This is a genomic window from Kitasatospora sp. NPDC004615 (assembly GCF_042873545.1).
GTDB lineage: Bacteria > Actinomycetota > Actinomycetes > Streptomycetales > Streptomycetaceae > Kitasatospora.
Window position 1 is genome coordinate 57672 of the sequence record NZ_JBIALQ010000011.1, and the last position, 113099, is coordinate 170770.

The window sequence follows — 113099 nt, forward strand, 5'->3', positions numbered from 1 at the left end:
GGGCCCAGTTCAACCGCGACCTGCGCTCCGAACTCGCCCACCCCGCCCTGGTGCTGGACGTCCGCGGGAACGCCGGCGGCAACGTCTCCGAACTGGTCCTGGAGAAACTCCGCCGCCGCGTCCTCGCCTGGGACTTCACCCGCGGCCGCCAGCCCGTCCGCTGGCCCCGGGACGCGCCGCGCGGCCCCGTGGTGGCGCTCGCCGACCACGCCACCAGCTCCGACGGCGACGTCATCATCGCCGCCATCAAGGAACTCGCGCTCGGCCCGGTCGTCGGCAGCCGCACCTGGGGCGGCGTGGTCGGCATGACCGGTCGGCACGCCCTCGGCGACGGCACCCAGATCTCCGTCCCGAAGAACGCCTCCTGGTTCTCCGGCGGCATCGGCTTCTCCGTCGAGAACCAGGGCGTCGCCCCCGACATCGAGGTCATCCGCACCCCCCGCGACTGGGCCCGCGGCGAACGCACCGACCTCGCCGCCGCCGTCACCCTCGCCCTCGACCTCCTCACCACCACCCCCGCCGCCGCACCTCCGCCCGCCAGCGTCCCCCGCCCCGACCTCCGCCGGCCGCCGCTGCCGCCGCGGCCGTAGGAACGCCGAGCGGCCGGCCCCGGCTGGGGGCCGGCCGCTCGGCACCGGCGTTCACGGGTGGGTGTCAGCCCCAGGGGTCGCCCTCGGCGGTCATGTTCTCGGCGGCCTCGCGGTCCTCGCGTTCCTGCTGGACGCGGCGTTCGGCGTCGTCGCGGGCGCGTTCCACGTTGTCGCCGAAGGCGTCGGCGGCCTCGTCGTGGGCGAGGGCGGCCCGTTCGGCGGACTCCTCGGGCGGGGCGGTGGGCTGGGCGGGGTGGTGGCGGAACCTGTCGAAGATGCCCATGTCTCCTCCTCGGGTGGGCGCCCCCCTGCTTCGGTGCCTCACTTGTCACGGTACGCCGCCGGGGAGCGGTCGCACGTACCCGTGCGGGCTCCGCCCACCCTCGCACCGGCCCCCGGACGCCGCACCCCGACGGCCCGCGACTCACCCGCCCGGCGCAGGCCCCCGACGCGCCGGGGCCGGGCCCGAACTGCCTTGTGCCGCAAGGGAGAAGGTCGATAGTCCCGGGCGGCTCGTGCCCAATGGCCGTAGCCGCCGCGGGGTCCGCCGCCCGAGCCTGAGGGGGTCAACCGGTCCCGGCAGTGCCGCCGGGGCGCCCCGCAGCCGCACCCCGAGAGGTGAGCGCGCCATGTCCGGTCAGCAGTCCCCCACCGAGAACGTCCCGATCCCCGCCGAGAACGTTCAGGTCCCCGCCGAGCACATTCAGGTCCCCGCCGTCGACGCCGACGATCCCGGGGCCGCAGTCGACACACTGGTCCGCAATGGGCACAAGGCACTCCAGGAGTACGCGGGTCTCACCCAGGAGCGGGTGGACCGGATCGTCAAAAAGGCCTCGCTGGCCGCGCTCGCCGCGCACACCCGGCTGGCGGCGCTGGCTGTCGAGGAGACCGGGCGCGGGGTGTTCGAGGACAAGGCGGTGAAGAACGTCTTCGCCTGCGAGCACGTCACGCACTCGATGGCCGGCATGCGGACGGTCGGGGTGATCGCCCGGGACGACATCGACGGGATCGTGGAGATCGCCGAGCCGGTGGGCGTGGTCGCCGCCCTCACCCCGGTGACCAACCCGACCTCGACCGCGATCTTCAAGGCGCTGATCGCGTTGAAGACCCGCAACCCGATCGTGTTCGCCTTCCATCCGTCGGCGCAGCGCTGCTCGGCGGAGGCGGCCCGGATCGTCCGGGACGCGGCGATCGCGGCGGGCGCCCCGGCGCACTGCGTGCAGTGGATCGACCGTCCGTCGATGGCGGCGACGGACGCGCTGATGCGGCACGAGGGGGTGGCGACGATCCTCGCCACCGGCGGCAACTCGATGGTGCGGGCGGCGTATTCGTGCGGGAAGCCGGCGCTGGGCGTGGGTGCGGGCAACGTACCGGCGTACGTGGAGAGGAGCGCGGACCTGGCGTGCGCGGTGAACGACATCGTGCTGTCGAAGTCCTTCGACAACGGCATGATCTGCGCCTCCGAGCAGGCGGTGATCCTGGACGACGAGATCTACGAGCCGGCGCTGGCGGAGTTCCGGACGTTGAAGGCGTACCTGGCGGGGCCGGAGGAGAAGGTGCTGCTGGAGCAGCACCTGTTCGGGGTCGGCGCGGGGGCCGACCGTGCCGGCGCGAAGCTGAATTCGGCGGTGGTGGGGCAGTCGGCGGCGGAGGTGGCGCGGGCGGCGGGGTTCGAGGTGCCGGAGGACACCTCGGTGATCCTGGCGGAGGTCGCGGGGGTGGGCGAGGGCGAGCCGCTGACCCGGGAGAAGCTCTGCCCGGTGCTGGCGGTGCTGCGCGCCCGGTCGCGCGCGCACGGCGTCCAACTCGCGGCGGAGATGGTGGAGTTCAACGGTCTGGGGCATTCGGCGGCGGTGCACACCGGTGACGCCGCGTTCGCCGAGGAGTTCGGCGCCGGGGTGCGGGCCTGCCGGATCATCTGGAACGCGCCGAGTTCGCAGGGCGGCATCGGCGATGTGTACAACGCCTTCCTGCCGTCGCTGACGCTGGGTTGCGGCTCGTGGGGCCGTACCTCGGTGTCGGGGAACGTCTCGGCCCTGCACTTGATCAACGTCAAGCGGATCGGGCGGCGCAACACGAACATGCAGTGGTTCAAGGTCCCGCCGAAGATCTTCTTCGAACGTGGCTCCCTGTCGTACCTGACGGACATGCGCGGCGCCCATCGGGTGGTGGTGGTCACCGACCGGACGATGGTGGAGATCGGCCACCTGGAGCGGGTCCGGGAGGTGCTGCGCCGGCGGCCGGAGCCGGTGGAGGTGCGGGTGGTGGACTTCGTCGAGCCGAATCCGAGCATCGCGACGGTGGAGAAGGGCGCGGCCCTGATGCGCGGCTTCCGGCCGGACACCATCGTGGCGCTGGGCGGCGGTTCGCCGATGGACGCGGCGAAGGTGATGTGGCTGATGTACGAGCACCCGGAGGTGGAGTTCGCGGACCTGAAGGAGAAGTTCTTCGACATCCGCAAGCGTGCCTTCGCCTTCCCCGACCTGGGCGAGCTGGCAAAGCTGGTGTGCGTGCCGACCACCTCGGGCACCGGCAGCGAGGTCACGCCGTTCGCGGTGATCACCGACCCGGAGAGCGGGCAGAAGTTCCCGCTGGCGGACTACGCGCTGACCCCGACGGTGGCGATCGTGGACCCGGCACTGACCACGGATCTGCCGGCGACGGTGACGGCGGACTCCGGCTTCGACGCGCTGACGCACTGCATCGAGACGTACGTGTCGGTGTACGCCAACGACTTCACCGACGGCCTGGCGCTGCAGGGCATCCGGCTGGTCTTCGAGAACCTGGCGGCGGCGGTCGACAACGGCCCGAACGATCCGGTGGCGCGGGAGCGGATGCACAACGCGGGGACGATCGCGGGCATGGCGTTCGGCTCGGCGTTCCTGGGCGTGGTGCACGCGATGGCGCACACCCTGGGCGGGACCTTCCACGTGGCGCACGGGCGGACCAACGCGCTGCTGCTGCCGCACGTGATCCGCTGGAACGGCGGCGCCCCGGCGAAGGTCACGAGCTGGCCGAAGTACCGCAGTTACCGGGCGCCGGAGCGCTACCAACAGATCGCCCGGACGCTGGGCCTGCCCGCGGACACTCCCGAGCAGGGCGTGGAGTCGTTGGCGCTCGCGGTCGAGGAGCTGCGCGAACGGGTCGGCATCCCGCGCTCGTTCAAGGAGGCGGGGGTGGACGAGGCGGCGTTCCTGGCGGGGCTGGAGCAGCAGGCGATGAACGCGTACGAGGACCAGTGCGCGCCGGCGAATCCGCGGATGCCGATGCTGCGGGACATGCGGCGGCTGATGACCCAGGCGTACTACGGCGACGACCGGGCGATCTGAGAGCCGGCGGACCATTGGGGACCAATGTCCCTCTGATCAGGACTTTTCGAGCCCATGTGAGTTTGTGGACCGCTTCACAATGGTGCTCGTAGGCGAGAGGCGGGAGCGAGGCAATGAGCACGCAGCACGCGGAGCGCATCCACAGCGGTGCCTGGGACGGCTTCAAGGGCGGCCTGTGGCGGGACGCCGTCGACGTCCGCGACTTCATCCAGCGGAACTACACCCCGTACGAGGGCGACGCCGCTTTCCTGGCCGGCCCGACCGCGCGGACGGCGTCCGTCTGGAAGCGGATCACCGACCTGTTCCCGGCGGAGCGCGCCAAGGGCGTCCTGGACGTCTCGTGGGACACGCCGTCCACCATCACCGCGCACGCCCCCGGGTACATCGACCGGGACAACGAGCTGATCGTCGGCCTGCAGACCGACGCCCCGCTGAAGCGGGCGATCATGCCGAACGGCGGCTGGCGGCTGGTCGCGGGCGCGCTGGAGACGTACGGCTACCCGGTGGACCCGGAGCTGGAGAAGGTCTTCACCGTCCACCGCAAGACCCACAACGCGGGCGTGTTCGACGCCTACACGCCCGAGATCCGGGCCGCCCGCAAGGCCGGTGTGGTCACCGGCCTGCCGGACGCGTACGGCCGTGGCCGGATCATCGGCGACTACCGGCGGGTGGCGCTGTACGGCGTGGACCGGCTGATCGCCGCCAAGCGCGAGGAGAAGGCCGGCCTGGACGCCGCGCCGCGCGACCCGCGCACGCTGGAGAACACCATCCGGGAGCGCGAGGAACTGGCCGAGCAGATCCGCGCCCTCGAGGAGCTCAAGGCGATGGCCGCGAGCTACGGCCAGGACATCTCCGGGCCCGCCGGCACCGCCCAACAGGCAATCCAGTGGCTGTACTTCGCCTACCTGGCGGCCGTGAAGGAGCAGAACGGCGCGGCCATGTCGCTCGGCCGCACCTCGACCTTCCTGGACATCTACCTGGAACGCGACCTGGCCGAGGGCCGGCTGACGGAGCGCCGGGCGCAGGAGCTGATCGACGACTTCATCATCAAGCTGCGGATCGTCCGCTTCCTGCGCACCCCCGAGTACGACGAGCTGTTCTCCGGCGACCCGACCTGGGTCACCGAGTCGATCGGCGGCATCGGCTGCGACGGCCGCCCCCTGGTCACCCGCACCTCGTTCCGCTACCTCCAGACGCTGTACAACCTGGGCCCGGCGCCCGAGCCCAACATGACGGTGTTCTGGTCGCCGCAACTCCCGCAGGGCTTCAAGGAGTTCTGCGCCCAGGTGTCCATCGACACCTCCAGCGTGCAGTACGAGTCGGACGAGCTGATGCGCCCCCGCTTCGGCGACGACACCGCGATCGCCTGCTGCGTCTCCGCGATGGAGGTCGGCAAGCAGATGCAGTTCTTCGGCGCCCGGGTCAACCTCGCCAAGACGCTGCTCTACGCGATCAACGGCGGCCGGGACGAGATCACCGGCGAGCAGATCGGCCCCGACACCGGCCCGATCGAGTCCGAGGTCCTCGACTACAACGAGGTGTCGGCCCGTTTCGACCGGCAGCTGGAGTGGCTGGCCGAGACATACGTGCACGCGCTGAACGTCATCCACTACATGCACGACAAGTACGCGTACGAGCGCCTCGAGATGGCCCTGCACGACCGTGCCGTGCGGCGCACCATGGCCTGCGGCATAGCGGGCCTCGCGGTGGCGGCGGACTCGCTGTCGGCGATCAGGTACGCGACGGTGCGGCCCGTGCGCGACGCGTCCGGCCTCGCCGTCGACTACACCGTGGAGGGCGAGTACCCGGCGTACGGCAACAACGACGACCGGGTGGACCAGCTGGCGGTGCAACTCGTCGAGGAGTTCATGCGCAAGGTCCGCAAGCACCCCACCTACCGGGGCGCCGAGCACACCCAGTCGGTGCTGACCATCACCTCGAACGTGGTCTACGGCAAGAAGACCGGCGCCACCCCCGACGGCCGCCGGGCCGGCGAACCGTTCTCCCCCGGCGCCAACCCGATGAACGGCCGCGACACCCACGGCTACGTGGCGAGCGCCCTGTCGGTGGCGAAACTCCCCTACGACGCGGCCGAGGACGGCATCTCGCTCACCAACACCGTCACGCCCGACGCCCTCGGCCGCACCCGCGAGGAACGGGTGCGGAACCTCGCGGGTGTGCTCGACGGGTACACGACCGTCGGCGGGTTCCACATGAACGTCAACGTGCTGAACCGGACGACGCTGCTCGACGCCATGGAGCACCCCGAGAAGTACCCGCAGCTGACCATCCGGGTCAGCGGCTACGCGGTCAACTTCGTCCGGCTGACCAGGGAACAGCAGCTGGACGTCGTCAACCGCACCTTCCACGGCTCGCTCTGAGCCCACCCCGACAGCTCCCGGGAGGCACCGCCATGACCACCGCTCCGAAGACCACCGGCTCGGTGCACTCCTGGGACCTGTCGACCGGCGTGGACGGCCCCGGCACCCGGTTCGTGGCCTTCCTCGCCGGATGCCCGCTGAACTGCCTGTACTGCCAAAACCCCGACACCATGCGGATGCGCAGCGGCCGACGGACCACGACGGACGAGGTGGTCGCCGAGGCCGCCAAGTACACCGCCTTCATCCACGCCTCCGGCAGCGGCGGCGCCACCCTCTCCGGCGGCGAACCCCTGCTCCAGCCGGCCTTCACCGGCGAACTGCTGCGCCGCTTCAAGCACGAGCTCGGCCTGCACACCGCGCTCGACACCTCGGGCTTCCTCGGCGCCCGGGCGAGCGACGCCCTGCTCGCCGACACCGACCTGGTCCTGCTCGACATCAAGTCCTGGGACCGCGCCCTCTACCGCCGGCTGACCGGCCAGCCCCTCGAACCCACCCTCGGCTTCGCCCGCCGCCTCGCCGACCTCGGCAAGGACGTGTGGCTCCGCTTCGTCCTCGTCCCCGGCCTCACCGACCCGCCCGAGAACATCGCCGGGGTCGCCGCCTTCGCCGCCTCCCTCGGCAACGTCTCGCGCGTCGACGTCCTCCCCTTCCACAAGCTCGGCCACCCCAAGTGGACGGCCCTGGGCCGCGAGTTCACCCTCGCCGACACCCCCACGCCCACGCCCGAACAGGTGCAGGCCGCGCGCGACATCTTCGCCGCGCACGGCCTGCGTGCGGTGTGAGCCCGCGTCAGCCGGAGATCGACGGGGTGCCGGTCTCCAGGTGGCCGGTGAAGCGCTGCGACCAACTGGCGTCGCCGCTGACCGTCACCGTGAAGTCGTACCAACCGTTGGTGTAGGCCGCCGCGTTGAACCAGTCGCTGGTGGTGGCCCCGGCGGCGACCTGGTACGTCCAGGGGCCGTCGGTGCGGTAGTTGGTGGACGTGATGGTGAAGGTCACCGGGGCGGTCCCGGTGTTGGCGAGCTTGAACCAGACGGCGAGCTTGCCGGTGTCGGGCGCGGGGGCGTACGTCGCGGTGACGGCCGCGTTCTTGCCGGCGGCGGTGGTGTCGCCGGTGAAGCGGCGCAGGAAGCGGTTGGGGCCGATCACCGTCAGGTCGTACTTGCCCGAGCCGTAGCCGGTGCCGCAGTTGAAGAAGTCGCTGGTCGCCGCGCCGGGATCGACGGTGTACTGCCAGGGCCCGCCCGAGCGGTAGGCGTTGGCGTAGGCGGCGAAGTGGTTGGTGGCGGTGCCGGCGTTGGACATCGCGATCCAGACCTTCGTCACGCCGGCGGAGCCGAACTCCAGGTGGTCCAGGTTCGCCACCGGCTGGTACGGCAGCGCACGGGCCGGACGGGTACCGGCCTCCTGTGCGGGCAGCTGGTTGTTGACGGGCGCCGGGTTCGGCAGTGGACCGCAGGCGGCCAGGCCGATGGTCGCCGAGGTGTCGGGCAGCGCGGGCATCCCGTACACCGGGTTGGCGAAGTCGAACAGGCCGGTCAGGTCGCCGCACATCTTCCGCCGCCAGGCCGAGATGTTCACGCAGTTCGCGGGCCGGCCCTGGGCGGCCGTCCACTTCTCCAGGAAGCGCAGTACCGAGGTGTGGTCGAAGGTCTCCGAGGACACCCAGCCGCCCCGGCTCCACGGGGATACGGCGAGCATCGGGACGCGGAAGCCCAGGCCGATGTTGACCCCGTTGTAGAACTCCCCGGCCGTCCCGGAGGGCGCGGCCGGCGGCGGGACGTGGTCGAAGAAGCCGTCGTTCTCGTCGTAATTGATGAACAGGATCGACGAGTTGAAGACGTTCGGGTCGGCGTTCAGCGCGTCCATGACGTTGTGCACGAAGTGCGCGCCGTCGGTGGGCGTGGCGTAGGGGTGCTCCGAGGACGCCTGGTCCGGCACGATCCACGACACCTGCGGCAGGGTGCCCGCCAGCACGTCCGCCTTGATCGCCGCCACGATGTCGTCCGGCGTCCGGCCGGTCGCCTTCGGGACGGAGCCCATGCCCTTCACGGCGAGGGCGCTGCCCGCCGGGGCGGAGGAGAACTGGGTGAAGTAGGCCAAAGCGTTGTCGCCGTAGTTGTCCGACGCGTTCTGGTAGACCTTCCAGCTCACCCCCGCGTTCTCCAGCGCCTCCGCGTACGTCTGCCAGCGCAGCCCTGACTCGTCGCCGCCGTCGTACGCCGGGCCGCCCGCCGTACCGGACGGGTCGATCTGGCCGGACCAGTGGTAGGTGCGGTTCGGGCCCGTCGCGCTCAGCACCGAGCAGTGGTAGGCGTCGCAGACCGTCCAGTTGTCGGCCAGCGCGTAGTGGAACGGGATGTCCGCCCTGGTCAGGTACCCCAGCGCGCGGACGGTGCCCTTGGCGGACACCCAGGAGTCCAGCTTGCCGCCGTTCCAGGCGTTGTGCTGATCGCTCCACGCGTGACTCAGGTCGCCATTGCATTGCGCCAGCCGCGCCGGGTCCGCGCCACCCGCCGGCTTGGTGGCGCTGAACTGCCACGGGTACTGGCGGCCCAGCAGGTTCGGCTGGTTGAACACGCTGTAGCCGCCGGATATCTGGATCGCCGAGCGGTCCGCGAAGCCGCGCACGCCCTTGAGCATCCCGAAGTAGTGGTCGAAGCTGCGGTTCTCCTGCATCAGGATCACCACGTGCTTCGCGTCCGTGATCGTCCCCGTGGTCCCCGCCGGCGCCGCGACCGCGGGAGCCGCCCCGCCCACCACGCCCGACCCGGCGACCGCCGCGCCGGCTGCCGCACTCGCCGACAGCACCATGAACTTCCTACGACTCAGCTCTGCCATCTTGACCCGCCCGTCCCTTCGGCTGCTGATGATGTTGTTCAGACACCTCGTGTCCGAACGCCGAGCATCCTCACGCAGCCGGGGCGGCATGGCCATGACTTGAACCGAACGTTTGTCGAACCGTTCACCAGATGAACGGCGGGTACGCGCAGGGCCGTTGACGGCACACCGGCCCCGGAACCCTCCCATTCGCCGCGAAGCGGAACCTTTCTCAGTCCTTCACCGAAATCCCCAGCGCCTGCGCGAACTGCGGCGCCAGATCCAGCAGTTGCCCCGTCGAGATGATCGCCCCGCGCAGCCCCTGGTGCCCGTCCGGCAGGCCGAGGCTCGCGGCCCGGCGCAGGTCCACCGCCTTGAGGGTCGCGCCGCGCAGGTGGACGTCGTCGAGCGTGGAGCCCGGGAACGTCACGTTGGTGAGTTTCGCTTCGGCGAGGTCGACGTCGCGCAGCAGGCAGTCCTCGAAGACGACGTCGCGCAGCGTCGCGCCGCGCAGGTTGACCGCTTCGAGCTTGCACTGGCGGAAGACGGTGCGGCGGATCGCCGAGCTGTACGCGGAGACGCCGGCCAGCACGCTGGAGTCGATCTCGGCGTCCTGCCATTCGCTCTCGGCGAGGTCGACGCCGACCAGCCGCCCGCCGTGCAGCCACACCTCGTTGAAGCCGGCCCGGCGCAGCTTCGCGCCGTCCGCCCGGATACCGGTGAACGCGCACTCCAGGAAGCTCACCCCGCCGAGTTGGCCGCCCAGGTCGAGGTCGTCGAAGTGGACGGTGTCGTAGCGGGTGTCGGCGCGCAGCGGTCCGGTGTGGCGTTGCAGCAGGTGGGCGTAGGGGAGGTCTTCCAGGCTCACGGGGTGGTCAACTCCGTCTCTGAACGGTCTTCGCGGACAGGGCGATGCCGACGCCGACGGTGCCCGCCACCAGCAGGCCGGCCAGCGGCACACCGGCATCCCCGGCCAGCGTCGCAGCCAGCACCGACAGCGCGGCCAGCGGCAGGATCAACTGGGCGGCGCCGCGCCGGTGGTGGCGGGAGTGCAGGGCCCAGACGGTGAACAGGAACACCGCGGTGGGGACGGTGACGGCGGCGGCCGCGGCGCGCTCGGTCAGGTGGGTGGTGCCGACGGCGTGCTGGACGGCGACCTCCAGCCCGGCGCCGACGGCGGCCGCCGAGGCGAAGACCACGAAGTGGCCATAGCCCCAGGGCAGTGCCTGCCGGGCGGAGTGCAGGTAGGGGTGGGCGTCGTCGGCGAAGTAGATCCACCAGGCGCCGAAGCAGATCAGCAGTCCGCTGCCGGCGATCGGCAGCAGTTCGGCGACGGCCTTGTGTTCGTCCAGTGCGGTCTGGACGGCGACGGTGGCGGCCGCGACCGTCTCGCCGAGCACGATGATGGTGAACGCGCCGTACCGGTCGGCGATGTGGCGCCGGTGCCACGGGGTCCGGTTGTGCGTCTCGGCCCAGACGGGGACGGACAGTTCGGCGACCACGCCGACCACGAACAGCGGGACGCGGGCCTCGTGCGGGACGAACAGCAGCACCACCCAGAACGCCTGGACGAGCGCGATGCCGCGGGCATAGCGCAGCGCAGCGGTCCGGGCGGACCCGTTCTCGCCGCGGGCGGCGCGCAGCCACTGGGTGACCATCGCGAGGCGCATCAGCAGGTAGCCGGCCACCACCAGGGAGAGGTCCTGGTCCCCGAAGAGCCGCGGCACGCCGGCGGCGAGCACCAGCACGCCGGTGATCTGGAGCAGCGTGGTGAGCCGGTAGGGGACGTCGTCCACGTCGTACGCGGAGGCGAACCAGGTGAAGTTCATCCAGGCCCACCAGATGGCGAAGAAGGACATCGCGTACCCGGGCAGGGCGACCGAGAGGTGCCCGGCGGCCAGCGCGTGGGCGAGTTGGCGGCCGGCCTGGGCGATGGCCACCGTGAAGCACAGGTCGAAGAACAGTTCCAGGGGGGTGGAGACCCGGTGGGACTCGCCCTGGTCGCGAGCCAGCATCCGGCGGACCGGACGGTAGCGGTCGGGGGCGGTGGTCATCGTCCTGCTTTCACGACGGGGCCGCGCGGCAGGGAGCGCGCGCGGCCGGGGAGTTGCGCTCGGACGATCCTTGCATCCGGGGCGCGAACCCGCACGGACCGTACCCGGCACGCCGATTGGTCCGATTCGAACCGTTTTGCCCGTCCGTCAGGCAGAGTTGACGCCGCAGTGCGCGATCCGGGTGACAGCTGGGGCCCGTCCGGGGCGTTGGTGCGAAGCTTGTCCCGTCCGCCCCGTTTGGCCCGATAGATTCCTCTCCGAATGGAGGGACGGACGGACGCCTCGCGGGCAACGCGGAAGGTCAAGGAGGACGGCACGGACGATGGGGGGCGGTCTTGCCGCTTCGCCCCGCGTCCGCCCACCGGCCCTCCTCGCGATCACCGCGCTGTCCGGCGGCGCGTCGGCCCCCGGCCGGTCGGACCATCCCCGCTCGCCCGCCCCGGCCCGCCCGTGGCCTGATGGCGGTATGCGTACAGGCGTGCACCGAGCTGCTCAGCGGGGGTCGTCGTGAACTGGTCCGACGTGGCGATCCTGGTCGGCATGCTGCTGGCGACGGCGGGCTGCATGGTGCTGGTGCAGCGGTACGCGTCCGTCCCGGCCCGGGAGAACTGCAACGACGTGGCGGGGTTCATCTTCGCCGCGGTCGGCGCCTTCTACGCGGTACTGGTGGCCTTCGTGGTGATCGTGGTGTGGGAGAACACCTCGGCCGCCAGGGCGACCACCTTCGAGGAGGCGGACGAGCTCGCGGGGGTCTACTGGATGTCCCGGGCGATGCCGCTGCCGGAGGGCGCCAAGCTGGAGGGCCTGACGCTCAGCTACGCGCACACGGTGGTGGACGCCGAGTGGAAGCAGATGGCCGGACACCGGAGCGACCCGGCGGCGACCGCGCTGATGTACAGCATCCGCGACACCGCACTGGCCTTCGAACCGGCCGATGCCCGACAGGCGACGATCTACCAGAACCTGGTGACGCACGTGGACGGCCTGGCCAGCAAGCGCCGCGCCCGGCTGAACCAGATCGCGGACTGCGTGCCGCTGCTGCTGTGGGCGGCGCTGATCGCCGGCGCGATCGTCACCATCGCCTTCACCTTCCTGTTCGGCCTGTCCAACACCTGGGCGCACCTGGCGATGGTGGTGTCGCTGGCCGGGCTGATCGGCCTGTCGCTGATCGCGATCAAGGAGATGAACTATCCGTTCGACGGGGCGAACCGGGTGCGGTCGACCGCCTTCGAGGTGTTCCTGGCCAGGCTCCCGCCGCAGCGCTGACCACCGGCGGGCACGGTGCGTGGCCGGGCCGTCACGATTCGGCGGATCGGCGCCGGGCATGTAATGTTCTCCAGGTCAGCAGGCGCCGCTAGCTCAGTTGGTTAGAGCAGCTGACTCTTAATCAGCGGGTCCGGGGTTCGAGTCCCTGGCGGCGCACAGACAGCATGAAAGCCCCTCGCTCACGCGAGGGGCTTTCTGCGTTTCCCCGCACACCGGCCCGGGGAACCCGATTTCACCGCAGGTCGGGAGGCGTGTAATGTTCTCTCCGTCAGCAAGCGCCGCTAGCTCAGTTGGTTAGAGCAGCTGACTCTTAATCAGCGGGTCCGGGGTTCGAGTCCCTGGCGGCGCACAGACAGCAGAAGGCCCCTCGCGAAAGCGGGGGGCCTTCTGCATTTCTCCGAGCAGGTTCTCGATCGTGTGATCGGGCCGGCCATGTCCCCGTGCGGGGTCCGCTCGTTGAGGAGACCGGAGTGACGGCCGGGGTAACGGCCGGGGTGACGGAGAACACGCAACTAAGAGGGATTTAAAGATCGTCTTAGGAGAAATAGGACATAGGTCCCTAACATCTGACAAGTCGATCGATCAAGCTGGCGAGGTTCATCCGTCGCCCGAGCGAGCAGCCCGTCCGGGGCCTGCGGGAAGGTCTCCGTTGCCTCGAGAGCCCCGTGAACGCACGAAAAGAACCGGTTGGCGCCGACTCATACCCACCTGGCGGATGACGCTGGTCGGCCTGGCCGCCTCGCTGCTGCTGGGAGTCGGCCTGTTCGCCCTGGGGGTCGCCCTGGTCAAGGTGCCGGACGCGCACGCCGCGGCCACCGCCCAGTCGAACACCTGGCTGTACTCGGACGGCTCGCTGCTGGCCCGCACCGGGCAGACCAACCGGCAGAACGTCGGACTGGACAAGGTCTCCAAGGACGCGCAGCACGCCGCACTGGCCGCCGAGGACCGCAACTTCTACTCGGAGGGCGCGGTCAACTTCAAGGGCATGGCCCGCGCCGCCTTCAACACCGCTTCCGGCGGCGCCACCCAGGGCGGTTCGACGATCACCCAGCAGTACGTGAAGAACGCGTTCCTGAACCAGAAGCAGACCGTCAGCCGCAAGGTGAAGGAAGTCTTCATCTCGTTCAAGGTGGACGCCACCCAGAGCAAGGACGAGATCCTCTCCTCCTACCTGAACACCTCCTACTACGGACGCGGCGCGTACGGCATCCAGGCCGCCTCGCAGGCCTACTTCGGGGTGGACGCCAGCCAGCTGAACGCCGCCCAGGGCGCGTACCTGGCGACCCTGCTGAACGCGCCCAGCGCGTACGACGTCTCCTCGGCCACCGAGAACGGCAAGCAGAAGGCGACGGCCCGCTGGAACTACGTGCTCGACGGCATGGTGTCGAAGAACTGGCTGGGCGCCGACGAGCGCAAGCAGCTGACCTTCCCGGAGGTGCAGTCGCCGAAGTCCGCACCCGGCATGTCCGGCCAGGCCGGCTACCTGGTGGCCGCCGCCACCTCGTACCTCACCGACAACCACATCGTCAGTGACGCCCAGCTCGCCAAGGGCGGCTACACCATCACGCTCACCGTGGACTCCAAGAAGCAGCAGCAGTTGCAGGACGCGGTGCAGGCCCAGCTCATCGACAACCTGAAGCCGGACACCCGCAAGGTGGACGCGGCCGCGCAGGCCGGCGCGGTGTCGGTCGACCCGAAGACCGGTCAGGTGGTGGCGCTGTACGGCGGCGCCGACGCCACCAAGCACTGGATCGACAACGCCACCCGCACCGACTACCAGGCCGGCTCCACCTTCAAGGCGATCGCGCTGGCCGCCGCCCTGGACTCCGGGGCGCGCACCCAGTACGGCGACCGGATCACCGCCGACACCATCTACGACGGCACCAACCGGCGGCCCGTCCGCGGCGCCAAGGGCGTGCCCTACGCGCCGCCGAACGAGGGCGAGCGCTCGTTCGGGCAGATCAGCCTCCAGCAGGCCACCGACTGGTCGGTGAACTCGGTGTTCGCGCAGCTCGCCCAGGACACCGGCCTGGAGAAGGTCCGCTCCACCGCGGTGGCGCTCGGCCTGCCCGCCGACACCCCGCAGCTGGAAGCCATCCCGTCGATCCCGCTGGGCACGTCCTCCCCCAGCGCGCTGGAACTGGCCGGCGTGTACGCCACGCTCGACAACGACGGCCAGCAGATCACCCCGTGGCTGGTGAAGGGGCTGGAGTCCGGCGGCGAGAAGGTCGCGCTGCCCGAGCACAAGAGCACCCAGGCGATCTCCAAGAACGCCGCCCGCGGCACCACCGCGATCCTCCAGGGCGTCATCGACGACCAGGGCGGCACCGGCTACCGGGCCGCCGCGCTGAACCGCCCTGCGGCCGGCAAGACCGGCACCACCGACGACTCCAAGTCGGTCTGGTTCGCCGGCTACACGCCCGAACTGGTCACCGTGGTCGGCCTGTTCGGCCAGGACCCGACCACCGGCAAGCAGGTCACCCTGGACGGCGTCGGCGGCATGGGCAGCGCGGCCGGCGGCAGGTTCCCGGCCCAGATCTGGACGGCCTACATGAAGTCCGCGCTGGCCGGGCAGCCGGTCAGCTCCTTCTCCGGTCCGGTCCGGACGCCGTCCACCACCGTCCCGTCCGGGCCGACCGGGTCCGCCTCGCCGAGCCAGAACCCGTCCACCTCGGACGGCGTGACCTCCGCGCCGTCCCCGTCGGCCGGCGACAGCACCGGCAACGGCAACGGCAACGGCAGCCCCAGCTCGCGTCCCAGCGGCGGCGCCGGTGACGGCGGCGGTCAGCCGCGGCCCAGCCGCAGCCCGTCCGCCAAGCCCAGCGCCGGCCCCAGCGAGCCGCCGACGCCGAGCGCCTCGACGGGGTCCGGCGGCTCCGGCGGACTGCTCGGAACACAGGACCAACCTGCGGGATAGCGCCTTACGACAGAGGGGTCCGGGCTGGCACAATGCGGCGATGCACAGCAGCTCGGACCCCTCCGCCATGTCGCTCGACCCGCGCCCGGCGCCCGATCGTCCCCTGGTGGAAAGCCCCTCCCCCACCCACCGCACCGCCAAGCTGGGCCTGGTGCTGGCCCTGGTCTCCGCGGTCGCCTTCGGCGGATCCGGAACGGCCGCCAAGCCGCTGATCGAAGCCGGCCTCTCCCCCACCCACACCGTCTGGCTGCGGGTCGCCGGTGCGGCACTGGTGCTGCTGCCCATCGCCTGGAAGCACCGCGACGCGGTACTGCGCCGCCCCGGACTGCTGATCGGCTTCGGCCTGCTCGCCGTCGCCGGCGTCCAGGCCTGCTACTTCGCGGCGATCTCCCGCATCCCCGTCGCCGTGGCCATGCTGATCGAATACCTCGGCCCGCCGCTGCTGCTCGCCTACGTCCGACTCGTGCAGCGCCGCCCCGTCTCCCGCCGCGCGATGGCCGGCGCGGGCGCCGCGGTGGCCGGCCTCGCCTGCGTCGTCGAGGTCTGGCACGGCCTCTCCTTCGACCCGCTCGGCGTCCTGTTCGCCCTCGGCGCGGCCTGCTGCCAGGTCGGCTACTTCGTCCTCGCCGACGCCGGCCGCGAGGGCGACCGCCCCGTCGACCCGCTGGCCGTCTCCGCGTACGGCCTGCTGATCGGTGCGATCCTGCTCACCGCCTTCACCCGCCCCTGGGACGCCGACTGGTCCCTGCTGACCCACTCCGTCACCATGAACGGCCACCAGCTCCCGGCGCTGCTCCCCGCCCTCTGGATGATCCTGGTCGCCACCGTCGTCGCCTACCTCACCGGCGTCGCCTCGGTCCAGTACCTCTCCCCGCCCGTGGCCGGCGTCATCGCCAACCTCGAAGCCGTGGTCGCCACCGTCCTCGCCTGGATCCTCCTCGGCGAACACCTCGGCACCCCCCAACTCGCCGGCGGCGCCCTCGTCCTGGCCGGCGCCTTCGCCGCCCAGTCGGCCTCCTCGGCCAAACACTGACCGCTGCGCGGGCCTGGGGGGGCCGCCGGCTCCTGTGGACCCACCGAAGACACCGCGCCGACGAGCCGCCAGGCCGGGTCCGGCCCGGCGCCACGCATGCCAGTCCCCAGCTCGCAGGGCCCGTCGAGGCGTCCCGGGACGCCAGACCACCAGGTCACATCGAGCCCGGCTCCGTGCGCGCGAAGCGCCCCCGACTCCCCGCCGGAGGCGTCCCCCGCGTCAGGCCGGGAGCGTCTGCCGGTACGGGGCGAGCTCGGGGCCGGTGGTGGTGGGGACGAACTCGGTGACTCGGTACTGGGCGACGTCGCCCTGCGCGAACGGATCCGTGGCCGCCAGCGCCTCGACGGCGTCCCGGCTCTCCGCGACGGCGATGATGACCCCGCCGTCCCGGGGAACCTTGCGGCCGGAGGCGAGGAAGGTGCCGCTCGCGTAGTGCTGCTCCAGCCAGGCCACATGGGCGGGCAGCAGCGCGTCGATGCGCTCCAGCGGGGCGGTGTAGGTCAGCTCCAGAATGAACACCCGATCATCCTAGGCCGCGCGGGCCCCCGGGCCGGATCAGGCCCGACTCGTAGGCCGCGATGACCAGTTGCGCCCGGTCCCGGGCGGCGAGCTTCTGCAGCAGCCGGCCGATGTGGGTCTTCGCGGTGGACAGGCTGACGTGCAGGTGCGCGGCGATCTCCTCGTTGGAGAGGCCGAGCCCGACCAGTACGAGCACCTCCCGTTCGCGTTCGGTGGTCCCGGCGAGCGCCGCCGGGGCCGTCGCGGCGGGGGTGGCGGCCGGGCTGCTGCTGCGGCGCCAAGTCGCCGCGATGGCCGGGGTGCTGGCGGCGGTGGCAGCGATGCAGGTGCTGGTGCCGCTGGCGCTGCGTGCCCACCTGGCGGCGCCCGTGCGGCAGCAGACCGCGGTGGTGCTGGCACCGGACCGGCCGGCCGTTCACGCCCACCGCCCCCGAGGTGTGCGGCCCGGCCGGCTCGACCGAGCGGTGCATGGAGACGATCAACGCGATGCACCTGTCGCAGCGCACCGAGTACCAGCCGGCCGACCGCTACTGGACGTTCCAGTGGGCGGAGACCGGGGTGCTGGTGCTGCTGTCGGCGGTGGTCGCGGCGGGCTGCGCCGTCCGGCTGCGGCGCGGCGTGTCGGCCTGACCGGCGCTCAGCGGCCGGTCCAACCGAACCAGTTGAGGTGGTTGAGGGGCCAGACCACGGCGGAGGTCGGGCCGACCACGTTGTCGACGGGGACGGCGCCGCCGGACGGGCCGTCGCGGTGGTAGCGGGAGTCGGCGGAGTCGCTGCGGTGGTCGCCCTCGACCCAGATGTGGCCGGCGGGGACGGTGATGGGCCCGAAGTCCAGGCCGGAGCAGGAGTCGTCGCCGGGGTGCAGGTAGGGCTCGGCGACGGGCTGGCCGTCGACGCTGAGGGTGGTGCCGCGGCAGGCGACGGTCTGGCCGCCGGTGGCGATGACCCGCTTGACCAGGTAGTCGTCGCCGGGCGGCAGCAGGCCGATCGCGCTGAGGCCGGAGTGGATGGCGCCGGTGAAGGCGTTGCTGTCCTTCGGGGTGGGCGGCAGCCAGCCGCCCGGGTCCTTGAACACCACGGGCTCACCCGGTTCGGGCTTCCAACCGGTGAGCGGGGCAAGCTTGTTGACCGCGACCCGGTCGCCGATCTGCAGGGTGTTCTCCATGGAACCGGACGGGATGGAGAACATCTGGAACAGGCAGGACTTGATCACCACCGCGACCACCAGGCCGACGGCGATCATCACGGGCAGTTCCACGTACCAGGGCCGGCGCCTGCGCCAGCCCTGCTCCTGTGTGGTCTCCTCGGTCACCGCAACCGACACCGACACCGCCTCCTCGGGAAGGACAGCACGCTAACCCGCGCGCCGGACGCGGCGAAAATCCGGCCCTTACGCGGACCGGACAGACACACAGACACTACGGCCTGTCGCCGGCGATCGCCTCGTGATGCCTGATCACCTCGGCGATGATGAAGTTCAGGAACTTCTCGGCGAACACCGGGTCGAGGTGGGCGCTGACGGCCAGTTCGCGCAGCCGGGCGATCTGCCGGCGCTCGCGCTCCGGGTCGGCGGGCGGCAGCCGGTGCTCGGCCTTGAGGCGGCCGACCTGCTGGGTGGCCTTGAAGCGCTCGGCGAGCATGTGGACGACGGCGGCGTCGATGTTGTCGATCGACTCGCGCAGGCGGGTCAGCTCGGCCCGCACGGCCGGGTCGGTCTCCGCCGGGGAGGGGGTGGGCTGGTCCGTCATGGGGGCGGCTCCGATGCGGGTGCGGGTGGGCTCCGGGCACGGCGGGGCGCGGCGGACGGGCCGGCCCGGGCGCGGGCGAACGGCCAATCTAACAGGGCAAACACGTCGCTTTCGCCCCGATCACCGGCACGTTCCGCGATGTGGGACGGCCGCCGGACGGACTGCGCGCTGATCCGGCGGGAACGGCCGGGCAGGCCCTAGGCTGGGCGGGCCGCGGCCGCAAGTGCGGTCGCGGGTGGAGCAGTTCGACCGGCAGTTCCCCCTACAGGAGGTACCTGATCGTGGCAACGACCCGCACCGCGCACACCGAGTGGGAGGGCAACCTGCTCGACGGCAAGGGCCTGGTGACCTTCGACTCCTCGGGCATCGGCGAGTTCCCGGTGTCCTGGCCGTCCCGGGCCGAGGCCGCGAACGGGAAGACCAGCCCGGAGGAGCTGATCGCGGGCGCGCACTCGGCGTGCTTCTCGATGGCGCTCTCGCACGGCCTGGCGGGCGCGGGCACCCCGCCCACCAAGCTGGACACCAAGGCGGACGTGACCTTCCAGCCGGGCACCGGCATCACGGGCATCCACCTGACCGTGGTCGGCACCGTCCCGGGCCTGGACGAGGCGGGTTTCGTGAAGGCCGCCGAGGACGCGAAGGCGAACTGCCCGGTCAGCCAGGCGCTCACCGGCACCACCATCACGCTCAGCGCCTCGCTCGCCTGACCTGCCGCCCGACGTACCGCCCGACCTGCCCTCGAACGCCGCTTCGCTACGGCGGGTGAGCGCGGTCGTACGCCCCCGGCGTGCACCGGATCCGGTGCACGCCGGGGGTCTCGCACGTAATGTCGAGGCACATCTGCGGGCAATTCGCCCGAATCGACCCGCCGCCGGTCGCGCACAGTTACACCGGCGGCCTATGATCGGCGGACGTGGCCGAGGCCGCCGACAGCTCCCCGGTCACCGGCCGGGGTCCGCCGAGCGGAGCGGGGCCGCGGGCCGGTCTCCGCCCGCGTGGGTGTGGGCGGTGAGTCAGTGGCAGCAGCGGACGGGAGCGTGCCGTGCCGGGCCGGAACGTCGGGGCCGACGCACACCATCGGGGTGGGTGGCCCGAAGCGCCGCGCCCGCAGGGCGGTGCGCACTCCCCGGGGGTGGCCGACGGCCCGCCCCAGATCTGCACCGCCTGCGGCAGTTCGCTGAGCGCCGACGCGGTGCACCTGGCGGACGCGCTGCGCGCCAGCGAGTCCCGCTTCCGCGCCGCGTTCTCGGACGCCGGCATCGGCATGGCGCTGATCGACACCGACGACCTGGTGATCGAGGGCAACCCGGCGTTCGCGGCGATGCTCGGCCGGGAGACCTCCGAGCTGCCCGGCATGCACATCCACCGGATCATCGAACCCGAGGACCCGTCCCGGCAGCGCTACCGCGAGCTGGTGCGCGGCGAGCGCGACCGGATGCGCACCGAGAAGCGCCTCAAGCACCTCGGCGGGCAAGAGGTCTGGGGCCGCGTCACCGTCTCGCTGATCCGCGACGGCGCCGGCCGCCCGTACTACACGCTGGTCATGGTCGAGGACATCACCGAGCAGCGGCAGCTCGGCGACCGGCTGGCCTATCAGGCACTGCACGACCCGCTGACCAGGCTGCCCAACCGGGCGCTGTTCTACGAGCGGCTGGAAGCGGCGTTCAAGCCGGACGGTCAGGCCGGGCCGGCCGTCCGGAAGGACGAGCGCCGGATCGGGCTGTGCTACATCGACCTGGACGGGTTCGCCGCCATCAACGAGACCCTCGGCCACCACATCGGCGACCAGCTGCTGGTCGCCGTCGCCGCCCGGCTGGAGCACGGATTCGCCGACGGCGAGGGCCAGTTGGTGGCCCGCCTCGGCGGCGACGAGTTCGCCGTGCTGGTCACCGACAGCGGCGGCGACCAGCAGCTCACCCACCTGGCGGCGGGGCTGATGAACGCCCTGGAGCGGCCCTTCGAGGTGGCCGGCCACCGGCTGACGGTGACGGCCTCGATCGGCGTGGTGGAGCGCCCGGTGCGCGGTTCCACCCCGACCGACCTGATCCGCGACGCCGACTCCACCCTGTACTGGTCGAAGGCCGACGGCCGCGCCCGCTGGACGCTGTACGACCGCGACCGCGGCGCCGACCAGCTGACCAGGCACCTGCTGGCGACGGCGCTTCGCCCGGCCGTGGAGCGCGGCGAGTTCATCGTCGAGTACCAGCCGCTGGTGGGTCTGACGGACGGCGCGGTGCACGGCGCGGAGTCGCTGGTGCGCTGGCGCCACCCGCGCTACGGGCTGCTGTCGCCGGACCGTTTCATCCCGCTCGCCGAGGAGTCCGGGGCGATCGTGCCGCTCGGCAAGTGGGTGCTGGAGGAGTCCTGCCGGCAGGCCCGCCGCTGGCTGGCCGAGTTCCCGGACGCGGAGACCTTCGTCTCGGTCAACCTGGCCGCCCGCCAGATCTGGGACTCCGACGTGGTCGCCGACGTCGCCGAGGTGCTGGAGCGCACCGGGCTGCCCGCCCGGCTGCTGCAGCTGGAGATCACCGAGAGCGCGATCCTCGGCCCGAGCGGACGCCCGTTGCAGGCCTTGCAGGCGCTCGCCGAGATGGGCGTGCGGATCGCCATCGACGACTTCGGCACCGGCTACTCCAACCTCGCCTACCTGTCCCGGCTGCCGGTGCACGCGCTGAAGCTCGACGGCACGTTCATCGAGGCGTTCCGGGAGAGCCCGTCCGGCGACGGCGGGCGACGGCGCGCCGCCGACGAGCAGATCGTCGGCGCCGTCGTGCAGTTGGCGCACGCGCTGGGCCTGACCGTCACCGCCGAGGGCATCGAGCACGCCGCGCAGGCCGAACGCCTGCGGCAGACCGGCTGCGACACCGCCCAGGGCTGGTACTTCGCCCGCCCGGGCGCGCCCGACCGGATCGCCGAGATACTGCGGCAGTGCCCGCGCCGGTAGCCGTCAGGGCTTCGTGAGTCCGTACGCCTCGGCGATCATCCCGTAGGACGTCAGCCGGTTCTGGTGGCCGTGGATGTGCGAGGTCACCATCAGCTCGTCCGCCCCGGTGCGGCGGCGCAGCGCCTCCAGGCCCTCGGCGACCTCCGCCGGGGTGCCGAGCACCACGTTGGCCAGCCAGGAGTCGAGGAAGTCCTCCTCGGCCAGGGTGTACGGGTGCGCGGCGGCCTCCTCGGGGGTGGGGATCGGCCCGGGCCGGCCCTGGCGCAGCCGCAGCATGCCGAGGCCGGCCGAGCGGGCCAGCCACAGCGCCCGCTCGGTGCTCTCGGCGGCGACGGCGCTGACCCCGATCAGCGCGTACGGCTCGGCCAGCACCGCGGACGGGCGGAAGGTGTCCCGGTACAGGTCGAGCGCGGGCACCGTGTTGGCGGCGCTGAAGTGGTGCGCGAACGCGAATGGCAGGCCGAGCCGGGCAGAGAGCTGCGCGGAGAAGCCGGACGAGCCGAGCAGCCAGATGGGCGGGCGGGAGGCCGAGCGCGGCACCGCCTCCAGCCGGGCGTAGGGGTGGCCGTCGGGGAAGTCGCCGTCCAGGAAGTGGGTGAGTTCGGCGAGTTGGCGGGGGAAGTCCTCGGCGCCGTCGGCCAGGCCGCGGCGCAGGGCGCGGGCGGTGGCCTGGTCGGTGCCGGGGGCGCGGCCGAGGCCGAGGTCGATCCGGCCGGGGTGCAGGGCCTCCAGCAGGCCGAACTGTTCGGCGATGGAGAGCGGGGCGTGGTTGGGGAGCATCACGCCGCCGGAGCCGAGCCGCAGGGTGCTGGTGTGCGCGCCGAGGTGGGCGAGCAGCACGGCGGGCACCGAGGAGGCGACGCCGGGCATGCCGTGGTGTTCGGCGACCCAGAACCGGTGGTAGCCCCAGCGTTCGGCGCTGCGGGCGAGTTCGGTGGTGGCGGCGAGCGCCTCGGCGGCGGTGTGGCCGGTGCCGACGGTGGCGAGGTCCAGGATGGAGAGCGGGGCGGGGGCGGTGCCGGCCGCCCGGCCGCGGATCCGGTCGTCCTCGCCGGGGTGCTGTTCGGTCGGCTCCGGTGCGCTGCTCATGCGGTGCGTCCTCCTGGTGCCCCGGCCGGGCGCCCGGGCGTTCGTCGGAGCACAACCCGCCGACGGGCCGGGCTGTTCCCGCCGCCCGGCGCGAAATGTGTCGGCTGGCGAGTTCGCGCCAGCGCGGGAAGTCGCCAGGGGGAACGGTCGAGCCGGGGCCCGGGGATGCGGCAGGCTGGTGCCGTCGCGGACGACCTACCGGCTCCGCGCACCGTACGGATCGGCGGGCTCGACCAGCGCCGCCGGTCCTTCCCGAGCCCCCGCAGCGGCACCCCGCCGGGGGCTCTCAGCGTTCCCGGACACGTGTGCGACATCCCACACAGGGGTGCTTCAGGTGATGAAAGGTGTCCGCGCTAGCGTTGACCCTCGTTGCAGCTGCCTCTCCCCCGGGCGGGCTGGAGGGAGAGAACCTTGGACGCCAATGCCGCCATCGCACCGGCGTGGTACTGCGCCATCGCGCTGCTCGCGGTACTCGGCGACGCCTTCCTGCCGTTCCTGCCCAGCGGGACGCTGGTGATCCTGGCCGTGCTGAAGACCGGCCAGGTGGGCGGCTCGCCGCTGCCGCTGGCCGCCGGCGTGGCCGTGGCGTCCTTCCTCGGCGACCTGCTGCTGCTCAACCTGGCCCGGCGCGGCGCACCCGCGGTGAACCGTCGCCTGGAGCGCCGGCCCCGGCTGGCCGCCAACGTGGCCCGGGTGCAGCGGGCCCTGACCGGCCGCACCACCAGCCGGACGGCGGCGGCGATCGTCATCGTGGCGCGCTTCGTCCCGGCCGGACGGACGGTGCTGGACCTGGCGGTCGGTCACTCCCCGAACCGGCCCTGGACGTTCCTGCGCTGGTCGGCGGTTTCCGCGGTGGTGTGGGCGGCGTACATCGTCAGCCTCGGCTGGCTGAACCTGCACTGGTTCGACACCGAGTGGCTGAGCCTGGTGATCTCCAGCCTGGCGGCGACGGCGGTCAGCAGCCTGGTGGTCCAACTGGTCCGCCGACGCCGCCGGCTGGCCGTCCTGGTCGAGGGCGAACTCGTCTAGCAGGGGTTTTGTCCCAGGACGGCAACAGGCGGGCCCTGGCGGGAGCCGGGCGGACCCGGTCCGCGTGATGACTGGTTGAGGATGGGCGGCTTGGACCGTCCGTCCCGGGCATGCCATCCTTGGGTGGCGAAACCGTCAAATTGTCCGAGTTTGCCAGAAGTTGACCATCCGAAGCCGCGGCAGGCCTCCGGATCCCTTCTGGCCGGGCCCACTGCGGCAGGGGAGACCATGAGCACCATCTCGCGCAGGACAGTGCTGTCCGCCACGGCAGCCACCGCGGCCCTGGGAGCCGTCGCGGCCTGTTCCAGCGGAGGCGGTGCGACCGGCCGCCCGGGGTCGGACGCGGGCACCGGCTCGGGCGGCACCGGCAAGCCCGCGCCCGGCCAGTCCGGCACCAAGGGCACCCCGATAGGCGACGGCTCCAACGCCGACACCGGCCCGCAGCCCAACCAGCCCAAGTGGGAGAAGCTGAAGCCCGGCGAGGCCCCGCCGCAGTTCGTGGTGTTCTCCTGGGACGGCGCGGGCGCCACCGACGACGGCCAGTTCACCCGGTTCCTCAAGCTCGCCGAGGAACACAAGGCGACCATGACGTTCTTCCTCTCCGGCATCTACACGCTGCCGAAGGAGAAGGCCTCGCTGTACCACCCGCCGAAGCACTCGCAGGGCGCCTCCGACATCCCGTTCCTGTCCGAGAACGCCGTCCGCAACACGCTGAAGCTGATCAGCCAGGCCTGGCTGGCCGGCCACGAGATCGGCACCCACTTCAACGGGCACTTCTGCTCGACCCGCTCGGACGGCAACGGCGTCAACAAGTGGACGCCGGAGGACTGGGAGAGCGAGATCGAGCAGGCGGTCTCCTTCGTCACGCAGTGGAAGACCAACACCGGCTTCACCGACGTCGACCCGCTGCCCTTCGACTACAAGAAGGAACTGATCGGCGCCCGCACCCCGTGCCTGGAGGGCCAGAAGGCGCTGCTGCCGACCGCCGCCAAGCTCGGCTGGAAGTACGACGCCAGCTCGCCCGGCGGGCAGCAGATCTGGCCGCAGAAGGTGCAGGACGGCAAGATCTGGGACTTCCCGCTGCAGGGCATCCCGTTCCCCGGGCACAACTTCCAGGTGCTGTCGATGGACTACAACATCCTCGCCAACCAGTCCGCCGGCTCGACCAAGGGCGACCCGGCCAAGTACGGCGAGTGGCGCGACCAGGCCCGGGACTCCTACCTGGCGGGCTTCAACCGCGCCTACAGCACCAACCGCGCGCCGTTCTTCGTCGGCAACCACTTCGAGCAGTGGAACGGCGGCATCTACATGGACGCCGTCGAGGAGACCATGAAGCAGATCGCCGGCAAGCCGGACGTCCGCCTGGTCTCGTTCAAGCAGCTGGTCGAGTGGATGGAGGTCCAGGATCAGTCCACGCTGCGCAAGCTGCGCACCCTGGGCGTCGGCCAGGCCCCGGCCGGCGGCTGGCAGACCTTCCTCGGCACCGCCTGACGGTCCGCCGCCCCGCCCGCCCCGGCCGCCGCACCGCGCGGCCGGGGCGCGTGCTGCGGGTAGCGGTCCCGGACGGCGGTGGCGATCGTCTCGGACGCCCGGCCGTCGCCGTACGGGGAGGGCACCTCGGCGAGCCGCGCCGCGAGGCCCGGGTCGGCGAGCAACTCGCGCAGCGCGGCGTCGAGTTCGGGCCCGGGGCGGGCCAGCCGGGCGAACCCGGCCCGCACCGCCTCCGGACGTTCGGTGGAGTTGCGGACCACCACCAGAGGGCGCTTGAGCACCGTGCACTCCTCCTGGACGCCGCCGGAGTCGGAGACCAGCAGCCGGCAGTGCCGGGCCAGCGCCAGGAACGCGGCGTGGCCGAGCGGCTCGATCGGGCGCAGCCCCCCGCCGGCGGCGAGCAGCCCGGCGGACGCGGCGGCCGCCCGGGTACGGGGGTGCAGCGGCAGCAGCACCGGCAGCTCGAGGCCGCCGAGTTGGCCCAGCAGCCGGGCGAGCCGCTCCGGGTCGTCGGTGTTCTCGGGCCGGTGGACGGTGGCCAGCAGGTAGTTCTCGGGCGTGACGCCGTGCCGGGCCAGGACGGCGCGGGCGGCGAGGTCGTCGGGCAGGGTGGCGAGGGTGGCCTCGACCACGGTGTTGCCGGTGACCAGGATCCGCCGCGGGTCGATGCCTTCGCGCAGCAGGTGGTCGGCGGCGGTCCAGGTGGGCGCGCAGTGCAGGTCGGCGAGCGGGGCGATGACCCGCCGGTTGGCCTCCTCGGGCATGGCGGCGTCGAAGGACCGCAGGCCCGCTTCGACGTGCACCACGGGGACGCCCGCGCAGTGCGCGGCGAGCGCCCCGGCGGCGGCGGTGTTGGTGTCGCCCTGGACGATCGCGGCGGCGGGCGGGTGTTCGGCGAAGTGCCGGCTGAGTTCGCCGATCATCCGGCCGATCTGCTGCCCGCGCGGTTCGCCGCCGACGCCGTCCAGCCGGTGGTGCGGGGCGGGCAGGCCGTAGCCGGTGAAGAAGGCGGTGGTGAGGGCCGGGTCCCAGTGCTGCCCGGTCCACACCAGGCGGGTGCGGGGGCCCAACAGCCGGGCGAGGGCGGCGAGTTTGACGATTTCCGGCCGGGTTCCGAGGACCAGGGCGAGGTCGCGGGAGGTCATGGTGCTCCATGGGTGGGGCGGGACTCCGGGCTGGGGCTTCCGAATGGCGTCTCACATGGTCTTGAGGCCGCGTCGATGAGCGCCACGCGCCGCGCCCTTGCCGATCGGCCGCGCCGCAGGACCACCCGCCCGGCGCAACGGCCGGGCGCTCGGCGGCGGTGGCACCGACGGTCGATCGCGCCCGGCCGGGGCGTGGGGCGTCCGAGTGGACTTCCCGCCGACCTGCGCGTCACGGCGATCTGATGATCGGCCCGGCAGTCACCTTTGGCTCCGGCCCGGAAGCCACCGGGCCGAGACGAGAGGAGACGACCGTGTACGGACCTCACGTGGGCGGAATCCCGCCGGTCGCGGCCGGCGGCGGGGTGCTGGCCTCCACCGGCTCGCCCGGGCTCGGCCTGGCCGCCGCCGCGGCCACCGGCCTGCTGCTGGTCGGGGTGCTGCTGGTGCGGCGCGGCCGGCTGGCCGCCGGCCCCGGATCCGAGCACTCGGACGCCCAGCGCCCCGAAGCCCGGCGCCGCCGCCCCTGACCGCCGCCGGACCCGGGCGGCACGGCCGCCGGGTCCGGCCCGTCCGCCCCTCGCGTGGAGCCGCCCATGCCTGCCACCGCACTCTCCCGGCCGCCGGCCCGGCCGGCCGCCCGCCTCCGCCCCGGCCGCCTCGGCACGGTGTGCGGCCCGCTCTCCCTCGCCCTGGCCGGACTGCTGGTCGGCGGCGAACACATGTACCGCAACCTGGAGTTGACCGCCGTCGCCCAGCTGACGACCCACCTGTTGGGCCTGCGCACCCTGCTGCTGCCGAGCCCGAGCGCACCGGTGCTGTACGCGGGCGGGCCGGACCACCTGGAGCGCGGCATCGCGCTGACCACCGGGTGCAGCAGCGCCCTGCTGATCGCCCCGTTCGCGCTGGTCATCGGCCTGCTGCTGGCGTTCGGCCACCGCCGCCCCGGCCGGCTGCTGCTGGCCCTGGCACTGGCCGTCACGCTGATCGCCGGCACCAACCTGGGCCGGCTCACCCTGATCGTCGCCATGCAGCACCGCTACGGCAGCGCCGGCTTCGAGTGGACGCACGTCCTGTTCGGCTCGCTGCTGATGATGCTCGCCGCGCTGGCGGCCCTGCTGCTCTGCCTCGCCGTGGTCGCCCGCGGCTCCCACTCCGCCGAGGACGTCGCCCCGTGAGCCTGCTCGACCTCTCCGTCTGCCTGTCCTTCGTCCTCGGCGTCTGCTTCCTCGGCTACGTCGGGGTGATCGTCACCGGTTTCCTGCGCGCCCGGCCGGACGCCCCCGGCGACCCGTCCGGCTACCAGTGGCACTTCGTGATCCCGTGCCGCGACGAGGACGCGGTGATCGGCCTCACCCTCGACCACCTGCACCGGCGCTTCCCCACCGCCCGGCTCTGGGTGGTGGACGACCACTCGACGGACCGCACCGCGGAGGTGGTCCTCGCCCTCGCCACCGCAGGGCTGCCCGTCCACCTGGTGCGGCGCCGGCTGCCGGACGCCCGCACCGGCAAGGGCGACGCGCTGAACGCCGCGTACCACGCGCTGGAGAGCTGGCTGCCGCCCGGCACCGACCCGGACCGGGTGGTACTGACCGTGGTGGACGCCGACGGCCGCCCCTCGCCGAACCTGCTGCACGTACTGGCCGGGCCGGCCTCGTTCGGCGACCCGGCGATCGGCGCCGTCCAGGTGGAGGTGCGGATGTCCAACCGCGCGGTGGCCGCGCCGCTGCCCGGCCGGAGCCGGGCCGCCAACGCCCGCGCCCGGCTGCTGGCCCGCCTCCAGGACCTGGAGTTCCGCGGGCCGATCTCCGCCATGCAGATCACCCGGCGCCGCACCGGCACCGTCAACGTCGGCGGCAACGGGCAGGCCAACCGCCTCAGCGCGCTGCGCGCGGTCGCCGCCGAGACCGGAAACCCCTGGGGGAAGGCCCTGTTGGAGGACTTCGAACTGGGCCTGCGGATGATGCTGTCCGGCCGCCGCAACGGCTACACCACCACCGCCTGGGTCGAGCAGGAGGCGCTGTGGAGCGTCCGGCAGCTGCTCACCCAGCGGGTGCGCTGGGCGCAGGGCTCGATGCAGTGCGCCCGGTACCTGCCGCGGATCTGGAGCTCCCGGCAGTTCAGCGCGCTCGGCTTCCTGGAGGTCGGTTACTTCATGGCGCAGCCCTGGCTGCAGGTGGTCGGGCTGTTCGCGTACCTGCTGCCGATCGGGGTCTTCGGCTACCACGCCTGGGCCTACCCGGAGTTCACCGTGGACTTCCTCACCCACGGTGGCGCGCTGCTGATCGGCCTGTACCTGCTGATCGGTGTCACCGAGTTCGCCGTCTGGGGCCCGCTGTACCGGCGGCACTGCGAGCGGGACATCGGCCGGGGCTCGGCGCTGGCCTACGGGCTGGCGCTGGCGGTCTACGCGGTCGGGACGTACCTGGTCGCGGTGCGCGCGTTCTGGCGGCTGGTGCGCGGGGAGCGGAGCTGGCACAAGACCGCCCGGACGGGCGTGCATTGACGCTCAATCAAACCACTTGGACCGACTGCTCCATTCGATCGGATTTTCCGACTTTCGCATAACTCCCGTGCCTTATCAGGGAATTGATCGGCAGCCACTGGCACATCCACCACCAGAAAGGCGGTCCGCTCGTGACCACCACCCGCACCCGCGTCCTGGCCGGCGCAGCACTCGCAGCCGGCCTGTTCTGCTCCGCCGCACCCGCGTTCGCCGCGCTCACCTCCCCCGAAGCACTGGCGTACGTGGTCTCGGCCGACGCGCTGAACAACAACGTGGCCGTCCCGCCGCAACCGCAGTCCACCTTCCCGCCGGGCGGCACCAAGACCCTGGTGGGCCTCAGCGTCGGCCCGTTCGCGACCAACGCCACGCTCATCGCCACCACCGCGGGTGACCCGACGACCGGCACCTCGTCCGCCTCCGCCACCGTCGACCAGCTGAGCCTCACCCTCGGCCCGGCCCTGACCGGTGAGCTGACCGGCGTCAGCTCCACCTGCGACGCGGACCCCGGTAGCGCCACCGGCAACGGTGTCATCGCGAGCGGCACGGTCACCGTCCTGGGCGTCCCGACCACCTTGCAGGCGAACGCCCCGAAGAACACCAGCCTCACCGTCCCCGGCCTCGGCGACGTGATTCTCAACGAGCAGTCCACCGACGCCAACGGGGTGATCACCGTCAACGCCGTGCACCTCACCCTGCTGCCCGCCCTCGGTGGCGCCAACGTGATCGTCGGCCACGTCGAGTGCGGCGGCGCGCCGGCGGCCGCGACCGTCCCGATGATCAACACCCAGGTCGGGCTGATCGGTGGCTCGCTGGCCGCCGCGGCCGTCTTCGGCACCGTGTACCTGCGGCGCCGCGCCTGACCGGACCAGACATGCCGGTGCCCTCTCCCTCCGAGCACGGAGAGAGAGGGCACCGGCACGTCCGCGCTCAGACCAGCAGTTCGGCCAGCCGGTCGGCCCAGATGATCGAGTAGTGGCTGGTGTCGGCGACCAGCTCGGTCGGGACGGTGACCTTCGCCGCCGTCAGCCGGCCCTCGTCGTAGAGCGCCTGGGGCTCGTTCAGCAGGCCGCGCTCGGCGTACAGGAAGCGGGTCGGGACGGTCAGGCGGTGGATCGCGCCGGCGGCCTCCGCGTCGAGCAGGACCTGGGTGCCGTCGGTGGTGATCGCCTCGTGGACGCAGGAGGAGACCAGGGCGGGGGCCTCGCCGACCAGGTCGCGCTGGGTGTAGGCGTCCATCTCCTCGTTCCAGTCGGCGAACGCGGGGTGCGCCTGCCAGAACGCGCGGTAGGCCTCGCGGCTCTCGAAGGTCATCGACAGCCGGGCCAGCGCCGGGCCGAGCACCGCGGCCAGCGCGTCCTCCTCGCGGACGCCGTCGGGCAGCGGGAAGGACACCGCGCCGTCGACCAGGACCAGGTCGGCGAGCAGCTCGGGGTGGCGGGCGGCGGCGACGGCCGACACCCAGGCACCCATCGAGTGGCCGACCAGCCGGACGGGGCCGGCGTCCAGGTGGCGGATCAGCGCGGCGACGTCCTCCGCGTGCCGGCCGAGGCCCCAGGGGCCCGGCAGTTCGCGGCTGGCGGCCCGGCCGCGCAGGTCGGGGGCGTACAGCGAGACCCGGCCCGCGAGCAGGCGGGCCAGGCCGGCCCAGGCCAGCGCGTTGGCCGTGATGCCGTGCACGGCGACCACCACGGGCGCGCCGGGGTCGGCGGCCGGCCAGTGCAGGACGGCGAGGTCGCCGCCGTCGACGGGGACGGTGAGGTGCTGAGGGAGGGTCATGCGGCGCCTTCCGGTACGGCGGTGACGGACACCTTGGCGGCCTTGGCGGCGCGGCCCGCCCGCAGCCGGGCGGGCAGCTTGGCCAGACCGCCGGGCAGCAGGTAGACCACGGCGACGAAGAGCGTACCGAGCAGGAACAGCGGCTGGGAGAGCGGAACCCGCAGCACGGACGGGAGTTCGGCGATGGACGCGGAGTTGGCGAGGTCGCCGAGCCGGTGCGCCGCCCAGGTGTAGAGCACGCCGCCGAGCAGCGGCCCCCACCGGGTGCCGGAGCCGCCGAGCACCACCATCACCAGCAGCGCCAGCGTCGCGTCCGAGCTCGCGGCCTGCGGGGTGGCGCCGCCGGTGAGCAGCAGGTAGACCACGCCGCCGGCGCCGGCCAGGCCGCCGGCCACGGTGAACGCGACCAGCTTGAAGCCGTACGGGCGCAGGCCCAGCACCTCGACCCGGCGTTCGTTCTCGCGGATGCCGGCCCAGACCCGGCCGGTCGGCGAGGAGACCGTCCAGTGCACCACGGCGAGCGTGACGACCAGGTAGAGCACCGCGATCCAGTACAGGTTGGCGGTGTTCTGGATGCCGATCAGCGCGTCGGGCAGGTGCTCGGCGGGCGCGGAGCGGCCCTCCTCGCCGCCGGTGAGGCCGCCGGGGTTGCGCTGCACCAGGATCGCCCCGGCCTGGGCGAAGGCCAGCGTGACCATGGAGAAGCCGATGCCGGTGACCTTCAGCGACACCGAGCCGAGCAGCAGCGCCAGGGCGATCGAGCAGGCGATGCCGAACACCGCGGCCGGCACGAAGCCGAGGCCGAACTCCAGCATCGCCAGGTCGGTGGCGTACAGGCCGGTGGCGAAGTACAGGGCGTGGCCGAAGGAGAGCAGGCCGGTGCGGCCGAGCAGCAGGTCGTAGCCGGTGGCGAGGCCGCCGTAGACCAGGCAGAGCGCGATCAGTTGGAGGCTGCCGGGGCTGCCGAGCGGTCCGTCCAGCAGGCCGGGCAGCGGCAGGGTGCTGTACGGCGCGATCACCAGGACGATCAGCAGGGCGAGCGGCCACCAGCGCTTGAGGTGGGTGGTCATGCGAGTCTCCCGGTGAGTCCGCGCGGCTTGACGAGCAGCAGCACGGCGAGCAGGACGACGACGGAGAGGTCGCCGAGGCCCGCGGCGGTGTAGTAGTTGGCGAACTGCTGGACGAGTCCGACGCCGACCGAGGCGACGGCCGCGCCGGTGACGGAGCCCATGCCGCCCATCACCACGACCACGAAGGCGAAGATCAGCAGGCCGGTGCCCTGGCCGGGGTTGATCGAGCCGAAGTACAGGCCGGCCAGTGCCCCGCCGAGCGAGGCGGCGGCGCCGCCGATGGCGAAGACCAGGGTGAACGCCTTGCGGACGTCGATGCCGAGGGCGGTGACCATGGCCCGGTCCTCGACGCCGGCCCGGACGATCAGGCCGTAGCGGGTCTTGGCGAGGAACAGCCGCAGCAGCACCAGCACGATCAGCGCGGCGGCCATCAGCACGAAGCGGTTGACGGGCACGGTCGCGCCCAGCAGGTTCACCGTGCCGGACAGCGCCTCGGGCTGCGGGAACGGCCGGGCGTCGGCACCCCAGATGCCCATGATCAGGGCGGGCAGGGCGAGTCCGACGCCGACGGTGGCGAGGATCTGGTCGCGCGGCCGGGAGTACAGCGGCCGGATCAGGGCGAGTTCGAGCAGCACCGAGGCGGCGGTGCCGACCGCGGTGCCGAACGGGACGGCCAGCCAGAACCCGAGTCCGCCGTCGGTGGCGGCCCACCAGGCGGCGTACGCGCCGACGGACAGCAGCGCGCCGTGGGCGAAGTTCAGGACGTCCATCAGGCCGAAAATCAGCGAGAGGCCGGAGGCGACCAGGAAGTACAGCGCGCCGAGCCCGAGTCCGGTGCAGGCGAGCAGGACGACGGTGTTCATCGGGGAGACACCTCGGGATCAGGGGCGGTGGGGCGGTGGCTGCCGACGCCGAGCAGGCGGCGGGCGGCGTCCTCGTCGGCGAGCAGTTCGCCGGCGTCGCCCTGGTGGGCGGTGCGGCCGTCGGCGAGGACGGCGCAGTGGCCGGCGACCCGGCGGACCAGGGCCAGGTTCTGTTCGACCAGCAGCACGGGGACGGTCTCGGCGGCCCGGGCGAGCACGTCGGCGACCTCGGTGACGATCTTCGGGGCGAGGCCCTTGGTGGGCTCGTCGGCGATGATCAGCCGGTTGCCGTTGAGCAGCGTGCGGGCGATCGCGACCATCTGCTGCTGGCCGCCCGACAGGGTGCCGGCGGCCTGCTTGTGACGCTGCTTCAGCTCGGGAAACAGCTCGAAGACCAGGTCGTAGGCGGGGTTGGCGTCGCGTTCGGCGAGGCGCAGGTTCTCGGCGACGCTGAGGCCGGCGAAGATGCCGCGGTCCTCGGGGGCGTAGCCGATGCCCTGACGGACCACCAGGTGGGTGGGCAGCCTGCCGATGTCGGTGCCGTCGAAGACCAGCGAACCGGTGCGCGGGACGAGTCCCATGACCGCTTTGACGGTGGTGGTCTTGCCGGCGCCGTTGCGGCCGAGCAGGGCGGTGACTCCGGTGGCGGCGACGTCCAGGTCCACCCCGTGCAGGATGTGCAGTCCGTCGATCACCACCTTGAGGCCGCGGACGGCGAGCAGGGTCGTCACAGCGCCTCCCCGAGGTAGGCCCCCTGGACGGTTTCGTCGGCCATCACGGCTTCGGGGGTGTCGAGTGCGAGCAGGGTGCCGTGGTGCATCACGGCGAGCCGGTCGGCCAGGCCCAGCAGCACGTCCATGTGGTGTTCGACCATCAGGACGGTGCGGCCGTGGTCCTGGTGGACCGAGCGGATCAGCTCGACCAGGGCGGGCACCTCCTCGGCGCTCACCCCGGCCATCGGCTCGTCGAGCAGGATCAGCCGGGGGTCGCCCACCAGCAGCACGGCGAGCTCCAGCTTCCGCTTGCCGCCGTGCGAGAGGGAGCCGGCCAGGTCGTCGGCCTGGTCGGCGAGGCCGGTGCGCTCCAGGGTCTCCTCGACCTGCTGGCGGTAGCGCTCGGCGCGGCGCCAGATCCGGTACGACGCGGACGGGCCGGCCGCCGCCTGGGCGGCCAGGCGGACGTGGTCGGCGACGGTCAGGCCGGGCCACAGCGAGGAGGTCTGGAAGGTCCGGCCGAGGCCCCGCCGGGCCCGGGCGGGGACCGGCAGGGCGGTGATGTCGGCGCCGTCCAGGTGGAGGGTGCCGTGGCTGGCCGGGTAGATCCCGGAGATCAGGTTGAACAGGGAGGTCTTGCCCGCCCCGTTCGGGCCGATGAAGGCGACGAACTCGCCTTCGGCGACGTCGAGGGTGACGTCCTGGACGATCGGGACGCCGCGGACGGACCAGCCGAGGCCGTCCAGCCGCAGAACCGGGGCGGGAGTGCTCATGTGCTTCTCAGCCCGCCATCTTGGCGACCGGCGGGGCGACCAGGTCGGCGGGCAGGATCTTCTCCGCGTTGGGCTTGGCGGCGGCGCCGGTGCCGGTCAGCTTGACCTGGAACATCGGCTGGAGCAGCGCGTGGTCCTCGGCGCGGACGGTGAGCTTGCCCTTGACGCCGTCGAAGCTCCAGCCCTCCAGGGCCTTCACCAGCGCGTCGGTGTCCGCGTCGGAGCCCTTGTTGGTCTCCAGCGCGTGCACCACCATCTGCGCGGCGGTGAAGCCGTCCGGGGTGAACAGGTCGGACTTGGAGCCGTTCTTGGTGACGAAGTCGTTCATCGCCAGCTCGGCGTCGGTGCCGCCGGCCGCGCCGGAGAAGTAGTGGTTCAGGAAGTCGATCTTCTCGGCGGCCGGGCCGAACAGCGGGTAGGAGGCGGCCACGTCGAGGCCGGTGACGACCTTGGTCGAGGAGAACACGTCCTGCTGGTTGAGCGAGGTCCACAGCGCGGAGGCGGTCTCGCCGGCCCAGGCGACGAACAGCAGGTCGGGCTTGGCGCCCTTGGCCTGGGTGGCGAACGGCGTCAGGTCGGTCGCGGACGGCGGGGCCAGCACGGCTTCCACGGTGGCGCCCTCGCCGCCGAGGACCTCCTTGACGGCGGCCACGTTGGCCTGGCCGAAGGCGTTGTCCTGCGCCAGCACGGTGACCTTCTTGCCCTTGGCGTCGCCGATGAACGACGCGGCGGCCCTGATGTCCTGGTAGGACTGGCGGCCGGAGCGGAAGGTGTACTTGTTCAGGCCGGTGACCTTGTCGGCGGCGGCCGGGCCGCTGATGAACAGCACCTTGTTCTGCGCCGCGATCGGGCCGACCTGCAGGGCCACGCCGGAGGCGGTGGAGCCCGCGAGGATCTTGTAGTTCTTGCCGATCAGGTCCTTGGCGGCGGAGACCGCCTTCGCCGGGTCACCGGCGTCGTCCTGCTCGGCGATCTCCACCGGGCGGCCGTCCACCGCGTTGGTGCCCTTGGTGGCGTACGACAGACCGGCCTTGAAGCCCTCCAGGTACTGCTTGCCGTAGGCCGCCAGCGGGCCGGTCTTGGAGTACACCAGGCCGACCTTGACCGGGCTCTTGTCGCCCCCGCCCGCCTCCGCCGAGGTGCCCGCCGTACCGGCCTTGGCGCAAGCGGACGCGAGCAGCACGCAGGCGGCCAGCGCGGCGAGCTTGCGGACGGGTCGTCTGGGGGTGGCGTCCGTGACTGACATGGTGGGGAGCTCCTGACGTACCTGTGCTGGTGGGATGCGGGAACCGTAGGGGGGTCGCCCGGAAGACGACATGTGACGGGAACACGCATCGACAGCCCCTTCTGTATGGGTTCGCCACATGTTGCGGTGCCGCCTGCCGCGAGGTGTGCGGCGGACACATGGATCCGCCCCGCTCCATGGCGCCGTCCGCCATGGAAAGCGCCGGGGCCTGCGGCGAGTGTGGTGGCCGCAGTCAGCCCTCCCCCTTCGAGAAGGTGGCCCCTTTGGACAAGGTCCTGGACTCCCCCGCCCGCGCGGTCGGGGACATTCCCGACGGCGCGGTGCTCGCGGTCGGCGGCTTCGGCCTGTGCGGCATCCCGTCCACCCTGATCGGCGCGCTGGTCGACGCCGGCACCACCGGGTTGCGGGTGGTGTCCAACAACTGCGGCGTGGACGACTGGGGCCTCGGCCTGCTGCTGGGCGCGGGCCGGATCGCCCGGATGACCTCCAGCTACGTCGGCGAGAACAAGGAATTCGCCCGCCAGTACCTGAACGGCGAACTCGAGGTCGAACTGACCCCGCAGGGCACCCTGGCGGAACGCCTGCGGGCCGGCGGCGCCGGCATCCCCGCGTTCTACACCCCCGCCGGCGCCGGCACCCAGGTCGAGGAGGGCGGCCTGCCCTGGCGGTACGCGCCGGGCGGCGGCGCCGTCGCGGTGGCCTCCCCGCCGAAGGAGGTCCGCGAGTTCGGCGGACGCCGCTACCTGCTGGAAGAGGCCATCGTCGCGGACTTCGCCCTGGTCCGCGCCGAGATCGCCGACCGGCACGGCAACTGCGTCTTCCACGCGGCCGCCCGCAACTTCAACCCGCTGTGCGCCACCGCGGGCCGGATCACCGTCGTCGAGGCCGACCGGATCGTCGAACCCGGCGAGATCCCGCCGGACGCCGTCCACCTCCCCGGCGTGTACGTCGACCGGGTGGTCGCCGCCGACCCGACCGACCGCCGGATCGAGCGCCGCACCGTCAGTCTTTCTGCCGCGAAGGAGTCCTGATGACCACCGCTCTCGACCCGCGCGACGCGCTCGCCGCCCGGGCCGCCCGCGAACTGCGCGACGGCCAGTACGTCAACCTCGGCATCGGCCTGCCCACCCTGATCCCCAACCACCTGCCCGCCGGCGTGCACGTCGTCCTGCACTCCGAGAACGGCATCCTCGGCGTCGGCCCCTACCCCGCCGACGCCGACGTCCACCCCGACCTGATCAACGCCGGCAAGGAGACCGTCACCGTCAACCCCGGTGCGGCCTACTTCGACTCGGCGTTCTCCTTCGGCATGGTGCGCTCCGGGCGGATCGACGTCTCGGTGCTCGGCGCGATGCAGGTCTCCGCGAGCGGCGACCTCGCCAACTGGATGATCCCCGGCAAGATGGTCAAGGGCATGGGCGGCGCGATGGACCTGGTCCACGGGGCCCGCCGCCTGATCGTGGTGATGGAGCACACCGCGAAGGACGGCACCCCGAAGATCGTCAACGAGCTCACCCTCCCCGCGACCGGCCGCGCCGTCGTCCACCGCATCGTCACCGACCTCGCCGTCCTCGACGTCACCCCGGACGGCCTCCGCCTGGTCGAACTCGCGGACGGCGTGAGCCTCGAACAACTGCGTGCCGCGACGGAACCCCCGATTCTGTAGGCAGGTGGTGAACCGACAGGGGCCCGGGGAACGGCGGGGGTTCGTGGCGGTGGGGTCGCAGGGCTCGGGGCGTTCCGTCGTTTCTGGTCTCCGTCTTTGACCCGACGCAGCACGACCTTCCCCGGGCCCCCGACCATCAGCAGCTCGGCCCCGCCGTTCCCCGGGCCCCTGGTGTTACTTCCCGACGTTCGGAATGTTCCAGTCGATCGCCTTCTGCCCGAACCCTTCCAGCGCGGCGTTGATCTGCGAGAACGGCTTCGTGCCGAGGAACGTCTTCTGCGACAGCGGCGACGGGTGCCCGCTCTGCACGACCACGTGCCGGTCGGTGTCGATCAGCGACAGCTTCTTCTTCGCGTAGCCGCCCCAGAGCACGAACACGCACGGCTCCTCGCGGGCGCTCACCGCGCTGATCACGGCGTCGGTGAACTTCTCCCAGCCCTTGTTCTTGTGCGAGTTGGCCTCGTGCGCACGCACGGTGAGCACCGCGTTCAGCAGCAGCACGCCCTGCTCGGCCCACGGCTTCAGGTAGCCGTTGTCGGGCACCGGCAGACCGAGGTCGGTGTTCAGCTCCTTGTAGATGTTGCGCAGCGAGGGCGGCGTCTTCACGCCCGGCAGCACCGAGAAGCTCATGCCGTGCGCCTGCCCGTTGTCGTGGTACGGGTCCTGGCCGAGCAGCAGCACCTTGACGTCCTGGTACGCCGTGGCGGCAAGCGCGGAGAACTCCTGCCCGGCGGGCGGGAACACCTCGTGCTCGGCCCGCTCGGCCGCCAGGAACTCCGACAGCTGCGCGAAGTACGGCTTGTCGGTCTCCTCGGCGAGCACCGCGCGCCAGGACTCCGGCACCTCCAGCGTGCCGCCCACGGACGCCTCGGCCAGCTCCGTCACGTTGTACCTCCCACCGGCCGCGCCGCACGGCGGCCGCACTCGCTCGAAAACGTTCCCGGGCCCGTGCCGGACCCGCTGCGAAGAACGCTACACAGTCGCGCCGACAGCCCGCTCCGCCCTCCGTACCCGGACCGACTCCCAGCCGCTCAGGCCGACCAGCACCGCCGCCAGCAGGCCCAGCACGGCCAGCGCCGGCAGCCGGTGCAGCGGGGTGAGCAGCAGCAGTGCCAGCAGCGCGGCGACCAGCAGGCCGGCCGCCAGCCGGGTCGGCGAGAACTTCCGGAACATCATCCACCGGGTGTAGTTGAAGGCCAGCAGGTACAGCGCGCTGCCGCCGTACAGCAGCCCGAGCGCGCCGCCGCCGAGCGCCGCCCCGGGGCGCGCCACCGTCTCGGCGAAGCCGACCGCGACGGTGATCACCCCGGCGATCAGCGCCAGGTGCCCGTACGAGAACACCCGCCGCAGCACGTCGCGGCGCGAACTCGCGATCTCCATGGCGTGCCGCATCGCGTCGGCGGCGTACCCGAAGTACTGCCACCACAGCGTGCAGGAGATCACGAACGCCACTGCCACCGAGGCCAGTTGGCCCGCGTGCAGCGGGGCGCCGGCCACCGGGGCGCCGATCCCGACGATCGATTCGCCGAGCGCCACCAGCAGGAACAGGCCGAAGCGCTCCGGCAGGTGGCCCGGGTGGTACTCGACCTTCGCCAGCCGCCGGCGGAACAGCAGCGGCGCCGAGAGGTCCGCCGTCGCGGCCACCGCCCACAGCAACTCCCGTGCGGGGGACGGCAACAGGCCGCCGACCACCAGCAGTGGCCCGCTGAAGAACGCGCCCACCCCGTACGGGCCGATCCAGATCCGCCGCACCCGGCGGAACAGCAGCCCGACCAGCACCAGCCGGGCCGCCCAGTACGCGCCGCCGAACAGCACACCGCGTTCGCCGAACGCCCCCGGCAGGGCGAGCGCCAGGAACAGCCCGGCCAGGCCCACCGCGAAGATCCCGATCCGGTCCCGCGGGTTGTCCACGTCCCGGATGTTGGCCTGCACCGTGGTGCCCACCCAGCACCAGTACACCGGCACGAACGCCACCAGGGCCCGCCCGCAGCCCGCCCAGTCGTGGTGGTGGTGCAGCAGCCCCGACACCTGCGTCACCGCGAACACGAACACCAGGTCGAAGTACAGCTCCGCCCAGGTGACGCGCTTCTCCCCCATCCGAACTCCCCCACACCCCAAGCCCCTTGACGCCACCCACCGGCGAACGACCGGCACAGGCTACCGGGCGCCTTTTACCTCCGGCCCCTGACGGACCGTCCGTTCGTACCGCTATCTTGAAAGGCGGTCAGTGCCACGGGCGGACCACCACGGGGGTGGGTCCGCTCAGGGGGAGGGGGATCGGCGATGAGCGACGTCGGCAGCGGAATATCAGGGTTTGTGTACGACACGGTCGCGAACGTCACGTCAGTGGTGACGGGGGCCATGGTCGCCGCCTCGCAGGCGCTGGCGGGCCAGGTCGGCAGCGGGGCGGTCAAGGTCGAGGTCGAGAACCTGCAGACCTTCAAGAACAAGGTCGACCAGATCCTGCGCGAACTCGACGGCTCCGACGCGAGCCACGGCAAGGTCTCCCAGCAGACGCTGACGGCCGGCCAGCTCGGCCAGAACTTCGGACAGGCCGGCGACCTGATGACCGCCTACAACACCGTGCACGGCAACCTGGAACGGCTCTCCCAGAACCTCGCCGCCCAGATCGCGGCGATGAGCGCGAGCATCGGCAGGGCAGCCGGCACCTACAGCGACGCGGACGCCCAGCAGGAGGCCCGGTTCAGCGCGATGCCGGCCCCGGCCACCGGCGCCGTCGACCCGAGGACCGCCTACCGCCCGCCGGCCCCGCCCACCGGCACCCAGCAGGGCGCGTACTGACGACGTCTCCGGCGACGGAGAACGGGGGATTCGAAAAATGACGCAGGGACGCTTCATCCGCGAGATCCACGACGACGGCGGCGAGATCGACGGCGCCAGCCACGAGCAACTGGTGGCCATGGTCCAGCACACGGACCCGATCGCCGTCATGCAGGTGGCCCAGCGGCTGCTGGCCGCCGCGAACAAGATGGACGAGGTCAGCGAAGAGCTGCACGCGCACATGAGCGGCCTCGACTGGGAGGGCGCCGCGGCCGACAGCTTCAAGAACTGGGGCAGCCAGGTCTCCAAGTCCACCATGGACCTGGCGAGTTACTCGCGGAACGCCGGCGAGTACATGGCCTCCGCCGGCGAGACGCTCGCCACCGTCAAGTCGGGTATGCCGGCCGTACCGCACGCCGACATGCAGACCGTCAGCCGCTACGACGACCAGCCCAACGACGCCGTCAGCACCGGCGGCGCCATCCTGGGCGGCATGATTCCGGGCGTCGGCGCGGGGATCGGCAGCTGGGCGGCCGGCAAGATCGCCGACGCGGTCGACTCCGACTGGGTCACGCCCGCAGAGGCCAAGGCCGCGCAGCAGCGGGTGAACCAGGCGCACAACGAGGCCATCCAGCAGATGAACAAGCTGGCGCAGGCGTACCAGCAGTCGACCATGCAGCTCAACTCGGTGCAGCCGCCGGTGTTTCCGCCGCTGCCCGGGGGCGGCGGTGAACATGGTGACGGTTCGGTGGACGTCCCGATCGACGGAGGCGGCGGCAGCACCGGCCGGAACCCCGGTGGCGGCAGCACTCTTCCGCACCCGCCCAGGGTGGCACCGCCGCCTGCCCCGCGTCCGCCGCAGCCACCGACTCCGGGCCCCCCGAATCCTCCGCAGCCGCCGATCCCGGGTCCCCCGCATCCCCCGCAGCCACCGACTCCGAACCCACCGCACCCGCCGGTCCCGGTACCCCCGAACCCGCCGACTCCGACTCCCTGGCCTCCGATCAAGGATCCCGGAACCGGTCTTGACCACACGCCGCCCCCCGCTCCGACGCCCCCGGGCCCGACGGGTCCGGGCCATGGCGGCGGTGGCGGCGGCATCGGCGGGGGCGGCCTCGGCGACGTGGGCGGTGGTTCCTCCGGCGGCGGACGCGGCGGCGGTTACCCGGGCGGCCCAATCGGCGGTGGCCCGATCGGTGGCGGCCTGGGCGGTGGCGGAGCGACCGGCACCGGCCGGACCGGCGGCGGCGGCGCCCCAGGTACGGGCGGCCGGGCCGGTGGCACCACCACGACGTCCGGCGGCGCGGGCCAGGCCGGCCAGGCGGGGCGCGCGGGCACCCCGGGCATGGGCGGCATGCCGCACAGCGGTGGCGGCATGGGGGCCGGCGGCGCCAAGGGCGGTGCCGGCGGCGCACGCGGCGGCGGGCTGGTCAGCCGGGGCGGCGGCACCGTCGGTGGACAGCGCGGGTCGACCTCGGGCCGCGACGTGACGCCGGGCGGCACCGGGCTGCGCGGCCGAGCCGAGCGGGGCGCCGACGGGCGGGCCGGTCAGGGCGGGTTCGGCGGCGGCCACGGCGGTGCGAACCGCAAGGGCAAGCCGCAGGGCAAGCGTCCCGACTACCTGACCGAGGACGAGGACACCTGGACGTCCGGCATGGGTCCGGTCAACCCGAATGTGATCGAGTAGGTCCGCACTGGCTGCCCGGCCGCAGGGGAATACCGCTCCTGCGGCCGGGCAGCATCGTGCGGTCGGGGGCAAGCCACTCGCCGAACAGGTCGGCGCGCGAAGGAGTTTGTGATGCGGCGAACGGGCAGGGCAGGACGGGGGCGGCGGCTCGCCGCAGCGGTGGCGGTCACCGGTGTCCTGTGGGGGTGGTCGATGGGACCCGCGCTCGCGGTGGACTCGATCCGCGCACAGCAGTGGCATCTGGACGCGATGCACGCCGACGAAATGTGGCGGACCAGCACCGGATCCGGGATCACCGTGGCCGTGATCGACTCCGGGGTGAAGGGCGACACACCCGACCTGGCCGGGCAGTTGGTGGCCGGCACGAACCTCAGCGCCCAGTCCGGCAACGAGCTCTCCCCCAGTGACGGCCACGGAACCGAGATGTCCAGCACCATCGCCGGCTCTGGCAAGAGCCTGGGCGGCAAGGGGGCGTACGGTCTCGCCCCCGGGGCGAAGATCCTCCCCATCAAGGTCGACCTGAACAACGGAACCAGCCCGAGCCAAACCATGGACGAGGTCTCCCGGGCCATCACCTACGCCGTCGACCACAACGCAAAGATCGTCAACATGTCGTTGGGCTTCGCGACGGTCTCGCTGCTACCCGCCGACGTCGACAAGCTCCGGGCTGCGGTCGACCATGCGGTGTCCCAGGGCGTCCTGTTGTTCGCCGCAGTCGGCAACACCGGCAACACCGACAACCGTTTGGAGTACCCCTCTTCGATGAGCGGCGTAGTCGGTGTGGGCGCCACCGACCAGGACGGGAAGGTCGCAGCGCTGTCGCAGCACGGCCCGCAGGTGGCGCTCGCTGCGCCGGGCGTGGACATCTACGGCGCGTGCACCGGACCCACCGGCTACTGCAAGGGAAACGGCACGTCCGACGCCACCGCCCTCGCCTCCGCCTCCGCCGCGCTGATCTGGTCGGCGCACCCCGACTGGACGGGCAACCAAGTGCTGCGCGTCCTGATCAACACCGCCAGCAACCCCCAGCAGCGCAGCGACTACCTCGGCTACGGCATCGTCCGCCCGCGGGTCGCGCTGACCACCCCCGGCGACCCGGGCCCGCCGAACGTCAGCCCGCTGGCCGCCTCGGCCGCGCCCTCGCCCGCGCCGGGCAAGTCGGGCGGCGCGGCGAAGCCGAGCGGCACCGCGAGTGTGCCCGCCGACTCCTCGCAGGATCAGGACTCGGCGACGTCACAGCCGTCCGCCACCGCGGACACGTCCTCGAAGTCGAACAACATGCCGCTGCTGATCGGCGGCGGTGTGGCCGGCGTGGTGCTGCTGCTCGTGGCGGCGGCGATCCTCATGCGCAACCGCCGGACCTCCGCCGCAGGCCCGGTGCCCCCGGTGCCGCCCATGCCGCTCCCGGGCCAGCCGCAGCCGCCCTACGGCCAGGCCCCGCAGCAGACGTACGGTCAGCAGCCGTACGGCCAGCAACCCCCGTACGGTCAGCAGCCGCCCTACGGCCAGCAGCCCCCGCCCGGGGGCGGGAACCCGTACGCGGGCTGAGGGGAAGGCCGCCCCTGTGGTCGGCCGGCGGGGCGCATTAGGCTGAGCGGCGTTGGGGCAGCCAGTGGCGCCCGGCCGGCCAGCGGTGTCCGGTCGGAGCGATGCACATTGATCGTTCGACCGTCGCAAGACCTAGGAGTGACCCACCGTGGCAGACCGCAAGCCCATCGAGACCTGGCTGACCGACATGGACGGAGTCCTCATCCACGAGGGCGTGCCGATCCCGGGGGCCGACGCCTTCATCAAGCGGCTGCGTGAGTCCGGAAAGCCTTTCCTGGTGCTCACCAACAACTCCATCTACACCCAGCGCGACCTGCATGCCCGGCTGTCGCGGATGGGGTTGGACGTGCCGGCCGAGCACATCTGGACGTCCGCGCTGGCCACCGCGAAGTTCCTCTCCGACCAGCGCCCGAACGGCACCGCGTACGTGATCGGCGAGGCCGGCCTGACCACCGCGCTGCACGATGTCGGCTACGTGCTGACCGACACCGACCCGGACTTCGTGGTGCTCGGCGAGACCCGCACCTACTCGTTCGAGGCGATGACCAAGGCGGTCCGGCTGATCGACGCGGGTGCCCGTTTCATCGCCACCAACCCGGACGAGACCGGCCCGTCCGCCGAGGGCGCGCTGCCCGCGACGGGTGCGGTCGCGGCGCTGATCACCAAGGCCACCGGTGTGGAGCCGTACTTCGTCGGCAAGCCGAACCCGCTGATGATGCGGGCCGGCCTGAACGCGATCGGCGCGCACTCGGAGAACAGCGCGATGATCGGCGACCGGATGGACACCGACATCGTCTCCGGCATGGAGGCCGGCATGTCGACCTTCCTGGTGCTGACCGGCCTCACTCAGGCCGGCGAGGTGGACCGCTTCCCGTACCGCCCGACCCGGGTGGTGGAGTCCATCGCGGACCTGGTCGAGCTGATCTGACCGAGGCCCGGATCTCCCACCGGCGTCCGGCCGTGCGACCGGACGCCGGGACCGCCTCAAGTCAGCCTTAAGTGGCGCCTAATTGATCTGCCGCTCCGTCAACTTCCTTACACAGTACGGCTAGCGTCCCGGGCACACCCTCCACCCGACGCAAGGAGCCCGCCCGTGGCCCCCGTCCGCCGCACCGCCGTCCTGCTGGCCGCCGCCGCCCTGCTCGGCGGCACCGCCGCACCCGCCTCGGCGGCCGACACCGCTGCCGCCCTCGCCGACGGGGGCACCGCCGACGGGGTGCTGCTGTCGCTCGGCTCGGTGCTGCTGCTCACCGGTGCGGCCGCCGTCACCGTGCGCCGCCGCCGCGGCGCAGGGCCGTCCCGACCTGGGCATACGGACCGGACGACCTCCGTCGCTCCGGGGGACGGGGATGATTGAGTGGGGGTCATGAGCACGCCCCCCGCCCCTTTCCGCGTCGGCCTGATCGGCTACGGCCTGGCCGGCTCGGCGTTCCACGCCCCGCTGATCGCCACCACCCCCGGACTCCAGTTGGAGGCGGTGGTCACCGCCAATCCCGAGCGCCGCGCCCAGTTGCAGCGCGAGCACCCCGGCGCCCGCGCCCTCGACACCCCCGACCAGCTGTTCGAGGACGCCGACCGCTACGACCTGGTGGTGATCGCCTCCCCCAACCGCACCCACGTACCGCTGGCCCGCACCGCGCTGCTGGCCGGCCTGGCCACCGTCGTCGACAAGCCGCTCGCCGCGACCAGCGCCGAGGCCCGCGACCTGTGCGAGTTCGCCGAGAAGTCCGGTCTGCTGCTGTCGGTGTTCCAGAACCGCCGCTGGGACGGCGACTTCCTCACCGCCCGCCGCCTGGTCGAGGACGGCCGGCTCGGCCGGGTGCACCGCTTCGAGTCCCGCTTCGAGCGTTTCCGTCCCAAGCCCAAGCCGGGCTGGCGCGAGCTCGCCGACCCGGCGGAGGTCGGCGGCACCCTGTACGACCTGGGCAGCCACCTGGTCGACCAGGCCCTCGCCCTGTTCGGGCCGGTCGAGACGGTGTACGCCGAGATCGACGTCCGCCGGGACGGCGCGGTGGTCGACGACGACGCGTTCCTCGCACTCACCCACACCGGCGGCGTCCGCTCCCACCTGTGGACCAGCGCCCTCGCCCCGCTCGCCGGGCCCCGGCTGCGGGTCCTCGGCGACAGCGCCGGCTACGTCAAGTTCGGCATGGACCCGCAGGAGGCCGCGCTCCGGGCCGGCCGCCGGCCCGGGCCGGACAGCCACTGGGGCGACGACGACCCGGCCGCGTACGGTCTGCTGGGCAGCGACGGCGACGTCGAACCGATCACCACCGACGCCGGCGACTACCCCGCCTTCTACGCGGGCATCGCGGCCTCGCTCACCGACCGCACCCCGCCGCCGGTGAACCCCTGGGACGCCGTCGCCACCCTGACCGTCCTGGAGGCCGCCCGCGCCTCCGCCGCGACGGCGAGCGTCGTCCGCCTTCCCTGACCGGCACGGTCGAAGTCACCGGCGGGATCCTCACCGCCCCGCCGGTGACCCGGTGGCCCGTCAGGCGGTGGGCCAGGCCGCCAGGTGGGCGTCGATCTCGCCGGTCAGCCGGCGCTTGCCCGCCGGGTCCAGGAACGACGCCTCCACCGCGTTGCGGGCGAGCGCCGCGATCCCGGCCTCGTCCAGGCCGAGCAGCTTCGCGGCGACCGCGTACTCGGTGTTCAGGTCGGTGCCGAACATCGGCGGGTCGTCGCTGTTGACGGTGACCAGCAGCCCGGCGTCGACCATCCGGCGGATCGGGTGGTCCTCGATCCGCTCGACCACCCGGGTGGCCAGGTTGGAGGTCGGGCAGACCTCCAGCGGGATCCGGTGCTCGCCGAGGTAGTCGACCAGCGCCGGGTCCTTCACCGACTGAGTGCCGTGGCCGATGCGCTCCGCGCCCAGCTCCCGGATCGCGTCCCAGACCGTCTCCGGCCCGGTGGACTCGCCGGCGTGCGGCACGCTGTGCAGGCCGGCCGCCCGGGCCCGGTCGAAGTACGGCTTGAACTGCGGGCGCGGCACGCCGATCTCGGGGCCACCGAGGCCGAACGAGACCAGTCCGGCGGGCGCCAGGTCGAGCGCGAGGCGGGCGGTCTCCTCGGCGGAGGCCAGTCCGGCCTCGCCGGGGATGTCGAAGCACCAGCGCAGGACAACGCCGAGTTCCCTCTCGGCGGCCAGCCGGGCGTCCTCGATCGCCTCCATGAAGGCGACGTCGGGAATGCCGCGACGGACCGACGAGTAGGGCGTGACAGTCAGTTCCGCGTAGCGGATGTTCTGCCGGGCCATGTCCTCGGCGACGCCGTAGGTGAGGGAGCGGACGTCCTCGGCGTCCCGGATCAGGTCGACGACGCTCAGGTACACCTCGATGAAGTGCGCGAAGTCGGTGAACGTGAAGTACTCGGCGAGCGCCTCCGCGTCCGCCGGGACCTTGGTGCGCCCGGCGTGCCGCGCCGCGAGTTCGGCGACCACCCGCGGCGAGGCCGAGCCGACGTGGTGCACGTGCAGCTCCGCCTTCGGCATTCCGGCGATGAACGCCTCGATCCCCTGGACACCCTCGGCCACGGCACGCTCCCGTCTACTCACCCGGACCCGGACAGACCTCGCATGCTAACCCGCTGCCGCGAACGGCGGTGTCACCACTTGGCGGTCATCTTCTGCAGCAGCTGCCGCGCCTTGGCCCGGCCTTCGAAGACCTGCTGGTTCGGGGAGAGGTCGACGAACACCGAGACCGTCACCGCGCCCTTGCGCGCGACGATGTAGGAGAACGGCCGGGGGTCGTACGGGGTGCCGTCCTTCTCGTGGTAGACGGTCAGGCCCTCCTCCGAGTACACCTCGTCGGCTCCCGGCACCTTGGGCGACTCGATGTCGTGCGCGGTTTTGGTCTCGGTGCCGTCCTCGCCCTTGGAGTCGGGGCAGCGCTTGATGTCGGCAGCCGACTCCGCCATGTCCTGGTGTGCCGCCTCGGCGGTGGTGAACTGCGAGGCTGAGCTGTTGCCCCAGAGCTCGCTGCCGTCGGACGTGGCCACGCGCACGTACCGACTGGTGGAGGCGGCCAGCATCTTGACCGTGCCGTCCTCCTTCAGGACGCACGACTTGTCCATCGCGTAGCCGGTCAGGCTGGTGTCGTCGTCCCCGTTGCTCTCGAAACCGGCGCCCCAGTCGGCGGCGTTCAGCACGAGCTTGTTCGTCCTGGCCTGGGCACCGGCGTCGCTGCCGGAGCCGCCGCTCGCGTGGGCGCTGGGCTTCACCGGCTCCTTCGCCTTGCCGCTGGCCTTCGCGGACGCCGGCGCCGAAGCCACCGCGCTCGGCGACGTCTGCCCGGTCGCCCCCGTGGCCGCGTCGTCCTCGTTGCAGGCCGTCAGGACCAGGCCGGCCGCCGCGAGGGCGGCGATGCGCAGTCCGAGCGTGCGTGCGTGAACCGTCTTCACGGTGAATCCCCCATGGAAATACAAGGCCTCGACCCCCCTGGCCGTGCCGATCGGTCGATCACCCTACCGAATCGGTCGGACACGCGCGGACCGAACCGGCGCCGGACGGTTCGTCAACCACCCGGCGCCACAAGCTAACCCGCTGCCGCGAGCGGCGGTGTCACCACTTGGCGGTGGCCTTCTGCAGCAGCGCCCGCACCTGGGCGCGGCCCTCGAAGACCTGCTGGTTGGGGGCGAGGTCGACCAGCACCGAGATGGTCACCGCGCCCTTGCGCGCGACGACCCGGGAGAACGGGCGGTCCTGGGTCTTGCCGCCGTCGGTGGTGCCGTACACGGCCAGGCCCTCCTCGGCGTACACCTCGTCGGCTCCCGCCACCTTCGGCGCGTCGACGTCGTGCACGGCCTTGAACTCGTTGCCTTCGCCGTCCTTGTAGTTGGTGCAGCGCAGGACGTTGGCCAGCTGCTCCGCCATGTCCTGGTGCGCGGCGTCGGCGTTGGTGAACTCGGAGGCGACGCTGGTGCCCATGACCTCGTCGCCGTCGGGTCGCGGTGCCTTCACGAACCGGCCGGTGTAGGCGACGAGGGTCTTGACCTGCCCGGAGTCCTTGTAGACGCAGGACTTGTCCATGGTGAAGGCGGTGATCGCGGTGTCGTCGTCGGCGCTGGTCTGGTAACCGGTGCCCCAGTCGGCCGGGGTCAGCGCGAGCTTGTTGGTCTTCGCCTGCGCGGTGGCGGAGTTGCCGCCCGCGGCGGTGCCGCTCGGGCGGGTGCTGGGCTTGGCCGGGTCCTTGGCCTTGCCGCTGGCGCCGGCAGTGGCGGGCGAGGAGGCCGGCGCGGTGGGCGAGGTCTGGCCGGTCGCCCCGGTGCCCAGGTCGTCGTCGTTGCAGGCCGTCAGGACCAGGCCGGCCGCCGCCAGGGCGGCGATGCGGATTCCGAGCGTGCGTGCGTGAACCGTCTTCACAGTGAATTCCCCCATGGATTGGAAAGGCCCCGACCCCCCTGGCCGTGCCGATCGGTCGATCACCCTACCGAAGGGGTCGGACACCCACCCGCCGGGGGCGGACCGGACCGTTCGTCAACCACCCAGTGCCGTACTGACGGTGTGGATGAGCAGGCCCGCCAGCGCGCCGACCACGGTGCCGTTGATCCGGATGAACTGCAGGTCGCGGCCGACGTTCGCCTCGATCTTGCGGGAGGCGTCGTCGGCGTCCCAGCCGGCCACCGTGTCGGAGATCAGCGAGGTGATCTCCTCCCGGTAGGTGGAGACCACGTACTCGGCGGCGTCCAGCAGCCAGCCGTCGGTCTTCGCCTGGAGTTTGCCGTCGGTGGCGAGGCGGCGGCCGAAGGAGCGGAGGGCCTCGGTGATCCGGCGGCGCAGCTCGCTGTCCTCGTCCTCGGCGGCGTTCATCACCAGGGTGCGGACCGCCGACCAGGAGGAGGCGATCAGGTCCTGCACCTCGGGGCGGGCCAGCAGGTCGGACTTGGCGCGTTCGACCCGGGCGATGGTCTCCGGGTCGTGCTGGAGTTCCTGCGCGAAGTCGGCGAGGAAGTTGTCGAGGGCGCCGCGCGCGGGGTGCTCCGGGTCGTCGCGGACGTCGGTGACGAAGCGCAGCAGTTCCTTGTAGACCCGCTCGCCGACCTGGTGGTCGATGAACTTGGGCGTCCAGCCGGGGGTTTTGGCGGTGACCCGGGAGACCACGTCGACGTGGTGCTCGACCAGCCAGTCGCGGGCCCGGACCGCGACCAGGTCGACCACGCCCTTGTGGCCGCCGTCCGCGACGATCTTGCCGAGCAGCCGGCCGGCGGGTTCGGCGACCGAGGTGGCGGCGGCCCGCCGGGTGATCGCCTCGGCGACCACGGCCTGCACGTCCTCGTCGCGCAGCACCGCGAGGACGCCGCGCAGTGCGGCGGCGGCCTCGTGGGTGACGCGTTCGGCGCTGCCGGGCGCGGACAGCCACTCGCCGAGCCGCCGGGCCACCCCGATCCGGCCGAGCCGGGCCCGGACCACCGACGGGGACAGGAAGTTGTCGCCGACGAAGTCGCCGAGCGAACGCCCGAACGCGTCCTTCTTGGTCGGGATGATCGCGGTGTGCGGGATCGGCAGGCCGAACGGGCGGCGGAACAGCGCGGTGACGGCGAACCAGTCGGCGAGCGCGCCGACCATGCCGGCCTCGGCGGCGGCCGCCACGTAGCCGGCCCAGCTGCCCGCGCCGGCGGACCCCGCCCAGGTGGCGAGCGCGAAGACGACCGTAGCCAGGCCGAGCAGGCCGGTGGCGATGGTCTTCATCCGCCGTACGCCCTGCCGTTTGGCCTCGTCGGCGGCGGTGAAGCTGACTCCTGGGGGTGCCGTCTCGTCCACACTCACCCCGTCAGCCTGGCACACCGGGCGGGCCAGACGACCGCCGCCCCGCGAATCCGCCCGGTCAGCCGCCCCCGCCGAGGACGATCCGCCGGACGCCCTCCCAGCGGGCCGGGTCGGTGACCCGCCGGCCGTCCAGCAGCACCCGCACGCCCGGGAAGTCGACGGCGCCGAGGTCCCGGTACTCGGGGTGGTCGGCCTGCACGACCAGCGCGGCGACGGGCTTGCCGTCGTCGGGCGGCAGGCCGAGCGCGGCGAGTTCCTCCGGCGTGTACAGCGGGTCGCTGACGCCGACCCGGGCGCCGGCCGCCCGCAGCGCCGCGACCAGCGGGAACACCCCGGAGACGGCGGTCTCCTTGACGCCGCCCCGGTAGGACGCGCCGAGCACGGTGACGGCGACACCGTCCAGCGGGCCGAGCGCGCCCGCCAGCAGTCCGACCGCGTACGCCGGGACCTGCTCGTTGGCCTCCCGGGCGGCGCGCACCACGGTCGCGTCCGGGTCGTTCCACAGGTACAGCCGCGGGTAGACCGGGATGCAGTGCCCGCCGACCGCGATGCCGGGGCGGTGCAGGTGGCTGTAGGGCTGTGAGTTGCAGGCGTCGATCACTTCGACCAGGTCGACGCCGACCCGGTCCGCGAGCCGGGCGAACTGGTTGACCAGCGCGATGTTGACGTCCCGGTAGGTGGTCTCGGCGAGCTTCGAGAACTCGGCGGCCTCCGCCCCGCTCAGCGCCCACACGCCGTTGCCGCGCGGCAGGTCGGGGCGCGGGTCGAAGTCCAGCACCGCCCGGTAGAACGCGACGCCGCGCCGGGTGGACTCCTCGTCGATGCCGCCGACCAGCTTGGGGTAGCGCCGCAGGTCGGCGAAGACCCGCCCGGTGCGGACCCGTTCGGGGCTGAACACCAGCGCGAAGTCCCGGCCGGCGGTCAGCCCGGAGCCGTCCTCCAGCCGCCGGGCGAACCGGCCGCGCACGGTGCCCACCGGCAGTGTGGTCTCGTAGCTGATCAGCGTGCCGGGCCGCAGCCCGGCGGCGACGGCGTCGGTGGCGGCGTCCAGCAGCGCGAAGTCGGGCCGGCCGTCGGCGTCGGTGAGCAGCGGGACGACGATCACCACGGCGTCGGCCGCCGCGGTGGCGGCGGCGGTGTCGGTGGTGGCGTGCAGGCGGCCGGCGGCGACGGTCTCGGCGAGCAGTTCGTCGAGGTGGGCCTCGCGGGGGAACGGCGGGCGCCCGGCGGTGACGGCGGCGACCACCGCGGGGGCGATGTCGGCGCCGGTGACCCGGTGTCCCTTGGTGGCGAACTGGACGGCCAGCGGCAGGCCGATCTTGCCCAGCCCGACCACGCAGACGTGCAGCGCCGTCACTCGGTCACCTTCCGGTAGGACGTCTGGTGTCATCGGGCGGCCCGCAGCGTGTCGGGGCGGCCGCGCCAGGCCTTCCGGGCGCGGCGCAGCGCGCGGCGTGCGGGGGCGGGGACCATCCGTCGCCAGCCGGTGGGGCCGGGGGCGCGGCCGGTGTCGAACAGCGTGTCGGGCAGGCCGAGCCGCCGGTCGCGGTACATCGGGTAGCGGGCGTACAGCCGGCCGCCGCGGCGTTCGACGGGGGCGGGGCCGTACTGCCGTTCCCAGTCGATGAGTTCGCACAGGGTGGCGAGTTCGCCGCGGCGGGCGAGCGCGAGGCGCAGCCGGGCGGGTACCGGTACGGCGGCGAACACGGCGGGTGGGCAGTGCCGGTCGAGCAGCCGGCCGATCTCGCCGAGGATGCGCCGCTGCATGGCGGGCGGTTCGGCGAGGAACTGCTCCTGCAGCACCTGCGGGACGTCCCAGCTGAAGTAGCGTTCCCGGACGGCGTCGCGGGCGGGGCCGGGGCGGGTGCCCCGCTCCAGCACCTCCTGGACGGCGCCCATGGCGCGCAGCCGGTCGATCGGCCCGGCGCGGTGGGTGACGTTGGAGCGGTCCTGCCGCAGCACCAGGTGGTAGTAGTCGTAGTCGGCGAGCACGGACACCTTGCGGGCGTTGAGCAGCGCGCCGAGGGTGAACGGCTGGTCGGAGCAGACCGGCAGGTCCTCGCGGCGGCGCAGGCCGTGGCTGAGCACCAGGGCGCGGCGGAACATCTTGGTGTCGGCGAGTGCCCAGGCGAGCGCCGAGTCGGTGAAGCCGACGTGTTCGGCGGTGCGCTCGAAGATGCCCTGCGGGACGATCCGGCCGTTCTCGCCGACGAGTTTGGGGATCAGCACGTCGGACTGCCAGCGGTCGGCGGTGTCGACCATCCGCTCCAGTGCCTCGGGGCCGAGCCAGTCGTCGGCGCCGAGGTACATCAGGTAGCGGCCGCGGGCCAGGTCGGTGCCGCGGTTGGTGGGTTTGGCGGGGCCGCCGGACGCGGGCTGCCGTACGGTGCGCAGCAGTCCGGGGTGGGCGTCGGCGAACCGGGCGAGTTCCTCGGTGCTGCCGTCGCTCGACCCGTCGTCGACGGCGACCACTTCCATCCGGTCCGCGCCGATGGTCTGTTCGGCCAGCGAGTTCAGGCAGTCGGTGAGGTACGGCATGGTGTCGTGGACGGCGATCACCACACTGACGTCCGGTTCGGGCTCGGTCACGAGATACCAACTCCCGGGCCGACCGTTCGGTCACCTCCCCCACCCGAACGAGTGAGTGGGTCAGACGGCGGGTTCGGTGGCGGCGCCGGCGTAGATCCGGGCGATCACGTCCTCGATGGCGGGTTCGCGCAGCGACAGGTCGACCAGCGGGTAGCGCTCGGCGACGGCGGCGACCAGCGGGGCGGCGCTCTGCCGGGCCGGGAACGCCAGCCACTGCCGCGGGCCCTCGACCTTGACGGTGCGCACCCCGGGCAGTTCGATCGGCGGGTGCGCGGTGGCCAGGTCGACCACCAGGGTGCGTTCGCTCTCGCCGGCCGCGTGCAGTTGCTCCAGCGGGCCGTCCAGCACCAGCCGGCCGTGGTCGATCACCATCACCCGGCCGCACAGCTGCTCGATGTCGGTGAGGTCGTGGGTGGTGAGCAGCACGGTGGTGCGCTGTTCGCGGTTGGTCTCGCGGAGGAACTCGCGGACCTTGGTCTTGCTGATCACGTCGAGTCCGATGGTCGGCTCGTCGAGGTACAGCACGTTCGGGTCGTGCAGGAGGGCGGCGGCGAGGTCGCCGCGCATCCGCTGGCCGAGCGAGAGCTGCCGTACGGGGGTGTCCAACAGGCCGCCCAGGTCGAGCAGTTCGACGCACCGGTCGAGGTTGGTCCGGTAGCGGGCGTCGGGGATCCGGTAGATCCGGCGGGCCAGTTCGTAGCTGTCGCGCAGCGGCAGGTCCCACCACAGGGTGGTGCGCTGGCCGAACACCACGCCGATCCGCCGGGCCAGCGCGGCCCGCCTGGCCGCCGGGTCCACTCCCGCCACCCGCAGCCGCCCGCCGGTGGGCACCAGGATCCCGGTGAGCATCTTCACCGTCGTCGACTTGCCGGCCCCGTTCGGCCCGATGTAGCCGACGCACTCCCCTTCCTCGACCTGGAAGGTGAGCCCGTCCACGGCCCGCACCTCGCGCTTCTCGCGCCGCCAACGGCCGTTCCGGGTGCGGACGGTGAATGTCCGCCGGACGTCCTCGACCTCGATCACCGCCACGGTCACTCTCCCTCTCTCAGCTTCCGGTGGAACGGTAGGCGCGCAGCCCGGCCCGCCAGGCCAGCGCCGCCGCCAGCACGCACAGCGCCGCCGCGACGGGCGAGGCGAAATGGAACGCGACGGGCAGGCCGAGCGGGTCGGGCCGGCCCAGGATGTGCAGCGCGGGCAGCCAGTTGACGAACGCCAGCGGCACCCCGAACACGGTGCCCGCGACGACCTCCTTCGCGAACACCGTCGGCGGGTACTGGAGCAGCGTGGAGCCGCCGTAGGTCACGGAGTTCTGCAGCTCGGCGGCCTCGCCCCACCAGAACTGCACGCAGGAGCAGCCGACGAAGACCGCGCAGAAGATCACCGTCCCGCACAGCAGCAGACCGGGCACCATCAGCACCCGGTCCCACGTCCACCGCACGTCCAGCGCGGTGAGCGACCAGCTGAGCACCGCGAACGCCTGCACCAGCCGGCCCAGCCGTCTCAACGAGAAGCGCTCGGCGGCGAGTTGGGCCAGCGCGGGGGCCGGCCGGATCAGCATGGTGTCCAGCGACCCGGACCGCACCCGTTCGCCCAGCCCGCTCACCGAACCGACCAGCAGGTTGGCCGCGCCGAGTGCCACCGACGACGTCCCGTACAGGAACCCGGTCTCGGCGAGCGTCCAGCCGGCCAGCTGCCGGGTGTGCCGGAACATCAGGATCAGCACCGCGAAGTCCAGGAACGTGATCAGCACGTTCGCGCCCAGCCCCAGCAGGAACGACGTCCGGTACGTCAGCATCGACCGGCCCCACATCGCGGCGATCAGCCACCACGAACGCACCGCCCAGCCCGCCCGGGCGGCGAACGACTCGCTCTCAACCACCCTGCACCACCACCTTGCGCACCGCGAGCGCCTGCACCACCCGCCCGACCGCCAACAGGGCTACCGCCCAGGCCAGTTGGAAGGCGTACAAGGTCACCAGGCTGTGCCCGGTGCGCCGTTGCAACAACACATCGGAAGGCAACTGCACCATCGCCGAGAACGGCAGCACCCCCGCCAACTCCCCCAACCAACCCGGAAACAACGGCAGGGGCAGCAGCATCCCGGAGAAGAACATCGACACCACCACCACCGCCGCCCGCACCCCCTCCGAGTCGTCCAGCCAGAACCCGGCCAACGACACCAGGAACCGCACCCCGAAACTCACCACCACCGCCAGCACCACCGCCAGCAGGAACTCCACCCACACCAGCGGCTCCGACGGCAACGCCAGCTCGAACACCAGCGCACCCAACGCGAGCGGCACCGCACCCCTGATCAGCAGCTGAAACCCCGCCCGCCCCAGGTCCGTCGCCAGCCACCACCCCTGGAAATCCACCGGCCGGTACAGATCGATCGCGATGTCCCCACTCCGGAACCGCGACTGCACATCGTCCTGGAACCCGCCGCCCCACACCGCGACCGTCACCAACAACGCCTGGCTGATCCACACATACGTCACCGCCTGCCGCGCGTCATACCCCCCGAGCCCCGGCCTCGCATGCCACAACGCGAGCATCGTCGACGCCAGGATCCCCCCGAACACGCTATTGGTGACCACCCCCGCCACCGTCGCCGCCCGATACGTCGAATACCGCCGGAACGCGCCGCGGGCGACGGCTAAGTAGACCCCGAACATGTCGGCTGTCTCCTTGGGTGCTGGAAAACAGGGGCGCGTGGGGGTACCGCCCGGCCCGCCAGGGCTGGGGGAGAACTGCGCGAAGGGGAACGTACCAAACCGCAAGGTCGCGACGCCGGGCAATTACTTGCACGTGCTCGCGACCTTGCGGACCGATAATCCCAAGCTGTTACAGGTACAGCCCCGTCGACCCTTCAAGGTCCCCGAAGCGTCCCGCCGCCACCGCGTGCAGGTCGCGTTCCCGGAGCAGGATGTAGGTCGCGCCGCGCACCTCCACCTCCAGCTTGTCCTCCGGGTCGTAGAGCACCCGGTCGCCGGGCTCCACCGAGCGGACGCTCTGGCCGACGGCCACGGCTTCGGCCCAGGTGCAGCGGCGCGAAAGCTCCGCGGTGGCGGGGATCAGGATGCCGCCGGTGGAGCGGCGCTCGCCCTCGCCGGTCTCGGTCCTGACGAGGACCCGGTCGTGCAGCATCCGAATCGGAAGCTTCTCCCCGAGCCGGTCGTGTCTGCTCTGCGTGTCGTTCTCACTCACTCCCCGACCGTACCGGACAGCGAAAACGGCGGGGTCCCGGGCGTCGAAACCCGGGTCCCCGCCGTCCGCAGGAGCTGTCAGCCCTTGCGGCGCCGCTTCGCGGAGGCGATGAGCAGCACCACGCCGACGCCGACCAGCGCGACGGGCACGATCCGCTCGGGTCGCGGCCGCCCGTCCTCGTCGACGAACCTGGACTTGACCTGCTCGACGGCGCCGCTCGCGGCGACGTACGCCTTGCCGGCCCGCTGCTCGACCGTGGCGCGCAGCTTGGCCTTGGTCTGGGCGGCGACGGTGGCCGGGTGCACGCGCATGGCGAGCTCGTCGAGGGTCGCGGCGAGCCTGTCCCTGGTCCCGGCGATGTCCGCCTCGATCTGGGCCGTCGTGCGCGGTGCCGACGTGTCCTTGCTGCTCGCTGCCACTGGGGCCACCCCATCTCTGTTACCGCTAGGTACGTCTCTGCACCGACAGTCTGTCAGCTCGCTGTCGCGCTCGCGCAGCGCCACCCACCAACGGAGGTAGGTTGGCGGGGAGCACCACCCTGTCCTGGACCGGAGGAGAGAAGCACCATCGTGAGCGAGCGCCTGCAGGCGGGCGACACCGCCCCCGCCTTCACCCTGCCCGACGCCGACGGCAACGAGGTGTCGCTGGCCGACCACCTCGGCCGCAAGGTGATCGTCTACTTCTACCCGGCGGCGCTGACCCCGGGCTGCACCAAGCAGGCCTGCGACTTCACGGACAACCTGGAGGTCTTCGCGGGCGCGGGCTACGACGTGATCGGCATTTCGCCGGACAAGCCGGAGAAGCTCGGCAAGTTCCGCGAGACGGAGCACCTGAAGGTGACGCTGCTGTCGGACCCGGAGCACAAGGTGCTCGAGGCGTACGGCGCGTACGGCGAGAAGATGAACTACGGCCGCACCTACCAGGGTGTGATCCGCTCCACGGTGATCGTGGACGAGCAGGGCAAGGTCGAACGGGCGCTCTACAACGTCCGGGCCACCGGCCATGTCGCGAAGCTGCTGAAGGACCTGAAGGTCGGGCAGTAACCGAGAACGCGGCAGCGGTGGCGGCCGACCCCCCGACCGGGTCGACCGCCACCGCCGTTCATGGGTCCGGGATCAGCAGGCCCCGAGGTCCGTCCAGACGCCCCAGGCGCCGCTCAGCGACGGGTCCTCGCCCGCGGTCCACCACTTGTTCTGGTAGTAGTGGCCCTTCCACGACACCTTGGTGACGGCGGCGTAGGTGGTCCCGGCGCTCCAGCTCGGCGCGGCCGAGCAGCTGCCGGCGGACGCCGACGGCGACGCGGACTGCGAAGCCGAGGCGGACGCGGACGCGGACGCGGACGCCGACGGCGAGGCCGACTGCGAGGGCGAGGCGGAGGCCGACGCAGAGGCGCTGGCCGAGGTGCTCGGCGACGGCGAGCCGGTGCCCGCGGTGGCGCCGCGGGTGTAGTCGCCGGTGATGCCGTACAGGGTGCCGCCGACGTTGACGGTCCAGTTGGCGGGGGTGGAGACCGGCAGGTAGTAGACGAACGCGACGTCCACCGAGGCGCCGGGCGCCAGCGACTGCCAGGTCGGCAGCTTCAGCGAGACCCGGTTGTAGGTGCCCTTCAGACCGCCGGTGTTGTTGCCGGTGTGGTCGGCCCGGATGACCTTGGAGCCGAAGCCGGACTGGTCGGCGGCGTTGCTGGGCGCGGAGTTCGAGTAGTCGAACTGGAACTCGGTGCCGCCGGGCAGGGTGACGGTCGAGTTGTTGACGATGTGGATCTTCGGGTTGATCGGGTAGTTGTTGTCACCCAGCGCGAAGTTGGTGAACGACACGTCGATCGGCAGGGTCTGCTGCGGCAGCGCGACGGTGGAGCGGGTCGCGCCGTACGCCGAGGCCGCCTTGAACTTGTCGTACAGCAGCGAGGTCATGGTGTTGCCCTGGACGTACTCGCCCTTGCCGCCATTGGCGGTGGCGTCCCACTTGTAGTCGCCGGCGAGCTCCCAGATCATCGCGCCACCGACGCCCTGGTTGACCAGGTAGTCGGCCTTGACACCGATGGACTGGTCGTCCTCGGTGGACAGGAAGACCTTCTTGTCGGCGTTCCACAGCCACGGGGCGACCAGCGAGGCGCTGTAGTTGCGGGTGTAGCTGCCGTTCAGCGCGGTGTCCTTGACGCCGTACTTGGAGAGGTAGTCCGGCAGGATGCCGTTCTCCAGGTTCTTGGCGTGCCACATCGGGTTGGAGCCGGCCGGCGACTCCTTGCCGTTGTCGTCCAGGTCGTGCCAGATGTTGTCGATGCCGACGGCGCCGTCACCACAGGTGGTCAGGCCGGAGCCGGCCGGACAGTTGGTGGTGGAGGCGGTGCCCCACAGGCCGTTGGTGCCGCCCTGCACGTTCTGGAAGCCGCGGGTGTAGTACGGCACGCCGAGGTTGATCCGGCCGGCCGGCATCGCGCCGCGGAAGTAGTGGTAGGCCCAGTCACCGTTCAGGTAGCCGATCCCGCCGTACTGCGAGGTGCCGTACACGTTGGCGGCCGCGAGCTCGCCGTCCTTGCCGTCGTCGTACAGCGCGGCGTTCGGGCCGACGTACTTGTTCCAGGCGCCGTGCAGGTCGTACGACATGATGTTGACGTAGTCCAGGTACTGGGTGACCTGGAAGGTCTCCATGCCGCGCAGCAGGTAGCCCGAGGACGGGGCGGCGACCGACAGCAGGTAGTACTTGCCGTCGGCGGCGGAGGCCCGGTCGAGCTTCTCGCGCATGGTCTTCATCAGCGCCGCGTAGCCCTTCATCAGGGACGCGCGCTTGGCGTTGGAGATGGAGTAGTCGAGCGGGTTGCCCGCGTCCTTCATCGAGGTCGGGTACTCGTAGTCGAGGTCGACGCCGTTGAAGCCGTACTTCTTGATGAAGTTGACGGCGGAGTCCGCGAAGGTGTTGATGCCGGCCTGGTTGACCGACCCGTCCGCGTTGACGGTCATCGAGTAGAAGCCGCCGGAGTTGACCCGCTTGCCCGAGTCGTCGAAGTAGCCGCCGGTCTCGGCCCAACCGCCCACCGAGACCATGGTCTTGACGTTCGGGAACTGCTTCTTGTACTTGCTGAGCAGGTTGAAGTGGCCCTTGTAGGGCAGCGACGGGTCCATCTCCGCGCCGGCCACGCCCGGGAAGGTCATCCCGGTGGAGGCGTTGTCCGCGTTGTCGGTGCCCACCGAGATGGTGTTGTCACCGGCGACGTGCGCGAACGCGTAGTTGAGGTGGGTGACCTTGTCCCAGGGGATGTTGTTCACCAGGTAGGCGGGCGTGCCGTCCTTGCCGGTGCGCCAGCCGGTGAAGTAGCCGATGACGCGGCGCTGGTGGTCGGCGCCCATCTGCTCGCGGCCGCTGGTGTCGTAGACGTTGCAGTAGGGGACGTCGACGCCGGGCGTGGTGTACATGCCGTCGGGGCGGCACGCCTGGTTGTCGACGGCGGCGGCGGACGGCGCGACGCCGAGCGTGCCCATCAGCAGGCCCGCGAGTCCCGCCGCCGCGGTGGCGGCGAACGCCACCTTGCGGCCGCTCTTCTGACGGCCGGCAGCGGTGGGACGCTGCGCCGTGGTGTGTCGGATCAACACTCGGTCCTCCGGGAGAGAGTGTCGCGTGCATGCCTGTGGGAGGGCATGCACATGTGGGGGAAGTTCCGCCGAACTTAAAAGGTCTGGACCATCCACGTCAACAGGTCTGTACCAACTTGGCAAGAAAGGCCGAACCGTCCGCACTCGGACGATCCGGCCTTCTCCAGGGCGAGTTGACGCCACTTCATACTCGCGGCCATCGCGTTGACCAGCATCCCGGACGGGCCGTCGCCCTCCGGCGAGCAGGCGAATATGCCACCCAGGCCCTTGCTGGTGGCGTAGGCGCCGCGCGCCGCGATGGCCCGCGAGGCATCGCCGACCCACAGGCTGGTGCCGTCGTAGATCCACGCGCTCCGGGTGGTCGGCACGGGTCGCTCCGAAATTCACGCCCGGCGGGGGGACCGGACGCCGCCCGAAAGGGTGGTGCACGTCGAGGTGACGGACAAGTAGCATGACGGGGAAGTCGCTGCCTGCGGTCTTGGCGGAATTGGCAGACGCCCGGGTTTTAGGTGCCCGTGAGAGAAATCTCGTGAGGGTTCGAGTCCCTCAGGCCGCACCCATGGCGAAGGGCCCGCCCGGAACGTTCCGGGCGGGCCCTTCGCGCGTCAACGCGGAGTCTCAGCCGAGCAGTTCGGCCACCACCGGGGCGAGCGAGCGGAACGCCTGACCGCGGTGGCTGATCGCGTTCTTCTCCTCGGCGCTCAACTCGGCGCAGGTCCGGCTCTCGCCGAGCGGCTGCAGGATCGGGTCGTAGCCGAAGCCGCCGCTGCCGGCCGGCTCGGTGCGCAGCGTGCCGTGCAGCCGGCCCTCGACGACCCGCTCGGTGCCGTCGGGCAGCGCGAGCGCGGCGGCGCAGGCGAAGGACGCGGCGCGGTGCTCGGCCGCGATGTCGCCGAGCTGGGCGAGCAGCAGGTCCAGGTTGGCCTTGTCGTCGCCGTGCCGGCCGGCCCAGCGGGCGGAGAAGATGCCGGGCGCCCCGCCGAGCACGTCCACGCACAGCCCGGAGTCGTCGGCGACCGCGGGGAGTCCGGTGGCGCGGGCCAGCGCGTGCGCCTTCAGCAGGGCGTTCTCGGCGAAGGTCACGCCGGTCTCCGGCACGTCCGGCACCTCGGGGAAGGCGTCCGCGCCGACCAGTTCGACATCCAGCCCGGCCGCGCCGAGGATGTCGCGCAGCTCGGCGACCTTGTGCTGGTTACGGGTGGCGAGAACGAGGCGCGTGGTCATGCCCGCAAGCCTAACCACCCGCTGATCTCAGCCCGTGCACACCTTGCTGATCCGCCCCGCGGCGTCCCCGAGCGGGCCGAGGTCGGGCGTCTCGTTGGCGTCGATGGCCTTCTGCACCTTGTCGACCTGGGTCTGCAGGTCGCCGACGGCCTTGGCCAGGTCGGCGTCGCTGGAGTTGCGGCCGATCTTGTCCAGGTCGCCCTTGATCTTCTGGACGGCCTTCCCCGCGGCGGCCGGGTCCTTGTCCGCGTTGTTGTACGCGGAGCCGAGCTGCGCCACGTCGGTGGAGAGCTGCACGGCCGTGTTGGCGCAGCTCACCGCCTTCTCCGCGGCGGAGCAGCTGACCGCACTCAGCGGCAGGATCAGCACCAACGCGGCGACGGCCAGCGCGGTGGTGCGGTTGATGCTGAGTGGCTGCTGCATCGGCGAGTCCTCCAGGAGGGTGTGCGGGCTCACAGCGGAACGTTAAGGGTCTGCCCGCGTGCCTGTACAGCACACGCGGGCCTGCCCTTCGGTTCTGACGGCCGTTCGGCCCACCGCGGTTCCCAGGGGAAGCCGTTACAGCTCGAGCGCCTTGCGCTGGATCTCGTCCAGCTCGGCGCAGCCCAGGCTGCCCAGGTCGAGCAGCTGGTTGAGCAGGTCGCGGTCGAACGGGGCGCCCTCGGCGGTGCCCTGGACCTCGACGAAGCGCCCGTCGGAGGTGCAGACGATGTTCATGTCGGTCTCGGCCCGGACGTCCTCCTCGTAGCGGAGGTCGAGCATCGGGACGCCGTCGATGATGCCGACGCTGACCGCGCTGACGCCGCCGGTGATCGGCTGTCCCTTGGCGCGCAGCAGCTTCTTCTCGCGGGCCCAGGAGACCGCGTCGACCAGCGCCACGTACGCGCCGGTGATCGCGGCGGTGCGGGTGCCGCCGTCGGCCTGGAGGACGTCGCAGTCCAGTACGAAGGTGTTCTCGGCGAGCGCCCGGTGGTCGACCACGGCGCGCAGCGAGCGGCCGATCAGCCGGCTGATCTCGTGGGTGCGGCCGCCGATCTTGCCGCGCACCGACTCGCGGTCGCCGCGGGTGTTGGTGGCGCGCGGCAGCATGGCGTACTCGGCGGTGACCCAGCCTTCGCCGCTGCCCTTGCGCCAGCGCGGGACGCCCTCGGTGACGCTGGCGGTGCACAGCACCTTGGTGTCGCCGTAGGAGACCAGGACGGATCCTTCGGCGTGCTTGCTCCAGCCCCGTTCGATGGTGATGGGGCGGAGCTGGTCGGGGGTGCGGCCGTCGATGCGTGACATGCGAACGAGCGTATCCCGTCCGGCTCCCCGCCCGTCCCCGTCCCGTCCCGTCCTGCCCTGCCCCGTCCCCACCCTCGTCCCCGTTCCGTCCCCGTCCCGTCCCTGGACGGGGACGGCCCGCCACCCGGGAGTCCGGGGGCGGGCCGGCGGGGCCTCGGCTCACATCATGTCTTCGATCTCGGCCGCGATCGGGTCGGCGTCGGTGCCGATGACGACCTGGATGGCGGTGCCCATCTTCACCACACCGTGGGCGCCGGCCGCCTTGAGGGCCGCCTCGTCGACCTTGGAGGCGTCGTGGACCTCGGTGCGCAGCCGGGTGATGCAGCCTTCGACCTCGTCGATGTTCTCGATTCCGCCGAGACCGGCGACGATCTTCTCAGCCTTGCTGGCCATGGTCTTTCTCCCTCTGTCTCGGCGCATCGGCGGTCGGTCGCCGGGTGCCGTACTGCGTGTGCGGTGGTACCGGCCGGAAGTGACTCGGGATCAGTCTGCCGCGCCTTCCGACGGCGCGACCAGCATCACCCGATTCCGGACGATATGCCATGTTGGTCCACGTTCGGACCAGCTCCGCGCGCGGTCCGCTCGGGGGTCGCCCGAAGATGACGATCACCGGGCCCATGGGCCCGGCGGACCGCCTCCGGCCCCCATAAATGGTCTACACCAATTATAGGTGTACTCGGACAACGCCGGACGATCCGCCGGTGTTCCTGGCCCTCCCACGGACGGACCGGGCACGCGAAGCACGGAGGGCCGACGATTGAGTTCAACAGGCGCCGCCGCTCATCAGAGCACCTGGTGGCACACCTTCTACGGCGGCCTGCAGAAGATGGGCCGGAGCCTCCAGCTGCCGGTCGCCGTGCTGCCCGCCGCCGGCATCCTCACCCGCCTCGGCCAGGACGACATCTTCGGCAAGGACGGCCTCGGCTGGGACCGGGTCGCCAGGGCCATCGCCGCCGCCGGTGGCGCGCTCCTCGACCCGGCCCTCGGCCTGCCACTGCTGTTCTGCATCGGTGTGGCGATCGGCATGGCCAAGAAGGCGGACGGCTCGACCGCGCTCGCCGCGGTGGCGGGCTTCCTGGTCTACTACGCCGTCCTGCGGGCCTTCCCGAAGGCCTGCCCGGTCCCCTCGGTGCTGGAGCAGACGGTCTGCGTCGACTTCGAGGCCAAGACAGTGGTGAAGGTGGACTTCCAGAACCCCGGCGTGCTCGGCGGCATCCTGATGGGTCTGTTCTCGGCCAAGCTGTGGGTGCGCTACCACCGGGTCAAGCTGGTCGACTGGCTGGGCTTCTTCAACGGCCGCCGCCTGGTCCCGATGATCACCGCCCTGGTCGGCCTGCTGTTCGGCTCGCTGATGGTGTGGATCTGGCAGCCGATCGGCACCGGGCTGGAGGACTTCTCCAAGTGGCTGTCCGACCTGGGCGCCGGCGGCTCCGGCATCTTCGGCGTCGCCAACCGCGCCCTGCTGCTGGTCGGCATGCACCAGCTGCTGAACACCTTCGTCTGGTTCCAGTTCGGCACCTTCACCAACCCGCACACCGGCAAGACCGCCACCGGCGACATCGGCCGCTTCCTGGCGGGTGACCCGACGGCCGGCCAGTTCCTCTCCGGTTTCTTCCCGATCATGATGTTCGCGCTGCCCGCCGCCGCGATGGCCATCGCCGCCTCGGCGAAGCCGCACCGCCGCAAGGAGATCTACGGCCTGATGACCTCGGTCGCGCTGACCTCCTTCGTCACCGGCGTCACCGAGCCCATCGAGTACTCCTTCGCCTACGTCGCCCCGCTGCTGTTCGGCATCCACGCCCTGCTCACCGGCGCCTCGATGGCCATCACCTGGGCGCTCGGCGTCCATGACGGCTTCAGTTTCTCGGCCGGACTCATCGACTACGTGATCAACTGGAACCTGGCCACCAAACCCTGGCTGATCATCCCGATCGGCCTGTGCTTCGCGGCGGTCTACTACGTCGTCTTCCGGTTCGTCATCGTCAAATTCGACCTGAAAACACCAGGACGCGAGGAGGAGGGCGAGATCGAGGACCCGACCAAGGCCTGACGAATTCGCCCTGCGCGCCCCCGGTGGGAGACAATTTCCGTCCGGGGGCGCCGTGTTGTCCGGCGGCCGAGGCGGCGGGCCGGGCAGGTTTCGATTCCGCAGCGCTTGACGGGGGCCGACCTTCGGAGGGTTCCGGAGCGTGTTCGGCGCGTGCTAGAAACTGGACCGGGCCACCAGTGGTCTAGACCAGGATCGCGCTGCCGTGAGGAACCGCCCGCTATGAGTACGACCGCACCGAACTCGCAGGCGGCACCGGGCGGACGGGCCCTGCGCTCCCGGGTCTTCCCCGCCCTCCAGAAGATCGGCCGCAGCCTCCAGCTCCCGATCGCCGTCCTGCCCGCCGCCGGCATCCTGCTCCGACTCGGTCAGGACGACGTGTTCGGCCCCAAGGGCCTCGGCTGGACCAAGGTCGCCGAAGTCTTCGCCGCGTCCGGCCACGCCGTCTTCGACTGGATGCCGCTGCTGTTCTGCGTCGGCATCGCGATCGGCTACGCCAAGAAGTCCGACGGCTCCACCGCACTCGCCGCACTGGTCGGCTTCCTGACGTACCACCAGGTGCTCACCGCCTTCCCCAAAACCGCCTACCAGGTGCTCCCCGGCAAGGACATCGAGGCCACCTACCAGGACCCCGGGGTACTCGGCGGAGTCGTCGTCGGCCTGCTCTCCGCCCTGCTCTGGCAACGCCTGCACCGCACCCGGCTGGTCGACTGGCTCGGCTTCTTCAACGGCCGCCGACTGGTACCCATCGTGATGGCCTTCGTCGGCACCGGCCTCGGCGTCTTCTTCGGCCTCTGCTGGGGCCCGATCGGCTCCGCCGTCGACGAGTTCAGCAACTGGGTGATCGGCCTCGGCGCACTCGGCGCCGGCGTCTTCGGCCTGATCAACCGGGCGCTCCTGCCGTTCGGCCTGCACCAGATCGCCAACACCTTCTTCTGGCAGCAGGCCGGCAACTACACCGTCGGCGACCGCACCTTCCACGGCGACCAGACCCGCTTCTTCCAACTCGACCCCAACGCGGGCCAGTTCATGTCCGGCTTCTTCCCCGTCATGATGTTCGGCCTGCCCGCCGCCGCCCTCGCCATCGCCCACTGCGCCCGCCCCGAACGCCGCCGAGCCGTCCTCGGCATGATGATCTCGCTCGCCCTCACCTCCTTCGCCACCGGCATCACCGAACCCATCGAATTCGCCTTCGTCTTCATCGCCCCCGCCCTCTACGTCGCCCACGCCCTCCTCACCGGCATCTCCATGGCCGCCACCTGGGCCCTCGGCGTCCACCACGGCTTCACCTTCTCCGCCGGCGTCATCGACTACGTCCTCAACTGGGGCTACGCCACCAGACCTTGGCTGATCATCCCGATAGGCCTGGTCATCGCGGTGATCTACTACACGGCCTTCCGATTCGTCATCCTCCGCTTCGACCTGAAAACCCCTGGGCGCGAGGAAGAAGGCTTCGAGGAAACATAGGACCGCGCGCCCCGCAGGACGCGCCCCGCAGGGGCGCGGGGAACTGCGCGAAGCGGAAGGAGCACGCCCGCAAGATCGCGCCCCCGACAGCCAGTTGCACGCGGAAGCGCCCCTCAGATCCACCCCAGCCTCGTAGCGTGCACCCCCGCCTGGAACCTCGACTGCGCCCCCAACGAAGCCGTCAGATCCGCCACCAGCCTCCGCACCGTCCGGTCCGAGATCTCCAGCTTCCGCCCGATCGCCTGATCCGTCAGCCCGGCGGCGAGCAGCCGCAGCACCTCCCGGTGCCGGTCACCCGGTGCCGCACGGCCCAGAAGCTCCGGCGGAACCCAACTCGCCGCCCAGAAGTGCTCGAAGAGCTCCCGCACCACCGAGACCACCGCCGGGTCCCGGACCACCACCGCCGCACTGACGGGCGTCTCGCCGGGGGCGGGCAGGACGGCAAGGTGGGAGTCCACCACGATCAGCCAGAGCGGCAGGCTGTGCGCGACCCGGATGCTCGCGCCGGCGGCGGTGAGCGCCTGGACGTGGGCGAGCACGGCCGCCTGGTGGAGCGCGGCAGCAGGGTAGATGGTGCGCAGCGCAACCCGGTGGGCGAGGGCGATCCGTTCGCGGGCGAGTTTCTCGGCGAGGCCGGTCTCGGACTGGTCCTGCCCGGGCCGCAGCGACAGCGCCTCGGTGCGGGCGGCCCGGGCGGCGTCCTCCAGCAGGGCGGCGATCCGGTCGGGGCCGCGAACGAGTTCGTGGGCGGCGGCGGTGCGCAGCGGCAGGTAGTGGCGGTGCAGGTGCTCGACCCGTTCGTGGGTGCGGCGGGCCTCGCCGAGCAGCGCGGCGAGCCGGTGGTCGGAGTCGGTGAGCAGGTCCCGCACGGCGGTGTCGATGGAGACGGCAGCCACGCCGTTCGCGGTGGCGGTGGTCGACCGGAGCAGCCCGAGCGCGTGCAGGTCGTCCAGCGCCTTGGCGAACTCCGCTTCCTCGCAGTCGAGTTCGGCGCGCAGGGAGTCCAGCGGGCAGCCGGGGTCGGCGAGCAGTCGGGCGTACAGGGCGGTGCTGGTCTCCACCCTTCCGGAGCCTAGGGCCGCGACCGGAGGGCGGACGCCGTCATTTCAGTATCCGAGACGGGTGCTCCGGTGGCGGCCATGGCCTGATCCGGCGGGCCCGTTGCTCTTCGCGGGGCGGGCCGGGCTGCCCAGGATGGCGGCATGGCGATCGACGAGTCTTCCGTGATCTGGTTCGACGGCGCACTGGTGCCCTGGCAGCAGGCGCGCGTCCATGTGCTCACCCATGCGCTGCACTACGGCACCGGGGTGCTGGAGGGCACCCGGGTGTTCGACACCGTCACCGGCCCCGCGGTGTTCCGGCTGCCCGAGCACCTGGCCCGCCTCGGCCGCAGCGCCCGCATGCTGCGCATGGAACTCCCCTACTCCACCCGCGAATTGGAGGCCGCCACCATCTCACTCGTGGCGGCGAACGGCCACCGCGAGTGCTACCTGCGGCATTTGGCGTTCCTCGGCTACGGCTCGATGGGGCTGGACATGCGCCACTCCCCCACCAGTGTGTCGATCGCGTCCTGGGCGTGGCCGGCCTACCTGCCGGCCGGGCGCGGGCTGCGGCTTATGACCAGCAGCTGGCGGCGCACCGACCCCAACTCCGTCCCGCCGGCGGCGAAGGCGACCGGCCCGTACCTGAACTCGGCGCTGGCCCGCCGGGAGGCGACCGACGCCGGCTTCGACGAGGCGCTGCTGCTGGCCCCGGACGGGACGGTCAGCGAGTGCAGTTCGGAGAACGTGTTCGTGGTGCGCGGCGGTGTGCTGCGGACCACCCCGGCCAGTGCGGGGGCGCTCGAGGGGATCACCCAGGACACCGTGCTGACGCTGGCCCGCGATCTGGGGGCGGAGGTCCGGATCGAGCCGCTGCTGCGCTCGGACCTGTACGCGGCGGACGAGGTGTTCCTGTCCGGAACGGCCGCCGGAGTGGTCCCGGTCGGATCCCTGGACAACCGTGAACTACCCTCGCACGAGGGCGAGTTGACGAGGAAGCTGGCCCAGGCGTACCGGGCCGCGGTGCACGGGGAGGACGCCCGCTACCGGCACTGGCTGACGCCGGTTCACAGTTCGTAGACGGCTCCGGCGCGGGCCAGGTCGACCGGTCCGGGGTAGACAGCGGCGGCGTCGCGGCGGTTGCGTTCGGCGTCCGTCCACGGCGGGATGTGGGTGAGCACCAGGCGCCGGGCGCCGGCCCGGGCGGCGTGCTCGCCGGCCTGGCGGCCGTTGAGGTGGATGGAGTCGAAGGTCTCCTTGCCGTGCGTGTACGCCGCCTCGCACAGGAACAGGTCGGCGCCGCGGGCGAGTTCGACCAGTTCGGGGCAGACGCCGGTGTCGCCGGAGTAGACCACGCTGCGGCCGCCGTGCTCGATCCGGAAGCCGTAGGCCTCGGAGTCCAGGTGGTTGACGAGGGCCACGGTGACGGTGAGCGGGCCGAGTTCCAGGCGGGCGCCGTCGGTGAGGTCGCGGAAGTCGAAGACCTCGGTCATGCCGGGCTTCTCCGGCATGTCGTAGGCGCGGGCCAGCCGCGCGGCGGTGCCGGTCGGTCCGTAGACGGGCAGCAGGGCGGGGCAGCCCTCGACCCGGTAGTTGCGGGCCACCCAGTACGCGCACAGGTCGATGCAGTGGTCGGCGTGCAGGTGGCTGAGCAGCACCGCGTCGACGTCGTACAGACCGGTGTACTTCTGCAGGTTGCCGAGGGCGCCGTTGCCGAGGTCGACGACCAGGCGGTAGCCGTCGGCCTCCACCAGGTAGCTGGAGCACGGGGAGTCCACGGACGGGAAGCTCCCCGAGCACCCCACTACGGTCAGTTTCATGCCGAGCCCTTCCCGCCCCGTCGCGCCATCGTCCGCGGCCGTCCGCGCCGCCGGGGGCGGAGCGGGTTTCTTGAGTGTCGAGGGTAAGGGCCGGGCGGCACTTTGCTCCCTCTCCCGTGCCGCGCTGTGGGCGGAATCACCAGGACGGGGCGGGCCGTTTCAGCGCCGCCCGGGGCGGGTCCTGGCCCAGTTCCGGATGGTCTGCGGGTACCAGCGGGGGCGGCCGCCGGCGTCCAGCCGGTCGGGGTGCGGGAGCAGTCCGTGGCGCTTGTAGTGGCGGACGGTCTCGGCCTGCACGCCGATGTGGCGGGCGATCTCGACGTAGGACCAGAGCTTCCGGCCGGGCATGGATGCCCACCTCCACGGTGACGGTGAACCAAGCGGTGAGCCGTCAGCCTGTTGGGCAAGTGCGCCCGGCAGGTGCGCGACGGGCTGCGGTCGCGGTTCCGTGACAGAGCGGTCACCGGGAACGGACAAATACCGGGATGTCACAGCAGGCCGATGATCCGACCGTCCGACCATGAGAACCATCCGAACGCCGACGGCGCGGCCCCCAGCCGGGGTGCCGCGCCGTCGAGTTGGCGTTCCGTCAGGCCCAGAGCTGGCCCTGCAGAGCTTCGACCGCCGCCTCGGTGGTCTCGGCGGTGTAGATGCCGGTGGACAGGTACTTCCAGCCGCCGTCGGCGACCACGAAGACCACGTCCGCCCGCTCGCCGGCCCGGGCCGCCTTGCGGGCCACCCCGATCGCGGCGTGCAGGATCGCGCCGGTGGACACGCCCGCGAAGATGCCTTCCTGCTGGAGCAGTTCACGGGTCCGGGCGACCGCGTCGGCGGAGCCGACCGAGAAGCGGGTGGTGAGCACCTCGGCCTCGTACAGCTCGGGGACGAAGCCCTCGTCGAGGTTGCGCAGGCCGTACACCAGGTCGTCGTAGCGCGGCTCGGCGGCGACGATCTGCACGCCGGGGACCTTCTCGCGCAGGTACCGGCCGACGCCCATCAGGGTGCCGGTGGTGCCGAGACCCGCCACGAAGTGGGTGACGGTGGGCAGGTCGGCGAGGATCTCCGGGCCGGTGCCGTAGTAGTGCGCGCCGGCGTTGTCCGGGTTGCCGTACTGGTAGAGCATCACCCAGTCGGGGTGCTCGGCGGCGATCTCCTTGGCGATCCGCACCGCGGTGTTGGAGCCGCCGGCGGCCGGCGAGGGGATGATCTCCGCGCCCCACATCCGCAGCAGCTCGCGGCGCTCCTCGCTGGTGTTCTCCGGCATCACGCAGACCATCCGGTAGCCCTTGAGCTTGGCCGCCATGGCGAGCGAGATACCGGTGTTGCCGCTGGTCGGCTCCAGGATGGTGCAGCCCGGCGTGAGCCGCCCGTCGGCCTCGGCACGCTCGATCATGTGCAGCGCCGGACGGTCCTTGATGGAGCCGGTGGGGTTGCGGTCCTCCAGCTTGGCCCACAGCGTGACCAGGCCGTCGTCATTGCCGGGCACGGCCGCGGACAGCCGCGGCAGCCGCACCAGGGGGGTGTTGCCGACGGCCTCGATCGGGCTGTCGTAACGCATTACTTCATACCGCCGGCCACCGCGGGGAGGATGGTGACGCTGTCGCCGTCGGCCAGCTTGGTGGCGACGCCGTCCAGGAAGCGGACGTCCTCGTCGTTCAGGTAGACGTTGACGAAGCGGCGCAGCTCGCCGCCGTCCAGCAGCCGGGCGGCGATGCCGGGGTGGCGGGCGTCGAGGTCGGTGAACAGCTCTCCGAGGTTGTCGCCGTTGCCGTCGACGGCCTTGGCGCCGTCGGTGTAGGTGCGGAGGATGGTCGGGATGCGGACCTCGATGGCCATGGCTGCGCTCCTGTGGAGTGGTTTCGGGTCGCCGGGCCGTCGCGGGCGCGGCAGAGGAAGGGCCCCGACGGCGGCCGGGGCGGAAAGGTCGAGAAAGCAGTCGGGAGGAGGCTTGCTGCGGCTCTGCCGGTCAGCGCGCGGCGGTGCCGGGACAGATCGCGCTGGCCAGTCGGCACAGGTCGACGTGCAGGCGCGCCACGAGGCGGATGCCTGGGCCCTGATTGCTCACATCGACGGAACGCATGGACTCATCGTATAGATTCCCGCCCCCGCTTTGACATGCTTGTCTCACCATACGGCCGCAAGCGTCCCGCCCCATGAGAAAACGGGCCCGCCGGCCGCGCGCCGCACGGCCTGGGCGGACCCGTCGGCGGGCCCGGGGGCTCAGACCTGGTAGGCCTCGACCACCTCGACGTCTTCCTCCGTGATCACACCGTCCACGATGCGGAACGAGCGGAACTGGTAGGGGTCGTCCTCGCCGGTGCCCTCGGCGGTGGAGACCAGCACGTAGTGCGCGAACGGCTCGGAGGCGTAGCTCACGTCGGTGCGGGACGGGTAGGCCTCGGTGGCGGTGTGCGAGTGGTAGATCACCACCGGCTCCTCGTCCAGGTCGTCCATCTCGCGGTAGAGCTTCAGCAGGTCGCCGGAGTCGAACTCGTAGAAGGTGGGCGAGCGGGCCGCGTTGAGCATCGGGATGAACCGCTCGGGCCGGCCGGTGCCGGCCGGTCCGGCGATCACGCCGCACGCCTCGTCCGGGTGGTCGGCGCGGGCGTGGGCGACCATCCGGTCGCGCAGTTCTCGGGTGATGGTCAGCATGCGGCCAGGATAGCCAGGGCCTGTCCGGCCGATCCTGCCGGACGGACCCTGGGCCTCACTCGCCGCTTTCGGCGTGCAGGTGCCCGTGCGGATCGCCGTGCACGGCGGCCGGGTCGCGGCGGCCGATCACCCGGTAACCGACGATCAGCATCAGTGCCCAGAACGGGAAGACGTACAGCGAGATTCGGGCGGTCGAGTCGAGCGCGATCAGCACCAGCACCATCACCAGGAAGGCCAGCGCCAGCCAGCGGGTCCAACTGCCGCCGGGGGCGCGGAAGGTCGGCGCGGGCAGCCGGCCGGCCTTCCAGGCGGCGTGGTAGCGGAGCTGGCTGGCCAGGATGACCCCCCAGGTCCACAGGCCGCAGACGGTGGCGACCGAGGTGATGTACTCGAACGCCCGCTCCGGCACGAGGTAGTTGAGCACCACTCCGGCACCCATCAGCATGCAGGAGACGGTGATCGCGGCGGCGGGGGTGCGCCGGGCGGTGAGCCGGGTTAGCCGGCCGGGGGCCTGCCGGCGCAGCGCCAGGTCGCGCAGCATCCGGCCGGTGGAGTACATCCCGGAGTTGCAGGAGGACAGCGCCGCGGTGAGCACCACGAAGTTGATGATGCCGGCCGCGGCGGGGATGCCGACCTTGCCGAAGGCGGCGACGAACGGGCTGACGCCGGGCTCGAATTCGGACCACGGCACCAGCGACAGGATGATCAGCAGGGCGCCGACGTAGAACAGCGCGATCCGCACCGGCAGGGTGTTGATCGCCCGCGGCAGCGTCTTCTCGGGGTTCTCGCTCTCCCCGGCGGTGACGCCGACCAGCTCGACCCCCAGGTAGGCGAACATGACGATCTGCAGGGACATCACGGTGGCCCCGAAGCCCTTGGGGAAGAAGCCTCCGTCGTTCCACAGGTGGGCGATGGTGGCGGTCTCCCCGGCGGCGGAGAAGCCGAAGATCAGCACGCCGATCCCGATCAGGATCATCCCCACGATCGCGGTGACCTTGACCATCGAGAACCAGAACTCGATCTCGCCGAACAGCTTCACCGAGATCAGGTTGGCGCCGTACAGCAGCAGCAGGAAGACCAGCGCGGTGCCCCACTGCGGCACGCCCGGCTCCCAGAACCGCACGTAGACGGCGGCGGCGGTGGTCTCGGCCATGCCGGTGACCACCCAGAACAGCCAGTACGTCCAGCCGGTGACGAAGCCGGCGAACGGGCCGAGGAACTCGCGGGCGTACTCGGCGAAACTGCCCGACACCGGGCGGTAGGTGAGCAGTTCGCCGAGCGCCCGCATGATCACGAAGATCACCACGCCGGCCACCGCGTAGGCGAGCAGCAGGCTCGGCCCTGCCTTGGAGATGGCGGTGCCGGCCCCGAGGAACAGGCCGGTGCCGATCGCGCCGCCGATCGCGATCATCTGGATCTGCCGGCCGCCGAGCCCCCGCTCGTAGCCCTCGTCATCGGGGACCGGGTCGGTCGTCTCGTCGGTCGCCTCGGTCATCTGCCACCTCGCCTCCCCGGTTCGCGCCGACCGGTCGGCCGACACGCCCCGTCTTCCGGGTGAAATAGCAGTGAACCACGCGAAATGCGCCGCTACAGCGTGAATCCGATCATCCTCGAAATAATCGGACAATTCGAGCGAATGGGTGGGCCCCGATGGCTCAGCCGGCCATCGCCTCCAGCAGGCTCTCCTGCATCGCGCCCAGCCACAGGTAGGCGATCACCAGCGGCTTGCGCGAGTCGTTCTCCGGCAGGTCGTAGAGGCCGTCGTCGTCCTCCTCGGTGACCTCCAGCCGGGAACCCAGGGTCAGCCGCAGGTCGTTGAGCGCGCCCAGCCAGCGCGGGCAGTCCCCGGCGCCGACCGCGACCACGCCGCCCTCGCCGCCGAGCCCGTCCAGCGCCCGGACCACCGTGAGGGCGTCCTCCCGCTTGCGGGCCCGCAGGTCCAGCTCGGTGTAGCGGCGGAACTCGGAGGCCATCTCGGCGTTCTGCGGGTCCTCGGGCGCGCCCGGGCCGCCGTACGCGTCGGGGAACAGCCGCAGCAGCGCCGGGTCCTCGGGCGCCTCGCTGGGGCCCTCGGCGAACAGCGCCGCCAGCGGGTCCTCGTGCTCGCCGCCGGGCGGCGGGCCGATCAGCTCCAGCATCTGCACTTCCAACGAGCGCAGGATGGAGGCCTCGAACTCGTCCAGCGGGATCGCCGCGCCGCCGCTCGCGGCGCTCTCGAACAAACCGGCCATGTGTTTCGGATCAGTCCCTCGTGGATCGGTGGGTGGCGGGCCGTCAGTCGTGCTGCAGGGTGGCCCACAGGCCGTAGCCGTGCATCGCCTGCACGTCGCGCTCCATCTCCTCGCGGGTGCCGCTGGAGACCACCGCCCGCCCCTTGGTGTGCACGTCCATCATCAGCTGACGTGCCTTGTCCTTCGGGTAGCCGAAGTAGCTCTGGAAGACGTACTGCACGTAGGTCATCAGGTTGACCGGGTCGTTGTGGACGATGGTCACCCAGGGAGTGTCCGGCTCCGTGACCGGAACCCCCTCCACTTCCGGGCGCTCGATCTCCACCGGCGCGACACTCACAGTCCGTCTCTCCTCGTCGACCTCGATCTTCCCCCTCGGCCCATGCTTCCATCCGAGGGACTCCGGAGCGAATCAGGGTCGTCCGACACGTGACCCCGGGGGGAAATCGTCACTCTGACGCTAAGTGGTAGTAGCATCATTCCCATGGACGCCATCACCGCGCAGCGCAGCTCCGCGCTGCTCACCGACCGCTACGAGCTGACCATGCTGCAGGCCGCCCTGCGCAGCGGCGCCGCCCACCGCCGCTCGGTCTTCGAGGTGTTCACCCGCCGCCTGCCGAACGGCCGCCGCTACGGTGTGCTGGCCGGCACCGGCCGGGTGCTGGACGCCGTGGAGAACTTCCGGTTCACCACGCCCCAGCTCGACTGGCTCGCCGACCAGCGGGTGGTGGACGAGGACACGCTGCGTTACCTCGCCGACTACCGCTTCACCGGCGACATCCACGGCTACCCCGAGGGCGAGGTGTACTTCCCCGGCTCGCCGCTGCTGACCGTCGAGGGCAGCTTCGCCGAGGCGGTGATCCTGGAGACGGTGATCCTGTCGATCCTCAACTTCGACTCGGCGATCGCCGCCGCGGCCTCCCGGATGACCGCCGCCGCCGGGGACCGCCCGGTGATCGAGATGGGCGCCCGACGCGCCCACGAGCAGGCCGCCGTCGCCGCCTCCCGGGCCGCCTACCTGGCCGGCTTCTCCGCCACCTCCGACCTGGAGGCCGGCTTCACGTACGGCATCCCCACCACCGGCACCGCCGCGCACGCCTTCACCCTGCTGCACGACAGCGAGAAGGACGCCTTCACCGCGCAGATCGAGTCGATGGGCCGCGCCACCACCCTGCTGGTCGACACCTACGACCTCGCCGAGGCGGTCCGCACCGCCGTCGAGGTGGCCGGCCCCGGCCTCGGCGCCGTCCGGATCGACTCCGGCGACCTGACGCTGCTCGCCCACCGGGTCCGCCGCCAGCTCGACGAGCTCGGCGCCACCGGCACGAAGATCATCGTCACCTCCGACCTCGACGAGTACGCCATCGCCGCGCTGGCCGCCGCCCCCGTGGACGGCTACGGCGTCGGCACCAGCCTGGTCACCGGCAGCGGCCACCCGACCTGCGCGATGGTCTACAAGCTGGTCGCCCGCGAATCCGCCCCCGGCGGCGAACTCGTCCCGGTCGCCAAGCGCTCGGCCGGCGGCAAGATCAGCATCGGCGGACGCAAGTGGGCCGCCCGCCGCCCCGACGCCGACGGCGTCGCCGAGACCGAGGTGGTCGGCACCGGCCCGGTGCCCGCCGACCTGGAGCCGCACCTGCTGCACGTCCCGCTGATCACCGGCGGCGAGGTGGTCGGCCGCGAACCGCTGGACGCCGCCCGCGAACGCCACCGCCGCGCCCGCGCCACGCTGCCGCTGTCCGCCACCCAGCTGTCCCGCGGCGAGCCGGTGATCGGCACCGAGCGGCACACCGGCTGAACCCTTCCGCCGCCGCCCGGCACTGCCTAGAGTGCCAACCGCCCCCGACACCACTGCGGCCGACACCCCCGGGCTTCGGACCGCACCACCCAACGAGAGAAGACCAGCCATGCACCGGGCCCTGATCGTCGTCGACGTGCAGAACGACTTCTGCGAAGGCGGCAGCCTTCCCGTCGCCGGCGGGGCCGAGGTCGCGGCCGCGATCACCGACCTGATCGCCGACTCCGCACCCGGCTACGCCCACATCGTCGCCACCCGCGACCACCACATCGAACCCGGTGCGCACTTCGCCGCCGAACCCGACTACGTCCGCTCCTGGCCCGCGCACTGCGTGGCCGGCACCGAAGGCGTGGGCTTCCACCCCAACTTCGCGCCCTCGGTGACCTCCGGGGCGATCGAGGCGGTGTTCTCCAAGGGCGAGTACGCCGCCGCCTACAGCGGGTTCGAAGGCCTCGACGAGCACGGCGGCACGCTCGCCGACTGGCTGAACGAACGCGGCATCACCGACGTCGACGTGGTCGGCATCGCCACCGACCACTGCGTCCGCGCCACCGCCCTGGACGCCGCCCGGGAGGGCTTCGCCACCCGCGTCCTGCTCGACCTGACAGCCGGCGTCGCACCCGCCACCACCACCGCCGCGCTCGACGAACTGCGCGCCGCGGGCGTCGAACTCACCGGCACCCCCGTGGTCCACGGCTGACTGAACGTCACTTCCCTATCGAGCGGCGCCTGTTGAGTTCCACGGACGCCAACTCCGCGCCGCTCAGCGCTCGGTGACCACCAGCGCCACCACGTCCTCGCCGCCGATCCGGTACGCCTCGGCCAACTCGCCGCCGACCGCGTCCCGTTCGGCGGCGAGCCGGGACGAGCCGACGTACACCACCCGCACCCCGAGGTACTCCATCCGGTGCTGCCCGGCCCGCACCCAGGCCGCGTCGCCCTCGCTGACGCAGCGCACCTCGGAGTCCACCTCGACCGCCACCGCCACCGCCGCCTCCGGCCAGAACAGGTCCGGGACCGCGATGTACGTGCCGCCGCGCATCCGCAACTCCGGGCCGGACAGCGGCAGCGGCAGGCCCTGCTCGGCGGCCAGCTCCCTCAGCGACGCCAGCGCCGACTCCCGCTGCGCGGCCAGCAGTTCGTCCACCGCCGCACGCACCCGCGGCTCCGCCAGCAGGCCCGCCTCGGTCAGCTCCGTCAGCAGCTCGGCCGCGCTTTGGCCGCCCTCGCGCGCCAGCGCCTCGCGCAGCACCGCCCGCAGCACCCCAGGGGCGACCAGACCGGACTCGAACGCGCCCTGCTCGGACCACTCGCGGATCGCGTCCGCCACCGCCCGGGCGACCGGCGCGCAGACCAGACCGTGCACCTCGCGAGCCACCAACTCCCGTTCCGTGCGCCGGATCCGGACCTGCCCGGCGTCCCGCAGCCGGCGCTGCCGGGGCACCAGCACGTCCACCCCGAACACCGCGGGCAGCCGCGGCATCGACACGAACCCGTACAGCGCCAGCGCCGCCGCCCCGGTGATCACCGCGCGCTCCCGGCCGCCCTCGGCCCGGCCGTTCTGGGCGGCGTACAGCAACGCCGCCCAGATCCGTTGCTCCGGGGTCGGCGGACCCTCCTGAAGCAGGTACACCCGGGGCAGCAGGCGCTGCCACGGACCGCCCTGCCGGCAGTGTTCGCTCACCAGGCGGGCCGGCACGCCGCGGGCGCGCAACTGGCTGGCCGTCACCACATTCTGCTGGCGCCGGGCGAGCTCTTCGAGAGAGGTGGGCTGCTGCGGAATCCGGTAGCTCATGCCGACAACACTCCCCCTCGCCTCCGACAGTCAACTCCATACCTGACGGCCTGTTACCCAACCGTCGTCAAACCGGGACTGCTCTGCACTAAAGTCCCCATACCCTCACCCATTCGGCGGATCGGACGTTCGAACCGTTGTCGGATCAGATCGGACTTGACGCCTACAATCCGATTTTCGGGGGATCCACACATCATTGCGATCCGGCCGGACCCGGCCGCCCACCTGCGCAATCTGACCGACCGTGACCGATCCCACACGCAGCGGCACGCCCCGCGGCGTCGGCGGGCGTTCCGAATTGCCTACCATCAGGCACATGTCCCGCGACGAGTCATCCGCCCAGCGCGCCGCCAGACTGCGCCTCGGCCGCCTGCCCGGCTACGTCCGCCAACCCGATCCCGCCCGGCGCGGCGGAGAGGACGGACGTGCGTACAAGAAGGGCTGGGAAGTACGTTTCACGGCGCGCAGCGAAGAGGAGATAACCGAGATCCGCGAGCTGGTCACGGCCGCCGGGTTCGCCCCCGCACGGCCGTTCTTCAAAGGCCACCAGCTGATTCAGCCGGTGTACGGAATCGCCGCCGTACAGGCCTACCTGGCCGCCCGCGAGGCCGCCGAGGAAACCGGCCGGATCCGCCGCACCGCCGGCATCCCCGAGCAGTCGCGCCGCGAGCCCGACAGCGTGGCCGCCGCCGCGCGGGCCGCCGAAGCGGCTGCCGCCGAGGCCGCGAACGCGGCTGCGGCGCAGGCCGACGCCCAGGCCGCCCCGCAGGCCGGTGGGCCGGTCGAGGGCGTCAGGGCCGCTGTGCCGCCCGTTCGGGAGGCGGGTGGCCCCGAGGGCCACTGACCGCCCCGCACGGTCGCCAGGGAGCCCTTCTGGGCTCCCTGGGGCGGTTTTTGACGGACCGTCAGGCCACCGGGTTGGCGATCACCGCCGATTCGGCGGTCCGGCGTGCCGGTCCGCACCCGCGGTGGTTCAGACCTCCGCCGGAGCGTGGTCGATGTGCACGGTGGCCGCCAGCAGTCGGGGGACGGCGCGGATCAGCGCCCGCTCGGCGGCCACCGCCACCCGGTGACCGGCCACCACCGTCAGCGTGCGGTCCACCACCACGTCCGCCTCGGCGCGCAGCGCGTGCCCGATCCAGCGCATCCGCACCGCGCCCACCGCGCGCACCCCGTCCACGGCGGCGAGTTCCCGTTCCGCCACGTCCACCAGGGCCGGGTCGACGGCGTCCATCAACCGTCGGCCCACCTCGCGCACCGTGCCGCGCAGCACCAGCAGGATCGCCACCGTGATCAGCAGCCCCACCACCGGATCGGCGAGCCGCCAGCCCAGCGCGCTGCCGGCCGCACCCAGCAGCACCGCCAGCGAGGTCAGCCCGTCGGTGCGGGCGTGCAGGCCGTCCGCGACCAGCGCCGCCGAACCGATCCGCCGGCCGGTGGCGATCCGGTAGCGCGCCACCCACTCGTTGCCGACACACCCCGCGACGGCCGCCACCGCCACCGCCCACAGGTGCCCCACCGGCTGCGGGTGCAGCAGCCGGTCCACTGCCGTCCAGCCCGCCACCAGCGAGGACGCCGCCACCGCCAGCACCACCGCGACGCCCGCCAGATCCTCCGCCCGCCCGTACCCGTACGTGTAACTGCGGTTCGCCGCCCGCCGGCCGAGCAGGAACGCCACGCCCAGCGGGACGGCGGTCAGCGCGTCGGCGGCGTTGTGCACGGTGTCGCCGAGCAGCGCCACCGAACCCGACAGCACCGCGATCACCGCCTGCGCGGCGGCGGTCAGGCCGAGCACCGCCAGCGAGACCCACAGCGTGCGCAGGCCCTCGGCCGAGGACTCCAGCGCCGCGTCCACCCGGTCGGCGGCGTCGTGCGAGTGCGGGCGCAGCAGGTGGGCCAGGCGGTGCCCGAGACCGGTCGGGTGTCCGTGCTGGTGCCCGTGTCCGCGCCCGTCTTCGTGCCCGTCTTCGTGCCCGTCTTCGCGCCCGTGTCCGCGCCCGTCTTCGTGCCCGTTTTCGCGCTCGTGACGGTCCAGGTGCGCGTGCGTGGGCCGGTGTGCGTGTTCGTGGTGGTGCTGCCGGTTCGATGTGTGATGGTGGTCATGCCCGTGGTCCGGGTTTCGCCCGTGAAGGTGAGCCCCGTTGCCGTGTCCGCGTTCACCCATGAGGCCTACAGTGGCACACCAACTGCCTTGCAGCCACTGCCGATCTACCACCTCTGACCAGGTGCGACGCGCTCGCAGCTGCGTCCACCGAGCAGCCGCTGCCGACGGCTCGTCACGCAACACTCCGCAGCGGATCCACGCCCGGGCATCTCAGCAGACTTGTCACCCACAGCACCCGACCGAGGGCCTAGAGTGAGCGTTGACGCTCCCCGTCCGGACCCAGATCGAGAGGCAGCTGATGTGACCAATCGTCATGTCCCGGCCGCAGGCTCGGCATTCGCTGATCGGTCCACCGAACTTCCGCAGGTGTCCGTCGAGTTCGCGGCCTTCTGCGAGCTGCACGAACCGCGGTACCGGAGCTACGCCCGGGTCTGGTTCCAGGAACCCGCCGCCGCCCACCGGGTGGTCCGGCTCGCGCTGCGCGAGCTGGCCGAGGTCTGGCCCGCGGTGCTCGGAAGCTCCAACCCTGCCGCCGCGGCCTGGCAGATCCTGCGCGACACCGTCACCGAGCAGCACGCGCTGGCCGGTGCCGAACGGCCGCGCCCGGACGTCGACGCCGAGGAGGACCTGGCGATCCTGCACTACGTGGTCGGGCTGGCCACGCCCGAGATCGCCGACGTGGTGGGCGTCGACACCGCCAGCATCACCAGCGCGCTCCGGCAGACGCACCGGCGGCGCACCACCGACTGGTGACCGGCCTCCGACACGGGCCGACGGCAGGCGCGCAACGAGTACCGCACGCCCCCGGATTGTCCCGGCCGCCGGGACACGCTTCCGCGCGCGGTCTCCCGCGACGCCCACTCCGGTCGCACGCGCACCTTCCGTGAGCGAGATCACCGCCGGCGCCGCTACCGGTCCGCCGTCCACCGGCGAAGGATGACGTCCTGTCACCCTTCGCCAGAGGAGTTCCCGAATGCCCATCGCCCATGCCGTGGCCATGTTCCGGCACCAGGCCGACGCCTGCGCGGAACTCGGCTCCCCACTGTCCGCCGCCCTGCTCCGCCGGGCCGCCGAGGACCTTGCCGAGGCCGGCCCGTGCGCCGAGGCGATCGCCGGCCACGAGGACGCACCCGGCCCGTCGGCCGTCGCGCTGCGCCTGCTCGGCGCCGTCCACGCCCTGGTGATCTCCGGCCGGGCGCCCGCTCTCGCCGCCCACTACCCGAGCGCCGGCGGCACCTTCGACCCCGCCAACCCCGACGCCCCCTGGCCCGCGTTCCGCACCACCGTCGCCGAGAACCTGCCGTGGATCCGCGAATGGCTCACCCGCCCGCCGCAGACCAACGAGGTCGGCCGCGCCAACCTGCTGCTCACCGGCCTCGCCTGGGCCCAGCAGCAACTCGCCGCAACCGCGCCGCTGCCGGTGCGGCTGCACGAACTCGGCTCCAGCGCGGGCCTCAACCTCCTTGCCGAGCAGTTCCGTTGCGTCTCCCCCGGCTTCGCGTACGGCCCAGCGGACTCCCCCGTGGTACTCGCCGACGCCTGGCAGGGCGAGCCGCCCACCTGGCTGCGGGACGCCCCGCTCCAGCAGGTGGTGGAACGGCACGGCTGCGACCCGACGCCGATCGACCCGCGCTCCGCGGACGGCGCACTCGCCCTGCGCGCCTACCTGTGGGCCGACCAACTCCCGCGCCTGGAACGGCTGAACGGCGCACTCGCCCTCGCCGAGAAGCTCCCCGCCCCCGTCGAACCGGTCGGCGCGGCCGAGTTCCTCCACGACGTCCAGGTCGCCGACGGGACCCTCACCGTGGTCTGGCACTCGATCATGCGCCAGTATGTCCCCGCCGAGGAATGGCGTTCTGTAGAAACCGAGTTGGACCGCCTGGCAACCTCCTCCAGCCCGTCCGCGCCATTCGTCCACATCGCCCTGGAACCCCGCCGGGTCGGCGACGGACACCGCTTCCTGCTCACCACCCGCCTCGGCACCGGCCCCACCACGGTCCTCGCCGAAGCGATGCCGCACGGCCTGCCCGCATGGACCCTCGCGGACGGCGACCCCGCGCTCACCGCCCTCTGATCAACTCCCCACGTGCATCACACCGGTGACGTCGTAGCGGTGGTGCACCGGATCGTGGATCAGATAGCGAGCGAACGACTCCACGGTGAACCGGGCACCATCGCTGCGCAGCCCCGTGCGCGCGCGGGCGGCGTCCGGCACCGCCTCGAACGACCGGGCCAACTGCTCGGCGCCGTCCGCGAGTTCCTCGGAAACCACGGCCGCCTCCTGCTCGCCGTAACGCTCCTCGACGGCAGTCGCGTCCTGGTCCCAGTTGGCGAACAGCGGGTCGTCCTCGGCCAGCATCAGCTTCAACCGCACATCGAACAGCCGGAACACGTCCCGCACATGGCACGCGTACTCCAGCACCGACCACACCTCCGCCCGCGGCCGCTCCCGCAACACCGCCGGATCACCCGCCAGCAACTCCGTCCAAGCCGCCGCATTCGCCCGAATCATGCCCGGGACCTGCTCAAACCCAACGCCCGGCGCATCCAGCCCGCACTCCGTGCAGGGCCGCTCGAGCACCCAGGTCCAGTCCTTGGTGTCAGGGATCATCATGCCCCCAGCATCACCCGCCCCCACCCCACCCCACCAGGCCCACCACCGCCACCGACCATCGAGATCCCGCCACCCCCACCGCACCCTGCCAAGCGCAGCAGCGCCCCTCCCACCGGTCTCGCTCACCTCCACCACCAGAGCCCGCCCACGCGGCACCACATGAAAGTCCACATGCACACACCCCGCCACCGAACGCAGAACGGCTCCCCCACGAACGCCCTCACCGTTCGCCGGAGAGCCGCCACTGACGAGCCCACTCAGCGCTGGTACGGATTCCCCCCTGCCGGCAGCTGCTGCTGCGGCGGGTACGGCGCGTGTTGCTGCTGCGCGTACGGCGGCGGCAGGTAGCCCGGACCAGGCTGCTGCCCATAGCCCCCCGGCTGCGGCGGCGGATAGCCATAACCGGGACCCCCGCCAGGTCCGCCGCCGCTGCCGGCCTTGGAACGCCGGACCAGCACCACGATCACCACAACGACGATCAGACCGAGAACACCGCCGCCGACCGCGATCAGCATCCCGTTGCTGCTCTTGGGGTCACTGCCCGCCTGCGGCGCGTTCGAGTCGCCCCCGGACGCAGGCGGCTTCCCGGGATCGGTGGCACCGGTGCTCGGGGCCTTCGAGGAGCCCGACGTGCTGCCGCCCGCGCCCGGGCGATTGAGCAGCGGGTTCTCCTTCGGCCCGTTGTCGACTGCAGGGTTGGCGGCCAGCGAACCGGACGGAGAGACGATTCCATAGCCGTACTGCTCGTTCGGGAACGGGCCCTTCCCCTTCGGCTCGAATGCACTCTTGGTCATCCGGTTGATGACCTGACCTGCCGACAGGTTCGGATATTTCGACCGTACGAGCGCCGCCGTCGCAGACACAAATGCTGCGGCATCGGACGTGCCAGTGCCCGTGCTGTAACCCTGCTTCTCATTTACGCGGTAGATGTTGTCGCCTGGCGCCGCAAGCGTCACCTGTGATCCCGTGGTCGACTTCGGCCACAGGTCACCGCTCTCCCCAACCCCCGTAACCACGACCACTCCGGGGAAGGCCGCCGGGTAGGCGATCTCCAGGCTGGGGTCGTTTCCAGAGCCTGCAACGAGAACGACATCCCGCTGGATCGCGTAATTGATCGCGTCCTGGTACCCCTCGTCGGATTTACCTCCCCCGACGAAGGACATGTTGATGACCTTCGCGTCGTGGTCGACTGCGTAGCGAATTGCCTGGCCGAGCTCCGCATTGCTGCCGCCAGCCTCGATGGTCGTGCCCGTGGTCATGTGGATCTTCACGGGAAGGATCTTGGCTTTGGGAGCAAGCCCCATGACTCCCGCGTTGTCACCGTGGCCGCGCCCGGCAATGACGCTGGCCATACCGGTTCCATGGCCCGTGGTGTCAGTTCGCCCATCACCGCCAGGCTTTGTGAAGTCAGTGCCGGGGAGAACCTGGCCGGCCAGGTCGGGGTGGTCTGCAACACCACTGTCGATGACCGCAACAACGACCCCCTCGCCCTGACTGACCGGCCAGACCTTCTCGGCCGCGCTGAAGTTCTTCAGCGCCCATTGCCCGTCGCGAATGGTGTCCGCAGCGGCAGGCCCGGCGCTGGCACCAAACAGCACGGCCCCCAGCACTGCCATGACCGACCGTGGCCGCGCCCCGAGTCCAACTCCCACCTTCCACTCCCCCCAGCAATGCCACAAGCACCGCGTTCAATCAACGAGACGGTCCCCCGACATCGGCTCGCCGATATCGAGGGACCGTCATACGACCCACTCCGTCAGCGCTGGTACGGATTCCCCCCGGCCGGCGCCTGCTGCTGCGGGTACGGCGGTTGCGGCGGGTAGCCCTGCCCCGGCTGCTGCCCATAGCTCGGCCCAGGCTGCTGCGGCGGGTAACCATAGCCCGGCCCCCCACCAGGACCACCCGGCCCGGCGGGCCCGCCAGGCCCGCCAGGCCCGCCACCGTTGCCACCCTTGGAACGACGGACCAGCAGCACAATCACCACAATGACGATCAGACCGAGAACACCGCCGCCGACCGCGATCAGCATCCCGTTGCTGCTCTTGGAGTCACTGCTCGCCTGCGGCGAGGTCGCACTGCCCCCAGTTGGAGGGGCCTGCGCCGGAGCCGACGCACCAGGCTCGGGAGATGTCGAGGTGGTGTTCTTCGGCTGGTCGCTGCACGTGGCGCGCTTGAGCAGCGGATTCTCCTTCGGCCCGTTATCCACCTGAGGGTTGGCCGCCAGCGAACCGCCGGGAGAGGCAATACCGTAGCCGTACTGATCGTTAGGGAACGATCCCTTGCCTTCCGGCTTCGCCGCACTCTTGATCATCCGGTTGATGACCTGCCCCGCCGAAAGGTTCGGGTACTTCGATCGCACCAGGGCCGCGATACCGGAAACGTAGGCCGCCGACTCGGAGGTGCCATCAGCCGCGGTATAACCCTTTTTCTGATTCGCATGGTAAACGTTCACCGCAGGTGCCGCCACTGTCACCTGCGGGCCAGTGGTCGATTTCTCCCACAGGTCACCGCTCTCCGCGACTCCAGAGACTGCCACTACTCCCGGGAAGCAAGCGGGGTTCGCAATCGGGACACCAGCAGTGTTTCCAGTGGCGGCGACGAGAACTACGTCCTTCTGGATGGCGTAGTTGATCGCTTCTTTGTACCCGTCCTCAGTGGACCTACCGCCGCCGAAGGACATGTTGATGACCTTGGCCTTGTTGTCAACGGCGTAATGAATGGCCTTGGAAAAGTCCGTTCCGGCGATATTTACATCGGTCTTGATCGGGAGGATCTTCGCCTTGGGGGCGATCCCCATCACACCCTCATTGTCACCGTGGCCGTGTCCGGCAATGTCACTTGCCATGCCAGTGCCGTGGCCCTCGCTGTCGCTCCGCCCGTCCGTGCCGGCGCCGGTGAGGTCAAGACCAGAAAGAACTTGCCCAGTCAGGTCTGGATGATCTGCGTCAACGCCACTGTCGATGACCGCAACGATCACCCCCTCGCCCTGGCTGATCGGCCATACCTTTTCGGCCGCACGGTAGTTCTTCAACGCCCACTGACCGTCGCGGATGGTGTCCGCAGCGGCAGGCCCGGCGCTGACACCCCACAACAGGGTTCCCGCAGCGAGCGCAGCCAGACCGCGCACGGATCGGCTGGTCGTCAAGCCTCGTCACCCCACTCGTTGAAGCGGCCGCCCCACAGACCATCAGATCTGCGGGACGGCCGGTCCTGTTCGACTGTTCTACTGACCGAACGTCATTCCACCACGTTCGGGTTGACCTGATCGCCGGATGCCCAGGTTTCCTCATCCTCGACGAGGTAGTCCGGGCGGTCCTTGCCGCGCTTCTTGTCCTTCTTGCCTGCCTGGCCGTGACCGCCCATGCCACCGCCGTGCCCGGCACCTGCCTGGCCCGGGCCGCCGGCCTGGCCACCTGCGCCGCCCTGGCCGAAGCGGTTGCGGCCGATACCGGAACCGCCCTCGGTGAAGGCACGTCCACCAGCGGTGGCGTGGGTCGAATCGCCAATCACGCCGCCGGCCTTGCCGGCCAGGCTCCCGCCGGAACGCGCTCCGATGCCGCTACCACCGGCACCGCCGCCACCGCCCAAGCCGCCACCGGAGCGTCCGCCAAGACCGTTGCCGCCGGCACCACCAGCACCGGCGCCACCCGGGCCACCGCTGCCGCCCAAGCCACCGGACCCGAAGGTCCCGGCCTTGGAGACGCTGTTTCCGCTGAACCCGGCACGACTACCGCCGATGCCGGAGCCGCCGCCAAGCAACCCGCCATCAGGACGGCCGATCAAGCCGCTGCCAGCACCGCCGGCCGGCCCGAGTCCACCGCCGCCGGACGGACCGTGTACGGTGCCCGCACCGCCGGTGCCGCCGATCGTCCCGGTGCCCCCACGGACGCCGCCGGTTCCGCTCTGCATCCCGTCGATGCCCGTTCCTGGGCCCTTCGGCTGCGCAACCGGGTTGGCAGTCCCGCCGGAGATGCCCGCATCGGTCGGACGAACCACCGCAGGTTGCAGTTTCGGAGCCTGCGGCGTCGACCTCTGCCCGGAGACTCGGGATCCTGACGAGGATCCCGATCCCGAACTGCCTTGATTCAGACCGGCACCGATACCGGCAATCATCGCTCCGAGCGCGCTGATACCACCGTTGTCCGGGGGAGCCAACTCCCGGCCGCCGTCGTCGAACCTCCCGCCCGGCGGTGGCGGCGGTGGCGGCGGCGGCTTCAGGTAGCTGGTAGTGCTCCGATAGCTGGCCGCCAACACCTGCATCACGGTGACCGCTTGCTGCTTGCGGCTGTCCGCGACAGCCGTGCGAGTGTCCTCGTTGTCGATGCCGACGGTCTGCTGCGCGCTGTCGCTGATCGCGTCGCCGACCTTGTCCCAGAAGCCGGGCTCCTCGGGCATGTCGCTCTTGGCCTTGTCGATGGCCTCCGACATCATCTGCAGCGCGTTGGCGGCGTCGTTCGAGTAGGCCGCAACATTGTTGACGGTGTTGGCGAGCGACGTCATCCGCGAGTAGAACGCGTTGCTGGTGTCGCCTTCCCAGGTGTCGCTGGCGTCGGCGGCCGCAGTGTTCAGCGCGGTGCGGATCTGCTTCAGGGTGTCGGTGGCGCGACGCCACGGGTCGGCGGCTGCCATGACCGCGCCGGAGTCCATGGACTGGACCATCTCGCGCATCTGGCCATGGCTGTAGGAGTAGAAGTTGGTCATGTCGGTCACGATTGGCTCCCCTCACGCCGAACAGTGCCTCGGCCGCGACCCGGCTCCGCTGTCTTCCGAATGATCACCACTGCGGCCTCGGCTCCCCGCTGCCCGCCGGAGAGACGTTTCCGGCCGGCGGCGCGGCCTGAGGTGCCGCCGAGGTGGTGCGCTGAGTCGAGGTCACGGGGCTGGGGGCCACCGTGGACCAGCCGTCACTCGCCAGCTTCAGGTGCTTGCTGGTGTCGTGCTCGTTTTCCTCGTAGTTGGTCGCGGTCCGGTCCGCGTTCCGCTGGGCCTCGTCGATCGCCTGCTGGATACCGTCGAGGACCTCCTTCAGCGCGTCCCGCATCTGGCCGTACTTGGCATGCAACGCCTCGGCCTCCGCGAAAGTGCCGAAGGCCGCCGGGGCCAGACCCGTCTGGCCATGGACCTTCGCGCCGCCTGCGCCGTCTTCGAACTCCTTGAGCAGTCCTCGGACTTGCGCTGCGAACGCGCGCAGGCTGTCGACCTCTACCTGGAAGCCCTTGCCGCCTGTGCTCATCTACTCGTACCTCCCCCGTACCTGCTGCCCGTCGGACTGCCCGCTTGCCGCCTGGGGCCTGATGGATAGTTGGCTCCAATCCATATGTCTAACACATGGAACGGCCCGTCAAAACGCCCCCTGCTGAGGGGAGGTGGAGTCAGGGGGTGGAGGCGGTGGCTGCGAGGGCCTGACGGCAGAGGGAGTCGGCGCGGCGGGTGGTTTCGGGGAGGCGGTAGGACGGGGTGAGTGCGAGGGTGACGGCGGTGGCTTCGGGTAGACCGATGCGGTGGCCGACGGAGAGGAAGACGGGCTTGACGCCCTGCCGGGTGCGGACGGCGCGGCCGACCGTCTCGGGGCCGTCGAGGAGCGGGGACCAGTCGCCGCGGTGCTCGCCGGGTGGTTCGTGGGTGAAGGTGAAGGGGGTCTTGGCGATTCCGAGGGTGGGCAGGCCGGTGTGGACGCCAAGGTGGCTGGCGAGGCCGAGGCGGCGGGGGTGGGCGAGGCCGTAGCCGTCGCAGACGACCAGGTCGGGGGTGCGGGTGAGCCGGGAGAGGGCGTCGAGGACGGCGGGGAGTTCGCGGAAGGCGAGCAGTCCGGGCAGGTAGGGGAAGGCCACCCGGCCGACTGCGGTGGCCTGTTCGACGACGTCGAGGGTCGCGTAGTCGAGCAGGACGGCCGCGGCGGCGACCACGTCGCGTTCGTCGTCGTAGGCGACGTCGACGCCGGCGATCAGGGTGCCGGGGCGGCGCGGGGGTTCGGGGCCCTCGGGGACGACCTGGGGGCGCAGGCGTTCCTGTTCGGCGCGGGCGGCTTCCGCGGTGGTGGGCCAGTCGGTCGGGACGGTCACGGCGACTCCGGGCGGGTCGGAAACGGGTGGCGCGGGGCGGCCACCCACCCCGGCGTTGTCCGTGCGCACGCTATCGCCCGCCGCCGAGGGGCGGGCAACGACGGTCCGGGCCGGCAGACGTGAGCCTGTGCGCCCCCTGTGCCCCCGGTCTGCTCAACTCCCAAGGGTTAGCCTGGACTTACCGATCCCGGCCGAACAGTTCGGACCACCAAGGGTCTCGACCTCGGCTTCCCCGTCCGCGCGAAGGGTCGACCACCATGACGCGCCTCCCCGCCCCGCAACCCGGCACCGTTCGCGCCCCCGCGCGAACCGGCCTCCGCCCCGCCCCGGCCCAGGTGAGCCGAGGCGCCCTGATCGCGACGGCCACCACCGTGGCCCTGCTGGCCGTGTCCGGTGAGACGGGGGTGTGGCGGGTCGCGGTGCTGGTGGCGTTCGCGATCGCGCTCGGCACGCTGTCCGCCGTCCTGCTCACCCCTCGTCCACACCTGCCCGCCGCCCTGAAGCCCGCCGCCCCGAAGCCGGTCGCCCGCCCGGAACCCGCACGCCAGCCCGAATACGCCAACCAGTCCCGGTAGCCGCACCACCAACAGACGGCCCGAACGCAACGACTCCCGGGCCCGCGGCAGGTCGATGGCTGCCACGGGCCCGGGGCCCAACCGGATCGAACGGCCGTTAGGACGGCCGCCAGAACGCCCGTCAGGCGGTGGAGACCACCACGGTCTTGGCGGCCTTGTCGTGAATGCACTGCCGGTAGGGCTTGTCGAAGACGCCGAACAGGCCGTCGACGGGCCACCAGAGGCCGCCGCAGCAGATCAGCGCGGGGGCGACGAAGGTGGCGGCGCGGGTCCAGGCGGCGCTGGAGGACGGGGACGAGCCGTCGACGAGCATCGCGACGCGGACCTTCATCAGCTTCTTGCCGAGGGTCTGGCCGTCCCGGCTGAGCATCAGGCCCTGGTAGACCAGGAAGAGCCCGTAGCCGAGCCAGGCCGAGCCGACCCAGCCGTCCTGCCGGGCGAAGTTGACGAACGGCAGCAGCACCAGGACGGCGATGCCCTCCACCAGGATCCAGTCGACCACCGTGGCGAGGATCCGCGCACCCCAGCTGCCGAGCGGGGGCATCCCGGGGACGGGGCCGGGGCCGGGCGTGCCGGAGGGCGAGCCGTACGGGCCACCGGGGGGCGGGGTCTGGCCGGGCGGGGGGCCGTAGCCGGGCGGCTGGTTGTTGTAGGGGGAGCCCGATCCGGGCGGCGCACCGTACTGGCCCCCGTAGCCGGGCGGCGTGTCGTAGGGGCTGTCCGCCGACGGCGGCTGCTTGTCGAAGGAAGGCTTGCCGCCCTCCTCCTCCGGCTCGGTCCCAGAGGGGTCGTTGGCGCTCATGCCCCGAGTAGAACACCGCAATTACTGCACTGTTGGGACATTTTCGACGTTTCTGTCCGTTTTGGCGGCATGCGACGGCACCGCCTCCCACAGTGGCGGCGCGTCGGCTCTCAGCGCCGTCCCACCCGCACCACCCGGGTCCGGGCCGCCCGGTCGTGCCAGCCGCGTCGGGCAGGACGGTCCAGCAGCGGCGTGAACAGGCCCAGCAGCAGGACGGTGCCGAGCCCGCCCACCAACCAGCGCAGCAGCGAACGCCCGAAGCCGGGCGGGCGGGTGCTTCCCGCGGCGACCACCCGGATCCGGGCCAGCCGCTTGCCGAAGGTCTGGCCGGTCCGGGCGACCGGCAGCACCTGGTACAGCAGCGCGAACAGCACCAGCACCCCGAGCACCACGGCCAGCCGGCCCAACACCACCTGGTCCAGCAGCCACACCTGGTGCTGACGCCCGGTCAGGCGGGCCGCCAGCTGCGCCTGCTCGATCTTCTTCCGGACGTGCGCCGAGACCGTGGCCGCCATCGGCACCGCGACGGCCGCCCCGACCACCAGCGTCACCGCCCCGTCCACCAGCCACCCGAACGCCCGCGCCGCCAGCCCGGCCGGGACGGGCGCCGGAACGGCCGGCCGCCGCCCCTCGCCACGAGCGCCGGCGGCACCGACACCGCCGCGCACCCGCGCGGCAGGGCGTTCCTCCACCTGGGCAGCCCGCGGCGGGCGCACCCGCTCACTGGTGACGTGCGCCACCCGCGGCTCCCGCGCGGCCCGCTCCACCGGCGACGACTGTGACGACGACGACGGCGACGGCGACGGCGACGGCGACGGCGACGGCGACGGCGACGGCGACGGCCCGCCGGCCGGCACCTCGCCGGGTGCCCCGTCGACGCCCCAGGACACCCGCCGCGGCGCCTCCCCGGTGTCCATCAGGCCCCGCTGCGCCCGCGGATCCGCCCGCCAACCCGAACCGGCAGCCGACTCGGCGGCCCGCACCTCCTCCACCGAAGCCGAAGCCGGAGCCGAGGACGCACTCGCCCCGCGCAACGGCTCGGGCATCACCCCCTCGTACGCCGGTCGCGGTTCGTACAGCGACGCCGGCCCGGCCGACATCCCCACCGAGCCGTCACCGCCCGGCCCTCCCCCGGCAACGGCACCGCCGCCGCCCCCGCCGCCATGCCAGGGCGTCCCACCGAGCGGCTGGGCGGGGCGCGGCGCGGCCTCCTCCACGACCACCGGCTCCGGCACCCGAGCCTCGGGCTCGACCGGGGCCCCCGCCCCCGCAGCGAACCCCTCCCGGACCTGACGCACCGGAGCACCCACCGGCGCCCGCCCGCGCTCCTGCGCCTCCCGACCCGTCCCGCCGCGCCGCGGTGCCACGACCGCCGCCTCCGGGACGGGCACCGGGCCCAGCCGCAGTGCGGCGGCGGTGGCCCAGGATTCGGCGGCGGCGGGCTGGAGCCCGTTGCCGGTGACGGCCCAGGGCGCGGGTCCGACCCGGTCGAGGCCCCGCACCTCGGCGGCGGCGGGCGGGGCCTCGACCGGGTCGGGGTGGGCGGGCATGTTGAAGGCGGTGTGGGCGCCTGTCTCGTCGAGGTAGATGGGGCCGGTCTCGATCAGCGGGCCGGCGGGTACGGCGGGGACGAGGCCGGGCGGGACGCTGTAGGGCGGCGGGCCGATGTAGCGGGCGACGAAGCGCGGGGGCTGGAGCTGTTCGCCGGGGGCGGGGGCGGCCCGGCTGGTGCCGGGGACCCAGGCGTGGCCGGCCCAGTAGCGGACGAAGCCGGGTACCGAGGGGTCGGGGTAGTAGCCGGGTGTTCCGGCGTCGGCGGGCACGGTCGTGCCGAGCATGGGTGCTGCGGTGGGGGGCCGGTCCGTCATTGCCTCTTCCTTCGTACCGGCACCGCGGCGTGCAGGTGTGCGGATGTGCGCAACAGGGCCGCGGGCGGAGAGTCGCCGGGCAGTCACAAAGGGTAGCGCCTGGAGGGGCCGGGCCCGCCGGGTTCACCGGATCTCGTGGAACCGGTGGTACGGGACGGACTCGAGTGGTAGGGCGCGAGTCCGGTGCGCCGGACGCCCGTCGCCCCGTCCGGAACAACCGGGGCGGCGGGGAAAAGGTTCTGCGGAAAGTCCGCCGGAAAGTTTCTCGGAAACCCGTGTAAGAGTGCGCGGCACCGCCGCTCTTTCCCTGCCGTGGGGCCGATCGGCGGCCTCACGCGTGGAGGCGAGAGGGTGAGCGGCCGTGACCGGACAGTCGACCGGAGTGGTGGAGCAGGAGCTGCAGTTGGAACTGGTGCTGTCGCCGGAGCGCAGCGTCGCGGTGCCGGCGCGGTTGTCGTACGGGAGCCACGACCCGTTCGCGGTGTACGTGACGTTCCACCTGGACAGCGGGACGCCGGTCACCTGGGTGTTCGCCCGTGAGCTGCTGGTGGAGGGAACGTTCCGCCCGTGCGGCCAGGGCGACGTGCGGATCTGGCCGACCCGGGCGGGGCGGCGCAGCGTGCTGTGCATGGCGCTGAGCTCGCCGGCGGGCGACGCGCTGCTGGAGGCGCCGCTGCCGACGGTGGCGGCGTGGCTGGAGCGGGCGCACCGGCTGGTGCCGCCGGGTGCCGAGCTGGAGGCGATGGACCTGGACGGCTCGCTCGCCGAGCTGCTGGCGTGACGGCCCGCGCCGGGTCCGCTTCCGGGCCGGCCGGGGTGTTCAGCGGGCGGCGGGGGCCTTCTGAGTGTCGGCGCTGCCGAGCCCGTCGGGGCCGGTGCGCGGGGCGGGGAGGCGGACCGGCGGGGCGCCGGCGGCGCGGCGGCGGGAGTGCACGCTGACGGCGGCGACGGCCAGGAAGCACAGGCCGAGCAGGGGGTAGACGGAGGCGGGTGCCTGGCTCAGGGCGGGCAGTTTCTGGTCCAGGTCGCCCTTGTGCGGGATGATCCACATCGCGAAGGAGAGGAAGCCCAGCAGGGTGAGGCCGAACACGATCCGCCAGCGGTGGCGCCGGCCGGCGCCGGGGCGGGAGCGTTCGTGGGCGGCCTCGGCGGCGAGCAGCACCAGCATCGGCACGCACCACACCCAGTGGTGGGTCCAGCTGATCGGGGAGATCAGCACGGCGGTGACCGCTGCGGCGCACACGCTCCAGGCTTCGGCTCGGGGCGACCAGTGGGCGCTGCGGTGGGCCCAGGCGGCGATGGCCAGGCCGCCGACGGCGACCAGGGCGGCGAGCGCGGTGGCGGGCAGCCCGGGGTGCTCGGTGTGCAGCAGGCGGGCGGCCATGCCGCTCAGTGACTGGTTGTCGACGATGACGGTCTTGCCGACCCGGGTGGAGTCGAACAGGTACTTGGTCCAGAAGCCCCAGGTGGCGTCGGGCAGGACCAGCGCACCGATCAGGAAGGTGCCGAGGAACGCGCCGGCGGCGACCAGTGCGGCCCGGATCCGGCCGGTGATCAGCAGGTAGACGGCGAACAGGCCGGGGGTGAGCTTGATGCCGGCGGCCAGGCCGATGGCGATGCCCTTGGTGCGGGCGTGATCGGGGCGGGTGAGGTCCCAGAGGATCAGGCAGGCCAGGGCCAGGTTGATCTGGCCGTAGCGCAGGGTCGTGAAGACGGGTTCCAGCCAGACGCCCAGTCCGGTGATCAGGATCACGCCGATCGGCCGCAGTTCGCGGCGCGGCCAGCCGACCAGTTTGAAGGACAGGTGGGCGAGGGTGGCCAGCAGTAGCAGGTTCCCGACGGTGACGGCCACCCGCAGGAACGGGATGCCGAACCAGGTGGTCGGCACGAACAGCATGGCGGCGAACGGCGGGTAGGTGGCGGGCAGGTCCCACTTGGTGACCCGCAGCGCGTACAGGTCCTGGCCGTGGGCGACGGCGGCGCCCTCGGCCCGGTAGACGAGCATGTCGACCATCGAGGTGCCGACGAAGTGCCGGACGATCGCGTAGCCGAGCAGCGAGACCAGGGCGATCGCCGTGGCGGTGCGCAGCTGCCGCCGGGGGGCGGCGCGCAGGGCGGCGGTGATGTCGGCGAGCAGGCGGGCGGGTGCGGTGAGGGCGCGCTTCCAGGCCTGAACGGGTGATTGTTCGGGTCCGCCGGAGGATGTGGCGCGCTCTGCTTGCACCGTGGTCACTGTGTTGCTCCGTCCGCCGTCGACCTGTGCTGGGCCAGCAGCCGACACTACCCGACCGTCCGGTTCATGCCACCGGTCGCGGTCACGGCGGTCCTGATCGTCCTGGCCGGGCGGTTCGCGGTCGCCCCGGGCTCCCCTCCGGGGGCCTGCCTCGCGGTCACGGGGAAGTGTGACGGTGCGAGCGCGGCCCCGGCCCGGGGCGACCCCTTGCTCAGGTGCCGCACCTGGTGATCGGTCGGCCGGCGCGGACGGCGGGCGACCTGCCGCCACATGCCGTGTGGGCGGCCCGCCGATGTGTGGTGATCGGCGTGCGCCCGACCCTAGCCGGGCGGGCGGGCCGGATCGGCGCGGCCGGGGCGGCATCAGGCGCCGCTGAGGAGGTACTAGGGAGTACTTAAGGAAGAGGAGCGACACCGAGCTGTCGCCCCCGCGGTAACAGCTGCTGTGTCGGGTCATCGGTCCGTCAGTCCTTGCGGATCAGCCGGCCGGGGCGGCGCCGTTGCTGGCGCGGCAGTTCGACTTGGGTGCGGGTGTTGAGCCGCACCGCGATCTGGGCGCCGCCGAGTGCGGCGGAGCGGCCGAGGGTGACGTCGCCGCCGGTGCTCTCGGCGAGTTTGCGGACGATGTCCAGGCCGAGGCCGGTGGAGCCTTCGCCGCCGTGGCCGGCGCCGCGGCGGATCTCCGGGGCCGGGTCGGCGAAGCCCGGGCCGGCGTCGCCGACCAGGACGGTGACGCCGTCCTCGTCGGCGGTCAGGTCGACGGCGAAGGCGGTACCGACGGCGGTGTGCCGGAACACGTTGCCGAGCAGCGCGTCGACGGTGGCGGCCAGGTCGCCGCGCTGCACGGGCACGGGTGCCGGTTCCTGGTCGCCGGCCAGCTGCCAGGGGCGGCCCTCGTCCTCGGCGAGGGCGGACCAGAAGGCGACGCGTTCGCGGATCACTTCGACGGCGTCGCAGCCGAGCACGACCGGCGGGGCGTCCACCGGGTCCCGGCGGGCGCTGCGGATGATCTGGTCGACCTCGCGTTCGAGCTGGGCGACGGCGTGCCGGGTGGCGTCGGCGGCGTCGCCGGCGCCGAGTGCGGCGGCGTTGAGCCGGAGCACGGTGAGCGGGGTGCGCAGCCGGTGCGAGAGGTCGGCGGCGAGTTCCCGTTCGGCGGCGAGCAGGTGGACGACGCGGTCGGCCATGGCGTTGAACGCGTAGGCGGCCTCGCGGAGCTCTTCGGGTGCGCCGGCCGCCTCGGGGCCGTCGACCGGGACCCGGACGGTGAGGTTGCCGGAGCCGAGCGTGCGGGCGGCGGTGGCGAGGCGGCGGGCGGAGCGGACGATCCGGGCGCCCATCCGGTCGGCGACCGCGACGGAGACCGCGACCAGGGCGAGCGCGACGCCGGAGAGCACCAGCCAGGCGGTGCCGACGCCGCGCGACAGATCGGAGTCCGGGACGAACACCTCGACCATGGCGACCCGGCCGTTGTCGACGGCGACGGGCTGGAGCAGGGCGTAGCCGCCGGGGGTCCGCAGGGTACCGGTCCGCGCCCCGCGGCTCGGGTCCTCGGTGGGGCCGAGCTGCCCGGCGTCGACCCGGCCGCGGCCGACCACCTGGCCGCCGGGCAGGTGGACGGCGAGGCGGTCCTGGGCGCCGGCCTCGGTGGAGGCCAGGGCGCGGGCGACGGCGTCCCGGTCGGTGGTGATGGCGAGCGCGGGGCCGAGCGCGGCGGCCTGCCGCTGGGCGGCGGTGAAGGCCCGGTCGCGGGCGGTGTGCTGGACGACCAGGCCGAGCGGGATGAGGAACGCCAGCGCGACCATGACGGTGCCGGCGATGGCGGCCTTGACCATCGCCCAGCGCAGCGAGCGGAGCAGGCGCTTCATGTCGTGCACCCGACCGGTTCCGAGGGCGCTTCCAGCCGGACGCCGACGCCGCGCACGGTGTGCAGGTAGCGCGGGCTGGAGGCGGTCTCGCCGAGTTTGCGGCGCAGCCAGGACAGGTGAACGTCGATGGTCTGGTCGCCGCCGTAGGTCTGCCGCCACACCTCGGCGAGGATCTCCTTGCGCGGGACGACCACGCCGGGTCTGGCGGCGAGGAAGGCCAGCAGGTCGAATTCGCGCCGGGTGAGGTCGAGGCGTTCTCCGTCGAGCAGGGCCTCGCGGCGCTGCGGGTCGATGGCGAGGCCGCCGACCCGCAGGATTTGAGGGGCCATCAGGGAGCCGCCGCCGAGCCTGCGCAGGACGGCGGCCATCCGGGCCGTCAGGTGCTCGCCGGAGAAAGGTTTCACCAGATAGTCGTCGGCGCCGTCGTTCAGCAGCCGGACGATCTCCGCCTCCTCGTCACGGGCCGTGGAGATGATGACCGGTACGTTGGTCAGTCCGCGGATCATCTTGAGCGCCTCGCTGCCGTCCAGATCGGGCAGGCCCAGATCGAGGATCACCAGGTCGCAGCCGACCTGGGCGACTTCGCGCAACGCCTCCAGGGCGGTGCCGACGGAGCGCACGGCGTGGCCGGAGTCGGCCAGATGGCGGATCAGGGCGGAACGCACAAAGGGGTCGTCCTCGACCACAAGCACTGTTGCCATGGGGCTGCACGGTACGGCATCCCGACCAACTGGTCTGTACCTTGGGTGGCCCGAACGGGTCCGGCCGGCGCCTGACGGGTCCTCTGGAGCCGTGATCTGCAAGGTTGCTGAGGAATGGCCGGGGCACTGACCTGCCCGTGACCCGAGTACGGCAGGATGGGCCCGCGATGCGGAGCGGATGGGTTCAACTGGGCGCCTGGACGGCGGCCACCGGGGCGGCGGTGGCGCTGTCCTGGCTCGGTGTGCACGCGGTGCTCGCCGACACGGTGTACGAAGGGCCGGTGGCGCTGCCCCTGCCGTCGGCGGTGTCCTCGCAGCCGGGGCCCGCGGTGACGGTGCCGCCCGCACCCTCGGCGACGGGCGCCCTGCCGCCCGGCCCGGACGGCCCGGGCGGCCCGACCGCCCCGCACCCCGATCCGGACCCGGACCCGAGCGCGACCCAGGGCCCGAACCAGAACCCGAACGCGGGCCCGAACCCGAGCCCGGGCCAGAGCCGCGGCCAGCCCTCCCCGTCCCACAACAGCACCATGACGGCCCGCACCTCGCCGAGCCCGACCGGGACGGTGCACAGCTACCTGATGCCGGGCGGCCGGGTGGCGGTCGATCTGCGGGAGCACGACGCCGAGTTGGTGTCGGCGACCCCCGAGGCGGGGTGGGCGATGCAGGTCTGGCACGGCGACCAGTGGATCCGGGTCCTGTTCAGCAAGGACGACCGGGTCTCCCAGGTGTACGTGACCTGGAACGGCTACCAGCCCGACGTGCAGGTCGTCCCGGGCTGACGACACCGGACGCGTCGCCCGGCGGGGGCTGACGGGCGGGCCGTGCCGACCCCACAATGTCGGTCGACGCCCGCACCACCGAGGAGCCCGCCGTGCCCCCGCAGCCCGATGCCATCGACGTGCTGGACGGAAAACTGATCCGGCTGCTCGCGGAGGAGCCACGGATCGGGGTGCTGGAGTGTTCGCGCCGCCTGCAGGTGGCACGCGGCACCGTGCAGGCCAGGCTGGACCGGCTGCAGGCGCGCGGGGTGATCGGCGGGTTCGGCCCGCAGGTGGACCCGGCGGCGCTGGGCTACCCGGTGACGGCGTTCGCGACCCTGGAGATCTCGCAGGGCCAGGGCACGGACGTGCGGGCGCACCTGGCGGCGGTGCCGGAGGTGCTGGAGCTGCACACCATCACCGGGCAGGGCGACATGCTGGTGCGGATCGTGGCCCGGTCGAACGCGGATCTGCAACGGGTGATCGACCGGGTGGTGTGCTTCGACGGGATCGTCCGGGCGTCCACCGCGATCGCCCTGGAGAACCCGGTGCCGTTCCGGGTCCTGCCGCTGGTGGAGCAGGCCGCGGGGGTCCCGGACGGGGCCTGACGGCGGGCCGGCGTGACCGTTCTGGCGTGTCCACGGGTGACGGCGGGCGATTTTTGGCATATGCCTATGGCTCATGTACGCAGTCAACGCCGTCATCATGACCCCCGGGGCCATCCCCTCCCAGGGCCGGCCGGCCGCCCGCACCACCCGGGCACCGCGATGAGGCGGGCCACCCCGGCGCCCACCTTGATCACCTCCGCCCAGCGCGCCCTGCGGCTGCTGGAGGCGGCCGCCCAGCACCCGACCGGCGCCACCGCCAAGCAGCTCGCCCGGGACACCGGACTGGCCCTCGGCACCACCTACCACCTGCTGCGCACCCTGGTGCACGACCAGTACCTGGAACGCCGGGAGGGCCGGTACCGCACCGGCCCCGCAGTGTCGGGGCTGAGCGTGGAGGACCGGCTGGACGGGCCGGAGGCCGGGCGGATGCGGCTGGACCGGGTGCTCGGCCGGATCGCCCACGAGCTGAACGCGGCCGTGCACTACGCCCGGTACAAGGACGGCGAGGTCGAGCTGGTCGCCGCCCGGGCCGCGCCCGGCGCCGCCACCGTCGATCCGGCGAACTTCAGGATCGCCGCGCACGCCCACGCGAGCGGCAAGACCCTGCTGGCGCTGCTGTCCGCCGAGGAGCGCCGGGCGCACCTGGCGCGCCACCCGATGGTGCCGTTCACCCCGTACACCCTTCGCGAGCCGTCCCAGCTGCCGCTGCTGCCCGGGCCGGGGCCGCAACGGGCCGCGCCGATCACCCAGTACCAGGAGTACCAGCTGGGCGTGGTGGGGGCGGCGGTGCCGATCGTGATGGGCAGCGACCTCGCGGCGGTCGCGGTGGCACTGCCCGCCTCGCAGGCGCACCGGCTGACGGCGGTGGCCGAGAAGCTGCGGGCCCGGGTCGGCGAGGACCTGGCGACCGCGGCGTTCGGCGTCTAGGCCGGGCGTGCGGGCCGGATCAGCAATGCGGGACGGCTCAGCAGTGCGGGACGGCTCAGCAGTGCGGGACGGCGCCGCCCTCGCGCACCGCCTTGAGGGCGGCGATCGACTCGGACAGCGTGTCCACGGGGACGAGCTGCAGCCCGTCGGGGGTGTTGACCTCGCCCTGCGTGCACTCGCTGCGCGGCAGCAGGAACACCGTGGCGCCGGCGTTGCGCGCCGCCTGGGTCTTGAGCGGAATGCCGCCGACCTGGCCGATCCGCCCGTCCGCGTCGATGGTGCCGGTGCCGGCCACGTCCCGCCCGCCGGTCAGGTCGCCGCCGTTGCCGTCGCCGGCGATCTTGTCGACGATGCCCAGGGCCAGCATCTGCCCGCCGCTGGGCCCGCCGATCTCCCCGAGCCGGATCTGGACGTTCACCTGTTCGGGCGACAGGTGCAGGTAGTTCAGCGCGGCCATGGTGGCGCTGTCCTGGGACTGCGTCATCTGCTGCTGCGTCGCCTGGTTGGCCTTGTTCGGGTCGGTCTGCGGGTAGACCTCCTCGGTCGGCACCACCGCCCGCTTCGGGTCGATCCAGGACGCCAGCGAGTCCCACAGGGTGTTGCGCTGGCCCGGGCCGGTCGCCTCGACGGTCACCACCCGCAGCTGCCCGGAGGTCTGCCGCTGCGCCGCCCCGCTGATCGTGATCACCTGGGTGCCGTCGTACGTGCCCAGGGTGTCGGCGGTCCGGCCCGGCGATTCCACGGTGAAGGGCAGCGGCGTGAACGCGGCCACCGCGAACAGTGCCAGCACCGGCAGCGCGCACAGGGCGAGGGCGCGGCTGCGGAAGGCGGTCAGGGCCGTGGGCAGGTTCTGGAGAGGCACACCCCGCATCCAAACACACCGGGGCGGCCCCCAGGGACGGCCGCGCGGATCGGCCGGTTCAGCGCAGTGCGTCGGCGACCTCGGTGGCGGCCTCCACCACGCGCGGGCCGACCCGCTCGGGCACCAGGCCGTTGAGCATCACCACGCCGACGCTGCCTTCGATGCCGCTCAGGCCGATCAGCGCGGCGGCGGCCCCGCAGGCGCCGGACTGCTCCTCGGCGCGGGTGATCACGAAGCCCTGCTCGGGGCGGCGCTGGCCGGGGAAACCGCGGGCGTCCAGGATCGCCCGGCCGGCCGCGCTCTCGGTGAGCGGGTGGCGCAGGCCGGTGCGGTAGGCGACGTGGAAGTCCGTCCAGGTCGGTTCGACCACGGCGACGGCGAGCGCCTCGTTGCCGTCGACCAGGGTGAGGTGGGCGGTGGCGCCGAGGTCCTCGGCGAGCGAGCGCAGGGCGGGCAGCGCGGCCTCGCGCAGCAGCGGGTGCACCCGGTGGGCGAGGCGCAGCACGCCGAGGCCGACCCGGGCGCGGCCGCCGATGTCGCGGCGGACCAGGCCGTGCTGTTCCAGGGTGGCCAGCAGGCGGTACACCACCGTGCGGTTGACGGCCAGTCGGGCGGCCAGTTCGGTCACGGTCAGCCCGCGCTCGGAGTCGGCGAGCAGTTTCAGTACCCGGACACCCCGGTCCAGGGTCTGGGAGGTCTCAGCAGTCACGAACGCCAGGTCCTTTCCGCGGCGAGTCCGACCCTACGACACAACTGCCGTGGGCCGCACCGGAATTGATCACACGCCAGCGGGGTTTCCGGCGTGGGAGTCCGGCCACGGCGAGGTCGGCCGGTCGCAGGGCTCCGCGGTTGCCCGGCCGAGCTGGGGGTGGGGCCCGAACGGATTGGGGAGACGCTAGTGAACGGGAGGCGCGCTACGGAAGTAGTTGTTCAAAATCCGATCCACATCGTTGGAAAGTCGCGATGAAAAAACGGACAAGACGCGCAAAACTCCAAGCCGAATAGCTCTGGTGTTCGATATCTGACCGGTAGCCGGACAGCGGCCCTCCGCGGGCGAGGGATCCAGAGGGGTCAGAGGACGTTGCGGCCGACGGCCCACAGCCCGGCGGCGACCAGGATGGCGGCGACGGTGCGCGGCGAGAGCCGCAGCTTCCAGCGCCGGCCGGCCAGTCCGTGGCGCAGCCGCACCAGGTACCAGGCGGCGACGAAGGGGAGCGCGAGCAGCAGCGCGGCGTTGTCGTGCCAGGCGGCGACCAGGTCGCCGTGCAGCAGGTCCCAGGTCATCCGGGTGCCGCCGCAGCCGGGGCACTGAAGGCCCGTCAGCCGGCGCCAGGGACAGAACGGCAGGGACTGCCCGGGCAGGTGCGGGTTCCGGGTGTACAGGTAGGCCGCGCCGGCCAGCCCCGCGGCGAGCAGCCCGAGCGGGCCGGCGGCGGGGTGGCGCAGCAGGGCGAACGGCGAACGGCCGGCACCCCCGCCACGGGTGTCCGCGGGGCGGGGGTGCCGGCCGTTCGCCTCGGCGCTCAAGATCAGCTGCGCAGCAGACGGCCCTGGGCGTCGGTGCGGGTGTCGCTGACCAGGAAGATGATGCCGTCGATCAGCGCCCAGACGCCCATGCCACCGCAGGTGAGCAGCTGCGCGATGCCCATGCCGATGTGGCCGGTGTAGAAGCGGCCGACACCGAAGCCGCCGAGCAGGATCTGCAGGATGCCGGCGACGACCTTGGACTTGTCGGACAGCTCGGGCTGGGCGTTGTACGCCACGAAAGGCTCCTCGTTCGGTGCAGACGGCCGGGCGCGCGTGGACGGCACGCCTCGACATGGGCAGCCGGCGTCGGACGGGCACCTCGGGGTGAGGCGTCCAGGCGCTGGCACGCGGAAGATTAACGGAAGATAAGACTAGATGTCTGCACACTTTCTCTAATCGAAAGCCAAATTTCCTCCGCGAACCCTCCGACCCAAGGTTCTTGACGCCAAGTCAGCCCATCGGCCCGTCAGCCCTGCGTCGCCCACTCCCTGATCCGCCCGATCCGCGCCTTCAGCTGGTTCGCGGTGGCCTGCGCGGTGAGCGGACCGCCGCACTGGCGGCGCAGCTCGTTGTGGATGGTGCCGTGCGGCTGGGTGGTGCGGTGGTGCCAGGCCGCGACCAGCGCGTTCAGCTCCTTGCGCAGCTCGCGCAGCTCCTGATGGGTGACCACCGGGCGCTGGTCGGCGGGCAGTTCGATCAGGTCGGCCTCCTCGGCGGGGCGGGCCTTGGAGCGCTGGATCTGCCGGTGCTGACGTTTCTGCAGCAGCATCTGCACCTGGTCGGGTTCGAGCAGGCCCGGGATGCCGAGGTAGTCCTCCTCCTCCTCGCTGCCGGGGTGCGCCTGCATGCCGAATTCCATGGCGTTGTACAGCACCCGGTCGAAGACCGCCTCGCTGCCCAGCGCCTCGTAGGAGAACTCCTCGCTGCCGGTGTCCGGCCCGTCGTTGGCCTTCTCGGCCTCGGCGAGCAGCCGGTCCTCCTCGTCGAACAGCCCCTCGCCGTCCTTCTTCGGACGGTCCAGGATGTGGTCGCGCTGCAGTTCCATCTCGTTGGCGAAGCCGAGCAGCATCGGGATGGTGGGCAGGAACACCGAGGCGGTCTCGCCGCGCTTGCGGGCACGCACAAAGCGGCCGACGGCCTGCGCGAAGAACAGCGGGGTGGAGATCGAGGTGGCGTACACGCCGACGCACAGCCGGGGCACGTCGACGCCCTCGGACACCATGCGCACCGCGACCATCCAGCGCGAGGTGCCCTCGGCGTAGTCGGAGATCCGCTTGGACGCCTCGGTCTCGTCGGAGAGCACCAGGGCGACCTTCTCGCCGGTGATCTCGCGCAGCATCTTGGCGTAGGCGCGGGCCACCGTCTGGTCGGTGGCGATCACCAGGCCGCCGGCGTCCGGGATGCCCTTGCGGACCTCGGTCAGCCGCCGGTCGGCGGCCTGCAGCACCGCCGGGATCCACTCGCCCTGCGGGGACAGCGCGGTGCGCCAGGCCTGGGCGATCAGGTCCTTGGTCATCGGCTCGCCGAGCCGTGCCTCCAGCTCGTCGCCGGCCTTGGTGCGCCAGCGCATGTTGCCGGAGTAGCTGAGGAAGATCACCGGTCGGACGACGTGGTCGGCGAGCGCGTGCCCGTAGCCGTAGGTGTAGTCGGCGATCGACTTGCGGATGCCGTCGCTGCCCGCGTCGTAGTGCACGAACGGGATCGGGTTGGTGTCCGAGCGGAACGGCGTACCGGTCAGCGCGAGCCGGCGGGTGGCGGGCTCGAACGCCTCGAAGCAGGCCTCGCCCCAGGACTTGGAGTCGCCGGCGTGATGGATCTCGTCCATGATCACCAGCGTCTTGCGGGCCTCGGTGCGGTTGCGGTGCAGCATCGGATTGACGCCGACGCCCGCGTAGGTCACCACGATGCCGTGGAAGTCCTTGGACAGCGGGCCCGAGGAGTACGCCGGGTCCAGCCGGATTCCTATCCGGGCGGCGGCCTCGGCCCACTGCTTCTTCAGGTGCTCGGTGGGCGCGACCACGGTGACCTGCTGCACCAGGTGGTTGTGCAGCAGGTAGGACGCCAGGGTCAGGGCGAAGGTGGTCTTTCCGGCGCCCGGGGTGGCGACCGCCAGGAAGTCCCGGGGCTGCTTCTCGATGTACTTGTCCAGCGCGCCCTGCTGCCAGGCGCGGAGCTTGCCCGCGGTACCCCAGGGGGCGCGGCCTGGGAAGGCCGGGGAGAGGTGTGCGGCGGCGGAGGTGCCGGTGGGACGGGGGTGGAGGCTGTCGGCGTGCGAGAACAGCGGGGCCATCGGTGAGGAGGCGGCGGTAGTCACGGTCTCCGAACGGGGTCGTCGCAGGTCAGAGCCTATGCAAGGCCCTTTTCCCACGGTCTGCGGGCGGTCGTGGAACCCGCCCAGCCTAGCCCCTTCCGGGGGGCGGACAGCGGCGATGGAGGGCCCTTGTGGCGCGCGTCCCACTCCCGCCGCGCGGCCCTCACCACACCTTCACGCGGCACGGCCGGCCGTTCACCGTGATCGCGCCCGGGACGCTGTGCGGGCCCGCCGCGGCGCCGGTGAACCCGGCCTCCGCGCTGGCGCCGGGCAGCAGCGCGGGGCCCTCGTCGAGCAGCACCGCCCCGGCCACCTCGTGGGCCTGCCCGGTGCCCGGCCGGGGTGCCACCAGGTGCTCGCCGTCGGCCAGCGGCCAGCGCAGCGTCCAGTCGCCGACCGGGCGGTCGGTGGTGTTGCGGACGGTCAGCAGCGCCTGGAACCCGCCGCCGGCCTGCGCGGTGATCCGGTAGCCCACCTCGCACGCGGGCTCGCCGCCGCGCTGCCCGGCGGCACCCGCCGGGGGCGCGACCAGCGCGGCCAGCAGCGCCATCGCGCTGCCCACCAGCCCGGCCAGACCCAGGTTGACCCGGCGCAGCAGGGTCAGCCGGCGCCGGCAGTCCGCGCAGTGCGGCAGGTGGCGCTCCACCTGCTGCTCGGCCCGCCGTCCGGCGCGGCCGCGGGCGTGCCCGGCGAGCGTCTCCCAGTGCCCGGCGCAGGCCGGGTCGCACGGGCTGCCCGGATAGTCCCGCAGGTAGGCCAGCCGCAGGCCCTCGCGGGCGCGGTGCACCAGTACCGCCGCCGCGCCGCGCCGCACCCCGAGCCGGGCCCCGATCTCGCGGGGCGACAGCCCCTCCACCTCGGCCAGCCACAGCGCATGCGCCCACCGCCCGGGCAGCCGGGCGAGCAGTCGGCGCATCCGGTCGGTCTCGGCCACGCCCGCGGCCGGGTCCGCGCTCTCGCCGCCGGGCACGTCCGAGGCGGCCCGCTCGCGGACCGGGGCGGCGGCCAGGTGGCGGACGGTGGTGGCCAGGTAGGCGCGCGGGTCCTCGATCCGCTGCCCGGCGGCCAGCCGCCGCCACACCCGCAGGTGGGCCTCCGCGACGAGGTCCTCGGCCCGCCAGCGGTCGCCGCCGGTGAGGATGCCGGCGTAGCGCAGCAGGCCGGGGTGGTGGCTCCGGTACAGCTCGGTGTACGCGGCGAGCGGCGGGCGCCCGGCCATCCGCGCTGATGACTCGGCGATCTTGTCCTCCCCTGGCCCGGCCGGACCGGCGGCGGCCCGGTCGGCTCCCGCGATCCTGCCCGGGAGACCGTACGAACACACACAACACCCCCACACTCGGCGGCCGAAATGCCCGGTTGATCCCCGTCAATGTGGCGCAGATCACTCAAAATGGCCCCAAAACCGGTGTAATTCCTCCTACCCCTTCCGACTCTTCAGTCACGGGAGGCGACACCGGTCGCACCCCGCGCAACGCACCCCACACTCCGGAGGAAACGTCGTGTCCCCAGCACCCGCGTCGATCGAGCAACACACCCAGGCCCGACTGATCCTCGGCACCCACCGCTCCGCCCTGCTGCGGGTCACCCTGCGCTACTGCTGCGAGGACCCGCTGGCGGTCCGGATGGTCTTCCCCGCCGAGTACGCCGTGGACGCCTCCGACGCCGATCCGTACGACCCGCATGGCCCGCACGACCCGAACGACCCGTTCGACACCGCCCCCGCCGACCCGTCGGCGCCCGACATCGAGTGGGTGTTCGCCCGCCAGCTGCTCTCCGTCGGCCTGGACCGGGCGGCCGGCGAGGGCGACGTCCGGATCCGGCCCGCGTACGGCATGCGCACCATGGTCGAACTGCGCTCCCCGGAGGGCGTCGCGCTGCTCCAGTTCGCCCGCGCCGACCTGCGCCGCTTCCTGTGGCGCAGTCACCTGGCCGTCCCGGAGGGGCAGGAGCTGCGGCACCTGGACTGCGACCGCGCGCTGGCCCAGTTGCTGGCCTGAGTTCCCGTCCGCGGCACGTATCCACCGGGTACCCGTCAGGCCCGTTGGGTGCGTACCAGATGTGCGTACACCACCACGTTCCCGTCCCAGCCGCCCTCGCGGGTGTAGGCACCCCCGCAGGTGATCAGCCGCAGCTGGGCGTCCGGGGTGGCCGCGTACACCTTGGTGTCCGGGAACTCCCGTTTCGAATAGACCTCCACGCCGTCCACCTGGAACCAGGCGGTGGCCCGGTCGGCCCGGGCGACCTCCACCAGGTCGCCCCTGCGCAGCGCGCCCAGCCGGTAGAACACCGCCGGGCCGTGCGCGGTGTCGACGTGCCCGGCCAGCACCGCCGCGCCGCTCGAGCCGGGCGCCGCACTGCCCCGGTACCAGCCCGTCAGGGTGCCGTCCTCCTCGGGCGGCGGCTGCAGGCGCCCCTCGCCGTCCAGGCCCAGCGGGCCGACGGGGGCGTCCACGCCCAGCACCGGGATCCGGATCCGCACCGGCGGCGAGGACGGCAGCGGCGGCACCGCGGGCCCCACCGGCGTCCCGTCGTACGCCTGCGCGGCGAGCGGGGCCGGCGGCAGCGTGCCCAGCAGGCCTCCGTGCAGCAGCCAGGCCCCGGCCACGATCGCCCCCGCGGCCAGCCCCGCCCGGCCCCACGTCCGTTCGCCCACCGCACCCTCCGTTCCCTCCGGGACGAGCACCAGTCAATCCAGCGCCGCCCGCCCCGGCACCTCCGCCGTTCCGCCCGGGTGACCGGCCTCAGGCCCTGCGGCCGCGGCGCAGCCGGGGGCGGGTCAGGAAGCCCTCGGCGAGCGCGGCGGCCAGGCCGATCGCGGGCAGCTCGGAGGGCTTCTCGTACAGCACGAACCGGGGCTGCCAGTGCGGCCGGTAGCGGGCGTTGGCCCGGTACAGCGACTCCAGCTGCCACCAGCGGGACAGGAAGCGCAGCACCCCGCGCCACAGCCGCAGCACCGGCCCGGCGCCGAGCCGTTCCTCGAACACCTCGCGGAACATCGCGAAGTTCAACGACACCCGCCGCACCGCCGGCCCGCCGTCCCGGGCCTGTTCGAGCAGCCGCGCCACGGTGTACTCGACCAGCCCGTTGTCGGACTCCCGGTCGCGCCGCATCAGGTCCAGCGACAGCCCGTCGTCCCCCCAGGGGACGAAGGACAGCAGGGCGGCGGTCCGGCCGGCCTCGTCGCGGCACTCGGCGATCAGGCAGTCGCCATCGGCGGGGTCGCCGAGCCGGCCGAGCGCCATCGAGAAGCCGCGTTCGGTGCGGCCGTGCCGCCAGGCGTCGGCGAGCCGCACCAGGTCGGCGAACTCCTCGGCGGGGATGTCGCGGTGGCGGCGGATCACCACCCGGTACCCGGCCCGCTCGACCCGGCGGCAGGTCTGCCGCAGTCCGCGCATCTCCCGGCCGTCCAGGGTGAACCGGGCCGGCTCGACCACCGCCTCGTCGCCGAGGTGCAGCGCCCGCAGCCCCGCCACCCGGGCGTACACGGTGCCGCCCTGCTCGCCGACGCCGGTGACGGCGGGGATCCAGGCGTGCGCGCGGACCCGCCGCTGCCACTCCTCGATGGCCTGCGGCCATGCCTCCGGGTCGCCGATCGGGTCGCCGGAGGCCAGCGCCACACCGTTCTCCACCCGGTAGGCGACGGCGGCCTTGCCGCTGGCCGAGAAGCACAGCGACTTGTCGCGGCGCAGCGCGAAGTAGCCGAGCGAGTCCCGCCCGCCGTGCCGCGCCAGCAGTTCACGCAGCCTCAGCTCCTCCTCGGGACTCTGCCACTCGGTGCCGCGTGGGGAGCGCAGCAGGATCCGCAGGGTGAGCAGCAGCAGGGCGGTGCCGAGCAGGTTGAGCGCGAGGTCGATCCAGCGCGGCACGTCCACGTCGGTGACCCGGACGACGCCGGACAGCGTGACCAGCCGCAGCAGGCCGTAGCGGGCGGCCTCGCCCCAGCTCGGGACGCCGTCGGCGTGCCCGAGCCGGACGGCGACCGCGCCGAGAGCGGTGAGCAGCGCGCTGCCGGCCACCAGCACGGCGGCGGCCAGCGGCAGGTTGCCGCGCCCGCCGCGCACCCGGAACACCGGGCGGCTCAGCACCAGCGCCACCAGCACGGCGAGGGTGAGCGCGAAGGAGAACCAGTTGAACGGGTGGGCGCGGAACTCGGGAAACGCCAGCGCCAGCCCGTACAGCGCGGCGTGCACCAGGACGACGGCCAGCGCGGCGATCCAGGCGGCCCGCTTGCGGCGGCGCAGCATCACGGCGAGCAGCCCGGCCAGCAGCGCGGTGGTGAACCCGGAGGTGACCAGCACGGGCGCGAAGTACTCGCCCCGGTCGATCCGTTGGACCTCCGCGCGGAACGGGGCAACGACGGCGCCGAGCAGGTCGATCAGGGTGGCGATCCGCAGGTACCACTGGACGAACGCGGCGCAGCGCAGCCGCCACGGCGCGGGCGGCGGCAGCTCGACCGCGGCCGGCGGCGGCTCGACGGCGGCGGGCCGCTGCTCGGCGGCGGGCCCGGGCACCGGCGGAGCGGCGGGTTCGTGGTCGTCGGGGGTGCCGGCCACCAGGTCGTAGACGGTGGTCTTGGCGGCGACCAGGCGGCGGTGGATGCGCTCCTCGCGCCGCTCGGCGCGGGCCAGCCGGCGCGGCCGGGAGCGGTAGCGCCAGCGGGCCCACGGGCTCTGCGGCCGGGCCAGCCGCAGGGCGCCGACCAGGGCGAGCGGCCAGAGCATGATGCCGAGCAGCCCGGTCCAGGTCTTGCCCTTGAGCAGGCTGACCACCACCAGGGCGAGCAACCCGCAGGCCCCGGCCAGGGTCGGCCCGTCGGGGTGGCGGGCGAAGCCGCCGAGCGGGAGTTCGCCGAGCAGCAGCAGTCCGATGGTGGCGATGGCGAGCATCACGGCGTCCACCGAGGTGCGGCCCTGTTCACTCCAGTACACGTCCTTCAGGTGCAGCACCAGCGCGAACTCGTCCAGCACGAGCCCGCAGCCGACGCCGAACCCGAAGCCGAGCAGGTTCCACCAGGAGCCGCCGTCGCCGCGCACCGCGAACGCGGAGACGCCGCAGATCAGCAGCAGGGCCTGGCCGAACACCACGTGGTGGATGTGCAGCCCGCCCGGGGCGACGTTGCCGGGCCACCAGCGGACCTGGGCGCGGATCAGCCGGGTACTGATCCGGATGAACAGGAACGACAGCACCAGGCCGAGCAGCAGCAGGAACAGCGGCTCCCGTCCGGTGTCGACGATCCGGTCCCGGTAGGCGTCCAGCAGCGACTGCCACATCGGCGGGTGCGACCTCCGTGTCCAGGGTCCGATCCGGTCCGTGCCATCTGATGCCAGCTCAGCTCGTGGGGGCCGGTGCCGCTCCGGCCCGGTGCGCCGGACAGGTGAGCCTTTCGGCGTGGTGTCCCCCGGTCATCCGTACCCCGGGCCTTGCCTACCAGCACGGCGCGGCGGCCCGTGCGATGCTGGGGCCGACTCCCCCCGGACGACGCATCGGTCATTCCACCTGATGGACCGTCCCTCCGGCCGGTGCCATCCCCTTACTCCCTGGTGAACGGATGTGAGACATGGACGCCCTCTCCCGCAGGACACTGCTGGCCGCCGGAGCGGCGACCGCCGCCACTCTCGCGGCCGGGTGCGCGAGCACCTCCGGGAACGGGAGCAACGCCGACGCGCCCGCCCGGGCCGACGGCGTCGCCGCGAGCGGCGGCTCCAGCACCGTCCCCCGGCCCCCGGCCACCATGATCGGCGACGGCTCCACCTCCGACACCGGCCCGCAGCCCGGCCAGCCCACCCCCGAACCGCTGGAACCCGGCCAGAAGCCGCCGCAGTTCGTGGTGTTCTCCTGGGACGGCGCGGGCGAGCTCGACGACCGCCTGTTCAGCCGGTTCCGGCAGCTCGCCAACGACCACAACGCCAGCATGACGTTCTTCCTCTCCGGCATCTACACCCTGCCCGAGTCGAAGAAGTCCATGTACCACCCGCCGCACCACTCCGTCGGCGCCTCCGACATCGGCTACCTGAGCGACTCGCACATCCGCTCCACCATCGAGCAGATCAGCGCGGCCTGGCTGGACGGCCACGAGATCGGCACCCACTTCAACGGGCACTTCTGCGGCGCCAACGGCGGCGGCCGCTGGTCCCCCGAGGACTGGGACAGCGAGATCCAGCAGGCGATGGACTTCGTCATGAACTGGAAGACCAACACCGGCAACACCGACCTGCCCGCGCTGCCCTTCGACTACCGCAAGGAACTGATCGGCGGCCGCACCCCCTGCCTGGAGGGCCAGCGCGGCCTGCTGCCCACCGCCGTCAAGCGCGGCTGGAAGTACGACAGTTCCGGCCCCGGCGGCCTGCAGATGTGGCCGCAGAAGTTCGCCGGCGGCGCGCTGTGGGACATGCCGCTGCAGTCCATCCCGTTCCCCGGGCACACCTTCCAGGTGCTCTCGATGGACTACAACATCATGTACAACCAGTCCGGCGACAACACCAAGGGCGACCCCGGCCGCCGCGCCTTCTGGCAGACCCAGGCCCGCGACGCCTACCTGGCCGGCTTCGACCGCGCCTACAACGGCAACCGGGCGCCGTTCATCATCGGCAACCACTTCGAGGGCTGGAACGGCGGCATCTACATGAACGCCGTCGAGGAGACCCTGAAGGCCATCGCCGACAAGCCCGAGGTCCGGATGGTGTCCTTCCGGCAGCTGGTCGAGTGGCTGGAGGCGCAGGACCCGGCGGTGCTCAAGAAGCTCCAGGCCCTCAGCCCCGGCCAGAGCCCCGAGGCCGGCTGGAACAGCTACCTCGGCGGAGCGGGCACCGCCGGCTCCGGCCCCGCCACCACCCGCCCGTCGGTGCCGCCGGTGGCCGGCGGCAAGTAATCCCCTGTCCGGTCCCCGGCTCTTCCGTCGGGTCCTCAGCCCTTCTGCCGAGCCCTCAGCCCTTCTGCCGGGCCCTCAGCCCTTCTGCCGGGCCGCCATCGCCCGGCCGGCGAGCGCCGCACCGAGCAGCGCCACCACCGGCATGGTCAGGAACACCGCCGCGAACGCCCCGGCCGGCAGCGCCGTGTCCCGCGCCACCGCGCTCACCGCGCCGCCGCCCAGCGCCGCGAACAGCACGCCCGCCAGGCCGGTCAGCAGCACGTTGCCCAGCGCGTCGCTCAGCTGCAGCGCCGCCGAGTTCTCACCCGTCTCCTCCGGCGCCGACAGCTTCATCATCAGCACGCTGATGCTGGCGATCGCCAGACCCATGCCGACGCCGCCGACCGCCCAGGCCGCCGCCGTCACCCAGACCGGCACCGAGGAGAACAGCACCAGCGCCGCCCCACCGATCGCCACCGCGGTCAGCACGAACCCGTACCGGATCATCGCCCCCCGGTAGCGCTCCGCGCCCGGCCGGCCCTGCAGCCACGACCCCAGCGCCCAGGACAGTCCGCCCGGCGCCAGCGTCAGGCCCGCCATCGTCACCGACAGGCCGCGCTGGGTCTGCATCATCAGCGGGATGAACAGCTCGGACGCGAAGAACGCGCCCGCCGCCAGCCCGCGCAGCAGGATCACCGTCGGCAGGCCGCGGGCCGCCCGCAGCGTCCCCTTCGGCAGCAGCCGCAGCACCGCCGGACCGATCAGCGCCACCCCCGCGGCCGCCGGCAGCAGCGCCCAGACGTCCAGCCGCTGACCCGCGTACTGCAGCAGCGCCGCACCGACCGCGACCATCGCCGCGTCCCGGGTCCGCCGCCAGTCGTACGGCTGCGCCTTGAGCGGCGGCTGACGGCGCTCGGAACGGCGCAGCGCCGGGCCCATCACCGCGAGCGGCAGCAGCACCAGCGCCGGCACCGCGAGGAACACCCAGCGCCAGCCCAGGTGCTGGGTGACCGCACCGGAGATCACCGGGCCGAGGATCGACGGCAGCACCCAGGCCGCCGAGAACGCCGCGAACACCGCCGGCCGCAGCCGCTCCGGGAATGCCCGGCCGACCACCACGTACAGCGCGACGATCACCAGCCCGCCGCCCAGGCCCTGCACCGCCCGGCCCGCGATGAACATCCACATGTTCACGGCCGTGCCGGCCGTCACCAGTCCGGCCGCGAACACCGCGATCCCGGTGAACAGCGGCGCCAGCGGCCCGCGCCGGTCGCACCACTGCCCCGACACCACCATCGCCAGCAGCGTGGTGGTGAAGTACGCGGAGAACGCGAACGCGTACAGGCCGATGCCGTCGAGCTGCTGGGCCGCGGTCGGCATCGCGGTGTTCACGGCGGTCGCCTCGAACGCCAGCAGCAGCACCACCGAGACGATGCCCAGCGTCAACGCCCGCCAGGGCCCGCTGAGCACCCCTCCCGTGCCGTCGTCGTCGGATATCTGCTGCGGTAGTGCCGTTTCGGCCGGGGAGGTGGTGGTCACCTCGATATGGTAAGTGCCGTCCTGGCTGTTTGATCCTGACCCGTGGACGGCCCTTTGGCGGAATGGGACCTCCACCGCCGGCCCTAGGACACACCTCTCCTAGTGCAGCACCTTCAGCCCCACCACCCCCGCCAGGATCAGCACCAGGCAGGTGATCCGGGCCGCACTCACCGCGTCCCCCAGCGCCACCATCCCGTACAGCGCCGTCCCCACCGCGCCGATGCCCACCCACACCGCGTAGCCCGTCCCCAACGGGATCGACCGCATCGCGTACGCCAGCCCGCCCATCGACAGCACCAGCCCCACCAGGAACACCACACTCGGCACCAGCCGCGAGAACCCCTTGCTGGCCTCCAGGGCCACCGCCCAGACGGTCTCCAGCACACCGGCAACGATCAGAACCACCCACGCCATGACGACGGACTCCTCGCAGTAGTCGAACCACCTACCGCGCCGTCTTGTCATACCGGGTACGACGCACCTCGTCCGGGACGGGCCACCAGCACCCGCCTCGATCCCGACCGTAGCACAGCGCCGACACACGGAATTCATCGACGAATTCCCGCTTTCCATTGACGCCGCCCGACTCCGGCCCGCTATAGTGAATTCACCGGAACGAACCGGAGCAGCCCCCGACGGCAGGAGAAGGCGATGAACAGGAAGACGGCGGCCCTCGCAGCGCCCCGCACCTGTGCCTCCTGTCCCGGCTGCCGGTGTTCCCTCTCCTGTTGCGCCTGACCGCAACTCCCCCGCGCCGACAGGCTGGTTGACGCCTGCGCGCACCCCTTCACGACCGTGTACCCGAGTGGTCCAGGGAACCGTCTGCAAAACGGTTAACACGGGTTCGAATCCCGTCACGGTCTCTCCCCGGAATTCACCGGGCGCGAATTATGCACCGCCGCGCCCGGTGAATTCCGCTGCCCATTTCCATTTCCATTCCCCTTTTCGCCGCCATCGACGCCTCATGACAACGGGCGCCGGCGACGATCCCTCAGGACCATCACCGGCGCCCGCCGCTGCCTACTGCCTCTTGCTACTCGATGACCCCCGGGTTCGCCGTGCCACCGCGCCAGGTCTCCTCGTCCTCGACCAGGTAGTCGGGACGGTGACCCTCGTTCTTCTTCTTCCGGTTGGCGCTCCCGGAACCCGGCGCGCCGTGCATACCGGCCGCACCGCCCTGTCCGGCACCCCGGCCCTTGCCGATGCCCGAACCGCCCTCGGTGAACGCACGGCCACCGGCACCGCCGGCCTTGGCGCCACCGATCGTGCCACCGGCCTTGCGCACCAGGCCGCTGCCGCCCTTGGCGCCGGCACCGCCCTTCGCGCCACCGGCACCACCCATGCCGCCACCGTGCATGCCGCCGCCCATACCACCGGCACCGGCCGCACCACGGCCACCCGCAGCACCCGCGCCGCCGGCACCGGCACCGCCGACACCACCGGCCTTGCCGCCGGCACCGGCACCGGCGGAGCCGCCGACCTTGCCGCCGCCGGCACCACCGGTCCCGAGCCCGCCGGTCGGGAGACCGCCACCACGGCCACCGCCACCGGGCAGGCCTCCGCCGCCACGGCCGCCGCCACCGGACCCGCCACCAGGCAGGCCTCCGCCGCCGGGCAGGTAGACACCGCCACCGCCGATGCCACCACCACCGGACCCGCCACCACCAGTACCAGGCCCCGGAAGGGTTCCCACCCCACCAGGCAGCCCACCACCGGGGTGACCGCCCCCACCGACCCCGGTGTCAGGCGGAGTCCACCCGTCCAGCCCCGTCCCCGCAGGCGGAGTCCAGGGCTGTCCCGGCGGAGGCACCATCCCGCCGTGCCCGGGCGGCAGCGGATTCGGCTGGTTCGGGATCCCGGGCATCGGAGCCCTCGGGTCACCCGGCGGCACATACCCGGGCGGGGGCAGGTCCTTCGGGTGCCCCTCCGGGTACTTCGGCATCGGGGAGCTGGGCGGGGTGTGCCCGGGCGGGGGGCTGACCTGCGGCGGGGGCGGGTAGGCCTCGCGCTGCCCGTCCTGGCCCGTTCCTTCCGACGGAGGATGGTCGAGGTACTCCGCAGCCTGCGTGTACTGCGGGCCAAGATGCTCCATCACGCCGATCGCGTACTGATGCGCGACCTCGGTCGCCGACAGCTCGTGCGCGTTCTTGTTCACCGCGTCGATGCGGTTCATCCCCGAGGCAAGGTCGCGCTTGAGTCCTTCGTCGGAGGACGCGAAGCCGTCGTTCACGGTCTTGACGGCCCGGTCCCAGAGGCTGGGAACCTTGATCTGGGACATCGTCGACTTGGTCTGCTGCAGCGCGGTCGCCGCATAGTTCATGGCGACCGAGGTGTTCGACGCATGCGCAGCAGTGTTGGTCAGGCTCTGCTGGATCTGACCGCCCTTCTGCGCGAAGCCCTGGGCCG

The 113099-nt window shown here is 72.2% G+C and carries 110 protein-coding genes, 4 tRNA genes and 1 riboswitch (2 of these 115 cut by a window edge); of the genes, 45 read left to right on the top strand and 69 right to left on the bottom strand.

From position 1 onward, the window contains the following. A protein-coding gene (locus tag ACFYS8_RS30955) for a S41 family peptidase (protein ID WP_387647307.1) crosses the window boundary here: on the top strand, positions 1-590 show its 3' portion. The gene continues 2734 nt to the left of window position 1, outside the view; the window shows 590 of its 3324 coding nt (coding positions 2735-3324); its start codon lies off the left edge, out of view; the stop codon is at positions 588-590. Positions 591-654: 64 nt separating this feature from the next. Here ACFYS8_RS30955 and ACFYS8_RS30960 read toward each other — a convergent pair whose 3' ends face one another. After that, positions 655-873 carry a hypothetical protein gene (locus tag ACFYS8_RS30960; RefSeq protein ID WP_387647309.1) on the bottom strand — a complete coding sequence of 73 codons (219 nt, stop codon included), beginning with the start codon at positions 871-873 and terminating at the stop codon, positions 655-657. 346 nt (positions 874-1219) lie between these two features. Between ACFYS8_RS30960 and adhE the strand changes: the two genes are divergently transcribed. From adhE to pflA, 3 genes are all read left to right on the top strand, one after another. After that, the gene (gene adhE / locus ACFYS8_RS30965) at positions 1220-3919 is read left to right on the top strand and encodes a bifunctional acetaldehyde-CoA/alcohol dehydrogenase (protein ID WP_387647311.1); all 2700 of its coding nucleotides are present in this window, start codon (positions 1220-1222) and stop codon (positions 3917-3919) included. A 113-nt stretch (positions 3920-4032) separates the two neighbouring features. Next, entirely contained in the window at positions 4033-6300 is a 2268-nt protein-coding gene (gene pflB, locus ACFYS8_RS30970; RefSeq protein WP_387647313.1) for a formate C-acetyltransferase, read from the top strand. Between the two features lie 32 nt (positions 6301-6332). After that, positions 6333-7082 (top strand): pyruvate formate-lyase-activating protein, encoded by a 750-nt coding sequence (gene pflA / locus ACFYS8_RS30975; protein ID WP_387647316.1) that lies wholly within the window; start codon positions 6333-6335, stop codon positions 7080-7082. Positions 7083-7089: 7 nt separating this feature from the next. Here the strand turns inward: pflA and ACFYS8_RS30980 are convergent, their stop codons facing one another. The 3 genes from ACFYS8_RS30980 to ACFYS8_RS30990 form a co-directional block, all read right to left on the bottom strand. Then, positions 7090-9141 carry a phosphocholine-specific phospholipase C gene (locus tag ACFYS8_RS30980; RefSeq protein ID WP_387647318.1) on the bottom strand — a complete coding sequence of 684 codons (2052 nt, stop codon included), beginning with the start codon at positions 9139-9141 and terminating at the stop codon, positions 7090-7092. 211 nt (positions 9142-9352) lie between these two features. Further along, positions 9353-9988 carry a pentapeptide repeat-containing protein gene (locus ACFYS8_RS30985; protein WP_387647320.1) on the bottom strand — a complete coding sequence of 212 codons (636 nt, stop codon included), beginning with the start codon at positions 9986-9988 and terminating at the stop codon, positions 9353-9355. Positions 9989-9995: 7 nt separating this feature from the next. After that, positions 9996-11174, bottom strand: coding sequence for a low temperature requirement protein A (locus ACFYS8_RS30990; protein ID WP_387647322.1), 1179 nt, complete (start codon positions 11172-11174; stop codon positions 9996-9998). A 507-nt stretch (positions 11175-11681) separates the two neighbouring features. Between ACFYS8_RS30990 and ACFYS8_RS30995 the strand changes: the two genes are divergently transcribed. The 5 genes from ACFYS8_RS30995 (at position 11682) to ACFYS8_RS31015 (ending at position 16390) form a co-directional block, all read left to right on the top strand. After that, entirely contained in the window at positions 11682-12440 is a 759-nt protein-coding gene (locus ACFYS8_RS30995) for a hypothetical protein (protein ID WP_387647324.1), read from the top strand. Between the two features lie 82 nt (positions 12441-12522). After that, positions 12523-12596, top strand: a tRNA-Lys gene (locus tag ACFYS8_RS31000). Between the two features lie 119 nt (positions 12597-12715). Next, positions 12716-12789, top strand: a tRNA-Lys gene (locus ACFYS8_RS31005). A 366-nt stretch (positions 12790-13155) separates the two neighbouring features. Continuing rightward, positions 13156-15357, top strand: a complete 2202-nt coding sequence (locus tag ACFYS8_RS31010) for a transglycosylase domain-containing protein (protein ID WP_387647326.1) — start codon at positions 13156-13158, stop codon at positions 15355-15357. Positions 15358-15397: 40 nt separating this feature from the next. Beyond that, positions 15398-16390 (top strand): DMT family transporter, encoded by a 993-nt coding sequence (locus ACFYS8_RS31015; protein WP_387647329.1) that lies wholly within the window; start codon positions 15398-15400, stop codon positions 16388-16390. A 219-nt stretch (positions 16391-16609) separates the two neighbouring features. Here the strand turns inward: ACFYS8_RS31015 and ACFYS8_RS31020 are convergent, their stop codons facing one another. Continuing rightward, positions 16610-16909 (bottom strand): YciI family protein, encoded by a 300-nt coding sequence (locus ACFYS8_RS31020; protein WP_387647331.1) that lies wholly within the window; start codon positions 16907-16909, stop codon positions 16610-16612. 4 nt (positions 16910-16913) lie between these two features. Continuing rightward, positions 16914-17105 (bottom strand): response regulator transcription factor, encoded by a 192-nt coding sequence (locus ACFYS8_RS31025; RefSeq protein WP_387647332.1) that lies wholly within the window; start codon positions 17103-17105, stop codon positions 16914-16916. 272 nt (positions 17106-17377) lie between these two features. On the opposite strand from ACFYS8_RS31025, the gene ACFYS8_RS31030 reads away from it, so the two are divergent. Then, positions 17378-17539, top strand: coding sequence for a hypothetical protein (locus ACFYS8_RS31030; protein WP_387647334.1), 162 nt, complete (start codon positions 17378-17380; stop codon positions 17537-17539). A 7-nt stretch (positions 17540-17546) separates the two neighbouring features. Here ACFYS8_RS31030 and lepB read toward each other — a convergent pair whose 3' ends face one another. Continuing rightward, the gene (gene lepB, locus ACFYS8_RS31035; RefSeq protein ID WP_387647336.1) at positions 17547-18233 is read right to left on the bottom strand and encodes a signal peptidase I; all 687 of its coding nucleotides are present in this window, start codon (positions 18231-18233) and stop codon (positions 17547-17549) included. A gap of 94 nt (positions 18234-18327) precedes the next feature. Beyond that, a complete protein-coding gene (locus ACFYS8_RS31040) occupies positions 18328-18657 on the bottom strand; it encodes a chorismate mutase (RefSeq protein WP_387647338.1) in 330 nt (109 codons plus the stop codon). A 281-nt stretch (positions 18658-18938) separates the two neighbouring features. On the opposite strand from ACFYS8_RS31040, the gene ACFYS8_RS31045 reads away from it, so the two are divergent. Both ACFYS8_RS31045 and ACFYS8_RS31050 read left to right on the top strand, forming a co-directional pair. Further along, positions 18939-19364, top strand: coding sequence for an OsmC family protein (locus ACFYS8_RS31045; RefSeq protein WP_387647341.1), 426 nt, complete (start codon positions 18939-18941; stop codon positions 19362-19364). 335 nt (positions 19365-19699) lie between these two features. Then, positions 19700-21601: a putative bifunctional diguanylate cyclase/phosphodiesterase gene (locus ACFYS8_RS31050; RefSeq protein ID WP_387647344.1), complete on the top strand. Its 1902-nt coding sequence runs from the start codon at positions 19700-19702 to the stop codon at positions 21599-21601. 3 nt (positions 21602-21604) lie between these two features. On the opposite strand, the gene ACFYS8_RS31055 is transcribed toward ACFYS8_RS31050, so the two are convergent. Further along, positions 21605-22690, bottom strand: a complete 1086-nt coding sequence (locus ACFYS8_RS31055; RefSeq protein ID WP_387647346.1) for an LLM class flavin-dependent oxidoreductase — start codon at positions 22688-22690, stop codon at positions 21605-21607. Between the two features lie 411 nt (positions 22691-23101). On the opposite strand from ACFYS8_RS31055, the gene ACFYS8_RS31060 reads away from it, so the two are divergent. Further along, positions 23102-23719 (top strand): DedA family protein, encoded by a 618-nt coding sequence (locus ACFYS8_RS31060; protein ID WP_387647349.1) that lies wholly within the window; start codon positions 23102-23104, stop codon positions 23717-23719. A 228-nt stretch (positions 23720-23947) separates the two neighbouring features. Then, a complete protein-coding gene (locus ACFYS8_RS31065) occupies positions 23948-25210 on the top strand; it encodes a hypothetical protein (RefSeq protein ID WP_387647350.1) in 1263 nt (420 codons plus the stop codon). Here the strand turns inward: ACFYS8_RS31065 and wecB are convergent. After that, the gene (gene wecB, locus ACFYS8_RS31070; RefSeq protein ID WP_387647353.1) at positions 25126-26355 is read right to left on the bottom strand and encodes a non-hydrolyzing UDP-N-acetylglucosamine 2-epimerase; all 1230 of its coding nucleotides are present in this window, start codon (positions 26353-26355) and stop codon (positions 25126-25128) included. The genes ACFYS8_RS31065 and wecB overlap by 85 nt on opposite strands. 311 nt (positions 26356-26666) lie before the next feature. Between wecB and ACFYS8_RS31075 the strand changes: the two genes are divergently transcribed. From ACFYS8_RS31075 to ACFYS8_RS31090, 4 genes are all read left to right on the top strand, one after another. Then, entirely contained in the window at positions 26667-26882 is a 216-nt protein-coding gene (locus tag ACFYS8_RS31075; protein ID WP_387647356.1) for a hypothetical protein, read from the top strand. Between the two features lie 66 nt (positions 26883-26948). Next, positions 26949-27530 (top strand): archaeosortase/exosortase family protein, encoded by a 582-nt coding sequence (locus tag ACFYS8_RS31080; protein WP_387647359.1) that lies wholly within the window; start codon positions 26949-26951, stop codon positions 27528-27530. After that, positions 27527-28858, top strand: coding sequence for a glycosyltransferase (locus ACFYS8_RS31085; protein ID WP_387647361.1), 1332 nt, complete (start codon positions 27527-27529; stop codon positions 28856-28858). Before ACFYS8_RS31080 ends, ACFYS8_RS31085 begins: the two co-directional genes overlap by 4 nt. A 131-nt stretch (positions 28859-28989) precedes the next feature. Further along, a complete protein-coding gene (locus tag ACFYS8_RS31090; RefSeq protein WP_387647364.1) occupies positions 28990-29718 on the top strand; it encodes a choice-of-anchor P family protein in 729 nt (242 codons plus the stop codon). A gap of 67 nt (positions 29719-29785) precedes the next feature. Here ACFYS8_RS31090 and ACFYS8_RS31095 read toward each other — a convergent pair whose 3' ends face one another. From ACFYS8_RS31095 to ACFYS8_RS31120, 6 genes are read right to left on the bottom strand one after another with little or no spacing between them, the layout of a single operon-like run. Then, a complete protein-coding gene (locus ACFYS8_RS31095; RefSeq protein ID WP_387647366.1) occupies positions 29786-30634 on the bottom strand; it encodes an alpha/beta hydrolase in 849 nt (282 codons plus the stop codon). After that, complete coding sequence (locus ACFYS8_RS31100) at positions 30631-31704, bottom strand: branched-chain amino acid ABC transporter permease (protein WP_387647369.1); 1074 nt, start codon at positions 31702-31704, stop codon at positions 30631-30633. Before ACFYS8_RS31100 ends, ACFYS8_RS31095 begins: the two co-directional genes overlap by 4 nt. Next, positions 31701-32567, bottom strand: a complete 867-nt coding sequence (locus tag ACFYS8_RS31105; RefSeq protein ID WP_387647371.1) for a branched-chain amino acid ABC transporter permease — start codon at positions 32565-32567, stop codon at positions 31701-31703. The genes ACFYS8_RS31100 and ACFYS8_RS31105 overlap by 4 nt, the downstream gene beginning before the upstream one ends. Further along, entirely contained in the window at positions 32564-33298 is a 735-nt protein-coding gene (locus ACFYS8_RS31110) for an ABC transporter ATP-binding protein (RefSeq protein WP_387647374.1), read from the bottom strand. The genes ACFYS8_RS31105 and ACFYS8_RS31110 overlap by 4 nt, the downstream gene beginning before the upstream one ends. Continuing rightward, the gene (locus ACFYS8_RS31115) at positions 33295-34053 is read right to left on the bottom strand and encodes an ABC transporter ATP-binding protein (RefSeq protein WP_387647377.1); all 759 of its coding nucleotides are present in this window, start codon (positions 34051-34053) and stop codon (positions 33295-33297) included. The genes ACFYS8_RS31110 and ACFYS8_RS31115 overlap by 4 nt, the downstream gene beginning before the upstream one ends. Before the next feature lie 7 nt (positions 34054-34060). Continuing rightward, the gene (locus ACFYS8_RS31120) at positions 34061-35299 is read right to left on the bottom strand and encodes a substrate-binding domain-containing protein (RefSeq protein WP_387647379.1); all 1239 of its coding nucleotides are present in this window, start codon (positions 35297-35299) and stop codon (positions 34061-34063) included. A gap of 263 nt (positions 35300-35562) precedes the next feature. Here ACFYS8_RS31120 and ACFYS8_RS31125 point away from each other — a divergent pair, with 263 nt between their 5' ends. Together ACFYS8_RS31125 and ACFYS8_RS31130 are read left to right on the top strand one after the other, a co-directional pair. Then, a complete protein-coding gene (locus tag ACFYS8_RS31125; protein ID WP_387647382.1) occupies positions 35563-36330 on the top strand; it encodes a CoA transferase subunit A in 768 nt (255 codons plus the stop codon). Then, positions 36330-36965 (top strand): 3-oxoacid CoA-transferase subunit B, encoded by a 636-nt coding sequence (locus tag ACFYS8_RS31130; RefSeq protein WP_387647385.1) that lies wholly within the window; start codon positions 36330-36332, stop codon positions 36963-36965. The genes ACFYS8_RS31125 and ACFYS8_RS31130 overlap by 1 nt, the downstream gene beginning before the upstream one ends. A gap of 174 nt (positions 36966-37139) precedes the next feature. On the opposite strand, the gene ACFYS8_RS31135 is transcribed toward ACFYS8_RS31130, so the two are convergent. Further along, positions 37140-37850, bottom strand: coding sequence for a uracil-DNA glycosylase (locus ACFYS8_RS31135; protein WP_387647387.1), 711 nt, complete (start codon positions 37848-37850; stop codon positions 37140-37142). A gap of 87 nt (positions 37851-37937) precedes the next feature. Continuing rightward, on the bottom strand, positions 37938-39062 hold the full coding sequence (locus ACFYS8_RS31140; RefSeq protein WP_387647389.1) for a low temperature requirement protein A: 1125 nt from the start codon (positions 39060-39062) through the stop codon (positions 37938-37940). 186 nt (positions 39063-39248) lie between these two features. Between ACFYS8_RS31140 and ACFYS8_RS31145 the strand changes: the two genes are divergently transcribed. The 6 genes from ACFYS8_RS31145 (at position 39249) to ACFYS8_RS31170 (ending at position 45415) form a co-directional block, all read left to right on the top strand. Then, a complete protein-coding gene (locus tag ACFYS8_RS31145; RefSeq protein WP_387647391.1) occupies positions 39249-39767 on the top strand; it encodes a hypothetical protein in 519 nt (172 codons plus the stop codon). Between the two features lie 37 nt (positions 39768-39804). After that, positions 39805-41433: a WXG100 family type VII secretion target gene (locus tag ACFYS8_RS31150; protein ID WP_387647392.1), complete on the top strand. Its 1629-nt coding sequence runs from the start codon at positions 39805-39807 to the stop codon at positions 41431-41433. A 111-nt stretch (positions 41434-41544) separates the two neighbouring features. Continuing rightward, complete coding sequence (gene mycP / locus ACFYS8_RS31155) at positions 41545-42981, top strand: type VII secretion-associated serine protease mycosin (protein WP_387647394.1); 1437 nt, start codon at positions 41545-41547, stop codon at positions 42979-42981. Between the two features lie 148 nt (positions 42982-43129). After that, a complete protein-coding gene (locus tag ACFYS8_RS31160) occupies positions 43130-43909 on the top strand; it encodes an HAD-IIA family hydrolase (RefSeq protein WP_387647396.1) in 780 nt (259 codons plus the stop codon). A gap of 165 nt (positions 43910-44074) precedes the next feature. Then, entirely contained in the window at positions 44075-44338 is a 264-nt protein-coding gene (locus tag ACFYS8_RS31165; RefSeq protein ID WP_387647399.1) for a hypothetical protein, read from the top strand. Positions 44339-44347: 9 nt separating this feature from the next. Then, entirely contained in the window at positions 44348-45415 is a 1068-nt protein-coding gene (locus ACFYS8_RS31170) for a Gfo/Idh/MocA family oxidoreductase (protein ID WP_387647401.1), read from the top strand. 60 nt (positions 45416-45475) lie between these two features. On the opposite strand, the gene ACFYS8_RS31175 is transcribed toward ACFYS8_RS31170, so the two are convergent. The 11 genes from ACFYS8_RS31175 to ACFYS8_RS31225 form a co-directional block, all read right to left on the bottom strand. Further along, complete coding sequence (locus ACFYS8_RS31175; RefSeq protein ID WP_387647404.1) at positions 45476-46516, bottom strand: adenosine deaminase; 1041 nt, start codon at positions 46514-46516, stop codon at positions 45476-45478. A gap of 71 nt (positions 46517-46587) precedes the next feature. Then, the gene (locus ACFYS8_RS31180) at positions 46588-47382 is read right to left on the bottom strand and encodes a hypothetical protein (RefSeq protein ID WP_387647407.1); all 795 of its coding nucleotides are present in this window, start codon (positions 47380-47382) and stop codon (positions 46588-46590) included. A gap of 160 nt (positions 47383-47542) precedes the next feature. After that, positions 47543-48343, bottom strand: a complete 801-nt coding sequence (locus ACFYS8_RS31185) for a hypothetical protein (RefSeq protein ID WP_387647408.1) — start codon at positions 48341-48343, stop codon at positions 47543-47545. A 114-nt stretch (positions 48344-48457) separates the two neighbouring features. Then, a complete protein-coding gene (locus tag ACFYS8_RS31190) occupies positions 48458-49741 on the bottom strand; it encodes a DUF445 domain-containing protein (protein ID WP_387647644.1) in 1284 nt (427 codons plus the stop codon). A 64-nt stretch (positions 49742-49805) separates the two neighbouring features. Further along, positions 49806-51095 carry a nucleotide sugar dehydrogenase gene (locus ACFYS8_RS31195; RefSeq protein ID WP_387647646.1) on the bottom strand — a complete coding sequence of 430 codons (1290 nt, stop codon included), beginning with the start codon at positions 51093-51095 and terminating at the stop codon, positions 49806-49808. A gap of 38 nt (positions 51096-51133) precedes the next feature. Then, on the bottom strand, positions 51134-52336 hold the full coding sequence (locus ACFYS8_RS31200) for a glycosyltransferase family 2 protein (protein WP_387647411.1): 1203 nt from the start codon (positions 52334-52336) through the stop codon (positions 51134-51136). Between the two features lie 60 nt (positions 52337-52396). After that, complete coding sequence (locus ACFYS8_RS31205) at positions 52397-53365, bottom strand: ATP-binding cassette domain-containing protein (RefSeq protein ID WP_387647414.1); 969 nt, start codon at positions 53363-53365, stop codon at positions 52397-52399. A 16-nt stretch (positions 53366-53381) separates the two neighbouring features. Beyond that, positions 53382-54146, bottom strand: a complete 765-nt coding sequence (locus tag ACFYS8_RS31210; RefSeq protein ID WP_387647648.1) for an ABC transporter permease — start codon at positions 54144-54146, stop codon at positions 53382-53384. Positions 54147-54207: 61 nt separating this feature from the next. After that, positions 54208-55011, bottom strand: a complete 804-nt coding sequence (locus tag ACFYS8_RS31215; protein ID WP_387647416.1) for an ABC transporter permease — start codon at positions 55009-55011, stop codon at positions 54208-54210. Positions 55012-55180: 169 nt separating this feature from the next. Then, positions 55181-55483 carry a co-chaperone GroES gene (locus ACFYS8_RS31220; RefSeq protein WP_100588626.1) on the bottom strand — a complete coding sequence of 101 codons (303 nt, stop codon included), beginning with the start codon at positions 55481-55483 and terminating at the stop codon, positions 55181-55183. Between the two features lie 137 nt (positions 55484-55620). Next, complete coding sequence (locus ACFYS8_RS31225) at positions 55621-55962, bottom strand: DUF3618 domain-containing protein (protein ID WP_387647419.1); 342 nt, start codon at positions 55960-55962, stop codon at positions 55621-55623. Between the two features lie 150 nt (positions 55963-56112). Here ACFYS8_RS31225 and bcp point away from each other — a divergent pair, with 150 nt between their 5' ends. Then, entirely contained in the window at positions 56113-56586 is a 474-nt protein-coding gene (gene bcp / locus ACFYS8_RS31230; protein WP_387647421.1) for a thioredoxin-dependent thiol peroxidase, read from the top strand. A gap of 72 nt (positions 56587-56658) precedes the next feature. Here the strand turns inward: bcp and ACFYS8_RS31235 are convergent, their stop codons facing one another. Both ACFYS8_RS31235 and ACFYS8_RS31240 read right to left on the bottom strand, forming a co-directional pair. Further along, positions 56659-59022 (bottom strand): chitinase C-terminal domain-containing protein, encoded by a 2364-nt coding sequence (locus ACFYS8_RS31235; protein ID WP_387647650.1) that lies wholly within the window; start codon positions 59020-59022, stop codon positions 56659-56661. 185 nt (positions 59023-59207) lie between these two features. Then, a complete protein-coding gene (locus tag ACFYS8_RS31240; protein WP_387647424.1) occupies positions 59208-59501 on the bottom strand; it encodes a hypothetical protein in 294 nt (97 codons plus the stop codon). Positions 59502-59605: 104 nt separating this feature from the next. Between ACFYS8_RS31240 and ACFYS8_RS31245 the strand changes: the two genes are divergently transcribed. After that, positions 59606-59689, top strand: a tRNA-Leu gene (locus ACFYS8_RS31245). 62 nt (positions 59690-59751) lie between these two features. On the opposite strand, the gene rdgB is transcribed toward ACFYS8_RS31245, so the two are convergent. The 4 genes from rdgB to ACFYS8_RS31265 form a co-directional block, all read right to left on the bottom strand. Next, positions 59752-60357 carry an RdgB/HAM1 family non-canonical purine NTP pyrophosphatase gene (gene rdgB / locus ACFYS8_RS31250; RefSeq protein ID WP_387647428.1) on the bottom strand — a complete coding sequence of 202 codons (606 nt, stop codon included), beginning with the start codon at positions 60355-60357 and terminating at the stop codon, positions 59752-59754. 27 nt (positions 60358-60384) lie between these two features. Beyond that, complete coding sequence (locus tag ACFYS8_RS31255; RefSeq protein WP_387647430.1) at positions 60385-60813, bottom strand: hypothetical protein; 429 nt, start codon at positions 60811-60813, stop codon at positions 60385-60387. Positions 60814-60915: 102 nt separating this feature from the next. Next, positions 60916-61641 (bottom strand): ribonuclease PH, encoded by a 726-nt coding sequence (gene rph, locus ACFYS8_RS31260; RefSeq protein WP_387647432.1) that lies wholly within the window; start codon positions 61639-61641, stop codon positions 60916-60918. Between the two features lie 159 nt (positions 61642-61800). Next, complete coding sequence (locus tag ACFYS8_RS31265) at positions 61801-62034, bottom strand: glucose PTS transporter subunit EIIB (protein WP_014135942.1); 234 nt, start codon at positions 62032-62034, stop codon at positions 61801-61803. Between the two features lie 364 nt (positions 62035-62398). Here ACFYS8_RS31265 and ACFYS8_RS31270 point away from each other — a divergent pair, with 364 nt between their 5' ends. Both ACFYS8_RS31270 and ACFYS8_RS31275 read left to right on the top strand, forming a co-directional pair. Continuing rightward, positions 62399-63691: a PTS transporter subunit EIIC gene (locus ACFYS8_RS31270; protein ID WP_387647434.1), complete on the top strand. Its 1293-nt coding sequence runs from the start codon at positions 62399-62401 to the stop codon at positions 63689-63691. Positions 63692-63910: 219 nt separating this feature from the next. After that, the gene (locus ACFYS8_RS31275; protein ID WP_387647437.1) at positions 63911-65155 is read left to right on the top strand and encodes a PTS transporter subunit EIIC; all 1245 of its coding nucleotides are present in this window, start codon (positions 63911-63913) and stop codon (positions 65153-65155) included. A gap of 113 nt (positions 65156-65268) precedes the next feature. On the opposite strand, the gene ACFYS8_RS31280 is transcribed toward ACFYS8_RS31275, so the two are convergent. Then, entirely contained in the window at positions 65269-66216 is a 948-nt protein-coding gene (locus ACFYS8_RS31280) for a LuxR C-terminal-related transcriptional regulator (protein WP_387647440.1), read from the bottom strand. A 141-nt stretch (positions 66217-66357) separates the two neighbouring features. Here ACFYS8_RS31280 and ACFYS8_RS31285 point away from each other — a divergent pair, with 141 nt between their 5' ends. Beyond that, complete coding sequence (locus ACFYS8_RS31285; RefSeq protein WP_387647442.1) at positions 66358-67275, top strand: branched-chain amino acid transaminase; 918 nt, start codon at positions 66358-66360, stop codon at positions 67273-67275. On the opposite strand, the gene ACFYS8_RS31290 is transcribed toward ACFYS8_RS31285, so the two are convergent. The 9 genes from ACFYS8_RS31290 to clpS all read right to left on the bottom strand — a co-directional run bounded on the left by ACFYS8_RS31290 (position 67263) and on the right by clpS (position 73235). Beyond that, positions 67263-68015: an MBL fold metallo-hydrolase gene (locus ACFYS8_RS31290; RefSeq protein WP_387647444.1), complete on the bottom strand. Its 753-nt coding sequence runs from the start codon at positions 68013-68015 to the stop codon at positions 67263-67265. The two genes, ACFYS8_RS31285 and ACFYS8_RS31290, sit on opposite strands and share 13 nt — an antisense overlap. A 159-nt stretch (positions 68016-68174) precedes the next feature. Beyond that, complete coding sequence (locus tag ACFYS8_RS31295; RefSeq protein WP_387647446.1) at positions 68175-68363, bottom strand: MerR family DNA-binding transcriptional regulator; 189 nt, start codon at positions 68361-68363, stop codon at positions 68175-68177. A 241-nt stretch (positions 68364-68604) separates the two neighbouring features. Further along, complete coding sequence (locus ACFYS8_RS31300; protein ID WP_387647448.1) at positions 68605-69573, bottom strand: PLP-dependent cysteine synthase family protein; 969 nt, start codon at positions 69571-69573, stop codon at positions 68605-68607. Then, entirely contained in the window at positions 69573-69851 is a 279-nt protein-coding gene (locus tag ACFYS8_RS31305) for a MoaD/ThiS family protein (RefSeq protein ID WP_387647451.1), read from the bottom strand. Before ACFYS8_RS31305 ends, ACFYS8_RS31300 begins: the two co-directional genes overlap by 1 nt. Before the next feature lie 130 nt (positions 69852-69981). After that, positions 69982-70095, bottom strand: a complete 114-nt coding sequence (locus tag ACFYS8_RS31310; RefSeq protein WP_387647453.1) for a putative leader peptide — start codon at positions 70093-70095, stop codon at positions 69982-69984. A gap of 140 nt (positions 70096-70235) precedes the next feature. Next, positions 70236-70667 carry a Mov34/MPN/PAD-1 family protein gene (locus ACFYS8_RS31315; RefSeq protein ID WP_387647455.1) on the bottom strand — a complete coding sequence of 144 codons (432 nt, stop codon included), beginning with the start codon at positions 70665-70667 and terminating at the stop codon, positions 70236-70238. A gap of 55 nt (positions 70668-70722) precedes the next feature. Further along, entirely contained in the window at positions 70723-72162 is a 1440-nt protein-coding gene (locus ACFYS8_RS31320) for an amino acid permease (RefSeq protein ID WP_387647456.1), read from the bottom strand. A gap of 160 nt (positions 72163-72322) precedes the next feature. Further along, a complete protein-coding gene (locus tag ACFYS8_RS31325; RefSeq protein WP_387647459.1) occupies positions 72323-72898 on the bottom strand; it encodes a DUF2017 domain-containing protein in 576 nt (191 codons plus the stop codon). Positions 72899-72941: 43 nt separating this feature from the next. Next, positions 72942-73235 carry an ATP-dependent Clp protease adapter ClpS gene (gene clpS, locus ACFYS8_RS31330; protein WP_043914156.1) on the bottom strand — a complete coding sequence of 98 codons (294 nt, stop codon included), beginning with the start codon at positions 73233-73235 and terminating at the stop codon, positions 72942-72944. Positions 73236-73379: 144 nt separating this feature from the next. On the opposite strand from clpS, the gene ACFYS8_RS31335 reads away from it, so the two are divergent. Both ACFYS8_RS31335 and ACFYS8_RS31340 read left to right on the top strand, forming a co-directional pair. Beyond that, entirely contained in the window at positions 73380-74693 is a 1314-nt protein-coding gene (locus ACFYS8_RS31335; RefSeq protein WP_387647462.1) for a nicotinate phosphoribosyltransferase, read from the top strand. A 109-nt stretch (positions 74694-74802) separates the two neighbouring features. Then, entirely contained in the window at positions 74803-75393 is a 591-nt protein-coding gene (locus ACFYS8_RS31340) for an isochorismatase family protein (RefSeq protein ID WP_387647465.1), read from the top strand. A 63-nt stretch (positions 75394-75456) separates the two neighbouring features. Here the strand turns inward: ACFYS8_RS31340 and ACFYS8_RS31345 are convergent, their stop codons facing one another. Continuing rightward, positions 75457-76488, bottom strand: coding sequence for a hypothetical protein (locus ACFYS8_RS31345; protein ID WP_387647468.1), 1032 nt, complete (start codon positions 76486-76488; stop codon positions 75457-75459). Between the two features lie 316 nt (positions 76489-76804). Between ACFYS8_RS31345 and ACFYS8_RS31350 the strand changes: the two genes are divergently transcribed. Then, complete coding sequence (locus ACFYS8_RS31350) at positions 76805-77332, top strand: hypothetical protein (protein WP_387647470.1); 528 nt, start codon at positions 76805-76807, stop codon at positions 77330-77332. Positions 77333-77461: 129 nt separating this feature from the next. Here ACFYS8_RS31350 and ACFYS8_RS31355 read toward each other — a convergent pair whose 3' ends face one another. Further along, positions 77462-78388, bottom strand: a complete 927-nt coding sequence (locus ACFYS8_RS31355) for a cation diffusion facilitator family transporter (protein WP_387647651.1) — start codon at positions 78386-78388, stop codon at positions 77462-77464. Between ACFYS8_RS31355 and ACFYS8_RS31360 the strand changes: the two genes are divergently transcribed. The 3 genes from ACFYS8_RS31360 (at position 78365) to ACFYS8_RS31370 (ending at position 80666) form a co-directional block, all read left to right on the top strand. Beyond that, a complete protein-coding gene (locus tag ACFYS8_RS31360) occupies positions 78365-78709 on the top strand; it encodes a hypothetical protein (protein WP_387647669.1) in 345 nt (114 codons plus the stop codon). The two genes, ACFYS8_RS31355 and ACFYS8_RS31360, sit on opposite strands and share 24 nt — an antisense overlap. A gap of 249 nt (positions 78710-78958) precedes the next feature. Then, the gene (locus ACFYS8_RS31365; RefSeq protein ID WP_387647473.1) at positions 78959-79345 is read left to right on the top strand and encodes a hypothetical protein; all 387 of its coding nucleotides are present in this window, start codon (positions 78959-78961) and stop codon (positions 79343-79345) included. Positions 79346-79565: 220 nt separating this feature from the next. Then, the gene (locus ACFYS8_RS31370) at positions 79566-80666 is read left to right on the top strand and encodes a DUF2332 domain-containing protein (RefSeq protein WP_387647474.1); all 1101 of its coding nucleotides are present in this window, start codon (positions 79566-79568) and stop codon (positions 80664-80666) included. Here ACFYS8_RS31370 and ACFYS8_RS31375 read toward each other — a convergent pair whose 3' ends face one another. From ACFYS8_RS31375 to nfi, 6 genes are all read right to left on the bottom strand, one after another. Further along, complete coding sequence (locus ACFYS8_RS31375) at positions 80667-81206, bottom strand: DinB family protein (protein WP_387647475.1); 540 nt, start codon at positions 81204-81206, stop codon at positions 80667-80669. Positions 81207-81463: 257 nt separating this feature from the next. Beyond that, a complete protein-coding gene (gene mycP / locus ACFYS8_RS31380) occupies positions 81464-82822 on the bottom strand; it encodes a type VII secretion-associated serine protease mycosin (RefSeq protein ID WP_387647478.1) in 1359 nt (452 codons plus the stop codon). A 140-nt stretch (positions 82823-82962) separates the two neighbouring features. After that, complete coding sequence (locus tag ACFYS8_RS31385) at positions 82963-84351, bottom strand: S8 family serine peptidase (protein WP_387647479.1); 1389 nt, start codon at positions 84349-84351, stop codon at positions 82963-82965. Between the two features lie 92 nt (positions 84352-84443). Continuing rightward, positions 84444-85916: a WXG100 family type VII secretion target gene (locus ACFYS8_RS31390; RefSeq protein WP_387647482.1), complete on the bottom strand. Its 1473-nt coding sequence runs from the start codon at positions 85914-85916 to the stop codon at positions 84444-84446. 64 nt (positions 85917-85980) lie between these two features. Then, entirely contained in the window at positions 85981-86439 is a 459-nt protein-coding gene (locus ACFYS8_RS31395; protein WP_387647484.1) for a hypothetical protein, read from the bottom strand. A gap of 139 nt (positions 86440-86578) precedes the next feature. Continuing rightward, entirely contained in the window at positions 86579-87268 is a 690-nt protein-coding gene (gene nfi, locus ACFYS8_RS31400; protein ID WP_387647487.1) for a deoxyribonuclease V, read from the bottom strand. Positions 87269-87525: 257 nt separating this feature from the next. Between nfi and ACFYS8_RS31405 the strand changes: the two genes are divergently transcribed. Next, positions 87526-87843: a hypothetical protein gene (locus tag ACFYS8_RS31405; protein WP_387647488.1), complete on the top strand. Its 318-nt coding sequence runs from the start codon at positions 87526-87528 to the stop codon at positions 87841-87843. A 121-nt stretch (positions 87844-87964) separates the two neighbouring features. Here the strand turns inward: ACFYS8_RS31405 and ACFYS8_RS31410 are convergent, their stop codons facing one another. Both ACFYS8_RS31410 and ACFYS8_RS31415 read right to left on the bottom strand, forming a co-directional pair. Next, entirely contained in the window at positions 87965-88645 is a 681-nt protein-coding gene (locus ACFYS8_RS31410; RefSeq protein ID WP_387647490.1) for an RDD family protein, read from the bottom strand. Between the two features lie 110 nt (positions 88646-88755). After that, positions 88756-90513: an RDD family protein gene (locus ACFYS8_RS31415; RefSeq protein ID WP_387647492.1), complete on the bottom strand. Its 1758-nt coding sequence runs from the start codon at positions 90511-90513 to the stop codon at positions 88756-88758. A 361-nt stretch (positions 90514-90874) separates the two neighbouring features. Between ACFYS8_RS31415 and ACFYS8_RS31420 the strand changes: the two genes are divergently transcribed. Then, the gene (locus ACFYS8_RS31420) at positions 90875-91294 is read left to right on the top strand and encodes an SsgA family sporulation/cell division regulator (protein ID WP_387647495.1); all 420 of its coding nucleotides are present in this window, start codon (positions 90875-90877) and stop codon (positions 91292-91294) included. Between the two features lie 39 nt (positions 91295-91333). Here the strand turns inward: ACFYS8_RS31420 and ACFYS8_RS31425 are convergent, their stop codons facing one another. From ACFYS8_RS31425 to ACFYS8_RS31435, 3 genes are all read right to left on the bottom strand, one after another. Beyond that, positions 91334-92746, bottom strand: a complete 1413-nt coding sequence (locus ACFYS8_RS31425; protein ID WP_387647497.1) for a glycosyltransferase 87 family protein — start codon at positions 92744-92746, stop codon at positions 91334-91336. Between the two features lie 463 nt (positions 92747-93209). Then, positions 93210-94592 carry an ATP-binding protein gene (locus ACFYS8_RS31430; protein ID WP_387647654.1) on the bottom strand — a complete coding sequence of 461 codons (1383 nt, stop codon included), beginning with the start codon at positions 94590-94592 and terminating at the stop codon, positions 93210-93212. A 17-nt stretch (positions 94593-94609) separates the two neighbouring features. Beyond that, complete coding sequence (locus tag ACFYS8_RS31435; protein ID WP_387647500.1) at positions 94610-95314, bottom strand: response regulator transcription factor; 705 nt, start codon at positions 95312-95314, stop codon at positions 94610-94612. Between the two features lie 167 nt (positions 95315-95481). Between ACFYS8_RS31435 and ACFYS8_RS31440 the strand changes: the two genes are divergently transcribed. The 3 genes from ACFYS8_RS31440 (at position 95482) to ACFYS8_RS31450 (ending at position 97607) form a co-directional block, all read left to right on the top strand. Beyond that, positions 95482-96093: a hypothetical protein gene (locus ACFYS8_RS31440; protein WP_387647502.1), complete on the top strand. Its 612-nt coding sequence runs from the start codon at positions 95482-95484 to the stop codon at positions 96091-96093. A gap of 56 nt (positions 96094-96149) precedes the next feature. After that, positions 96150-96680, top strand: coding sequence for an Lrp/AsnC family transcriptional regulator (locus tag ACFYS8_RS31445; protein WP_387647505.1), 531 nt, complete (start codon positions 96150-96152; stop codon positions 96678-96680). Between the two features lie 186 nt (positions 96681-96866). Then, positions 96867-97607 carry an IclR family transcriptional regulator gene (locus ACFYS8_RS31450; protein WP_387647506.1) on the top strand — a complete coding sequence of 247 codons (741 nt, stop codon included), beginning with the start codon at positions 96867-96869 and terminating at the stop codon, positions 97605-97607. Between the two features lie 55 nt (positions 97608-97662). Here the strand turns inward: ACFYS8_RS31450 and ACFYS8_RS31455 are convergent, their stop codons facing one another. From ACFYS8_RS31455 to ACFYS8_RS31480, 6 genes are all read right to left on the bottom strand, one after another. Beyond that, positions 97663-98469: a S16 family serine protease gene (locus ACFYS8_RS31455; RefSeq protein WP_387647509.1), complete on the bottom strand. Its 807-nt coding sequence runs from the start codon at positions 98467-98469 to the stop codon at positions 97663-97665. 58 nt (positions 98470-98527) lie between these two features. Further along, positions 98528-99178 carry an IclR family transcriptional regulator gene (locus ACFYS8_RS31460; protein ID WP_043914174.1) on the bottom strand — a complete coding sequence of 217 codons (651 nt, stop codon included), beginning with the start codon at positions 99176-99178 and terminating at the stop codon, positions 98528-98530. Between the two features lie 362 nt (positions 99179-99540). Beyond that, positions 99541-99996 (bottom strand): DUF2752 domain-containing protein, encoded by a 456-nt coding sequence (locus ACFYS8_RS31465; RefSeq protein WP_387647512.1) that lies wholly within the window; start codon positions 99994-99996, stop codon positions 99541-99543. 2 nt (positions 99997-99998) lie between these two features. Beyond that, positions 99999-100232 carry a TM2 domain-containing protein gene (locus tag ACFYS8_RS31470; RefSeq protein WP_387647514.1) on the bottom strand — a complete coding sequence of 78 codons (234 nt, stop codon included), beginning with the start codon at positions 100230-100232 and terminating at the stop codon, positions 99999-100001. Positions 100233-100462: 230 nt separating this feature from the next. Next, on the bottom strand, positions 100463-102286 hold the full coding sequence (locus tag ACFYS8_RS31475) for a DEAD/DEAH box helicase (protein WP_387647655.1): 1824 nt from the start codon (positions 102284-102286) through the stop codon (positions 100463-100465). A 184-nt stretch (positions 102287-102470) separates the two neighbouring features. Continuing rightward, positions 102471-103526: a cellulose binding domain-containing protein gene (locus ACFYS8_RS31480; protein ID WP_387647516.1), complete on the bottom strand. Its 1056-nt coding sequence runs from the start codon at positions 103524-103526 to the stop codon at positions 102471-102473. Between the two features lie 280 nt (positions 103527-103806). Here ACFYS8_RS31480 and ACFYS8_RS31485 point away from each other — a divergent pair, with 280 nt between their 5' ends. After that, complete coding sequence (locus ACFYS8_RS31485) at positions 103807-104304, top strand: SsgA family sporulation/cell division regulator (protein ID WP_387647519.1); 498 nt, start codon at positions 103807-103809, stop codon at positions 104302-104304. 35 nt (positions 104305-104339) lie between these two features. Here ACFYS8_RS31485 and ACFYS8_RS31490 read toward each other — a convergent pair whose 3' ends face one another. Both ACFYS8_RS31490 and ACFYS8_RS31495 read right to left on the bottom strand, forming a co-directional pair. Next, a complete protein-coding gene (locus tag ACFYS8_RS31490) occupies positions 104340-104960 on the bottom strand; it encodes a class F sortase (protein ID WP_387647521.1) in 621 nt (206 codons plus the stop codon). 88 nt (positions 104961-105048) lie between these two features. Further along, on the bottom strand, positions 105049-107577 hold the full coding sequence (locus tag ACFYS8_RS31495) for a phosphatidylglycerol lysyltransferase domain-containing protein (protein WP_387647523.1): 2529 nt from the start codon (positions 107575-107577) through the stop codon (positions 105049-105051). Positions 107578-107864: 287 nt separating this feature from the next. Between ACFYS8_RS31495 and ACFYS8_RS31500 the strand changes: the two genes are divergently transcribed. Beyond that, positions 107865-109175 carry a hypothetical protein gene (locus tag ACFYS8_RS31500; protein WP_387647526.1) on the top strand — a complete coding sequence of 437 codons (1311 nt, stop codon included), beginning with the start codon at positions 107865-107867 and terminating at the stop codon, positions 109173-109175. Between the two features lie 75 nt (positions 109176-109250). On the opposite strand, the gene ACFYS8_RS31505 is transcribed toward ACFYS8_RS31500, so the two are convergent. Next, positions 109251-110693, bottom strand: a complete 1443-nt coding sequence (locus tag ACFYS8_RS31505) for an MFS transporter (RefSeq protein ID WP_387647529.1) — start codon at positions 110691-110693, stop codon at positions 109251-109253. Positions 110694-110792: 99 nt separating this feature from the next. After that, positions 110793-111107, bottom strand: coding sequence for a DMT family transporter (locus ACFYS8_RS31510; protein WP_387647532.1), 315 nt, complete (start codon positions 111105-111107; stop codon positions 110793-110795). A gap of 33 nt (positions 111108-111140) precedes the next feature. Continuing rightward, positions 111141-111207, bottom strand: a riboswitch (guanidine-III (ykkC-III) riboswitch). A gap of 277 nt (positions 111208-111484) precedes the next feature. On the opposite strand from ACFYS8_RS31510, the gene ACFYS8_RS31515 reads away from it, so the two are divergent. Continuing rightward, a tRNA-Cys gene (locus ACFYS8_RS31515) sits at positions 111485-111556 on the top strand. 170 nt (positions 111557-111726) lie between these two features. Here ACFYS8_RS31515 and ACFYS8_RS31520 read toward each other — a convergent pair. Next, a protein-coding gene (locus ACFYS8_RS31520; protein WP_387647535.1) for a WXG100 family type VII secretion target crosses the window boundary here: on the bottom strand, positions 111727-113099 show its 3' portion. It continues 190 nt past the right edge of the window; 1373 of the gene's 1563 nt are visible here — the last part of the coding sequence; its start codon lies beyond the right edge, outside the window — the gene reads right to left on this strand; its stop codon occupies positions 111727-111729.

Excerpts from the sequence above, each read along its gene's own strand:
- ACFYS8_RS31290 (WP_387647444.1), bottom strand. The coding sequence starts at position 68,015 with ATGAAACTGACCGTAGTGGGGTGCTCGGGGAGCTTCCCGTCCGTGGAC.
- adhE (WP_387647311.1), top strand. The coding sequence starts at position 1,220 with ATGTCCGGTCAGCAGTCCCCCACCGAGAACGTCCCGATCCCCGCCGAG.
- ACFYS8_RS31235 (WP_387647650.1), bottom strand. The coding sequence starts at position 59,022 with ATGGGCACGCTCGGCGTCGCGCCGTCCGCCGCCGCCGTCGACAACCAG.
- ACFYS8_RS31210 (WP_387647648.1), bottom strand. The coding sequence starts at position 54,146 with ATGTGGGGCCGGTCGATGCTGACGTACCGGACGTCGTTCCTGCTGGGG.
- ACFYS8_RS31435 (WP_387647500.1), bottom strand. The coding sequence starts at position 95,314 with ATGGCAACAGTGCTTGTGGTCGAGGACGACCCCTTTGTGCGTTCCGCC.
- ACFYS8_RS31350 (WP_387647470.1), top strand. The coding sequence starts at position 76,805 with ATGTCCCGCGACGAGTCATCCGCCCAGCGCGCCGCCAGACTGCGCCTC.
- ACFYS8_RS31475 (WP_387647655.1), bottom strand. The coding sequence starts at position 102,286 with ATGGCCCCGCTGTTCTCGCACGCCGACAGCCTCCACCCCCGTCCCACC.
- ACFYS8_RS31150 (WP_387647392.1), top strand. The coding sequence starts at position 39,805 with ATGACGCAGGGACGCTTCATCCGCGAGATCCACGACGACGGCGGCGAG.
- ACFYS8_RS31335 (WP_387647462.1), top strand. The coding sequence starts at position 73,380 with ATGGACGCCATCACCGCGCAGCGCAGCTCCGCGCTGCTCACCGACCGC.
- ACFYS8_RS31395 (WP_387647484.1), bottom strand. The coding sequence starts at position 86,439 with ATGAGCACAGGCGGCAAGGGCTTCCAGGTAGAGGTCGACAGCCTGCGC.
- ACFYS8_RS31115 (WP_387647377.1), bottom strand. The coding sequence starts at position 34,053 with ATGAGCACTCCCGCCCCGGTTCTGCGGCTGGACGGCCTCGGCTGGTCC.
- ACFYS8_RS31480 (WP_387647516.1), bottom strand. The coding sequence starts at position 103,526 with ATGGCCGGGCGCCCGCCGCTCGCCGCGTACACCGAGCTGTACCGGAGC.
- ACFYS8_RS31040 (WP_387647338.1), bottom strand. The coding sequence starts at position 18,657 with ATGACGGACCAGCCCACCCCCTCCCCGGCGGAGACCGACCCGGCCGTG.
- ACFYS8_RS31320 (WP_387647456.1), bottom strand. The coding sequence starts at position 72,162 with ATGACCGAGGCGACCGACGAGACGACCGACCCGGTCCCCGATGACGAG.
- ACFYS8_RS31105 (WP_387647371.1), bottom strand. The coding sequence starts at position 32,567 with ATGAACACCGTCGTCCTGCTCGCCTGCACCGGACTCGGGCTCGGCGCG.
- ACFYS8_RS31300 (WP_387647448.1), bottom strand. The coding sequence starts at position 69,573 with ATGCGTTACGACAGCCCGATCGAGGCCGTCGGCAACACCCCCCTGGTG.
- ACFYS8_RS31170 (WP_387647401.1), top strand. The coding sequence starts at position 44,348 with ATGAGCACGCCCCCCGCCCCTTTCCGCGTCGGCCTGATCGGCTACGGC.
- ACFYS8_RS31030 (WP_387647334.1), top strand. The coding sequence starts at position 17,378 with ATGGAGACGATCAACGCGATGCACCTGTCGCAGCGCACCGAGTACCAG.
- mycP (WP_387647394.1), top strand. The coding sequence starts at position 41,545 with ATGCGGCGAACGGGCAGGGCAGGACGGGGGCGGCGGCTCGCCGCAGCG.
- ACFYS8_RS31440 (WP_387647502.1), top strand. The coding sequence starts at position 95,482 with ATGCGGAGCGGATGGGTTCAACTGGGCGCCTGGACGGCGGCCACCGGG.
- ACFYS8_RS31015 (WP_387647329.1), top strand. The coding sequence starts at position 15,398 with ATGCACAGCAGCTCGGACCCCTCCGCCATGTCGCTCGACCCGCGCCCG.
- ACFYS8_RS31510 (WP_387647532.1), bottom strand. The coding sequence starts at position 111,107 with ATGGCGTGGGTGGTTCTGATCGTTGCCGGTGTGCTGGAGACCGTCTGG.
- ACFYS8_RS31370 (WP_387647474.1), top strand. The coding sequence starts at position 79,566 with ATGCCCATCGCCCATGCCGTGGCCATGTTCCGGCACCAGGCCGACGCC.
- ACFYS8_RS31275 (WP_387647437.1), top strand. The coding sequence starts at position 63,911 with ATGAGTACGACCGCACCGAACTCGCAGGCGGCACCGGGCGGACGGGCC.
- ACFYS8_RS31495 (WP_387647523.1), bottom strand. The coding sequence starts at position 107,577 with ATGTGGCAGTCGCTGCTGGACGCCTACCGGGACCGGATCGTCGACACC.
- pflA (WP_387647316.1), top strand. The coding sequence starts at position 6,333 with ATGACCACCGCTCCGAAGACCACCGGCTCGGTGCACTCCTGGGACCTG.
- ACFYS8_RS31080 (WP_387647359.1), top strand. The coding sequence starts at position 26,949 with ATGCCTGCCACCGCACTCTCCCGGCCGCCGGCCCGGCCGGCCGCCCGC.
- ACFYS8_RS31305 (WP_387647451.1), bottom strand. The coding sequence starts at position 69,851 with ATGGCCATCGAGGTCCGCATCCCGACCATCCTCCGCACCTACACCGAC.
- ACFYS8_RS31140 (WP_387647389.1), bottom strand. The coding sequence starts at position 39,062 with ATGGGGGAGAAGCGCGTCACCTGGGCGGAGCTGTACTTCGACCTGGTG.
- ACFYS8_RS31315 (WP_387647455.1), bottom strand. The coding sequence starts at position 70,667 with ATGCTGACCATCACCCGAGAACTGCGCGACCGGATGGTCGCCCACGCC.
- ACFYS8_RS31215 (WP_387647416.1), bottom strand. The coding sequence starts at position 55,011 with ATGTTCGGGGTCTACTTAGCCGTCGCCCGCGGCGCGTTCCGGCGGTAT.
- ACFYS8_RS31445 (WP_387647505.1), top strand. The coding sequence starts at position 96,150 with ATGTCGGTCGACGCCCGCACCACCGAGGAGCCCGCCGTGCCCCCGCAG.
- ACFYS8_RS31265 (WP_014135942.1), bottom strand. The coding sequence starts at position 62,034 with ATGGCCAGCAAGGCTGAGAAGATCGTCGCCGGTCTCGGCGGAATCGAG.
- mycP (WP_387647478.1), bottom strand. The coding sequence starts at position 82,822 with ATGGCAGTGCTGGGGGCCGTGCTGTTTGGTGCCAGCGCCGGGCCTGCC.
- ACFYS8_RS31120 (WP_387647379.1), bottom strand. The coding sequence starts at position 35,299 with ATGTCAGTCACGGACGCCACCCCCAGACGACCCGTCCGCAAGCTCGCC.
- ACFYS8_RS31310 (WP_387647453.1), bottom strand. The coding sequence starts at position 70,095 with ATGCGTTCCGTCGATGTGAGCAATCAGGGCCCAGGCATCCGCCTCGTG.
- ACFYS8_RS31410 (WP_387647490.1), bottom strand. The coding sequence starts at position 88,645 with ATGAGCGCCAACGACCCCTCTGGGACCGAGCCGGAGGAGGAGGGCGGC.
- wecB (WP_387647353.1), bottom strand. The coding sequence starts at position 26,355 with ATGACCTCCCGCGACCTCGCCCTGGTCCTCGGAACCCGGCCGGAAATC.
- ACFYS8_RS31415 (WP_387647492.1), bottom strand. The coding sequence starts at position 90,513 with ATGACGGACCGGCCCCCCACCGCAGCACCCATGCTCGGCACGACCGTG.
- ACFYS8_RS31220 (WP_100588626.1), bottom strand. The coding sequence starts at position 55,483 with ATGCTGCACGACCGGGTCCTCGTCAGGACCGAGACCGGCGAGGGCGAG.
- ACFYS8_RS31295 (WP_387647446.1), bottom strand. The coding sequence starts at position 68,363 with ATGCCCGGCCGGAAGCTCTGGTCCTACGTCGAGATCGCCCGCCACATC.
- ACFYS8_RS31065 (WP_387647350.1), top strand. The coding sequence starts at position 23,948 with ATGAGCACCATCTCGCGCAGGACAGTGCTGTCCGCCACGGCAGCCACC.
- ACFYS8_RS31145 (WP_387647391.1), top strand. The coding sequence starts at position 39,249 with ATGAGCGACGTCGGCAGCGGAATATCAGGGTTTGTGTACGACACGGTC.
- ACFYS8_RS31345 (WP_387647468.1), bottom strand. The coding sequence starts at position 76,488 with ATGAGCTACCGGATTCCGCAGCAGCCCACCTCTCTCGAAGAGCTCGCC.
- ACFYS8_RS30990 (WP_387647322.1), bottom strand. The coding sequence starts at position 11,174 with ATGACCACCGCCCCCGACCGCTACCGTCCGGTCCGCCGGATGCTGGCT.
- ACFYS8_RS31500 (WP_387647526.1), top strand. The coding sequence starts at position 107,865 with ATGGACGCCCTCTCCCGCAGGACACTGCTGGCCGCCGGAGCGGCGACC.
- pflB (WP_387647313.1), top strand. The coding sequence starts at position 4,033 with ATGAGCACGCAGCACGCGGAGCGCATCCACAGCGGTGCCTGGGACGGC.
- ACFYS8_RS31055 (WP_387647346.1), bottom strand. The coding sequence starts at position 22,690 with ATGAGCAGCGCACCGGAGCCGACCGAACAGCACCCCGGCGAGGACGAC.
- ACFYS8_RS31285 (WP_387647442.1), top strand. The coding sequence starts at position 66,358 with ATGGCGATCGACGAGTCTTCCGTGATCTGGTTCGACGGCGCACTGGTG.
- ACFYS8_RS31010 (WP_387647326.1), top strand. The coding sequence starts at position 13,156 with ATGACGCTGGTCGGCCTGGCCGCCTCGCTGCTGCTGGGAGTCGGCCTG.
- rph (WP_387647432.1), bottom strand. The coding sequence starts at position 61,641 with ATGTCACGCATCGACGGCCGCACCCCCGACCAGCTCCGCCCCATCACC.
- ACFYS8_RS30960 (WP_387647309.1), bottom strand. The coding sequence starts at position 873 with ATGGGCATCTTCGACAGGTTCCGCCACCACCCCGCCCAGCCCACCGCC.
- ACFYS8_RS31100 (WP_387647369.1), bottom strand. The coding sequence starts at position 31,704 with ATGACCACCCACCTCAAGCGCTGGTGGCCGCTCGCCCTGCTGATCGTC.
- ACFYS8_RS31325 (WP_387647459.1), bottom strand. The coding sequence starts at position 72,898 with ATGGCCGGTTTGTTCGAGAGCGCCGCGAGCGGCGGCGCGGCGATCCCG.
- ACFYS8_RS31095 (WP_387647366.1), bottom strand. The coding sequence starts at position 30,634 with ATGACCCTCCCTCAGCACCTCACCGTCCCCGTCGACGGCGGCGACCTC.
- ACFYS8_RS31340 (WP_387647465.1), top strand. The coding sequence starts at position 74,803 with ATGCACCGGGCCCTGATCGTCGTCGACGTGCAGAACGACTTCTGCGAA.
- rdgB (WP_387647428.1), bottom strand. The coding sequence starts at position 60,357 with ATGACCACGCGCCTCGTTCTCGCCACCCGTAACCAGCACAAGGTCGCC.
- ACFYS8_RS31405 (WP_387647488.1), top strand. The coding sequence starts at position 87,526 with ATGACGCGCCTCCCCGCCCCGCAACCCGGCACCGTTCGCGCCCCCGCG.
- ACFYS8_RS31130 (WP_387647385.1), top strand. The coding sequence starts at position 36,330 with ATGACCACCGCTCTCGACCCGCGCGACGCGCTCGCCGCCCGGGCCGCC.
- ACFYS8_RS30980 (WP_387647318.1), bottom strand. The coding sequence starts at position 9,141 with ATGGCAGAGCTGAGTCGTAGGAAGTTCATGGTGCTGTCGGCGAGTGCG.
- ACFYS8_RS31375 (WP_387647475.1), bottom strand. The coding sequence starts at position 81,206 with ATGATGATCCCTGACACCAAGGACTGGACCTGGGTGCTCGAGCGGCCC.